General features: G+C 49.0%; 98 protein-coding genes, 1 other RNA gene and 1 pseudogene (1 of these 100 running past the window's edge). 34 read left to right on the forward strand and 66 right to left on the reverse strand.

Annotation, left to right across the window (positions count from 1 at the left end):
• The 20 genes and pseudogenes from N909_RS25465 to N909_RS0100105 form a co-directional block, all read right to left on the reverse strand.
• A pseudogene (locus N909_RS25465) lies at positions 1-639 on the reverse strand (hypothetical protein); the annotation flags it as partial.
• Positions 639-1454, reverse strand: a complete 816-nt coding sequence (locus N909_RS0100010) for an ABC transporter permease (protein ID WP_029909453.1) — start codon at positions 1452-1454, stop codon at positions 639-641. The pseudogene N909_RS25465 and the gene N909_RS0100010, both read right to left, overlap by 1 nt.
• Positions 1451-2377: an ABC transporter ATP-binding protein gene (locus N909_RS0100015; protein WP_051689395.1), complete on the reverse strand. Its 927-nt coding sequence runs from the start codon at positions 2375-2377 to the stop codon at positions 1451-1453. The genes N909_RS0100010 and N909_RS0100015 overlap by 4 nt, the downstream gene beginning before the upstream one ends.
• Complete coding sequence (locus N909_RS0100020; protein WP_029909472.1) at positions 2370-3776, reverse strand: O-antigen ligase family protein; 1407 nt, start codon at positions 3774-3776, stop codon at positions 2370-2372. Before N909_RS0100020 ends, N909_RS0100015 begins: the two co-directional genes overlap by 8 nt.
• Before the next feature lie 490 nt (positions 3777-4266).
• Positions 4267-4653 carry a hypothetical protein gene (locus N909_RS0100030; protein WP_029909478.1) on the reverse strand — a complete coding sequence of 129 codons (387 nt, stop codon included), beginning with the start codon at positions 4651-4653 and terminating at the stop codon, positions 4267-4269.
• A 33-nt stretch (positions 4654-4686) separates the two neighbouring features.
• Positions 4687-4899, reverse strand: a complete 213-nt coding sequence (locus tag N909_RS26270) for a type IV pilin protein (RefSeq protein WP_029909481.1) — start codon at positions 4897-4899, stop codon at positions 4687-4689.
• A gap of 327 nt (positions 4900-5226) precedes the next feature.
• The gene (locus N909_RS0100040) at positions 5227-6615 is read right to left on the reverse strand and encodes a sigma-54-dependent transcriptional regulator (RefSeq protein ID WP_029909485.1); all 1389 of its coding nucleotides are present in this window, start codon (positions 6613-6615) and stop codon (positions 5227-5229) included.
• A gap of 11 nt (positions 6616-6626) precedes the next feature.
• A complete protein-coding gene (locus N909_RS0100045) occupies positions 6627-8258 on the reverse strand; it encodes a two-component system sensor histidine kinase NtrB (RefSeq protein ID WP_051689396.1) in 1632 nt (543 codons plus the stop codon).
• Entirely contained in the window at positions 8258-9475 is a 1218-nt protein-coding gene (locus N909_RS0100050; protein WP_029909501.1) for a type II secretion system F family protein, read from the reverse strand. The genes N909_RS0100045 and N909_RS0100050 overlap by 1 nt, the downstream gene beginning before the upstream one ends.
• A 146-nt stretch (positions 9476-9621) precedes the next feature.
• The gene (locus N909_RS0100055; protein WP_029909504.1) at positions 9622-10734 is read right to left on the reverse strand and encodes a type IV pilus twitching motility protein PilT; all 1113 of its coding nucleotides are present in this window, start codon (positions 10732-10734) and stop codon (positions 9622-9624) included.
• Positions 10735-10773: 39 nt separating this feature from the next.
• A complete protein-coding gene (gene pilB, locus N909_RS0100060; protein ID WP_029909507.1) occupies positions 10774-12477 on the reverse strand; it encodes a type IV-A pilus assembly ATPase PilB in 1704 nt (567 codons plus the stop codon).
• A gap of 28 nt (positions 12478-12505) precedes the next feature.
• The gene (locus N909_RS0100065; RefSeq protein WP_029909509.1) at positions 12506-13369 is read right to left on the reverse strand and encodes a shikimate dehydrogenase; all 864 of its coding nucleotides are present in this window, start codon (positions 13367-13369) and stop codon (positions 12506-12508) included.
• 7 nt (positions 13370-13376) lie between these two features.
• Entirely contained in the window at positions 13377-14339 is a 963-nt protein-coding gene (locus N909_RS0100070) for a bifunctional riboflavin kinase/FAD synthetase (protein ID WP_029909512.1), read from the reverse strand.
• A gap of 243 nt (positions 14340-14582) precedes the next feature.
• Positions 14583-20237: a PilC/PilY family type IV pilus protein gene (locus N909_RS24195; RefSeq protein ID WP_051689397.1), complete on the reverse strand. Its 5655-nt coding sequence runs from the start codon at positions 20235-20237 to the stop codon at positions 14583-14585.
• A 13-nt stretch (positions 20238-20250) separates the two neighbouring features.
• Complete coding sequence (locus tag N909_RS0100080) at positions 20251-20571, reverse strand: hypothetical protein (protein ID WP_155005822.1); 321 nt, start codon at positions 20569-20571, stop codon at positions 20251-20253.
• Between the two features lie 30 nt (positions 20572-20601).
• Positions 20602-21171 (reverse strand): pilus assembly PilX N-terminal domain-containing protein, encoded by a 570-nt coding sequence (locus N909_RS24200; RefSeq protein ID WP_029909521.1) that lies wholly within the window; start codon positions 21169-21171, stop codon positions 20602-20604.
• 15 nt (positions 21172-21186) lie between these two features.
• Complete coding sequence (locus N909_RS0100090; RefSeq protein WP_029909524.1) at positions 21187-21567, reverse strand: type IV pilus modification PilV family protein; 381 nt, start codon at positions 21565-21567, stop codon at positions 21187-21189.
• Positions 21568-21569: 2 nt separating this feature from the next.
• Complete coding sequence (locus N909_RS0100095; protein WP_029909527.1) at positions 21570-22367, reverse strand: prepilin-type N-terminal cleavage/methylation domain-containing protein; 798 nt, start codon at positions 22365-22367, stop codon at positions 21570-21572.
• Positions 22368-22376: 9 nt separating this feature from the next.
• Positions 22377-22880: a GspH/FimT family pseudopilin gene (locus N909_RS0100100; protein ID WP_029909531.1), complete on the reverse strand. Its 504-nt coding sequence runs from the start codon at positions 22878-22880 to the stop codon at positions 22377-22379.
• 140 nt (positions 22881-23020) lie between these two features.
• On the reverse strand, positions 23021-24547 hold the full coding sequence (locus N909_RS0100105; protein WP_029909534.1) for a sensor histidine kinase: 1527 nt from the start codon (positions 24545-24547) through the stop codon (positions 23021-23023).
• A gap of 153 nt (positions 24548-24700) precedes the next feature.
• Here N909_RS0100105 and N909_RS0100110 point away from each other — a divergent pair, with 153 nt between their 5' ends.
• From N909_RS0100110 to N909_RS0100125, 4 genes are read left to right on the forward strand one after another with little or no spacing between them, the layout of a single operon-like run.
• Positions 24701-24892 (forward strand): ferredoxin, encoded by a 192-nt coding sequence (locus N909_RS0100110; protein ID WP_029909537.1) that lies wholly within the window; start codon positions 24701-24703, stop codon positions 24890-24892.
• Between the two features lie 7 nt (positions 24893-24899).
• On the forward strand, positions 24900-25469 hold the full coding sequence (locus N909_RS0100115; protein ID WP_155005823.1) for a hypothetical protein: 570 nt from the start codon (positions 24900-24902) through the stop codon (positions 25467-25469).
• A gap of 4 nt (positions 25470-25473) precedes the next feature.
• Positions 25474-26055, forward strand: coding sequence for an HD domain-containing protein (locus N909_RS0100120; RefSeq protein WP_029909541.1), 582 nt, complete (start codon positions 25474-25476; stop codon positions 26053-26055).
• On the forward strand, positions 26048-26650 hold the full coding sequence (locus tag N909_RS0100125) for a DedA family protein (protein WP_051689398.1): 603 nt from the start codon (positions 26048-26050) through the stop codon (positions 26648-26650). The genes N909_RS0100120 and N909_RS0100125 overlap by 8 nt, the downstream gene beginning before the upstream one ends.
• An 81-nt stretch (positions 26651-26731) precedes the next feature.
• Here N909_RS0100125 and N909_RS0100130 read toward each other — a convergent pair whose 3' ends face one another.
• The 21 genes from N909_RS0100130 to N909_RS26525 form a co-directional block, all read right to left on the reverse strand.
• Positions 26732-29266, reverse strand: a complete 2535-nt coding sequence (locus N909_RS0100130; protein WP_029909548.1) for a bifunctional aconitate hydratase 2/2-methylisocitrate dehydratase — start codon at positions 29264-29266, stop codon at positions 26732-26734.
• A gap of 397 nt (positions 29267-29663) precedes the next feature.
• The gene (gene bamJ, locus N909_RS26275; RefSeq protein ID WP_281174796.1) at positions 29664-30473 is read right to left on the reverse strand and encodes a BamJ family beta-barrel-assembly machinery protein; all 810 of its coding nucleotides are present in this window, start codon (positions 30471-30473) and stop codon (positions 29664-29666) included.
• The gene (locus N909_RS0100140) at positions 30436-30987 is read right to left on the reverse strand and encodes a 2-oxoacid:acceptor oxidoreductase family protein (protein WP_029909551.1); all 552 of its coding nucleotides are present in this window, start codon (positions 30985-30987) and stop codon (positions 30436-30438) included. The genes bamJ and N909_RS0100140 overlap by 38 nt, the downstream gene beginning before the upstream one ends.
• A 24-nt stretch (positions 30988-31011) precedes the next feature.
• Positions 31012-31827 (reverse strand): 2-oxoacid:ferredoxin oxidoreductase subunit beta, encoded by an 816-nt coding sequence (locus N909_RS0100145; protein WP_029909553.1) that lies wholly within the window; start codon positions 31825-31827, stop codon positions 31012-31014.
• A complete protein-coding gene (locus tag N909_RS0100150; RefSeq protein ID WP_029909554.1) occupies positions 31828-32967 on the reverse strand; it encodes a 2-oxoacid:acceptor oxidoreductase subunit alpha in 1140 nt (379 codons plus the stop codon).
• Positions 32968-32987: 20 nt separating this feature from the next.
• Positions 32988-33182 carry a 4Fe-4S binding protein gene (locus N909_RS0100155; protein WP_029909556.1) on the reverse strand — a complete coding sequence of 65 codons (195 nt, stop codon included), beginning with the start codon at positions 33180-33182 and terminating at the stop codon, positions 32988-32990.
• 426 nt (positions 33183-33608) lie between these two features.
• On the reverse strand, positions 33609-34565 hold the full coding sequence (gene mdh / locus N909_RS0100160; protein ID WP_029909558.1) for a malate dehydrogenase: 957 nt from the start codon (positions 34563-34565) through the stop codon (positions 33609-33611).
• Between the two features lie 78 nt (positions 34566-34643).
• Entirely contained in the window at positions 34644-36863 is a 2220-nt protein-coding gene (locus N909_RS0100165; protein ID WP_029909560.1) for an NADP-dependent isocitrate dehydrogenase, read from the reverse strand.
• 369 nt (positions 36864-37232) lie between these two features.
• On the reverse strand, positions 37233-37988 hold the full coding sequence (locus N909_RS24205) for a DUF4398 domain-containing protein (RefSeq protein WP_051689399.1): 756 nt from the start codon (positions 37986-37988) through the stop codon (positions 37233-37235).
• A 33-nt stretch (positions 37989-38021) separates the two neighbouring features.
• Positions 38022-39812 carry an aspartate--tRNA ligase gene (gene aspS, locus N909_RS0100175; protein ID WP_029909565.1) on the reverse strand — a complete coding sequence of 597 codons (1791 nt, stop codon included), beginning with the start codon at positions 39810-39812 and terminating at the stop codon, positions 38022-38024.
• A gap of 95 nt (positions 39813-39907) precedes the next feature.
• A complete protein-coding gene (hisS, locus tag N909_RS0100180; RefSeq protein ID WP_036682577.1) occupies positions 39908-41137 on the reverse strand; it encodes a histidine--tRNA ligase in 1230 nt (409 codons plus the stop codon).
• A gap of 223 nt (positions 41138-41360) precedes the next feature.
• The gene (locus N909_RS0100185; protein WP_029909570.1) at positions 41361-42740 is read right to left on the reverse strand and encodes a GGDEF domain-containing response regulator; all 1380 of its coding nucleotides are present in this window, start codon (positions 42738-42740) and stop codon (positions 41361-41363) included.
• Between the two features lie 49 nt (positions 42741-42789).
• Positions 42790-45162, reverse strand: a complete 2373-nt coding sequence (locus tag N909_RS0100190) for a DNA internalization-related competence protein ComEC/Rec2 (RefSeq protein ID WP_029909573.1) — start codon at positions 45160-45162, stop codon at positions 42790-42792.
• A 208-nt stretch (positions 45163-45370) separates the two neighbouring features.
• Entirely contained in the window at positions 45371-46369 is a 999-nt protein-coding gene (locus N909_RS0100195; protein ID WP_051689400.1) for a class 1 fructose-bisphosphatase, read from the reverse strand.
• Between the two features lie 387 nt (positions 46370-46756).
• Entirely contained in the window at positions 46757-47557 is an 801-nt protein-coding gene (gene cysZ / locus N909_RS0100200; protein WP_029909579.1) for a sulfate transporter CysZ, read from the reverse strand.
• Positions 47554-48435 carry an SDR family oxidoreductase gene (locus N909_RS0100205; RefSeq protein WP_029909583.1) on the reverse strand — a complete coding sequence of 294 codons (882 nt, stop codon included), beginning with the start codon at positions 48433-48435 and terminating at the stop codon, positions 47554-47556. Before N909_RS0100205 ends, cysZ begins: the two co-directional genes overlap by 4 nt.
• A 75-nt stretch (positions 48436-48510) precedes the next feature.
• A complete protein-coding gene (gene pepN, locus N909_RS0100210) occupies positions 48511-51156 on the reverse strand; it encodes an aminopeptidase N (protein WP_029909585.1) in 2646 nt (881 codons plus the stop codon).
• A gap of 174 nt (positions 51157-51330) precedes the next feature.
• Positions 51331-51537, reverse strand: a complete 207-nt coding sequence (locus N909_RS0100220; protein WP_029909589.1) for a hypothetical protein — start codon at positions 51535-51537, stop codon at positions 51331-51333.
• Between the two features lie 358 nt (positions 51538-51895).
• Complete coding sequence (dcd, locus tag N909_RS0100225) at positions 51896-52420, reverse strand: dCTP deaminase (protein WP_029909593.1); 525 nt, start codon at positions 52418-52420, stop codon at positions 51896-51898.
• A gap of 78 nt (positions 52421-52498) precedes the next feature.
• Positions 52499-52678: a 4Fe-4S binding protein gene (locus N909_RS0100230; RefSeq protein ID WP_029909595.1), complete on the reverse strand. Its 180-nt coding sequence runs from the start codon at positions 52676-52678 to the stop codon at positions 52499-52501.
• 243 nt (positions 52679-52921) lie between these two features.
• On the reverse strand, positions 52922-53239 hold the full coding sequence (locus tag N909_RS26525; RefSeq protein WP_029909598.1) for a large ribosomal subunit protein bL32: 318 nt from the start codon (positions 53237-53239) through the stop codon (positions 52922-52924).
• Between the two features lie 96 nt (positions 53240-53335).
• On the opposite strand from N909_RS26525, the gene N909_RS0100245 reads away from it, so the two are divergent.
• Both N909_RS0100245 and ilvA read left to right on the forward strand, forming a co-directional pair.
• Positions 53336-54394, forward strand: a complete 1059-nt coding sequence (locus N909_RS0100245; RefSeq protein ID WP_029909600.1) for a dihydroorotate dehydrogenase-like protein — start codon at positions 53336-53338, stop codon at positions 54392-54394.
• Between the two features lie 205 nt (positions 54395-54599).
• Positions 54600-56108 (forward strand): threonine ammonia-lyase, biosynthetic, encoded by a 1509-nt coding sequence (ilvA, locus tag N909_RS0100250; protein ID WP_029909603.1) that lies wholly within the window; start codon positions 54600-54602, stop codon positions 56106-56108.
• A 163-nt stretch (positions 56109-56271) separates the two neighbouring features.
• Here ilvA and N909_RS0100255 read toward each other — a convergent pair whose 3' ends face one another.
• Positions 56272-57177, reverse strand: coding sequence for a LysR family transcriptional regulator (locus tag N909_RS0100255; protein ID WP_029909606.1), 906 nt, complete (start codon positions 57175-57177; stop codon positions 56272-56274).
• A gap of 147 nt (positions 57178-57324) precedes the next feature.
• On the opposite strand from N909_RS0100255, the gene N909_RS0100260 reads away from it, so the two are divergent.
• The 3 genes from N909_RS0100260 to N909_RS0100270 all read left to right on the forward strand — a co-directional run bounded on the left by N909_RS0100260 (position 57325) and on the right by N909_RS0100270 (position 60048).
• Entirely contained in the window at positions 57325-57567 is a 243-nt protein-coding gene (locus N909_RS0100260; protein ID WP_029909609.1) for a hypothetical protein, read from the forward strand.
• Positions 57568-58024: 457 nt separating this feature from the next.
• The gene (locus N909_RS0100265) at positions 58025-59293 is read left to right on the forward strand and encodes a putative DNA modification/repair radical SAM protein (protein ID WP_029909613.1); all 1269 of its coding nucleotides are present in this window, start codon (positions 58025-58027) and stop codon (positions 59291-59293) included.
• Positions 59290-60048, forward strand: coding sequence for a TIGR03915 family putative DNA repair protein (locus N909_RS0100270; protein WP_029909616.1), 759 nt, complete (start codon positions 59290-59292; stop codon positions 60046-60048). The genes N909_RS0100265 and N909_RS0100270 overlap by 4 nt, the downstream gene beginning before the upstream one ends.
• 8 nt (positions 60049-60056) lie before the next feature.
• Here N909_RS0100270 and N909_RS0100275 read toward each other — a convergent pair whose 3' ends face one another.
• Positions 60057-60830 (reverse strand): enoyl-CoA hydratase/isomerase family protein, encoded by a 774-nt coding sequence (locus N909_RS0100275; RefSeq protein WP_245613547.1) that lies wholly within the window; start codon positions 60828-60830, stop codon positions 60057-60059.
• Positions 60831-61144: 314 nt separating this feature from the next.
• On the opposite strand from N909_RS0100275, the gene N909_RS25120 reads away from it, so the two are divergent.
• Both N909_RS25120 and N909_RS26440 read left to right on the forward strand, forming a co-directional pair.
• Positions 61145-61321, forward strand: coding sequence for an FmdB family zinc ribbon protein (locus N909_RS25120; protein ID WP_162179093.1), 177 nt, complete (start codon positions 61145-61147; stop codon positions 61319-61321).
• Positions 61322-61420: 99 nt separating this feature from the next.
• Positions 61421-61708, forward strand: a complete 288-nt coding sequence (locus N909_RS26440) for a HesB/IscA family protein (protein WP_332925384.1) — start codon at positions 61421-61423, stop codon at positions 61706-61708.
• 290 nt (positions 61709-61998) lie between these two features.
• Here the strand turns inward: N909_RS26440 and cydB are convergent, their stop codons facing one another.
• From cydB to N909_RS0100310, 3 genes are all read right to left on the reverse strand, one after another.
• Positions 61999-63129, reverse strand: a complete 1131-nt coding sequence (gene cydB / locus N909_RS0100300; protein ID WP_029909622.1) for a cytochrome d ubiquinol oxidase subunit II — start codon at positions 63127-63129, stop codon at positions 61999-62001.
• Positions 63130-63131: 2 nt separating this feature from the next.
• On the reverse strand, positions 63132-64667 hold the full coding sequence (locus N909_RS0100305; RefSeq protein WP_029909625.1) for a cytochrome ubiquinol oxidase subunit I: 1536 nt from the start codon (positions 64665-64667) through the stop codon (positions 63132-63134).
• Between the two features lie 87 nt (positions 64668-64754).
• Positions 64755-64976, reverse strand: a complete 222-nt coding sequence (locus N909_RS0100310; RefSeq protein WP_029909627.1) for a DUF4492 domain-containing protein — start codon at positions 64974-64976, stop codon at positions 64755-64757.
• A gap of 307 nt (positions 64977-65283) precedes the next feature.
• Between N909_RS0100310 and N909_RS0100315 the strand changes: the two genes are divergently transcribed.
• The 10 genes from N909_RS0100315 (at position 65284) to N909_RS0100360 (ending at position 79908) form a co-directional block, all read left to right on the forward strand.
• The gene (locus N909_RS0100315) at positions 65284-67140 is read left to right on the forward strand and encodes a YgiQ family radical SAM protein (RefSeq protein ID WP_084167288.1); all 1857 of its coding nucleotides are present in this window, start codon (positions 65284-65286) and stop codon (positions 67138-67140) included.
• Between the two features lie 282 nt (positions 67141-67422).
• The gene (locus N909_RS0100320) at positions 67423-68397 is read left to right on the forward strand and encodes an AEC family transporter (RefSeq protein WP_029909634.1); all 975 of its coding nucleotides are present in this window, start codon (positions 67423-67425) and stop codon (positions 68395-68397) included.
• Between the two features lie 212 nt (positions 68398-68609).
• A complete protein-coding gene (locus N909_RS24210; RefSeq protein WP_051689401.1) occupies positions 68610-69119 on the forward strand; it encodes a GspH/FimT family pseudopilin in 510 nt (169 codons plus the stop codon).
• A 4-nt stretch (positions 69120-69123) separates the two neighbouring features.
• A complete protein-coding gene (pilV, locus tag N909_RS0100330; RefSeq protein WP_029909639.1) occupies positions 69124-69549 on the forward strand; it encodes a type IV pilus modification protein PilV in 426 nt (141 codons plus the stop codon).
• On the forward strand, positions 69546-70586 hold the full coding sequence (locus N909_RS0100335) for a PilW family protein (protein WP_029909642.1): 1041 nt from the start codon (positions 69546-69548) through the stop codon (positions 70584-70586). The genes pilV and N909_RS0100335 overlap by 4 nt, the downstream gene beginning before the upstream one ends.
• 39 nt (positions 70587-70625) lie before the next feature.
• Positions 70626-71144, forward strand: a complete 519-nt coding sequence (locus tag N909_RS23480; protein WP_029909645.1) for a pilus assembly PilX family protein — start codon at positions 70626-70628, stop codon at positions 71142-71144.
• An 11-nt stretch (positions 71145-71155) separates the two neighbouring features.
• Positions 71156-74398, forward strand: coding sequence for a pilus assembly protein (locus N909_RS24215; protein WP_051689402.1), 3243 nt, complete (start codon positions 71156-71158; stop codon positions 74396-74398).
• Complete coding sequence (locus N909_RS26110; protein WP_051689403.1) at positions 74395-74844, forward strand: type IV pilin protein; 450 nt, start codon at positions 74395-74397, stop codon at positions 74842-74844. Before N909_RS24215 ends, N909_RS26110 begins: the two co-directional genes overlap by 4 nt.
• A 399-nt stretch (positions 74845-75243) precedes the next feature.
• Positions 75244-76968, forward strand: coding sequence for an acyl-CoA carboxylase subunit beta (locus N909_RS0100355; RefSeq protein ID WP_029909656.1), 1725 nt, complete (start codon positions 75244-75246; stop codon positions 76966-76968).
• A gap of 63 nt (positions 76969-77031) precedes the next feature.
• Positions 77032-79908 carry a biotin/lipoyl-containing protein gene (locus N909_RS0100360; protein ID WP_029909659.1) on the forward strand — a complete coding sequence of 959 codons (2877 nt, stop codon included), beginning with the start codon at positions 77032-77034 and terminating at the stop codon, positions 79906-79908.
• 155 nt (positions 79909-80063) lie between these two features.
• Here the strand turns inward: N909_RS0100360 and N909_RS25475 are convergent, their stop codons facing one another.
• From N909_RS25475 to N909_RS0100385, 4 genes are all read right to left on the reverse strand, one after another.
• Complete coding sequence (locus N909_RS25475) at positions 80064-80696, reverse strand: DUF3106 domain-containing protein (protein WP_029909660.1); 633 nt, start codon at positions 80694-80696, stop codon at positions 80064-80066.
• An 83-nt stretch (positions 80697-80779) separates the two neighbouring features.
• Complete coding sequence (locus N909_RS25480; protein WP_155005826.1) at positions 80780-81262, reverse strand: hypothetical protein; 483 nt, start codon at positions 81260-81262, stop codon at positions 80780-80782.
• A complete protein-coding gene (locus tag N909_RS0100380; RefSeq protein ID WP_211253894.1) occupies positions 81259-81795 on the reverse strand; it encodes an RNA polymerase sigma factor in 537 nt (178 codons plus the stop codon). The genes N909_RS25480 and N909_RS0100380 overlap by 4 nt, the downstream gene beginning before the upstream one ends.
• Before the next feature lie 214 nt (positions 81796-82009).
• Positions 82010-82390, reverse strand: a complete 381-nt coding sequence (locus tag N909_RS0100385) for a desulfoferrodoxin (protein ID WP_029909674.1) — start codon at positions 82388-82390, stop codon at positions 82010-82012.
• A 201-nt stretch (positions 82391-82591) separates the two neighbouring features.
• On the opposite strand from N909_RS0100385, the gene ssrS reads away from it, so the two are divergent.
• The 4 genes from ssrS to ybaK all read left to right on the forward strand — a co-directional run bounded on the left by ssrS (position 82592) and on the right by ybaK (position 85595).
• Positions 82592-82771, forward strand: a non-coding RNA gene (gene ssrS / locus N909_RS25020) — 6S RNA.
• 346 nt (positions 82772-83117) lie between these two features.
• Positions 83118-84299 carry a TraB/GumN family protein gene (locus tag N909_RS0100390; protein ID WP_036682593.1) on the forward strand — a complete coding sequence of 394 codons (1182 nt, stop codon included), beginning with the start codon at positions 83118-83120 and terminating at the stop codon, positions 84297-84299.
• 61 nt (positions 84300-84360) lie between these two features.
• Positions 84361-85098: a rhomboid family intramembrane serine protease gene (locus N909_RS0100395; protein WP_029909680.1), complete on the forward strand. Its 738-nt coding sequence runs from the start codon at positions 84361-84363 to the stop codon at positions 85096-85098.
• A gap of 14 nt (positions 85099-85112) precedes the next feature.
• On the forward strand, positions 85113-85595 hold the full coding sequence (ybaK, locus tag N909_RS0100400) for a Cys-tRNA(Pro) deacylase (RefSeq protein WP_029909683.1): 483 nt from the start codon (positions 85113-85115) through the stop codon (positions 85593-85595).
• A 197-nt stretch (positions 85596-85792) separates the two neighbouring features.
• On the opposite strand, the gene N909_RS0100405 is transcribed toward ybaK, so the two are convergent.
• A complete protein-coding gene (locus N909_RS0100405) occupies positions 85793-87757 on the reverse strand; it encodes a sigma-54-dependent Fis family transcriptional regulator (protein WP_029909686.1) in 1965 nt (654 codons plus the stop codon).
• 335 nt (positions 87758-88092) lie between these two features.
• On the opposite strand from N909_RS0100405, the gene N909_RS0100410 reads away from it, so the two are divergent.
• The 5 genes from N909_RS0100410 (at position 88093) to tcuB (ending at position 94321) form a co-directional block, all read left to right on the forward strand.
• Complete coding sequence (locus N909_RS0100410) at positions 88093-89640, forward strand: tripartite tricarboxylate transporter permease (RefSeq protein WP_029909689.1); 1548 nt, start codon at positions 88093-88095, stop codon at positions 89638-89640.
• Positions 89641-89720: 80 nt separating this feature from the next.
• Positions 89721-90692, forward strand: coding sequence for a tripartite tricarboxylate transporter substrate binding protein (locus N909_RS0100415; protein WP_029909692.1), 972 nt, complete (start codon positions 89721-89723; stop codon positions 90690-90692).
• 12 nt (positions 90693-90704) lie between these two features.
• Positions 90705-91190, forward strand: a complete 486-nt coding sequence (locus N909_RS0100420) for a tripartite tricarboxylate transporter TctB family protein (RefSeq protein WP_029909694.1) — start codon at positions 90705-90707, stop codon at positions 91188-91190.
• 580 nt (positions 91191-91770) lie between these two features.
• Positions 91771-93162, forward strand: a complete 1392-nt coding sequence (tcuA, locus tag N909_RS0100425; protein WP_029909697.1) for an FAD-dependent tricarballylate dehydrogenase TcuA — start codon at positions 91771-91773, stop codon at positions 93160-93162.
• Positions 93152-94321: a tricarballylate utilization 4Fe-4S protein TcuB gene (tcuB, locus tag N909_RS0100430; protein ID WP_051689404.1), complete on the forward strand. Its 1170-nt coding sequence runs from the start codon at positions 93152-93154 to the stop codon at positions 94319-94321. Before tcuA ends, tcuB begins: the two co-directional genes overlap by 11 nt.
• 317 nt (positions 94322-94638) lie before the next feature.
• Here the strand turns inward: tcuB and N909_RS0100435 are convergent, their stop codons facing one another.
• Genes N909_RS0100435 through N909_RS0100445 form a run of 3 tightly spaced genes read right to left on the reverse strand, consistent with a single transcriptional unit; the run spans position 94639 to position 97948 of the window.
• Positions 94639-95619 (reverse strand): tripartite tricarboxylate transporter substrate binding protein, encoded by a 981-nt coding sequence (locus N909_RS0100435; protein WP_029909703.1) that lies wholly within the window; start codon positions 95617-95619, stop codon positions 94639-94641.
• Positions 95616-96317, reverse strand: a complete 702-nt coding sequence (locus N909_RS0100440; protein WP_029909720.1) for a response regulator — start codon at positions 96315-96317, stop codon at positions 95616-95618. Before N909_RS0100440 ends, N909_RS0100435 begins: the two co-directional genes overlap by 4 nt.
• Positions 96314-97948 carry a sensor histidine kinase gene (locus tag N909_RS0100445; protein ID WP_155005828.1) on the reverse strand — a complete coding sequence of 545 codons (1635 nt, stop codon included), beginning with the start codon at positions 97946-97948 and terminating at the stop codon, positions 96314-96316. Before N909_RS0100445 ends, N909_RS0100440 begins: the two co-directional genes overlap by 4 nt.
• A gap of 119 nt (positions 97949-98067) precedes the next feature.
• Between N909_RS0100445 and N909_RS0100450 the strand changes: the two genes are divergently transcribed.
• A complete protein-coding gene (locus N909_RS0100450) occupies positions 98068-98319 on the forward strand; it encodes a hypothetical protein (protein WP_155005829.1) in 252 nt (83 codons plus the stop codon).
• A gap of 7 nt (positions 98320-98326) precedes the next feature.
• Positions 98327-99532: a hypothetical protein gene (locus N909_RS0100455; protein WP_029909728.1), complete on the forward strand. Its 1206-nt coding sequence runs from the start codon at positions 98327-98329 to the stop codon at positions 99530-99532.
• Positions 99533-99599: 67 nt separating this feature from the next.
• Here the strand turns inward: N909_RS0100455 and N909_RS0100460 are convergent, their stop codons facing one another.
• The 4 genes from N909_RS0100460 to N909_RS0100475 form a co-directional block, all read right to left on the reverse strand.
• On the reverse strand, positions 99600-101090 hold the full coding sequence (locus N909_RS0100460; RefSeq protein ID WP_036682596.1) for a tripartite tricarboxylate transporter permease: 1491 nt from the start codon (positions 101088-101090) through the stop codon (positions 99600-99602).
• A gap of 17 nt (positions 101091-101107) precedes the next feature.
• Positions 101108-101593: a tripartite tricarboxylate transporter TctB family protein gene (locus N909_RS0100465; RefSeq protein WP_162179094.1), complete on the reverse strand. Its 486-nt coding sequence runs from the start codon at positions 101591-101593 to the stop codon at positions 101108-101110.
• 72 nt (positions 101594-101665) lie between these two features.
• A complete protein-coding gene (locus N909_RS0100470) occupies positions 101666-102640 on the reverse strand; it encodes a Bug family tripartite tricarboxylate transporter substrate binding protein (protein WP_029909733.1) in 975 nt (324 codons plus the stop codon).
• A gap of 83 nt (positions 102641-102723) precedes the next feature.
• The gene (locus N909_RS0100475; protein ID WP_029909734.1) at positions 102724-103884 is read right to left on the reverse strand and encodes a 2-methylaconitate cis-trans isomerase PrpF family protein; all 1161 of its coding nucleotides are present in this window, start codon (positions 103882-103884) and stop codon (positions 102724-102726) included.
• 634 nt (positions 103885-104518) lie between these two features.
• Between N909_RS0100475 and N909_RS0100480 the strand changes: the two genes are divergently transcribed.
• Both N909_RS0100480 and N909_RS0100485 read left to right on the forward strand, forming a co-directional pair.
• A complete protein-coding gene (locus tag N909_RS0100480) occupies positions 104519-105352 on the forward strand; it encodes an SIR2 family NAD-dependent protein deacylase (RefSeq protein WP_029909737.1) in 834 nt (277 codons plus the stop codon).
• A 272-nt stretch (positions 105353-105624) separates the two neighbouring features.
• Positions 105625-106455 (forward strand): response regulator, encoded by an 831-nt coding sequence (locus N909_RS0100485; protein WP_029909740.1) that lies wholly within the window; start codon positions 105625-105627, stop codon positions 106453-106455.
• A gap of 157 nt (positions 106456-106612) precedes the next feature.
• Here the strand turns inward: N909_RS0100485 and N909_RS0100490 are convergent, their stop codons facing one another.
• The 8 genes from N909_RS0100490 to nadC all read right to left on the reverse strand — a co-directional run.
• Positions 106613-107803 (reverse strand): M24 family metallopeptidase, encoded by a 1191-nt coding sequence (locus N909_RS0100490; RefSeq protein WP_029909743.1) that lies wholly within the window; start codon positions 107801-107803, stop codon positions 106613-106615.
• Between the two features lie 609 nt (positions 107804-108412).
• Positions 108413-108919, reverse strand: a complete 507-nt coding sequence (locus N909_RS0100495) for a MogA/MoaB family molybdenum cofactor biosynthesis protein (RefSeq protein ID WP_029909746.1) — start codon at positions 108917-108919, stop codon at positions 108413-108415.
• 76 nt (positions 108920-108995) lie between these two features.
• Positions 108996-110024 carry a hypothetical protein gene (locus tag N909_RS24220; RefSeq protein WP_051689405.1) on the reverse strand — a complete coding sequence of 343 codons (1029 nt, stop codon included), beginning with the start codon at positions 110022-110024 and terminating at the stop codon, positions 108996-108998.
• Positions 110021-110914, reverse strand: coding sequence for a hypothetical protein (locus N909_RS0100505; RefSeq protein WP_029909751.1), 894 nt, complete (start codon positions 110912-110914; stop codon positions 110021-110023). The genes N909_RS24220 and N909_RS0100505 overlap by 4 nt, the downstream gene beginning before the upstream one ends.
• 94 nt (positions 110915-111008) lie before the next feature.
• Positions 111009-113087 carry an elongation factor G gene (gene fusA / locus N909_RS0100515; RefSeq protein WP_029909766.1) on the reverse strand — a complete coding sequence of 693 codons (2079 nt, stop codon included), beginning with the start codon at positions 113085-113087 and terminating at the stop codon, positions 111009-111011.
• 115 nt (positions 113088-113202) lie between these two features.
• A complete protein-coding gene (locus N909_RS0100520) occupies positions 113203-113970 on the reverse strand; it encodes a type III pantothenate kinase (RefSeq protein ID WP_029909770.1) in 768 nt (255 codons plus the stop codon).
• A gap of 24 nt (positions 113971-113994) precedes the next feature.
• Entirely contained in the window at positions 113995-114969 is a 975-nt protein-coding gene (locus N909_RS0100525) for a biotin--[acetyl-CoA-carboxylase] ligase (protein WP_029909772.1), read from the reverse strand.
• 11 nt (positions 114970-114980) lie between these two features.
• A protein-coding gene (gene nadC / locus N909_RS0100530; protein ID WP_029909775.1) for a carboxylating nicotinate-nucleotide diphosphorylase crosses the window boundary here: on the reverse strand, positions 114981-115343 show its end. Its footprint extends 465 nt past the window's final position; the window shows 363 of its 828 coding nt (coding positions 466-828); its start codon lies off the right edge, out of view; the stop codon is at positions 114981-114983.

Here is a 115343-nt window from a genome sequence, read left to right on the forward strand (position 1 = left end):
GGTTTGCAGTCGTTGCTTAAGTAAAGGATCTCTGGCCTCCAACAACATTTCTTTTAGAAACAATAAAGCTGTTTTTGACCTCCCACCATAATAAGCGAGACGAGCGGCAAGTGTTTGTAAATAATTAGGACTACCAGAAAGGCTAGCAGCTTGCATTATATATTCAGAGGCCCTTGAGTAGTCTTTTAGAAAATAAAAATAATTAAATCCAACAAAATAAGGCAAACGCCAATCAAATTTTCGAGATTCCATTCCCTTTATCAACAAATCATTAGCTTGCTCAGGTTTATTAGCCTCCCATGCAAGAAGTCCTTCAGCTAAGAAATACGGGTCGACAAAATATGGATCAAGATCTGTGACAACACTAAGTCCGCTGACAACATAAGCCCAATCATGGTCAGCCATTTGTTTACCAGAGATATTTCGCCCTCCAATAAATGTTGATATCTTTAAAAATAAAAAATCCGACAAAGGCCCCTTATAACCTAGAGCCAACATTCGACTAAATTTAGAAGGAATAACATATGGGGCAGGAGCAGAGTCGCGGACATGCTTGCGATTTTCCCATACACCACGACAAAAAAAGCAATAACTAACTATAAAAAATAAAAGAAAGAGAATACGAATGATACGTTGCATCAATTAAATTCTCGATGTGAAAAAACATATGAAGATAAAATTAAAAGAATAATAATATAAGTCAAAGAATAACCAAGGGAAATGGATATTCTCTCAATAGATACAGGTAAACCATGGGCAGCTTCAAGAGTAAAATCAAAAACAGAAAAGTTCGGTATGACATACGAAAATACTTGTAAAAATAACTTTAATGTTTCTGATATTATTTTTTCTTGTGCTGCAGCCGCTGATTTAACATAAAAAACAACTTCCTCGATTGTTACACCAACAACATAACTACTAATAGAAAATATCAAGGTAATTAAAGATCCACTAGAAATTGTGCTAAAAAAAACTACAATAGCAGATAAAACAGAAAATTTAATTAAATTAAAAAAACATGCTAAATAAAAAAGCCCCCAAGAAAAACCTATAAAATAATCAGGATACATTGTCAGCAACAGGCCAACTGTAAATGTTGAAATTATTACTAAAAAACTCAAACAAGCAGTTACAAAAAAAACGATGCCTAAATATTTCCCCACAATATACTGAGCCCGAGAAATAGGTTTAGAAAATACCAAATGAATAGTTTTCCGATCAATGTCTTTTGCCATCAGATTGACAGCAACAAAAAAAACTAACAACAATCCAGCACAGGACAAGGCTGCCAAATTCATATCAATAGTGACCTTACCAACATCACGCATAAAAAATCCGGCAACAGAAATATTCAATCCAAAGAGAAATAGCGAAACGAGAGCAATTCCAAACAAAGAACGATTCCGAATCCCTTCTTTAAAAGTGATAATCGCCAAGGCCATAACAGATTTCATATCTTTTGCCCTTCAATTAGTTGAAGAAACAAGTCTTCTAACGTTCGCCAAGAATTCCTGCTTCCAAGAACCTTAACCTGTTTTCTTTCAAGAAGTGAGTTAACCTGGAAATAAATGTCTTCATTAATAGCCAACATTGTAGTACCGGCTTCATTACATATATCCACACCCAATGCTCTTATCTCATTCTGCTGTATCTGAGAAAGAGGCTCAACAAAAAGAAAAATGCTATTACCCAGGGCTAAAGATAAGTCATTTTTATTTAACTGCGAGATCAGGCGCCCTCTATGCAATAGTCCGATTCGATCACACAATCTTTCGACATCATTCAAGATGTGAGAGCAAAAAAATATCGTTTTCCCATTCTTCTTAAGTTCCATGATTAGATCAAAAACTAATTTCCGGCCTATTGGGTCAAGTCCTGACATTGGTTCATCAAAAATAACGACAGAAGGATTATGCAAAAGGGCAAAACAGATAGCAGCCCGTTGCAGCATCCCCTTTGAAAAAGTCTTTAGAGGGCGCGTTTGTGATTCGAAAATATTTAACTTCTCCATCAATACTTGGCTACGCCTCAAAACCTCTCTTGAGGACATACCAGAGACACGTCCACAAAAGACAAGAAGCTCCCTAAGCGTTAAGTGATCATAAAGGTATGGATTTTCTGGCAGATATCCAATCTCCTTGAGAGCTACGTTTTCCCCTAATTTTTCACCTCTATAATAAATATGTCCAGACTCTGGACGTACTAAGCCTAATAACATACGAATAGTTGAACTCTTTCCTGCCCCATTAGGCCCGATCAGACCGAAAACTTCCCCTTGAGATATCTCGAAGCTCACACCATTGACAGCAGAAACTTTCTTTTTAAATAATCCCGGATTATACGTTTTTGTAATATTATGAACTTCTATTTCAGTCATCAAGAATTCCTGTCATTTCTTTTAAACTAAAATCAACTTTTTGAGGATAGAAGGAACTAATTGGGCGGCCAGTTTCACGAGAGGCAACAAGAACATTAAGATAATGTAGAAAATCCCAATATTTTTGCTCTAGTGGCATCAAATGAATAGCTTGCTTAATTGCAAATCTTGATTCATCTTCGCGATTCAATTTGAGATATAAATGAGCTAAATCAAACCAATACCAACGCATTCCTTTTAGCTCACAAAGCCGCTCGTAATAAGGGATCAATTTCTCGACCATCACCAGATCGTTATTTTTTAAGCTTTCCCGAGCATACCGATTCAAAGAGCCTGACAATACACGATATTCACTATAAGGATCAGCTGCTAACTGCGCAAACTCCCCAAAGGTATTTTCTAGGCCTACAGAGGTAATTAGTTGCTTTTTAAATTTCTCGATTTTTAATTCTTGTATGAAAAATATACCTATTATAATAAGACTCCCAACAGAAAGGCACAAGATAAACCCTCTCAAAGCAGGAGAAATGTCTATTCTTTTTAAAGGATATTGAGAAAGAAGACCTCCCAATAACGTAAAAAATAAAAATAGAAGCGGGGGAGACCGCAGTGTCCATGAAAACATAGATTGGATAATAAAAGGAAGCAACCATAAATGACTATATAAAAATATAGGTGAACACTGAGTCTTGTTAGTAAAAAGTATTTTAAATAGTTTAACGAAAAAAATAATTAAAAGTATTAGCAAAATAAAAAAAACAAAAATTCCACCCTCACAAGACAACTGCAGAAACTCATTATGTGCCCAAGAAGAACTTCCCATAGCCTCATACTGAACAAAACCAAGCAATGAATAAGACTTTGGTCCATAGGAATTCATAAGAAATTTATAATTACCTAAGCCAATCCCAGTTATTAAATTATCAACAAACATTAAAACTGCTGATGTCCAAAAAACAAATCTAGCCTCAATACTGACGCCAGTGATATTAAGGGCTCTATTCAGAGCACCCGAAGAAAAGAAAAATATTAAGATTTGTGCAATAAAAAATGAAAAAATAACAAAAAATGAAATTTTAAAAAATTCTTTCTTTTTTTTAAAATCCCTACAAAGATATTTACCTTTAGAAACCATCCAAAGTAAATATATAAGAACAAAAAACAGAGATAAAAATCCGGACCGAGACCCAGTCAAAAAAAAGACAACAGATACAAGAACCAAAGGTATAAAACGAAAAATTTTCGTCTTTTTAATAGAGAGGTCATGCGCAGAGTGAATATATTTCCAGAAAAATGCCAATATTGAGACAGTCAAAAAAACGGCATACAAGTTAGGCTGACCATATACTCCACCAACTCTAAAAGAAGAGTCCGGCGGAAGCAAATACGGTATAAGCATGGTTTTACTTTTTCCAAATAAAGAATAAGAAAAAAATTCATACAGACCTAGAACCGCCGAAAAAACAGACCCGATAAGAATTAAATCAATTAAATAGTTATAGACTTTTATATTTTTATAAAATTTTCTGACTACCAACGATAAATAGACAAGAAACGAAAGAAAAATCAAAGATTGAAGAAAAGACCAAAATGGGTAAATTGAAATTTTTGAAAAAGATATAAATACTAAAAACAGCAGAAAAAAAAGAATAAAAAAATATGATAAAAAAAGTCTTTATAAAAAATTTGATTAAAAATAAGGTAAAAAGAAATAAAGATAATGATAAAGAATAACTTTCCAACTTTATCAATGTCTGCAAAAAATGGAATAGTTATAAATTGAGAAATAATAACAGCTAGAAAAATACCGTAGTTTTTAATACTTTCTTTTTTCATAAATTTTAATAAAAAGCCCCTCAAGTGAGGGGCTTTTTATTTCACCTAAAAATCTACATATCCCAGGAAGTAGACCAATCAGAAGCAGAATTTGCGGTAGTGGGCAGCTCGTTCAGTATTGTTGAAGTAGCTGCTCCAGTCTCATATTTCATGAAATAAATATTATTGAGATTTTGTGCAGTACCATATCCAAGATTCCCACCCGGATGAACAGTGCCGATAGCATACCACTGAGCAGTAACGGTATCAGTCCCATCCGTTACATAACGAGCGACGACTTTTGGGGACAAACCAATAATAAGTTGAGGGTTTGTACTAGCCCCGGCAGTGCTACCGAGCGTTAATTGTCCTCCTGAAGAGGTTACATCACCAGCAGCAAAAACACCGCTTACCGGCAAGACAAGAAACAAACAAAAAGTTAAAACTACTATTTTTTTCATATGGATCTCCTTGAGAAAAGGCTTTTCTATTGCTTAATAAGGATAATAGTACTCATCTGTATAGTAACCTTCTAATGAGGTTTTGATCGTCTTCAAATCACTTTGCGATGCAGAGTTAAATGCTTTCTGACGATAACTTGCAAACTGCGGGATAGCAATTGCAGCCAGAATACCGATGATCGCGACAACGATCAACAGTTCGATCAGGGTAAAACCCTTTTCGTTCTTACGGAATTTTTTCAACATAGATGAATCTCCTTTTCCGTTGTTTGGATTTTGAGCAGAATGCTCTTCAATTTACAATTTTTCATTTACCACAACTAAGACATAAGCAATGACTATACCAAACTCATTTTTAAATTATTTTTTTTGCCATGCCTCATCAGAAATAGTCCCAAAGCGGTGCATCCTTAAAATTAACCATTGCTAAGTATATGAAATTGAAAGACACCTGTGGAACTCAATCATCATCACCCTCTACACCATTTGACAATTTTGCATCTCAAGTTTCTCTATAAACCTGAAAGAGGATCAATTTATTGTTGCTTATCAGCTCAGAAGTGACAATTTTTGTCAATCCTCCTGCCATGAATCGTCACTCACACCTAATTTATCCAAGCGATAACGAATAGACCTGAAACTGATTCCAAGCAACTCAGCCGCCTTTTTCTTGACTCCCCCGGATTTTTCCAATGCGGCCAAAAGCAATGACCGCTCCATATCTTCCAGCCATTTTTCAAGATTAAAATTTTCTGGAATCTCACTCAGAACATCGATACGTTTTTTACTGAAGGTGCTGATTTGAGGAGGAAGAATGTCTGTGGTCAATTGTTCTGTTTCACCCAAAACAATACAGCGCTCAACAAGATTTTCCAACTCGCGCACATTTCCGGGCCAATCATAATTGAGGAGAATCTGTAGTGCTTCTTTACTAATGGAATAGTGTTGTTTACCAGTTCGTTGCTGATAAAAATTGTCGATCAGCATGGGAATATCTTCTTTCCGATTCCGCAGAGGGGGCAATTCAACAGAAACAACATTCAACCGATAAAAAAGATCTTCCCGGAAAGCACCAGCCTGAATCATTTCTGTCAAATCCTGGTTTGTTGCGGCTATAAGGCGGATATCAAGGGGCAAAGTCCTGGTTCCGCCCACTCGCCGAAACTCCCTTTCCTGTAACACCCGCAACAACTTGACCTGCATTCCCATGGGCAATTCGCCGATTTCATCAAGGAATAAAGTCCCTTGGTTGGCAGATTCAAACAGCCCTTCCTTTTTACGGTCGGCCCCGGTAAAGGCACCTTTTTCATGCCCAAACAACTCACTTTCCAATAAATTTTCCGGGATGGCTCCGCAATTAATTGGTACAAAAGGGCTTTTTTTCCGTTCACTGTTCAGATGAAGCGCTTTGGCCACAAGCTCTTTGCCGGTTCCGCTTTCCCCTGTGATTAAAACATTGGCCTGACTGGGAGCTATACGTTCCAGCAATGCGACAAGCTTCTTCATTGCAGGACTATCACCAATCAAACGCTGAAACGAAAACCTAACCCCTAATTGCTGCTTTAGTTGAAAATTTTCAGCTTCCAACTGTCTGCGTTCAAGAGCGTTTTTGATTACCAGCCTGATTTCGTCATTCTTGAACGGCTTGGTAATATAATCATAGGCGCCAAGTTTCATGGCTTCGACAGCTTCTTCTGTTGAGGAGAATGCTGTAATCATCAACATTGGAGTTTTTATTTCTTGCTCACGAACTTTACGTAGCAGACCAATGCCACCTAAACATGGCATTTTCATATCAGAAATAATCAAATCAAAATCGCTGGTCTGAATTAATCCTAGAGCTATTTGTCCGTTTGCCGCCTCTTCGACCTGGTAGCCCTCACGCTCAAGCAGTATCGCCAGCATTTCTCGCAGGCTCGACTCATCATCAACAATGAGTATTCTCTCTTTTCTCTTTTCCATTTTTATTTATCCTATCCCTCAAACTGCAGAACAAACCGAGCTCCACCCAGCTCACTACGCTCAACATGCACGGTACCTGCATGCATTTCAATGATCGAATAAACTGCTGCCAGGCCAAGGCCGGTACCATGATCTTTGGTTGAAAAAAAGGGTTCAAAAATTTTCTCGGAGATACTGTCATCAATACCTGGGCCAGAATCCTCAATTATGATTTGGGTTCCCCCTTCCAAGCATGGATCAATCATCAATAACAAAAAACCTCGACCGTGCATTGCTTCAGCAGCATTAATGGCTAAATTCCATAATACCTGGCAAAGCTGGCCCTTATCTAAAGAAAGAAATACTTCGCTATCCGGTTTGGTCAACCTGATTTCTATCCCGTCAAACCTGTCATCGGACTTGAGCATCTGCTCTAACTCATCCAGCGTTTCAGAAATATTCGTCTTCTCTTTAACCGGAATATTCGGCCGAGCAAAAGTTAAAAACTCGGTCAATAGATGGTTCAAACGATCTGCTTCTTTGACAACTATTTTCATCAAATGGAGATCGTCTTTTTTCACATGCTCAGCTTCCATCAACAGCTGAACGGATCCACTTATTGATGCCAGCGGATTGCGAATCTCATGAGCCATTCCAGCTGCCAGTCGGCCTACCGCGGCCAAACGATCAGCCCGCATAAGATCTTCTTCTATTTTTTTAAACTGGGTTAAGTCCTGAAACGTGACCAACGTGCCTAAATTTTCTCCGCGAGGCCCTTTGGCAGTCGTTGTCGCATAACCAAGAATCAAGTTTTGACCAAGTTTATTTTGAAAACGCCCCTCAGCACGCGAGAGGTTTTTTTCTTGAGGAGAGAACGTTCCTGCGAATTCAGGGAAAAAAAGTCCCGCATCTTGATCATACACGTCTTGCAAGGTAAAACCGGTGATATCCGTGGCAGCGCGATTAAATGAACGAATACGGCCCTGTGGATTGACCAACATCAGCCCACTACTAATGTGGGCCAGTATAGTTCGATTCATTTTTTCCAGTTCAGCATAGTCAATCGATTTCTTTTGCAACTGTGCTTCGCTCTTACGCCAACGTTCGGCCAGAGTTCCGCTTAATATGGCGGTTAGAAAAAAAGCGACGGAGTGGACAAACAGAACTGAAAAAAAGTTCCCATCGGGAACAGTGCGATAAAGGTTGAAATAGTGCAGATAATGAAAATACTGCAGGTCAAGAATACCGCCGAACAGGATCGTTGCACTGGCTGCAGCCAGCACTGTCAGCCGTCGGGAAAAAAGAAAACTGGCCCAAACAATAACCAGAAGATAAGCAAAAGAAAAAACACTTTCCACTCCGCCGGACATCAATATCAAGGCCGTCACGAAAAGTAGGTCCCAGATAATCTGAACTTGTGCAAAAATAAAAGTTTTTGTTAGATTTTTAAGGATTATTGCCGAGACAAGAGCTTCTGCGTAAGAAACACCAATCAGTACGAACAAAGGTTGGATGATCCCGTGATCAACCGTACCCTTTAAATAAAAAACAGAAGCCCCACCAAGCAGAAACGTAATAACCGCAGTCCGACAAATCAAATACCATGTCAAGCTGCGGTTATCAGTCGTTTTCGGTGAAAATAGGAGCTGATCGGCTGGTTCCATCAGCCGCCAACAGTTCCGGCAAGTTTAAAGATCGGCAGATACATTGCGATAACCAAACCACCGACGGTGGTCCCAAGGAACAGCATGAGCAAAGGCTCCATCATCGCAGTCAAATTATTCACGGCATCGTCAACTTCATCATCATAAAAATCAGCTATTTTGCTAAGCATAGTGTCGAGCGCTCCGGCTTGTTCACCAACTTCGATCATCTGGCACACCATTGGCGGAAAAACACCCGACTCTTTCAGCGGTTCCGCAATGGTTTTTCCTTCGCTGATACTGGATCGAACTTTACCAATTGCTTTTTCAACCGTCCTATTTCCCGCTGTCTTCCTGACGATATCCAGGCCATCAAGAATCGGCACCCCGCTGGAGATCATTGTTGCCAGAGTACGGGAAAACTTGGCGACAGCCACCTTTCTGATCAATATCCCGAACACGGGAAGCTTCAGAGCCCAGTTGTCAATTCTGTCGCGCCCCTTTTCCGTTGCATAAATTTTCTTGGCCGCAAAAATCAACACAACAATTGCCCCGACAATCACCAAGATGTAATCTTGAATAAAGTTGCTTAGATTAATAACAATTTGGGTCGGTGCTGGTAATGCGCCGCCAAAGTCCTTGAACATTTTTTCAAATGCCGGAATAACAAATATCAGAATGACGGCAATGACCACCAGAGCAATACCCACAATCGTGGCAGGATAGGTCATGGCGCTTTTGACTTGCTTGCGCAATTTGAGAGCTTTTTCAATATAAGCGGCAAGCCTGGATAAAATTGTATCCAGGATACCGCCTACCTCACCGGCGGCAACCAAGTTTACATATAACTCATTGAAAGCTTTGGGGTGTTTCTTCAGCGCATCCGCGAAGGTCGAGCCTGATTCAACGTCTTCTTTGACTTCGGTGAGCACTTCCTTAAAGGTTTTATTTTCCTGTTGCGAAGAAAGAATATCCAGACATTGGACCAACGGCAAGCCGGCATCGATCATGGTCGCAAATTGTCGGGTAAAAACAACTATATCTTTGGTGGTTATTTTAGGTTTAAGAAAACTGATATTAAGATCAGCGTTCATTCCTTTTCCGGCTTCTTTGATCTTTGTTGCCTGAATGCCCTGGCGCCGCAGATTAGCCGTTACAATGGATTCACTGCCTGCCTCCATTGTCCCTTTGCTCGTTTTTCCATCTCTCGACCGACCGGTCCACGCGAACGTTGGCATCGTCCTCCCCTTTCAATTTACATTTGTTCTGAGCATTTTAGCAGGTCATTTAAAAATCCATCCCGGCATACATCACCCACCGAGAAAACAGTGGTTGATGTTAATCCTTGTGTAATGGATTCAACAAACCTGTCTTCAAAAATCGGTTAAATCGCTCTACCAGGATTGATATGCTTCTTCCGACTTAACACAGCATTCGGATTAGCGAACATCTGCTTTAACTCATCCAGGTCATGGGAGCGCATCATGGCATCTTCCTGGCTGATCTCCCGCGCGTGAGCAAGCAGAAATAACGACTGATTCATCGTCTGCATCGCGAACTTATCCTGCCCGATCTGCATTTGCGAGTAGATCTGGTGAATCTTATCTTCGCGGATCAGATTCCTGATCGCCGGATTTGGCACCATGACCTCCAACGCCATACAACGCCCTTTGCCATTCGCTTTGGGCATGAGAGTCTGCGATAACACCCCCTCCAAAACGAACGACAATTGGGTTCTGACCTGGGACTGCTGGCTGGTCGGGAAGACATCAATAATCCGGTTCATGGTCTGCACACAGGAGTTGGTATGCAGGGTCGCAAAACAGAGGTGTCCCGTTTCGGCAATGGTCAGAGCGGCCTCAATTGTTTCAATGTCCCTCAGCTCTCCAAGCAAAACGACATCCGGATCCTGGCGCAAAATATATTTCAACGCTTTTTTGAAGGATTGGGTGTCCGCGCCGACTTCACGTTGATTGACCAGACATTTTTTATGCGGGTGGAGGTATTCGATGGGATCTTCAATGGTGATGATATGTTCACTGCGCTCGCGATTAATGGCATCGATAATGGCCGCCAGTGTTGTCGATTTACCACTACCGGTCGGACCAGTGACCAGCACCAGTCCCCGTGGTTTTTTCGACAAAGCTTTGACAACCGGAGGTAATCCCAATTCATCAAATCCCCTGATTTCAAAGGGAATCGCCCGAAAGGCTCCGGCAACGGCTCCGCGCTGAACAAAAAGATTTCCCCTGAAACGGGAAAGCCCTTTGACTCCGAAAGACAGATCCAGTTCGTTTTCTTCTTCAAATTTTCGTTTTTGCGCGTCAGTAAGGACACTGTAACAGAGCTGCTTGGTCTCGGCGGACGACAGACTCTGCCCGGGCAGTGGGGTCATTTTGCCGTCGATCCTGATTTGAGGAGGCGACCCGGTTGAGATGTGTAAATCTGAAGCCCCCTGTTCAATCATGGTCTTCAGGAGTTGATGCATATTAGCCATTGTAGTCCTTCCCCCTTTTCATGCAAAAACAGAACAGATTCAATCATCTGAAATGGTCGTACGCAACACTTCTTCCAGGGTGGTCACCCCTTCCATCATTTTGGTCAAGGCGGCCTGACGCATGGTTTTAACTCCCAACCGCATCGACTCTTCCTTGATTTCAGCGGTATTGGCGCCTGACAGAACCATCTCTTTAATATCTTCAAACATCGGCATGACCTGATAGAAGCCGACCCGTCCCTTGTATCCGGTATCGTTGCAGACCGTACAGCCGCGCCCCTTGTAAGCGGTAAACTTGCCAACCTGATCCTCTGGCACACCTGCTGAGATCAGAGCTTCCGGCGAATGTTTATCCGGTTCTTTGCATTCGCTACAGACCCGACGCCCAAGGCGCTGGGCTGAAATCAGGTTGACTGCAGAAGCAACCAGGAAGGGCTCAATACCCATATTCAACAACCGGTTAACCGTACTGGGTGCATCATTGGTGTGCAAAGTCGATAACACCATATGCCCGGTCAATGCCGCTTTGACTCCGATTTCAGCGGTTTCAAAATCCCGGATCTCTCCAATCATGATGATATCCGGATCCTGGCGCAAAAAAGCACGCAGGGCCGCAGCAAAGTTCAACCCAATCTCTTCATGCATTTGAACCTGGTTGATCCCGGCAAAGTTAAACTCAACGGGATCCTCGGCAGTCGAAATATTTTCGGTCGTTTTATTCAGTTCCGAGAGTGCCGAATACAGAGAAACCGTCTTGCCACTCCCTGTCGGGCCGGTCACCAGCACCATACCGAAGGGCTTATGAATCTCTTTTTTAAACCATTCGAGAGCTTTTTCTTCATAACCAAGCTTGGTCATATCCAGTTGCAGACTGCTTTTATCAAGCAACCGCAAGACGACCTTCTCACCAAAAAGTGTCGGCAGGCAGTTGACCCGATAATCCATCTCCTGGCCCCGTCCCAGCTTGATTTTAATCCGGCCGTCCTGAGGAAGGCGGCGTTCCGCGATATCGAGAGATGCCATGATTTTAAGGCGTGAGGTTATGGCGTTTTTTAACTTGCGTGGTGGCTTCATCACTTCATAAAGAACCCCGTCAATCCGATAACGCACGCGAAAAGCATGTTCGTAAGGTTCAATATGAATATCTGAAGCTTTCTTTTTGATGGCGTCTGTCAAAATCAGATTGACGAGTTTAACCACCGGGGCATCTTCACTGGCACGCTCCAGTTCGTTAACATCTTCAAAACCAACATCATCAACCAGTTCCAGATCGTCAAAATCTTCTAACCCTTCTAAGGCGTCAGCCATAGAAGAACTTTGGTCATAATACTTATCAATAGCATCTTTGATGGCAGCTTCTGCGGCGACAACGACTTCGACATTGAAACCGGTCATAAACTTGATGTCATCAATGGCGAAAATATTGGACGGGTCGGCCATGGCGACAATCAAGGTCGCTCCGGCTCGATTGATAGGCACAAGTTGGTATTTTTGGGAAACTTCAGCAGGGATCAGGCTGACGACAGCTGGATCAACATCAAATTCGGCAAGGTTTATAGAAGGGACACCATAATGTTTCGATAAAAAAGAGGCCAGGTCATGTTCCTGGACATAACCCAGTTTGACCAGCGCTGCCCCCAACCGAATGCCTTCTCTCTTCTGCTCGGCAATCGCCTTCGCCAGTTGGTCGTCAGAGATAAGTTGGTTACGGACTAGAAGTTCTCCAAGGCGACTGACACTCATCTATTTATCGATCCCTTCTCTTCACATTTTACATATTAGTACGGCGCCGGATCAGAAAATCTCTCATAAATCCCGGAGACGGTTGAACGCCCGTCCAAAGAGCAAACGCATCTTCTCCTTGGGCGGCAAGCATACTCAGGCCATCGTCACACAGTAGATTTAAATCATGCGCTTTCTTAATAAGAGTCGTTTTAGAAAGCGAATATATCATATCGTATATGAACGCGCTACCCTTAATACGCTCCAATGGTAAAAAATTTAGAGTTTCCCCGTACAAACCAACAGAGGTCGCATTGACAACTAAATCTGCATTGTCCAGGCCATCTTGATAAGGTTGTTCGTCGTACCCGGTCGCGAAAAGCGCAACATCTGAGAAATGTCTGGCCAGTGTGGCAATAAGCTTTTCTGCCCGTTCGGGATGCCTGTTTGCAACCGTGATCGATTTAACCCCAGCAAAAGCCAACGCGACCAGAACCGCACGACAGGCGCCGCCAGCTCCGAGTATAAGCACCTGTTTCCCGGATGGTTCAAAATCCATGTTGATTTTAAGGGAACGGATAAATCCGCTAGCATCCGTATTATAACCAACCAAAACACCATTTTCATTCACCACAGTATTCACGGCGCCGATCAATTTAGTTGCCGGATCAATCCGATCCAACAACGGAATGATTTGCTCTTTATGAGGAACCGTAACATTAACGCCGGCAATATTGAGAACCCGCAACGAGTCAACCGCTTTTGACAGCTGCTCCGGAAAAACATGGAACGGCACATAAACAGCATCGATATCGTAATGCCGGAAAGCATGATTTTGCATTGCCGGGGATAAAGAATGAGCGATCGGGTCGCCAAAGAGTCCGTAAACCTTGCTTTTTCCTGATAACAACATATAAAGCCTATCGTAGCGAAAGGTACTCCTGATATTGAATTATCCGGGTTTCCTGGAGGATCTGGCGAGCGCACAACACATCGTCGGCGATGGCCTTTGACAAGGCGCCAAGATCAGCAAACTTTTTTTCATCACGAAGCCGTTCGACAAAATACATCCGCATCCTTTGCCCGTACAAGTCTCCTGAAAAGTCCAGCAGATGCACTTCTATGGTTGACAAGCCGTCGGAAAACGTCGGCCGATTTCCAAGATTTGCAACCGCACTGTACTCCTGTTGATCAAAACGAACCTTGACCGCATAGACCCCAGGAGCAGGAAGCAATTCCTTATCGGTTTCCAGATTTGCGGTTGGGAATCCCATTTTCCGCCCACGCTGGAAACCTGGCACAACTCGCCCCTCAAGATTATACTGTCGCCCTAATAGATTAACGACTTCAGCAACCCGACCTTCGGTAATCAGATTGCGAATTCTGGTTGAACTGTAAGGTAATCCGTCGGCACCGACTGGCTGCATCACCTCAACCTTAAAATTGTGATTTTCTCCATAGCGCTGCAAAAAGACTCCATCTCCCTCACGGTCTTTCCCAAAGGCATAATCATAACCCACGATAAGCTTGCAAACGTTGAGTCTCCCAACCAGAACATCATCAACAAACTGCTCAGGAGGCATTTTAGCAAATTCATGGGTAAAGGGAATATTCAGCAGATAATCAACATGGGAAGCCGCAATCAAGCGCTGCTTTTCGTCCTCGGTATTCAGCAATCGGGGAGCTTTATCAGGGGCAAGAAATTTCAGCGGATGAGGATTGAAGGTACAAACTACAGAAGGACAACCCAATTGCCGAGCCGACTTGATCAAGCTGCGGAACAGCTCCCGATGACCAAGATGAACACCATCAAAGTTACCTAAGGTCAAGACACAAGGGCCAAAATCATCCGGCAATTCGGATAAAGAACTCATGATAATCATATTGTAAAACAACCCGTTAATAATAGAAGGAATAGTTTTGCGTTTCAGATATTAGCGGGTCTATTCTTGAATAGACAAGCTTTTATTTGGAAGATGGGAAACGAAGGTCCGTCAAGAGAAGGCCTACAAAAGGTCAAACCTGGGCATAGCGCGAGGGGGCAAGAGCTTAACGCTAAGCGCTGGCCAATTAGAAAAAATCGAGGGATGAGAAGAGCGATCTTTTCATCCCTCGATCAGAATAAATTATTCAACTTCCCAGGAAATCACACCACTTTTCGTCGCGCCTGGATTCTGTTGCTCGTAACCAAGGATACCTCCGGTGCTGGTCTGCAGGAACGCTTTACTCCCCTGACCACGACCAACATGCAGGTTAGGTGTCAAGGTCATGCCTCTACCAATGGAGATATTTCGGGCAACTTCTTTGACAGTGGTTTCTTTTACAGAGTCCCCATCCCGATCTTCATTGATCGTCACATCGGTATAACCAAGAATCGAATTTTTATAAGCGGTCCCGGTCAGGAAATAAGGCGCATACAAGTTGCCCTGACCTTCGATCTCACAATCATTTTCCGCCGGTATATAAGTGGTAAAAGTCAGCAATTCCCCCAGCAGGGAAGCTTGACCAAGGTTTCTTTCCCGAGCCGTGGTTAGATCAAAACGCCACCCCGGAACAAAATCGCTGTCCCCCGGCACTGACCTCATCTTGGTAAGCAATGAATTGAAATCTGTGAGGGTCGAGGTATTCAGATAATCGAGAAAGACACTGTAACCGTCTTCAAAGACACGCGCCCTTGTCGTATCAAGTAAGGCGGTATTACTCACGGTACCCCAAGTATAGACCGGGCTTCCTGAACTCAGGTCAAAAGGCTCTTTGATTCCATAGTAAGATTGGACGTCATCAGCCGTTACTGCAGAACTAACGTCTTTTCGGTTAAAGAATCGTCCGGTTCCAAAGAAAACCCAGCGATCATAAACCCCGGCGATGTTTGTTTTTGAAAGACCGATGGCCGGGGCCGCGGTAATAGGCTGCCCGTCTTTGACGCTGTCCAGGTTGATCAGAGTCGAATCATTGCCCCAATGACTTGGAGTATCGTCATTGTCGAACACCAGCCTTCGCATTTTGCCGCCCCATCCACTGGCAAAATCGCCAGAGACGGTTCCAAAGTAGATGGCATCGGCTTTATAGTCTATATCGAAATCTGCCGTAACCAGATCCGACACAAATGCATTACTATCTACAGAGGCAAACGCCTTCGCGTTAACAGCTCCAGTGACAACGGCACCACTTGAATCAATAACTTTCAGTGCCCCATTTTTTGCCAGTTCTTCCAAATCCACCAGATAAACCTTGGCAGATTGGTCACTGGTTGCATCAGAGAGAGCCTCTCCGCCAGCACCTCCAGTTGCGGAATCATAGGGACCCGAACCAATCGCCAGATACCAGGAATGGGCCGCTGAAGACGGTGTAGTCAACAAATCTCCCCGATCTTCAAAAACTGCGACGGTTGGGTAAGATGTCGTAAAGCCCAGGTCAGGAAAAGACAATTCAGCCAAAAGCTTAGGGGGCTGTTCCGGGTCGGTGATATCCATAACCACATAAGCAGATCTCATGACCGGCTCCGCAGCGGAAGAAGCATCTGTCTTGGTGTTGTCGAAATTGGTATCAGCCGCCAAGGCGCCACCACCGAACCTCATCCCCACGACCATGACCGTGCCCCAGCCATGGGGGTGGGTGCCATCCGCATCATCGGCGGTAAATATTTTGGCATCGAAAATCCGCGGCTTGAGGTCCATATAGGCGACATGTTTTTCAAGATCATAGCCCTGGTCTGTCAACCAATACAGATGAGGCAACAGGTTGAAAGGAACATAAGCCCAGAGTTCTTCTCCCAAAACCGGGGTATCAGAAGGATTACTGTAGGCATTGGTTTCACCAGGGTCATAAGCACGATAAAATCCTTTGGTCAGGCTGTCATAAAAACCACCGTTAAAGGCATGGAGCATACCATCGTTGGCGCCAACATAAACAACGTTGCGGCGTTTTTGATAACGCAGGTAAAAATCCGTATAGCTCGAATCATAATAGAGCAGATCGTAATCTTCACTGGGTGTTCCAACAACCGTCGGCGTGGAATAAACGATATCCCCCAAACGCCAGGTTTCAACATTGTTGTCTGAATCCTGATTGAATTTTCTCGGTCGCATGGCCGGCAGGGTCAGAGTATGACCGGCAACAGTGATCGACTGTTCCCCCTGATCCTCTCCACGGATATAATTAATCACCCTCTGCCGCTGCTGAGTCTGAAAAGCCGTCAGGGCAGATGAATAATCCGTCAAATCATTGATTCTAATATCATTAAGGTCTTCAGGCAGAAGGGTAATATCGAACGGCGACATGCCGTGAACATACGGGAGAATGGTATTGTCCGAAGCAACGAAGGGCTTCATCTCACCGCTGTCGGCAATCATATCGTGATCGGCATCGATAAAGGTCATGATGTAACGTCGATCAGTCGCGGAAATATAGCTGCTACGATTAGTGAGGACATCAGCATCGGACAATTCATTCAGCCACTGGCTTGAAGTCCAGACAAACATCAGCTCGTTAACATCCGTCGACACATCTGTAGCTGTCTCTTCATCCCCGATCAACTGACCGTCACCATTGACATCAAGATACTTGTCAACAACGGTCTGGATTCCCCCATTGTTGGAATTTTCAGTAAAAATGACAATTTTATCTTCCGTCATATCCAAAATGCCGTTGCGGTTGGTGTCTTCCCGCATATTCCCATAGGCATCCACAAACAAACTATGGGTTTGCCCGGTCCAAACGACGCTATTCCCGGCGGAATCCGTTTGGGTGGTGTAGAAAAGTGATTGATAAATGGCCCCCTCTCCCGAACGGCTGCTTGAGATAACGGAAGCCGCAGTACCGGAAGAACTGCGGCGCAGTATATCCGCAAAGGAACGCCCCAGTTGCTGCTCCAGATAAAGGGGATTGGTGACATAAAAATAAGTATCTGGATCGCCGTCAGGAGCACCAGGACCCTCATCCCACTCCTCCTGCAGATCCGGAGCATTGGCGGTCCCTCCTTTTTCTTCAAACCCACCCCATTTGGCGGCATACCACAACGGACTTTGCAGAATAGTGGCGGGAGTTCCGGATTGAGTAAAGGTCCTGGTACTGGTCAGCGGCAAAGCGACGTTATCATCCCAATCTCCGCCCGGCAGCACTCCAGGCGGGGTATCGAGGAAATAATCCGGATCACTGCTTGCCCCGGTATCCGCATCCCGAACGACAAGGTAGGTCCCGTCATGGGTGGTCCCGGATATGACATACCCCATGTGTTGAATCATTCCCCCGGCCGCATATTCAGAGTTCACATTGATCGTCAGGGTACCGTCGTTATTGACAAAATATTCATAGATTGCGATGGCATCCATATCGTGGTCGGCACCTTGTTCGACGTCTTCAAAGTTGATGCGAAACTTGCCATAGGTTGGAGTCTGCTCCTGCATAAACACATCGACAATAGTATTGGTTGGTTGAAAATCATCTTTTGAGGCACTGATGCTATTACCGCCAACGGATTTGGCAAAGGGAACTATCGTGATGTCAAATTCAGAGTTGCCGTCTGTATCTATTTCAATACGCGGTAAAGGCGAAGACAGAGCAACTGAGAATGTCGTGAGCCTGGCGGAAGGGGCTGCTGCATTAATTTCATTGGTTCGACCGAAATAAGCGACACTGGCCGGATAATAGCTGCCCTGCTTGGTCGGTTCTTCTGGCGCAAGCCCACGAATATCGCCAAGAGAATCAACACTTTTCTCGGTTGGCGCGCCATCTTTATTAGATGCCGATTGTCCGATGAAATATTTGCCGCCGATAGCTTCTTCAAGGCTGATGAAGTCAGCCAGGTCTTCAGCGTCAAATCCACTGATATCACTGGAAAAGTTTGAAAAATAGGATCCAGGAACTGAATCTGAATCAAAGTTATTGTTCGGGTCACTCAGAACCAGCATAAACGGCTTGGCGCATTCGGCATAGGTTGCGTAAGGATCCTGCCAGGCCGGCTTGGGAAGTCCGAGTTCATTATCATCCAGACCGGAATCGGTACCATATTTAAAGGTGGTGGTTGGGCTCCCCTTCCCGGCAAAGTAGCGCAATGTTTCGAACATCATTTCGCCGATGGGATTTCCCCACATGCGACACTCACCCTCGGCAATAGGTCGGGTGGTGATCCATCCGCAGTTACTGTTATAACTGTGGGATCCATAATCAAAATCGACAATCCGCAGTTTATTAATGGTCGAAATAATGCCGTTAACACTGGTAAACTGTCCGGTATCAAGATTAATCTCGTCAGTAATACTACCGATATTTTTACGTAAGACACCACCAGAGGTATTTTTGGTGTAGGAACCGGTCATTAGTCCGAAATACATCCGATCAGTCTCACCGTGCTTCTGCAATAATCCAACCGGCTTCAACGTACCATCCGGGTACTGCTTGCAGTTGCTTTCCGGAAAAGCCGCATCACAGACAGTGACCCGCACCTCATAATCGGTAATGACGGAGGCTGCAACCGAACTCCGATCAACATCATAGACCGACTGGTTAAGATCTACAAAAGCAGAGGCAGGGACAATCTGCCAGGCATTGTCGCTGGCAGGCCCCTTCCAGTAAAGGGTATAGTTGTCGCTCCCCGTGGCTTCCTGATGATGAAACTCGACGATATGCTCACCTGCACTAAGATCAATTGAACCGTAGTAAGTTGAAACAGCTGTTGCGAAACTGGTTGAACCGTGCCCACCATACCAGCCTGCCACCGGGGTATCTCCGCCATCGACAAAAACCTCGACAGCATCATCTCCATTCACTGCAAAATAATAAGTTCCCTGTTTCCCTGTCGGGATGGAGATTTTGCCGTCAAAAACCGTCAGGTAATAATCGTCGTCTCCAAAAGGGTTGCCACTACCATTAATTTGCGAAACCTCTTGCGCACCCTGCAGATGGGCGGAAGTTGCAAATTCGTCAACCAAGGCTTTAAATTCAGCAGTATTTGCGGGGTGACCTGTATAGACCCCGCCACCGCTCAAATCTTCGAGACTATCGTCAGCCACTGGACGCTCTTTAGAGACCCACTCCCAAATCCGGTGGCTACTGTTGGGCATAACCCGTAGAACCGGAGGGCTGGAATTGCCGAGACTGGTACTTGCAAAGAGGTGCCTTTTGTTAACTGGTGGGGCATCTAGCGGGGTGAGATCTGTAATATTGTAGGCCGGCTCAATAAGATTGCCGTGGGAATCGTAATAACTACCGTATTCCTTCCCCCAGGTATGGGCATCCTGCGGGATAAAAACCCGCTCCAGAACCGTTTCACTGGTCGAATCGACGACACGGTAACCACCAAACAGAACCTTGCGCAGGGTATCCATGCGCGACATGGTCAGATAGTTCAGGAAATCACCGCTCCAGGTCCTGGCCGAAACTGCGGTCGAAGAACTGTTGCAAACCTTATTAGCCGTCACTTTGACCGGATTGAACCGATCATTTGTACTGTCATACTCGTAACATTTGAACGAATCAAAATAGCCATAGTAATCGATGGCCGAAGCAGAATGATCGCTGCCATCCGCAGCAACATTATACCCTTTGTAACCAATGTCGAGAACGCCATCGCCATCGAGATCAGAAATATCATTATAGGCTTCATAATATAATTTATGATTTCTCGCCATGGTCAACATGACCAGAGGTGGCACCCCGGCATTGACGAACGGCGGCAGGAGGCTGTAATCATCAACAGTTTCAGCCCACACGGAGAACGGCCCCACGACTATCGCAGTCAATATGGACGCAATTATAACCAGAATATATGGTCTCAGTTTCATCTGACACATCCCCTTAAGGCTGAACCTTCAGTTCATAGATCCTGAAGCCCTGCACAAGCATGTTGACTTTCTGGGTCCGATAAATATTCTCTGGACGAATGGTGATTTCTTTGACCATGCCGCGTTGTTCTCTTTGCTGCCGGTAAAGTTTTGCGCTGGACATGAAGGAATAAGAAATGCCGTCTACTTCTATCTTCTGAAACTTTCCTTCACTCCAGGGAGAACGCGTCACCTTTCCCTGAGTCCAATGCCCCCAGGGACCGCCAGCAGCGACTGCAAAAGGAACTCCGACAAACAGCATAAATCCCACTAAAACTAAAATTGTTTTTCTCATTTCCTGGCCTTCCTCAATCGACCGAAGATGTTAATTGACATGACGCCACCGGCCGCGAATCTGTTCCTCACTGTTATTCACGCCTTCGTGATGGGAACGTACATTGTAAATCTTCCAGGAACCTCGCCCTGCGGCCCCCTTCCCAATGCCCTCATAGCCAGCAGCCATCTGAATGGCGCCGCCAAAAGCTAGCATTCCCCGACCGCCTACCCGCAGATAGGTGTTTCCCTGCCCAAAGGGCAAACTAATATCGCGGTTTGTCGGACCGGGACTATCCGCAGTGGGATCATCCGGCAAGGGGCTATTATTCCAGAGGTCTTTATTGTAAATCGTGACATTGTCGATGGTTTTCTCCGTACCGGATTCATTTTTCCATCCCCGGGCTTCGACAATCTCTTCAACTAACTCTTTACTGACTTCATTTCCAGCATCGGCGGCATAAAATGTCTGGGTATTTAATTTTTCATTGCCCGCAATATACAACTGCAAGTCGGTATTTTTTAAGGCACTCAAACCAATAACAGTCAGCAAAACCAGCATCATAATAGCCATCATCAATGCAGCGCCGGACTCGTTCTGCAAACTCGAAAAGAATTTCATAATCAATCATCCTTTTTAGAGAACATTAGGCTTCAATAAAGTTATACGGGTCCGTTTCGAGGCAGCCCCCTGGTTATATTGCACGGCCAGAGCAATGGTCTTGGTTCCAGGCATTATCGAATCTTCAACAACATTCCATGAATAGCTGTAGTTTCCCTCAGTAACAGGCCCATGATCACCGACAGCAAGATCAGGATGATCAAAGCTCAACCCTTGAAAAGTCTCGGCAACATCCTGCCCGACAGCAACCGACTCCACAGCTGTTCGTGCCGAAAGGTTTCCGGAAACAGATGTCAGTTGCATCGTGGCAACAGCAAGAAGCCCGGCAGTAAAGATCGTGAGAGAGACAATAACCTCAATCAGGGAAAATCCCTTTTGGCTTTGTAACACATGCATTCTCAAATCCCCATATTGCGGCAATTTACGGAAGTCACCAGCAGGCGCCTTCTTAACCCGTCATTGGAATGGACAACCCGATCCCCTACGACAAAGTCCAAGGTCGGCCCGCCCGTCCTATCCTGTCTTGAAGTTTCGACCAATAACCAAATTTTTACGGCTCTGATATCATCAAGGTCAGCCGCAATCCCAGTATCCACACCATTGATCAAATCATCCCCGTCGGAGTCGTCTGCAAGTGCTATAGTGCCGTCTCCGTCCGTATCTAGATCCCACCAATTTCCATTTGCACCAATGACTGCCCAGATGAGTCGATCATCCGTCAAATCTCCCGGGGTCCCATTGTCATCAACATCCAGTTGGCCATCGTTATCCGAGTCTATCGAATAAGCAAAGCCCAGTGCGGTCACATTTTCGGCTACAGTATTGGTGTTTCTACCAAGATGCCCGGAGCCGTTAATGGCATAGGTCACATTTTCGTCACCGCTCGCAATGGTTCCATTTCTATCCAAATCCATAGTGACCTGAAGAGAACCTGTCCCGGCCTGCAAAAAGCCTGCAGATGCGATTTTATCCGGATCAAAACCGGCCATTTGAATATCGCGGGTCAGGGCATTCATGCCTGCCCTGACGTTCTGCTGTGCTTCCGTAACCAGGTTTTGCGTTTCGTAGGTTTTGGAATTATTTATATAAAGGGACATGATTCCAGTTCCAAGAATCCCGGCAACGGCAACAGCAACCAATAACTCAACAAGCGTAAAGCCTGATTCAATCCAGAAATGGTTTTCGTTATGATTCATAGCAGACCTTTATTCCAAAGAAATATTGCCGGCAACTGAAGTTGATAAAGCAAAAGAAGCTCCAGTGTTGATATCTTTTATGACGATCGTCCCCGCTCCCCCTGACGGCAAGCCATTGGGTGTGAACCCAGTTTCCGCACCCCCTCCAGGAAAAGTTGATGATGCAAATATCTGCTGCGGCCTCAGGGAGATATCCGCGATCACCTGTTCTCCTGAGTCCAAAATTTTATCATTATTACTATCAACAAAAACCGTATACTTGTTGGTCCCGGACAGGGTAAAAATAATTGCCACAGGAAGGTTCTTTTTTGCCGCCTCAACCTTTGCCCGTTGAAAATATCCGTACAGTTCCTGTGCAGCAGCACGAAGCTCAGCCTGCTCAGTCGTGGGACGCAGATAAGGCACAGCAACAGCAGTCATGATTCCGAAAATAGCCAAAACTACGATTAGTTCCAGCAGAGTGACACCCTGGTTCTTCTTTCTTTTACACCGAGGCAATTTTGACAGGCCCATATAAAAATCCCTCCCAAATTGTATTTAAATCTTTCTACTAAGCAAGACTTAAGCCAACCGGAAAGAATCTGTTTTTCAGCCAGATAAGGAAGGAAAATAGGAAAAAAACAATAATCTATGCAAAAAATGCATTCATAGTATCAGGCATTTTTTGCATCCTCGACACTTGTTATCAATGGAAAAATAATTGTAAACTTCGTCCCACAACCGACTTCTGAGTCAACAGTGATCCTGCCACCGGCTTCATCAACAAAGCGATGACAGACAGTTAAACCCAACCCGGTCCCTTGGCCAGGACTTTTGGTCGTAAAAAACGGGTCAAAGATTCGCCTTAAATCATCCTTGGAAATGCCTGCCCCGTTATCCTCAATCGTCACCCAGATATCGGTTCCATCTTCCCCCCCAGACAACTCCAGCACCCCACCAGTGTCACAGGCTTGCACCCCATTCAGGATAATGTTGACAAATACTTGTTTGATTTTTTGCCGGTTCACCGCCAATAAAGGCAATGCATCAGGCAACCGATCAACGACCTCAATTCTGTCAAGCTGGCCCTGATGACGGAGTAGAGCCAGGCAAGCGCGCAATTCAACCGTAAAATCGATATGGTCTGAATGCTGACTATTATCCGGCTTGGCAAAATCCAACAGCTCCCGAACCAAAAAATCGATCCGGGCGGTTTCATTTAGAGAGCGTTCAATGATCTCTTTTTCAGCTGTTCCTTGACGCTGCTGTTTCAGAAGTTCCAGATAACCGATAATAGCTGCCAGAGGATTTCCTAATTCGTGTGCCAACCCAGCAGCCAACTGTCCGATTGAGGACATTTTTTCACTACGGATCAGTTCTTCCCGCGCCTGCCCGAGTTGCTGGTTTGCTTTTTCCAAACCGGCAATATGCTCCCGGGTCTCCGCCTGACTCGATTGAAGTGCGACCACCATATGGTTGTAAGCCTTAGCTATTTGTGAGATTTCATAAGGTCCTTCGGTCGGCAAACGAAGCTCAAGATCTCCTCTGCTCACCGCCTCCGTAGCCTGCAGCATCAACCGGGCCGGTTTAATAATATTCCGCTGGAAAAGGTAATAACCGGCCCCTATCAGGACAATTCCATATAAGGCAACGTACACCATCAGAACCCGTGCCGAATCATAAAGATCGACATGGATATCTTTTAGGCTGAAATGCAGTTCCAACAGTCCGGAAAATTTGTTTTTATGGAATAATGGCAGGGCAATCAATACCTTCGGAGCTCTATCAAAAAACAATCCAAATTGCTGTGTTGATACGAGTTCGATATCCCGTTTTTTCGAAAGTTTAGCCTCCTGTCGCCGAGCGGCACTGATCGCCAATATGGATTCAGGGTTATAATTGTCGATTGGCTTCAGATCATAATCGTAAAGCCACCAGGCTTCACATTTGCTTTCGGCACATGCTACGTTAATAAGATCCTGAAGCTCAGATAAATATCTTGGCTCAGCAGCTTGTACGATAAGTTTCCCCGCAGCTTGATCGAGAATACTGGTCAACGTATTTAAATTTCTGATCCGCTGTTGAATAAGTTTATCCCCAGTCCCGCGCAGCATAAGTAAGCCGCCCAGCGAAAGAGCCGCGGAGATCAGCAAAATCAACGTCATAAGGATTTCAATCTTCAACCCCATTTTTCCGGCCAAACCGACACTCCCTCGGACAGTATTAAATTAGGAATCCAATATATCCGATTTTCAAAAAAATATAATTGATGATTTGTCAAACCATGCCTGAATATTGGATAATGAACGCGGCCTTCAAAAGAAAAGATAACCAAACAATCAAAAGGAGAACACATGCCCCGAATCCCCTACCTGGATGCCGATGCCTGCATCGGTTGTGAAACCTGCACCCGTATTTGCCCAAAAGTCTTCCACATGGTCTCGGAACACAAAGCCGGCATTCATAATCCGTGCGGAGACAGCGAAGACAAAATCGAAGAAGCCATGGACAGCTGTCCGGTTGCCTGTATCACCTGGCAGGACTGAAAAGTTCTTGCAAATTTCCATGCAACGATTTTTTTTATTCGCTATCATTCTTTGCATGTGCATGCTCGGCTGTCAAAAACCTTTGCCTCAGCAGGAGCTCACAAGCAAAACCGATGAACAGCTTTATATTGATGCCAAGCATGAGTTTGCCATCAATCACCCGCAAAACTGGCAAATCCGTTATATCCCGGTATCATCCCCGAAATATCGGGAGAACAGGGTTGTGTGGAGCATCAGCTCGGAAGACAACTGCCCTGGAACGCTGTCAGTCGTCACTTTGCCCAAGCACAATAGCGAGGCAATAGCACAGTGGTTAAAAACAGAGAGCGGTGTATTGCGCACGACAAAAGAACCGCAGATCATGGATTACAATCATCCTTTGGGCCCCGCGAAAGCCGTGATCTGGCAACAAGGTTGTGAACAATATCAGGCAATTGCAATATCAGGGCAACATCATGATTTTGTAGTCACCCTGGAATATCCCACGGCGCAATGGCGCCTGATCGATGCCAGCTTTCAAGATGCTGTTGACAGTTTGCAGGAAATCCTCAGCCTCGACCACGGAAAAGCACAATAAACCTATGACAACCGCCATCAAGCCGCCACTGATTCTACAGAAATACTGCCAGGACAGTCCAAAAGCGTATCGTATTCTTCTCAGCCACAGCCGCCTGGTTTGTCGCAAAGCATTGCAAATTGCCCGTCGCTTGCAACGGCAAGGGCTTCAGATAGACCTTGGATTCATCGCTGAAGCCGCCATGTTGCACGATATCGGCATCGTCATGACCGATACACCGGAGCTCGGTTGTCACGGCAGCGGCCCTTATATTCAACACGGGGTCCGTGGCCGGGAAATCCTCGACAGCGAAGGCCTGCCCCGCCACGCCAGGGTCTGTGAACGCCACGTCGGCGTCGGCCTGAGTGTAGATGCGATTGTGAGTCAGAGCCTTCCGCTGCCGGCTCGGGACATGCGTCCCGAAACTCTTGAGGAAGAAATCATCTGCTACGCCGATCTGTTTTACAGCAAAGGTAAAAAAAACCGCGACCGCGAAAAATCGCCGGACGAAGTCCGCTGGAAGCTGTTAAAATACGGAAAAGACAACGCTCTTATTTTTGATCACTGGAGAAAGCGCTTCGAAACGGATCCAGGCGAACATGGATAACTGGCTAGAACAGGTAACTGCTTTTCTGCCGGATGGCAATGGATACTTCTGGGTGATCTTCCTGATCGCCTTCAGCGAATCATTGCCGCTGATCGGGCTGCTGGTTCCGGGCAGCACTCTCATCGTTCTCGCCGGCTTTCTGGTCGTGCATGGGAAAGCCAGCCTGCTCCCTCTTATTTCAGTTAGCGCGACCGGCGCATTACTGGGCGATATGCTCAGTTTTTGGTTGGGCCTCCGTTATGGTTCGATCTTCCTCCGCTTGCAGGTCTTTCAAAAACACCACAGGTTGGTCAGCCTGTCCGAATCATTTTTTGTTGACCATGGAGGCAAAAGTATCTTTTTCGCCCGTTTTCTCGGCCCGATCAGAGGAATCACTCCGTTTATCGCCGGGCTGTCAGGAATGACCCGTCGCCCATTCTTGATTTATGCGGTCATCAGCGCAATCTTGTGGGGTATCTGCTACCCGGGACTGGGTTTTTTCGGTGGCAGCAGCTGGCAAAATGCGCAAAGCCTGAGTGGTCGTTTCGGCCTGCTCATCCTGCTGCTTTTAGGTCTGACAGTTTTCCATTACTGGGTCAAAAAAAGAATAAAATAAAGCCCCCTTTCACTCTCCTCATAAAAAAAGAGCCATCCGGTCACCAGGATGGCTCTTTGACAAGCTATTCAATATGCTTGATCAGTGAGAGTATTCTTCCATCTGATCAAATTGCAGGTATTGGTAAATCCTTTCGACATTTGGAGCAACCCGCTCTTTGTATACGGCAAAATACTCCTGAGGTGTCGGCAACTTACCCAAATTGGCAGTAACTGCACCAAGTTCGGCAGAACCGAGAAACACCTGAGCACCGTTCCCCATCCGGTCGTCAAAATTCCGAGTACTTGTTGAATAAACATTGACTCCATCCGGAACCCGAGCCTGGTTCCCCATGCAGAGCGAGCAGCCAGCAATTTCAATCCGTGCCCCCTTGGCTCCGAAGAGAGCGAACACCGCCTCCTCCTTGAGCTTCGCCTGATCCATCCGCGTCGGCGGGCAAACCCAGGTTCTGACGACGGGATTATATTTTTCACCCCGCCAGATTTCCGCAGCGGCACGGAAATGACCGATATTGGTCATGCAGGACCCCAGGAACACATCCTGGATCTCGGTGCCGGCAACCTCGGACAACAGCTTGACATCATCCGGATCATTCGGACAGGCCAGGATCGGTTCGGTAATCTCAGCCAGATCGATTTCAATGACGGCAGCATATTCGGCATTTTTATCGGCTTCAAGCAGCTTGGGTTCTTTCAGCCAATCCTTGACCGCATCGATCCGTTTCCGCAGGGTTTCCGGATGCTGGTAGCCATCGGCAATCATTTTCTCCATCAAGGCGATATTGGAGCGCAGATACTGACAGACACTCTCTTCCGAGAGTTGGATACATCCAGCAGCGGCAGATCGCTCTGCAGCGGCATCCGTCAACTCAAAAGCCTGCTCAACCGACAGATCAGGTAACCCTTCCATTTCCAGAATGCGTCCGTTGAAAATATTTTTCTTGTTCTTCTTGGGCACGGTCAGCAAACCATCCTTAATAGCCTGATAAGGAATGGCATTGACAACATCGCGCAAGGTAATACCTTCGTTCAATTCACCTTTGAAGCGAACCAGGACCGATTCAGGCATATCCAGGGGCATAAAACCAAGCGCCCCGGCAAAAGCAACCAGACCGGAGCCGGCCGGGAAACTGATCCCAATCGGGAACCGGGTGTGGGAATCGCCGCCGGTGCCGACAGTATCAGGAACCAACAGACGATTCAGCCAGGAGTGAATAACGCCGTCCCCCGGTTTCAGCGCGACACCTTCGCGCTCGGAGATAAATTGCGGCAGAGTCTTGTGCATCTTGACATCGGCCGGCTTGGGATAAGCTGCGGTATGGCAAAACGACTGCATGAACATCGGTGACTGGAACTTAAGACAAGCCAGTTCCTTCAATTCATCCGCGGTCATCGGGCCGGTCGTATCCTGCGAACCAACCGTGGTCATCTTCGGTTCACAGGCAGTGCCCGGCAGAACGCCCTTGACACCACAGGCACGTCCCACCATTTTCTGGGCCAAAGAATAACCTTGCTCGGCTTTCGGAGTGGGGTTTTCAGGGACCGCAAACAGATCAATTTCTTTCAGTTCAAGAGCCACCCTGGCCTGGGTCGTTACCGAACGCCCAATAATCAGGGGAATCCGGCCACCGGCGCGGTATTCGTCAGGAACCGTATTCGGTTTGATTTCAAAAGTGGTCAGAACCTCGCCAGCCTGGTTGGTCACCTCTCCTTTAACCGTATTGATGGTGACGATATCGCCCATATTCAGCTGAGTCACATCCATACGCAGGGGCAACGCTCCGGAGTCCTGAGCGGTATTGAAGAAAATAGGCGCAATAACCCCGCCAATAATAACCCCACCGCGGCGTTTATTGGGGACACAGGGGATATCCTCCCCAATATGCCAAAGGACACTGTTACAGGCAGACTTACGCGAGGAGCCGGTACCGACAACATCGCCGACAAAAGCGACCTGATGGCCTTCCTGACGCCACTTGGCGATCTCGCTGATACCACCGGGGAACCGCGTTTTCCCCATGGCCAGAGCGTGAAGTGGGATATCCGGTCGACTCCAGGCATCTCCGGCCGGAGAGAAATCATCGGTATTAATTTCACCTTCAACCTTAAATACTTTGACAGTAATGGTCTCAGGGATTTGTGGTTTGTTGGTGAACCATTCTGCCGCAGCCCAAGACTCGACCACTTGTTTTGCCGCCGGATTAGCCTCTGCCATCTGAATGATTTGCTGAGCGGCGTCATAAACATAGGTCATGCCGGACAGGGCTTTGGCTGCGGCATCGGCCAAAGCGGGCATTGCCAACGCTTTTATGAGTGGCTGAACATTGTACCCGCCGATCATTGTGCCCAAAATCTCAACCGCTTTGACGGCATCAATAATGGGAGACTGTTTTTCGCCCTTGATGATTGCATCAAGAAACGCAGCCTTCACTTCAGCAGCAGGGTCGACCCCGGGGGAGATTCGCTGCGTTAAAAGCTCGAGCAGAAATTCTTCTTTTCCAGCCGGTGGTGACTCCAGCAAGGCGCACAGCTCTACAGTCTGTTCAGGACTCAAAGGCAACGCTGGGATGCCTTGTGCATTACGCTCTTCCTGCTGCTTCAAATATTGTTCAATCATTCACTCCTCCATTCATAAGGGCTTATTTTTCTTGTTTATTCAATGGACATTTCAAACGGGGAATCCCCCTGATCAGCAACAAAACATTGCATACTGTATACGATTTTCCGCATCTCTGTCAATCGACAGTCATACCACCGGTCGGATTTATAAGAGAACATGCAGGGATCAGGTCCGAAGTGGTTCTGGGGCGGCATTAAACAGCTGTGTCTTTTTCTGTCACAGCCGCGGGGATAATGAAAGAGTCCCCACAAAACTTAATAGGCAGGAGAAAAGAGATGTTTGAAATATTGTTCTTGATCAGCCTGGTTTTAATCTGCAGCAGTCAGTTCTTACCGCCAAAAAAAAATTCGGCACCTTCCCCCTTGCGAAACAGGAGAAGGTGCCGAAGCAATTATCAAAGAACCTTGAGCAATTCAACCTCAAAAATCAAAGCTGAATTTGGCGGAATAACCGGAGGCGCTCCGCGCTCGGCATAAGCCAACTCCGGAGGAATGACCAACTGCCATTTGTCACCTTCCTTCATCAGCTGAAGCGCTTCGGTCCAACCGGCAATAACACCCTTGACCGGGAAGCTGACCGGCTCACCGCGATCATAAGAGCTGTCAAACTGAGTACCGTCAATCAAAGTGCCGCGATAATGGACCTTGACGGTTGAGTCAGCCGTCGGAGTTGCTCCCTTGCCGGCTTCAATCACTTTGTACTGCAAACCACTATCCAGGGTAACAACACCTTTTTTCTTGGCATTTTCAGCAAGAAAGGTTTTTGCCGCGGCAAGATTTTCACTGGCTTGACGGGTCTGCTCAGCAACCTGCTTCTGCTGCATTTCCTGCTGGAATGCGGTTAGAACCTGAGACATCTCCTCCTGGCTCAGAGCTGTTTCTGCGCCGCTGAAAGCAGCTTTCAAGCCAGCCGCGACCTGGTCAGGATCAACATCAAGTTTTTGCTGCTTCATATTCAGACCGATATTCATCCCGATCGCATAGCCGATTTTTTCCTTGGGTGTCGGAAATTTGTCTTCAGCATAGGCGCCACCGGCAACAAGTACCAATACCAGCCCAAAGCCAATAATTTTTTTCATCAGATTCTCCGTGACAATAGTTATCGTTAAAAAAAATGAGGCTCGGCAGTACAACCGAGCCTCATTTAAGATAACACATGATGTTAAGCTAGTCAGCCAACAATTCTTTGACTTTTTCAAACCCAAGGTTGTAGGCCTTCCGGTTCAGGTCTTTGAACGCTTCAGGAACACGCCGCAAAACCGCTTCTTCACCGGATTCACGATTCACGACATCAGTCAGCGCAATCATTGCGCCTAAAGCAATGACGTTCGCGACAATTGCTCTGCCGACATCTTCTTTGGCAGTACGCATAATCGGCATGTCATAGACCTTGAAATCGCCATGCGGAGGATTTTTGACAAAGTCGGTGTCTACCAGCAGCAACCCACCGGGTTTGATGCCAACCGCATATTTGTCAGCAGCTTCCTGGGTCATGGCCAGACAGGCGTCAACGACAGTCGCTTTCGGATAGTCGATGGGCGAGTTGCCGATGATAACTTCCGATTTGGAAGCTCCTCCACGCGCCTCAGGGCCATAGCTCTGAGACTGGACTGCGTGTTTGCCTTCAATGATTGATGCAGCTTCCGCCAAAATAATCCCGGCGGTAATCAGTCCCTGACCACCCGCTCCGGAAAACCGAATTTCATATCTTTCTGCCATGATTCTCGTCTCCTTTTGATGGGATCAGGCGCCCTGTGCGCGGGCAATGACTTTTGCATATTGTTCACAGTATTCCGGCTTATCTTCTTTATAGAGAACCCCGGTCAACACCTTACCTTCCAATTGCTCAGCCGTCATTTTTGCAGCAGCAGCAACCGGAACAGCCATTTCCTTGAGACGTTTCATCATATCAACAACGCTACGGAATTTATTGCGCCGGCCATAGGTGGTCGGGCAGTCATCAAGAACCTCAATGACCGCCATACCTTTATGCTTGATCCCTTCGGCGATCAGTTTATCGATCTGGGTCGCATGAAACGCTGTCGTCCGGGCAACAAAAGTTGCTCCGGCGCCGATGGCCAGTTTACTGAGGTCAAACACCGGATCAGGGTTGCCGTAGGGAGTGGTGGACGCCTTGTCACCGGTCGGGGTACATGGAGAAAACTGACCGCCCGTCATTCCATAGATATAGTTATTCATCAGGACGTAGGTCATATCGATATTCCGCCGGCAAGCGTGGATAAAATGGTTTCCGCCGATAGCGGTCCCATCGCCATCCCCACCGCAACAAATAACGGTCATTTCAGGTTTGGCCATTTTAACGCCAGTTGCGAACGCTGCAGCACGCCCGTGAGCAGTGTGCAGAGTACAAAAATCCATGTAACCGGGAAGACGGCTGGCACAACCGATACCGGAAACAATAGCGGTATTGTTTTTCTCCAGGCCGCAAGCATCCATAGCCCGGATCAGCCCTTTCATAACGATGCCATGGCCACACCCCGGGCACCAGATATGGGGCAATTTGCCGGGACGGATTGATTTTTCATAATCGTAAGCCATTTAAAGCACCTCCTTAACCTGAGCAATGATTTGTGCCGGGGTGAGGGGATCACCGTCAACACGATTGACACCTGCAAGCTTGCAATCATTCTTGACAATCCGCTCAACCTCCAAAATCATCTGCCCCAGATTCATTTCGGGAACGACTATTGCCTTGACTTGTTTGCCGAGTTCAGCAACCCGCTTCTCCGGGAAAGGCCACAGGGTAATCGGCCGGAACAAACCGGCTTTAATTCCTGCGGCGCGCATTTCGTTGACAGCGTAACGGGCTGACCGGGCAGTTGAGCCGTAGGCCAGAATCAGGACCTCGGCATCGGCACAGAGATATTCTTCATTGGATTCGATATCGGCCCGGGCTTCCGGTTTCTCAACCTTGGAGAGCTGACGCCGCTCTTCAGCATCAACCAAATCCGCCTTGGTGGTCGGAAAACCATCTGCAGCCTTGTTCAGGCCAGTCACATGAAAGCGATATTCGGAGCCGAATGCAGCCAGCGGCGGAACATCGGTTTCAGAAGCATCGAAAGGTTTGTAATCCTCTGGCGCACAAGTCGGTTTGGCCCGATCAATGACCTCCAGTTCGCCCGGCTCCGGGAACTCGATCCGTTCCCGCATATGCCCGACAATTTCATCATACAGGACCTGAACCGGCATCCGATATTTTTCGGCAAGATTAAACGCACGTACTGTTTCGGTGAAAATCTCCTGGCAGGACGCAGGCGCCAGCGCAATAGCCGCATGATCACCGTGCGTTCCCCAGCGGGCCTGCATGACATCCGATTGGCCCGGACCGGTCGGCATACCGGTAGAAGGACCACCGCGCATGACGTTGACGATAACGCAGGGAACCTCGGCGATACAGGCATAGCCGATAAGCTCCTGCTTTAAAGAGACACCGGGTCCTGAGGTTGCGGTCAGGGCTTTCGCACCGGTCAAAGATGCACCGATGACCGACGCTATAGCTCCGATCTCGTCTTCCATCTGAATAAAATGCCCACCGACTTTCGGCAGCTCAGTAGACAAAACTTCTGCGACTTCCGTTGAAGGTGTAATGGGGTAGCCACCGAAAAACTTACAGCCCGCATAGACTGCGCCTTGGGCACAGGCCTCATTACCCTGTAATAAAGCTATTTTTTTAGCCACGAACTGACCTCCTCTAGCAATTACAGCTTATGAACTTTAATGGCAAAATCAGGGCAACGCAGCTCACACTGATTACAAGCGATACATGCATCAGCATTAGCAACCTTGACAACAAATGCGTCCATCTCAAGCACTTTGGTGGGGCAGAATTCAACACAAATGCTGCACCCCTTACAGTACCTTTCGATGATTTCAATTTCCGCTTTCGCGCTCATCAGAATCTTTCTCCTTTTAAACATGCAATGACTAAAAAATTAAAAATCTGCCCGTCCAAAACGGCGGAATGCTATCATATACAGCTATTTTAAGCCAATTTATTTTCGCATCCAGCCGGCAAAATCAACCTGGGAATAACAGTGTTTCCACAGAGCGGCAAATCATCCAGACATTCAAATTATTAAATTTCCTCACCTAATAAGAAGGGCAGTTAAGAGACTGCCCTTCAAGTCACAATACAAATAACCTTGCCCTAGCAAGACCATCCCAAATTAAAAAGACGGAGCAACTCGGTCCGCCGATGCCCAGAGATAGAGATCCAAGCAGCGGCGGACAAAGCCCAACTGTCCCGTAAGTCATAGCAACTGATTACCGGGTACCGCAAGATCATTCATCTAACCGGTACCCCCAACATTATCCATTTTTCAAAGATTCAAACTGTCGACAAGACCTTTAACAGCAGCAACCGAATTATCCATCAATGCCTGCTCGGTCTCATCAAGTTTCAGTTCCAAAATTCTTTCCACGCCACCGGCGCCAAGAACGCAATGGACACCGACATAATAGCCGTCAACCCCGTATTCACCATTCAACTTGGCACAGGTCGGCAGAACTCGTTTTTGATCTTTAAGAACGGCCTCTGCCATAGCAATGGCAGAAGATGCCGGGCTGTAAAAAGCACTTCCGTTACCCAACAGCTTGACAACTTCACCACCGGCGCCCTTGGTTCTTTCAACCATGGCAGTCATAACCTCTTCAGCTTTCGCCTTACTGCCATATTTCTGTTCTAGCAATTCCATCACCGGAATCCCGGCGACACTGGCATAACGGACCAGTGGCACCATGGTATCACCGTGTCCGCCGAGAGTCACGGCAGAAACATCCTTCACGGAAACACCCAACTCCCAGGCGATAAAGGAGGCAAAACGAGCAGAATCGAGCACCCCAGCCTGACCGCAAACACGTTCGGGCGGGAAACCGGTCACTTTCTGACACAGGGTGACCATAGCATCCAGAGGATTGGAAATTACGATGACAAAAGCATTCGGAGCATTATCGCGAATCCCCTCAGCGACAGAGGTCATGATTTTGGAGTTGACGCCGATCAGATCATCACGACTCATTCCCGGTTTACGTGGCAATCCGGCAGTCACGATAACAACCGCGGCATCTGCGATATCTTTATAGTCATTGGTCCCGCTCAGGTTAACATCAAAACCGTCAACCGGTGAAGCCTCTGCAATATCCAGGGTTTTTCCTTGGGGCATATTTTCAACGATGTCAAATAAAACGACATCGCCAAGTTCGCGCAATGCGCAGAGTTGAGCAAGAACGCCACCGATTTGTCCACCACCGATAAGAGCAATTTTTGGTCTCGCCATTTTTTTCTCCTTCTCTTGGGAAAATAAATTTTAGGCCCGGAGCAACCTGCTCCGAGCCGACAAATTTATACCTGGTTGTTACATGCTATCTATGATTGCGTTAAATGTTGCACTCGGCCGCATAGCCTGGCTGGCTTTAACCGGATCCGGGCGGAAATACCCACCCACATCGACCGGTGACCCTTGAGCGGAGAGCAACTCCTGGTCAATTTTTGCAGAATTTTTGGTCAGTGCTTTTGCCACCGACTCAAAACGGGACTTAAGCGCGACATCGTCATTCTGTTCAGCCAGAGCCTGAGCCCAGTACAAAGCAAGATAAAAACTGCTCCCACGGTTATCGATTTCGTTAACCTTACGGGAAGGCAGTTTCTGGTTCTCCAGATATTTACCGATCCCCTGATCAAGCGTCTTGGCCAAAACAGCAGCTTTGGAATTACCGGTGTTCGTGGCAATCATCTCAAAGGAAGGAACCAGAGCGCAATATTCGCCCAGCGAATCCCAGCGCAGGTGGCCCTCTTTAAGAAACTGCTGAACATGCTTGGGAGCAGATCCACCGGCGCCGGTTTCAAACAATCCACCACCCGCCAACAATGGTACGATTGAGAGCATCCGGGCACTTGTCCCTAACTCTAGAATCGGGAACAGGTCGGTAAGATAGTCCCGCAATACGTTACCGGTCGCGGCAATGGTGTTCTCCCCTTTACGAACTCTTTGTAAAGAGAACTTCATGGCCTCAACCGGCGGCAGGATCTGGATATCCAGGCCTTCAGGAGAAAACTCGGGCAGGTATTTATTGACTTTTTTAATAATTTCAGCATCGTGGCCGCGATTTTCATCAAGCCAGAAAACCACGGGCTCACCGGAAGCCTTGGCCCGGTTGACAGCCAGCTTGACCCAATCCTTGATCGGAATATCTTTGGCTTGGCAAGCACGATAGATATCCCCTTTTTCGACCTTTTGTTCAAGCAAGGTCACACCTGCGGAATTGACAATCCGGATAACCCCATCGGCCTTGGCTTCAAAAGTCTTGTCATGAGAGCCGTATTCCTCGGCCTTTTGTGCCATCAAGCCGACATTGGCAACACTACCCATGGTCGAGGGATCAAACTGCCCGTTGCGTTTGGCATCCTCGATGATTTCCCGATACATGGTTGCATAGCAACGATCCGGAACCATGGCAATGGTATCCTGAAGCTCATCCTGAAGATTCCACATTTTACCACCGTCGCGCACCACATTCGGCATGGAGGCATCAACGATGACATCATTAGGAACATGTAGATTGGTAATATTATTACGTGAATCGACCATGGCAAGAGCAGCCTGCTCAGCATAACAGGCATTGATATCGGCTTCGATTTCGGCTTTTTTTGCGGCAGGAAGTTTGTCCAGTTTGGCAAGGATGTCGCCAAGTCCATAATTAGGATTAGCGCCTATTTCCTTGAGTGTTGAGGCGTGTTTTTCAAGGGCATCCTTGAAATAAACCGACACACAATGCCCGAACATGATCGGATCGGAAACCTTCATCATAGTCGCTTTGAGGTGCAACGACAGCAAGACTCCCTTTTCTTTTGCCTCAGCGGCCGTCTCAGCGTAAAATTTTCGCAATGCGGCTACATTCATGACCGAACAGTCAAGGACCTCCCCTGCCAGCAGGTCGAGTTTATCTTTAAGAACCTCTACCCCTTCAGACCCGACGAATTCAATTCTGACAGTATCGGCCTTATCCATGGTGACGGATTTTTCTGAAGCATAGAAATCACCCTCCTCCATGTGCGCGACGCGGCACTGAGAAACCTCGGGCCAAGCCTTCATCATTTTGTGTGGGTTTTTCTGTGCGAACGCCTTAACGGAAGCAGCAGCCCGGCGATCGGAGTTCCCCTCCCGCAGCACCGGATTGACAGCGGAACCGAGAACCTTCGCAAAACGGGTCTGCAAAGCTTTCTCTTCAGCGGTTGTGGCCTCTTCGGGATAATTGGGGATGTCGTAACCTTTGCTTTGCAATTCCTTGATAGCAGCTTGCAACTGGGGAATGGAGGCACTGATATTCGGCAGCTTAATGACATTCGCCTCCGGCTTCTTCACCAACTCACCAAGTTCAGCAAGGTTATCCGCGATTTTTTGTTCAGGGGTCAGTTTGTCGGGGAAATTGGCAATGATTCTGCCAGCGAGAGAGATATCTTTGGTTTCAACTTCAATATCAGCGTCTTTGGTAAAAGCTTTAACAACGGGAAGAAACGCATAGGTAGCTAACGCAGGAGCTTCATCAATTTCTGACCAAATAATCTTAGATGCCATCTTCTTTTCTTCTCCTTAAGGGATAAACTTTCTCCATGAAATTTAAATCAAGCCGTTTTCTCTTCGGTTATGAAAACAAAAGGCAGCGGAAAGAACCACCCTTTCCGCAAAACAAAAACCATGTTCTACAAAAAATCGCAGGTCTACATTTCCTGTATACAGTATACAAACCCCCAGGGACTGTCAAGAATCTTTGCATCCTGAGATAAAAAATCCCAGAAAGGGGGGCCAAACCTTAAGTATTTATTTTAGTGATATTTTTTTTGAAAATAACCAAAGAAATATCTACCCGGAAAAGCCTTTAATTTGAAAAAACTTTTATTTCAAAAATGAAGCATACTTTCAAAAAGGGGCAGAAATCCGGCTAGATCAGAATAAATTTAGAGCCCGTGCCTCCTGTCGAGCAGCGTCGATTTCTTCTTTTGTTTTATCCCGTGGAATCGTTAGGTCCTGGCCAACAAAAATTTCCTTGGGATCTTTAATTTGGTCACGATTTGCTTTGTAAATCAATGGCCAGAGCAATGGGTCATCATAAACCTCGGGTTTGGCAGCAATCGTTGCCAAGGTCTCACCAACTTGCACTTCCACTTCATCCAACAGCTCAGGCTTTTCCGGAACTGGTTCAGGCTCTTTTTTCTTCTCAACGATCGCGGTCTTGAGCTTTTCTTTACGTGCTTCGGCCTCTTTGCGTTTGCGCTCTTCAATTTCCTGCTGTTTTTTAAGAGCTAGTTCCTGCGCTATGCGCCGTTGCCGCTCTTCTTCAAGCTGCCGTTCACGCTCAATCTGTTCAAGACGTTTCTGTTCGGCAATCCGCGTCTGTTCTTGGGTTAATTTTTTTTTGATGTCAATAGTCAAGCTCAACGCTTCTGCAGAATAGCGCTGAGCCAAATCCAGCGTTCTTTGCGCTCGTCGATAATCCTTGTCTTTCAGTTGCTGTTCAGCCGCCTGCAGAGCACTGCTGGCCAGTTGATACTCTCCAGGCGCATACTCAGCTGCACCTGAAGCATAGGCATGGGCAACAATGCTCCTGACATCTTCAAGCCTGTCAAGCGGAGGTCTTGCACAACCTCCGATGACAAGCATGATCAACATAAATATCGGCAACAGAGGTTTTAACATCTGCATGTCATCTCTGTCCTGGCATCCGAGCTTTAGGATTCATCCGTTCTGCTTGGTACGCAGGCGAATCCCCAATTCGCGAAGCTGTTTCTCCGCAACCTCATTGGGCGCATCTGATAACAGACAGGTTGCCTTCTGGGTTTTGGGAAACGCGATAACATCGCGAATAGAATCGGCGCCGGTCAGGATCATCATCAGCCGATCCAGACCAAAGGCGATCCCGCCATGCGGTGGAGCTCCAAAGCTCAAGGCATCCAGCAGGAACCCGAATTTTTCCCGGGCCTCTTCTTCACCGATCCCCAGCAGGTCAAACATTCTCGACTGCACTGCCTGATCATGGATCCTGACACTCCCCCCGCCAACTTCCGACCCGTTAAGGACCAGATCATAAGCTTGCGCACGGGCTTTGCCCGGATCGCTGTCAAGCAGCGGGATATCCTCTTCAAGCGGCGCAGTAAAAGGATGGTGAACGGCAACATGACGTTGCTCTTCAGCATCCCATTCAAGAAGCGGAAAATCGGTTATCCAGACAAATTTATAATCTTCCTTGCTGGCCAGGCCGAGTTTCTGCCCCAGATGTCCACGCAACCGGCCAAGGGCCTCGTTGGCAATTGCTGGAGTATCGGCCATGAACAACAACAGGTCACCGACTTCGGCTTCCAGCGCAGCGTTCAAAGAGGCAAGCTCTTCGACGGTAAAAAATTTAGCAATCGGTGACTGCCAGCCATCCTCGGTCACTTTGACCCAGGCCAAGCCTTTAGCGCCATAGATCTTAGCGAAATCGGTCAGGTCATCGAGTTCTTTCCGGGAGAATCGTGCACACCCTTTGGCATTAAGCGCTTTAACCAGCCCCTGGTTGGCGGCGACATCGGCAAAAACCTTAAACTGTGAACCGGCAACCTGTGCCGTGATATCCACCAATTCGAGCCCGAAGCGCAAATCCGGGTTATCGACTCCGAAACGGTGCAGTGCTTCAGCATAAGACAACCGTGCGATCGGCAGGCTGACCTTGACGCCAATAGCGGCTTGGAAAATTTCAGACACCATGCCTTCCATGACAGTCATCACATCGTCGCGCTTGACAAAGCTCATCTCGCAATCAATCTGAGTAAATTCAGGCTGGCGGTCCGCCCGAAGATCTTCGTCGCGAAAACATTTGACGATCTGAAAATAACGGTCAAAACCCGCCACCATCAACAGCTGCTTAAACAGCTGAGGAGACTGGGGCAGAGCGTAAAATTTTCCAAGATTGACTCGACTCGGCACCAGATAATCACGAGCTCCTTCAGGAGTACTCTTGGTCAGAACCGGCGTTTCAATTTCGAGGAAACCTTGACCGTCAAGATAATTGCGAACGGTTTTGGCAACCAGGTGGCGCATCATCAGGTTGTTCTGCAACGCTGGTCGGCGCAAATCCAAAAAGCGATATTTCAAACGAATAATCTCTGCAACATCAGTATATTCGTCGAGCATAAAAGGCGGGGTCTCAGAACGATTGAGAATTAACAGTTCGGTAATCTCAATTTCGACCTCTCCAGTTTTCATCTTGGGGTTGACCGTGCCTTCCGGCCGCGGTGAAACTTTCCCACGAGCGGCAATGACAAACTCGTTACGAACCTGCTCGGCTTTTTCATGGGAAGCGGAGTCCCGATCAGGGTCGAGGGCAAGCTGAACTATGCCCGTCCGATCACGCAGATCAATGAAGATCAAACCGCCATGATCGCGACGCCGTTGCACCCATCCCATGACACAAACATCCTGGCCGACATGTTCAGCCGTCAGTTCACCACAACGATGAGATCTTTTCCAGTCACCAAGTTTATCGTTCAAAATGTTCCTCCGAACCTAAGTATATGTGCTTTTTTAAAGCACGCTAAAAAATTATATGAACCGCTATCGACAGTGGTCAAGAATGAAGTCTGTAACTAGCTGTTTTTTTCCACCAACAGGTCGACCAGCCCGGCTAAGGAGACCGGAGTCTGTGTCCCATCCGCCATATTTTTAAGTTGAGCCTGCCCGGAGGCAATTTCTTCATCTCCGAGTACCAGGGAATACCTGGCATTCAACTTATTCGCTCTGCGCAACTGTGCTTTAAGGCTCTTGCTCTGATAATCCATCTCGGCGCGCACCCCGGCTGCCTGCAATTGCGACATCAACACAAAAGCCGGATCGACCGCGGCATCGCCAAGGGCGGCAATAAAAACAACCGGAACTCGTGGTGCAATTTTCTCGCTCCCCTTAAGCAGGACCAGGCGCTCAAGACCAATGGCAAAACCGATCCCCGGCAAAGCCGGGCCGCCAAGCCCTTCGACCAGGCCGTCATAACGTCCCCCTGCAGCAACGGCATTCTGGGAGCCCAACTGGTCGGTCACCAGTTCAAAGGTCGTACGGACATAATAGTCAAGCCCACGCACCATCCGGGAATTGACTTCAAAAGGAATCTCCAGAGCAACAAGATGTTTTTGCACCTGCGAAAAATGTGTTTCACAATCCGCACAGAGATGTTCGATCATTGCTGGCGCATCCGTAGTCGCTTCCCGACAACCGGGAACTTTACAATCCAGCACCCGCAGAGGATTAACCAGGTAACGCCTTTGACATTCCGGACACAGCGCGGCCAGTCGCGACTCCAGGTAAGCCACCAGTATCTCCCGGTAAGCGGGCCTGCACTGCGGGCAACCCAGGGAATTGATCTGCAGAGAAACACTGTCAATTCCGATAGACCTGAAATAGTGATGCAGCATTGCCAGAACCTGAGTGTCTATTTTGGGGTCTTCAACACCCAAAACCTCGGCGCCCAGTTGATGGAACTGGCGATAGCGCCCCTTTTGCGGACGCTCATAACGGAACATCGGCCCCAGATAATAAAGCTTGGTGACCGAATCCTGATTATAAAGCCGATTCTGAATCAGAGCACGCATCACCGGCGCCGTGCCCTCGGGGCGTAGGGTCATGGAGTTCTGGCTTTTGTCGGCAAAGGTGTACATTTCCTTTTCAACAATATCCGTTGTCTCCCCGATTGAACGGCAAAACAGTTCGGTTTTTTCGGGAACCGGAGTCCGAATCTCCGAAAATCCGTAAATTTCAAATATTTCACGGGCACTCTGCTCAAGAAATTGCCATGTTTCAACCTCTCCCGGCAGAATGTCATTCATTCCTTTGATAGCAGAAATAGTCAAAATAATATCCTTGTGTTGTTCTTAAAGAAAAATGTCTGTCAAATGCAAAATGCCAAGCGGACTACACAAGCTTGGAAAGATACCTTATTTTAAGGCGTGCGGAAAGAGGTCTTGCAGAAATTTGTGCTTTTTTCTTCAGCGATGAGGGCCCAAATCCCCCCGAGATTGGTGGGGTGAAACCAGTGGCAAAGCAACAAGGTCAATTTCTATCCGGGATATCGGCAACACTGCAGATTATGTTGCGCATACTCTTACCGGCGTACATAGCCCGGTCAGCCAGATTCAGCAATAACTCGTGGTCCGTCGCGTCAGAAGGGAATGTCGCAAACCCTGCTGTCACCGTGACGAAACTGCGCAGGCCACGATCTTCAAGAAAGGCATGGTTTTCGATCGCTTTACGCACACGCTCAGCGACAATCCGTGCGGTTCCCGCATCAGCTTCGACCAGAATGGCGGCGAACTCATCTCCGCCAAAGCGAAAAAGCGTATCTGCTTCCCTGACACAGTCGTGCAACAATGTTCCGACTTCTTTCAAGGCGGCACTGCCGGCAAGATGACCATGCTGATCATTGATCTCTTTAAAACGATCCAGGTCGAGAAACAAGAGGGAGAACTCCAGCCCATAGCGCTGGGACCTCCTGATTTCCTGATTCAAAGCAACCTGCAAATAGCGATGATTATAGAGCCCGGTCAAATCGTCGGTATACATTAACTGTTGTGCACTTTGGTAGCGACAGGAGTTGGCAAAACCGAGGACGATCTGGTCGCACAAATAACGCAGATCTGCTTCGGTGAGGCTTTTATCAAAAGCGGCAGGTTGACCGCACAAAGCAATGACCGCCTTCAGCTGCCCATCATCCCGCAACGGCAGAAGCCATAACTCTTCCAAGCTCCAGTTTCCCATGGGGGCATGTTGCGTGAACTCCCTGGAAGGTTGAAAAAAGGAACGCTGTTCAGTAATTTCAGGTAGCAATGCCTCTATGGCGCGCAGTGTTTCCAGCTCAGCGGTATTTCGCAAATCAATCACCGCAGGAATATTACCTGGATTGATCCTGACTGCACAGCCAACAGTCGCTCCGGTTTCACGCATCAGAATATCCAGGGATTGCGACAACAAATCTTCCAGAGCGATCAAAGATGAAAGGGTCTGCGCATTCTGAAATAATTGCACCTGCCGACGCAATTGATCATTTTCCGTTAGCAGCCGGCGCTGCTCAAGACAGGTTTCGACCAGATGCCGCAGCTCTTCCGGATTAAACGGTTTAACCAGATAGTCGCGCGCTCCGTTTTTCAGCGCATCAATCGCCGATTCAAGGCTGGCATGACCGGTCACCAGAATGACATCCGGAGGATTAGGCAGGGTTCGTGCGTAGCGCAGGATATCCAAGCCGTCCTTTCCCGGCATGACCATATCGGTCAGAATCAGGTCGAACTGTTCCTGGCGGATTTTCCTGATTGCTTCATCGCCGCCGGAGCAAACAGTAACGCGGTAATCTCCATCCAGCAGGATATCGCGATACAATTTTCTAAAAAAAAGCTCGTCGTCGACAATCAGAATATTCGATTGGACCGAAATCATAAGTCTCCTATAATAATAAGAGTTTTTTATCAGCAATTCATTCCGATTGTCAACGGAAAAGCCCATTCTCCCAGAGGCTGAAATGCCACCCATCAGAGGCAAAAGAAGCCCGAACCGTCCCCTGTAAATCAGTTCTGAACAGAGGAATCCCCTCCTCTTCCAAATAGTTCACCAAAGACTGTGCGGGAAGATGATAGCTATTTCGAAACCCCGCCGAAACGAAGCAAGCGGCTGGCCGAAAGCGGGCAATCAATTGCCGGGTCGCGGAGTGCCTGCTGCCATGGTGAGGAAGCTTCAACAGCGATACCGGCCCGAATTCTTCCTGCAAGAGAATCCCAACCCCTTTTGCTTCCAGATCGCCGGTCAATAAAAGTCCATTATCGGGATTCAACCCGCAGAAAACAACCAGTGACGAATCATTTTCCGAGAGCCGACCGATCGCCGGCGAAAAAACTCGCAAGGGCGTCCCCAGCCCAAAAGGCAACTCTGACCAACCCGACTCAGCAACACGGAACACCCCACCGTTGCGCTGCACCGCAGCAGCAAAAGCTGCATTCAGGTTTGCCAAGGGCTTGGCGGCCCACACTTCACCGACCTTGAAATGGTCAAGAACAAACTCCAGTCCTTTGCGATGATCAGGATGATCATGGGTTAAGACAATCGCATCCAGCCGATTAACACCAAGTTCTGCCAAAGCCGGCGCCACCAGCCGTTCGCCAACATCAAACCGCTCACTGTACAACCCGCCGCCATCAATCAGCACGGTCTGACCATGATCGTTCTGAAGCAGCAGAGATTCACCTTGCCCGACACTGAACATAGTGATGGTTAATGGAGCCGCACTGCCGCCCCTTTGAACCAGCCAAAGCCCCATTGCAAAAGAGAGCAGAGCGACCGATAGCAGCAGTGTTTTTCGGGCAGGCTGTGTAGCCACGCTACAGAGCGCAGCCACCAGCAGGCCAATACTCAAATACTGCAAACGAGAAAGGAAAACCATATGGCTGCCCAATCCCGGCAGAGCGATCAACCACTCTGAAAAACGGACCAGCACATTAAGAATAAAACCGTCAAAAATAAATAACTGCTCGGCAACGGGTTGGCAAAAGGGCAGCACCGCCATCCCCAGCAATCCGATGGGAAGAGCGAGCAATGCAACCATGGGAACGGCAACCAGATTGGCCGGGAGGCCTGCCGGAGCCAAAAGGTGAAAATTGAGCAAAACCAGGGGCAAGGTTGCAAGGGTCGCAGCACCCGTCACCATAAGCAGTTGCACAGGATAGCGCAGAAGGACAGACCGTCCTTTGCAGAGCTTAGAAAACCGAGGATGCCAGAAGACAATTCCGGCGGCGCCGGCAAAAGACAATTGCCAACCGGCTTGCCACAGCAGTAGCGGGTTCAACAACAATGACAAAAATGCCAACGAAACCAGCAACTGCAATGCGTTGATATGATAGCGCATGGACAAAAACGTTGCGCCCAGCACGACCAGAGCGAAAGCCCGGCGAGTTGCCACCGCATCCCCGGTCAACATAAGATAGCCAAACAAAATCGGTACCAGAAAATAAGGCAGAACCCGCTGTGGAGGACGCCAGGAAAGAAGTCGGGGGGACGAGTGGTAAAGGCGCGAGAAAAGGGAAAACAAGCCCCAGCCGATCAATCCCAGGTGCAACCCCGAAATGGCGAAGAGATGACTGATCCCGGCGCTGGCCAGGACATCACGCTCCTGGTCGGGCATCACCCGCCCTTCCCCAAGGACAAGAGAGCGCACCAGAGCGGCATCAGCGGTCGGCATGATTGAGGTGATGAGCGTAGCCACCCTGCCCTTCCAAGCGTAGAGACACCGTAGCAATGAGTTTGTTTTGTTCCCAAGGACTTCGATTTCATCGGTATGTTTTATCCAGGCAGTCATGGCAATCCCCTGCCCAGCCAATTGTCGTGGCCAGTTGAATTCTCCGGGAGTACCAAATAGACGCGGCTTCCGCAGCCGACTGCGTAGTCGGATCTCATCGCCGGGCAGCAGGAAAATGTTTCCCGCACCTATATACAGGCGGATCTGAAAGGGTGCTGACAACGGAAGGGCTTCGTCTCGCAGCGACACCCCGGTCACCCTCAAATCCGCCCGGGTTCGGCCGTCAGCAAGAGATTCGACCTGAGTCACAGTCGCGGTCACCACGACCCGTTTATTCAGAGCCTCAATCTCATCGACATCCTGCCGGTCTGGAAAGGCAAGTGGATAACGTAAATTGGCAAGTAGGAAGAATAGAAAAAACAGAACAAGCGGATGAGAATTCCCGCGTTTCCAGGTCAGATAGGGGACCGCCACCAGCAGCACCAGCCCGCCAAACGGTAGGCCGAATGTCCCCAACGGAGCTAGGGCAAGCCCGAAAACAGTCGCGACAAAGGCAATATTCAACAGCTGCATCCCCCCTTTTCATGCAGCTTCAACCGTCTGTTGACCCGGCGTAGTTAGCTCAGCAGGCTACGATTCATCAGCCTGTCAAGTGTGCGGATACCACTCAGAAACAAGGACGGTTTTCTGAATTAATTGATGTAATGAAGCCGGGAAAAGGAACACTTTTCCCGGCCATACTTGAAAAACGGCCGAACGGTCCGTTCAACAGCCACCTGGATCAGGCGGGCTGAGGTTCTTTGGATGTCACCTTTTTGGGCACTCCTGGACTGTTTTCAATTTCGTGCTTACGAATAAACTCCTCAGCCATGGCGACATCTTTTTTACAACCGATAAATACTGGCGAACGCTCGTGAATTTGCTCGGCCTGCAGGTCGAGAATTCGCTGGCGACCGTTGGATGCGGCGCCACCGGCCTGTTCGATCAGGAACGCCATTGGATTGAGCTCAAACAACAGGCGCAATTTGCCTTTGGGTTGATTTTTGAGATGAGGATAAAAGAAAATGCCTTTCCCTTTTAGCAGCACCTGGTTGATATCAGGGACAAAGCCGCCACTGTAACGCAACTTGACGCCTCTTTTTTCCAGAGTGGAGACAAAGGCTTCGACACCACTGGTATACAGATTCCTCATACCGCCGGGAGCATAAAGATTTCCTTCGGGCTCTATGGTGATATTCTCACGCAGCAGGGTATATTCCATGAGGTTGTTCATGCCAAACTCATGCACACCTTTACCGACACTGTAAACCAGCGTCGTCCGCGGTCCATACAGGATATACATCGCTGCAGCCTGGTTACGACCGGGCTGCAGCAAATCGCAGCCCTCATAAATCGAAACAATTGTGCCGACAGCGAGATTGACATCAACCAGGGAGGAGCCGTCCAAGGGATCGAAGGCAACCGAATATTTGCCTTCACAGTCAGGAGAGATGGGAATGATTTCATCCATTTCTTCCGACATCATGTTAGCGACAACACGTGAATGATCCAGGCGTTTACGCAGGATACGGTCGGCAAGAACATCCAGAGCCAGCTGCTCTTCACCATAAAGATTTGACGTCCCCGCCACCCCAAGATCGCCGGTTCTAATGGAATTGATGATATATTTGGAAGCTTCTGCGATCTCGCAAATCAGGTGGGTCAGACTCTCATGTACATAGTTTTCACGCAGGTGTCGCCGCAAATCAACTTGAAACTTTGTCTTTCCAGGTTCGCTCATCGGACAGAAATCTCCCTCAATGTTTTATATCCCAAGATAGATGGCGCCACAAATGACCGCCCTATGGCGATACTTTAATTTTCGGGACCTTGTAACCAGCTTCAGGCCTTCGCGCCCCCCCTAACACCACCAAGCCTCAGCTATTCACAATTGTGCTTAGCCAACCAATGCTTTATACAGAATCATGATAAAAATAAATTCTTTCGACAGGTGACAGTCTAGCCCAGATTAAAAGGCACGGCAACCGTCGAATCATCTTCCGCTCATAAAAATCTTACACCACCCTAACAATAGAAAATTACGTCAAATATTTCATTTTCAAATGGCCAACAAACCTCCATCCGCCCACCCTTGCGCATGCCAAAGCGGAATGACCGAATGAAACTATTAGCGCGTCTGCGAGAAGCGTGATTCTTCCTCCCCTGGGAAATCGCACCAAAGCAGGGTGGCACCAACTACGGCCAGAGGGATACAAAAGAACTGCAAAAAAGGAATAGCCAGCAGGCAAAACACGCTGCAGGCAAAACCTCCCATCAACATGGGATGTCTAAAAACATAGCGTCGCTGATCTGCAAAGCTGAGTTGCTTGCGCATCAAAACAAAGGCCATATATTCCACGGCCAGAAAAAACAGGGTCAACAAGGGCGCCAGGACAGCATAAATCAGCGAGCCGATCCCAGGGATGAAGTTGAGCAGGAACAGCAGCAGCATACAGCCAAGGAACAGAGCCATTTTCTTCAATTCAGCGATAAAGGCCGACCCTGATTCGACCAGAAAACGCCGCACACTGAATCCTTCCTGAGGGGGTTCCCCCAGCACCAGATTCTCGGTCCGCTCCGACAACAGTTCGTTAAAAGGAGATGCGATCAGGTTGCCGACGACGGTAAAAGAGAAAAAAACCATCACCGTCGTTAACAACAAAGCGACCACCCAGGCCAGATAATACAGAATCATTCCGTACCAGACCTCGGTCTGGGGCGCATAAGTCTGCAGCACCTGCTGGAAAAGATCGAGGCCGTAATAGACGGCACTTGAAAAAACCAGCAGGTTGATGAAAAAAGGAATGACCAAAAATCTTATTAAGCCGGGTTTGCGCATAAACAGTCTGGCCGCTTTGGCCGGATAACCGAAGCCACGGGTAAAACCGGCGACCGGCTTGACAACTGCAGTACCAACCTGCCTGATCATAAGTCGACCTCACAGGCCGGTAATCCGCTCGCAAGGTCCGGATAGGCCAGCTCAATCTGCAGTTCGGCCAACATTTTACGGTTTGACATCCGGCGGGATTCCTTCAGAAAAGAGAGGGTGAGCGGATTCATCACCCGCTCAGCTTCAGCCATAGTCAATTGCTCCGGCACCGGGAACCCGAAAGTCTCGGCAACCTGGGTAAAATACTCGCTCATGCTGCTTGGATGTCCGTCACAGACATTAAAAACATCCCCCTGCTTCCCACGCTCCATGGCGGCCAGACAGATCCGGACAAGATCAAGACTATGGATACGATTGGTCAGTGGAGACTCTTCCGGGCGCAAAACCTGATGGCCTTTCTGCAACTGGGCAAAAGGGAGGCGCCCGGGACCGTAAATCCCGGTCACCCGCAAAATAACCAATTCGAAACCGAGCCTGGAAGCGGCCTCGCCAAGCTGGGTTTCTGCACTCACCCGGCGTTTTGCCCGGCTGGTCAACGGATTAAGCGGAGTTTCTTCAGTGACCAGTTGTCCGCCGCAATCTCCATAAACTCCGCTGGTACTGATATAGACCAGCTTGCTGGGACAGTTATCGACAGACAAACGACGACAAAAATTAACCATGCGGTAATCGCTGCTCCCCCCACCCTGGGGAGGCAAAAAATAAAAGATCCCATGTCCGTGCACGAGAAGTTCAGGAACCTCATCCTGGTAGTCAAAATTAGCCACAATAGGGCGGATGCCCTCTTGCTCAAGGGCAGCCCCCCTTTCTGCAAAATGTGCGGTCGCTTGAACCCGATGACCGGCACTGATCAACTCACGCGCCACTCTCAGGCCGATATCACCGCAGCCAACAATCGTATAATTTGGCAAAATCATTGTTCCTCACCTCGAAAGATACCTCAAGAGCGCAGCCGAAGGACGCCTTAACAAAAAATTTCAAGTTCGCCAGCGTTACAGGCTCTTGTTAACGATTTCATAGAGATCCCGTGATAAACGCGACTTTTGCATGATCTCAAGTTCCTTCTTCATCGCTTGACGACGGATCGGTTCAAGCCGCTGCCAGCGGGTAAAAGGACCGGCCAGGCGGGCCGACAGCTGGGCATTGTTCTGATCCAGCAGCAAAATCCGCTCCCGCAGCAGCTGATAACCGCTACCGTCCGGCTGGTGAAAGGCAAGCATATTCTGTGCAAACGCCCCCAGCAAAGAACGAACCCGGTTCGGGTTGGCAGGGTTGAATTTCGGATGCCCCAAAAGTCGCTTTACCTCTGCAAAGGTCTGTTCCCGAGGGGCCAGCGCCTGCAGGCTGAACCATTTGTCGACCAGCAGAGGATGCGCTTGCCATTGACGATAAAAATCATCTAGCAGTTCATCGCGTTCATCGATATCCGTATTGATCAGAGCGGTAAAAGCAGCCAACCGATCGGTCATATTACGGGCTTCATGATATTGGACCAGGCCCAGAGCGATTTTTTCCGGGCTGGGCAGCTGCAACAGTTGAGTCAGGCAGAAATTGGCCAACGCGCGCCTGCCGACGGATTCGGGGGCAAGGCGATATCCTCTACCCGGGTCAGCCGCCTCAGCATAGCGCTCCTTGAGCAGGTCTTCGTTTGCACCGACCAGGGCACGATAGGCAGCCATCCTCACCCCATGGATTTGCTGCGGATCGAATTCGTCCAGCTGGTCGGCCAGATACTGTTCGCTCGGCAGAGTCAGTAATTGCGTCAAAAAGCTGCGATCAGTCGACCGGTCAGCCAGCGCCCTTCGCCAGGCTTCCATAAAAACAGGGCTCAAAGAAAAATCCCGGCCGGGTGCAAGCTCACGATAATTACGGAGCAGTTCACTGACCGCCAATTTCTGCCCGGCCTCCCAGCGATTAAAAGGATCGCTGTCATGAACCAGCTGAAAAGCCAGGTCTTCCGCATCAACAACGGTCGTCATTTGCACCGGAGCTGAGAACCCGCGCAATAACGAGACAACCGGTCGACATGGAATATCCTGGAAACAGTATTCCTGGGTGGATTCCTGCAGTTCAAGAACCCGAGTCCCGTCACCAGCGGCAGGTTCGCCTTCCAGCCGCAGCGGGAGGTCATTGCCGGACTCGTCGAGCAGTCCAACGGCCAGGGGGATGAGAAAGGGTTCCTTATCCGGCTGTCCCGGTGTTGCCGGGCAACTTTGCGAGACCCGTAGCCGGAAAGTCCGGGCAAGGGGGTCATAATCCTGTTCAAAATGAATTTTTGGTGTCCCGGACTGCCGATACCAACGCTTGAAGGTTGACAGATCGGTTTTTCCGGCCTCCTCCATGACAGCGACAAAATCGTCACAAGTGGCGGCCTGCCCGTCATACCTCTCCAGATAAAGTCTCACCCCGGCAATGAAACGTTCCCGCCCGAGCAGGGTCGCCATCATCCGGATGACTTCGGCCCCCTTATTATAAACCGTAGCGGTATAAAAATTATTGATTTCCACATAGGAGGAAGGCCGCACCGGATGAGCCATGGGGCCGGCATCTTCAGGAAACTGGAATTGCCGCAGCACCCTGACGTCATCAATCCTCTTAACGGCAGCCGAATTCAGATCGGCGGAAAACTGCTGATCACGAAAAACCGTTAACCCTTCCTTCAAGCTCAGCTGGAACCAGTCCCGACACGTCACACGATTCCCGGTCCAGTTATGAAAATACTCATGCCCGATGACGGATTCAACACCCAGATAATCGCTATCCGTTGCCGTATCCGGATGAGCCAGAACATATTTGGAATTAAAGACGTTCAACCCTTTATTTTCCATGGCCCCCATATTGAAGTCGTCAACGGCAACAATCATGTAACGATTGAGATCATATTCCAGACCATAGACCTCTTCATCCCAACGCATCGCTTGTTGCAGCGACCGCATGGCATGCTCACAGTAGTTCTGGTTACGGGCCTCAACGTAAATCTGCAACAGGACGTCACGCCCGGAACCGGTCTGATAATGATCCTCCAGACAGACCAGGTCTCCGGCCACCAGGGCAAAAAGGTAACTTGGCTTGCGAAAGGGATCGTCCCAGACAGCAAAATGGCGCTCGTTACCAAGCTTGCCCTGCTCGACCAGGTTCCCATTGCTGAGCAGAACCGGGTAACGCTGATCAGCCTCGACCCTCACCCGAAAGCGGGCCAGGACATCGGGGCGATCAGGATAATAGGTTATCTTACGAAAACCCTGCGCCTCACACTGGGTGCAAAAGTTGCCATTGGAAAGGTAAAGGCCTTCGAGGGAGGTATTATGAACCGGGTCGATTTGAGTTTTGACCTCAAGCACAAACCGGTTCGGGACCACCGGGATATCCAACCCTTCATCAGTCATGACGTACTCGCCAGCGGCAAGGGGCTCGCCATCTATGGCAACAGCTAACAATTGCAGCGCCTCCCCATGCAGAGACAATGGCTCCAACCGCCCCTCCCGGTCAGGGTTGAGATAAAATTGAATTTTTGAGGAAACCAGGGTTGCGGATTCGTGCATATCGAAATCAAGTTCGATCTTTTCGACCAGAAAGGCCGGCGACCGGTAGTCGTGCAGATATATTGTCGCAGGAGAATTTTCATCAATTTTCATCATATTTAAGTCCCATTTTGAAGTTTATTCATGACTCGGCAGTCCCATCAACCCAGCACCGAGAGTGAAACAATAGCATGATTTATAAAGAGCAGAAAGGCGAGGAGGGACAAAAAAAAAGCGGCCTGCATGACCGCTTTTTCACATATTTGAACTGTATCAACAATTAAAGCTGGATCAAAGAGCGTAAGCTTCCAAGGCCTGCTCTTCATTCCAACGATCGATCGCATCTTCCATGGAGTCGGCAACAGCCATTTTTTCGCAATTGTCTTTGGAACAATAGATTCCCCAATGACTGGACGGTGCGAAACTGCTCGGCCCGAAAATTTTTGCCTGTCCACCACAGCGGCATGGAACAGCCACGTGCTGATGATATGCTCCCATAATCTGCTCTCCTTTCAGGAATAAATAAAAAACATGCAGCGTTCAAGAGTACCCTACATGATATATATTTCCTTATCTTACACCGAAGGAGATCAAGTCAATCTTTTTCTGGGAAGAAAACCTATATAAAACAATGGTTTACGGATAATAAAACAGGCACTTTACCCCTCCAGCCAAAAGCCGGGAGAAAAGCTCAACAATTTCAAAGAAATGGCACGAAAATTCAGAACGCCAGCGGCTCATCAAAACAGCCTTCCCGCTTGACAAAACTTATTTTTTTTCCAAAACAAAATTTTATACTGCTGTTACTCTACTTGTGGCAGCGCTCAAGAGACCGCCTTAACGGCCGCGCAGACGATCATTTTTCAAGATAATCCCGGTACAGCAGACTGGGCTGGATCCCCGAATTATTCTGGTATTTTCCACTGCTATAGTTGGCGTACGCTCCTTCAATGGAATGATAATAGATCTGACAGATCTGCACTCCGGCATAAATCCGGATCGGTTGTACGCAAAAAATCTCCAAGGTCCAAAACCCCCTGAACCCCACATCTCCAAACCCTGCGGTGACATGCACAAAAAGCCCCAAGCGACCTACCGAAGAACGTCCTTCCAACATGGGAACCAATCCTGAAGTCTCCGTGTACTCAACCGTTCTCCCCAGATAAAGCCGGTGCGGCTCAAGGACCAGCCCTTCGGCAGGAATCCTGATTGAGTGGTGAAGGTTATTCTTCTTCATATCAAGAACCGGCTCGTCATAAACGAGAAGCTCATCATGCAGGGCCAGATTATAACTGTTCGGGTTCAATCGGGAAGGATCGTAGGGGTCAATCACGATATCCCCGCCGATTCTTTTTTCAATTTCCTGGCCGGATAAAATCATGGGTCTGGTTCCTTTACAGACAAGTTGCTGACGACAAGAGACTCACTCGGCAAAAAAGCCGGCAAGCAACCGACCAGCTCAGTTTTCCAAAAAGCCGATAGCCCCTTGGGGACAGGCTGGAATGCAGATGCCGTCCAGATCACATTTAGCTTCATCAAGAACAGCTTTGCCATCGTGCAGGACTATCGCCTTTTCCGGACAGGCCTTGATACATTCGGAACTGCCGCAACAAACCATTGAATCGATTATGATACGCATCTTCACAGAAATCTCCATTGTCAAAAGGTTGCAGACGCGCATGTTAGAGAATCACGGCAAATCAGGTCAAGAACAATAGCTGCATAAGAATCTTTGCGGCCCCTGCCCGCCAACCAGCAGGGATCGAGCTTGGCGGTGCTGCCGACCGGAAAAGCCTGTCAGGTCATTGAAAGCAACGGCAAGCAAAAAAAGCGGCCTGAATGACGCAATTTCTGGTCAAGAAATAATTGTTATGCTATGTATTTACTCGCGTTCGGTTCCACAAGACCAGCAGGCACCAAAATGGGGCAGACAATGCTCTCCGCAGTGCGGGCAGACCCAGGGTTCGCCGTTAGTATTATCGTTTTTCAACCAACCGGTGAGTAACAGCTTGGCTCGAGGATACGTTTCATCATCGATAACCCAGAGTTCCGGAGAACATTCGTTAAATGGAATCTCGCCTAACGCTGAGGACAGCTGATCGTTCCGCAAAATGCACGCAATACCTTCGCCAGCAAGAATCTCTTTAAGCAGCCCTGCCTGCAATCGATCCCAGAAACTGAATACGTGTAACTTTTTCATAGTGGGCAAAGTATAACATTCCTATCCTGTTACGGGTTTTTATTTATCGTTTCGAGTATTGTCCAAGTTGACAACAAGGCCATAAGGAGAAATCACATGATTGATATTTCAACAAGCTATATGGGAATTCCCCTCAAATCCCCGATTATTGTTGCCAGCAGTAGCAAAACGGGATCTCTTTCCGGGATTCGCGACTGCGCTGAAGCCGGTGCCGGTGCCATCATTCTGAAGTCTCTCTTTGAAGAGCAGATCATCGCGGAAACCAACCAGCTCAGCAGTCATGCTGAAGAATATTCCGGTTACGGAGAGGCCTACCAGTACCTGCAGGGATACGGTGCGGAGCTTGGCCCCCGGCAATACCTGGAGCTGCTTAAAGAAGCCAAAAATGCGGTCAATGTGCCAATCATTGCCAGCCTTAACTGTGTTTCCGGGGAAAGCTGGGCCGGATATGCCAAAAAACTCGAAGCCGCCGGAGCGGATGGTATCGAACTTAATGCCAGTCTGATGCCGACCGATCCGCAACAACCGGGTCTGGACATCGTCGACAGCTATCTTAAAATCCTCTATCAGGTCAAACAGCAGGTCAGCATTCCGGTCGCTATGAAGGTTGGTCCCTATTTCACCAACTTTGCCAATTTTGCCGACCGGCTGACCCGGGATCGTGCAGAAGCTCCGGCTTACAGCGTCGGTTGGCTTGGCAAGGACAAAGAACCTGGCGACATCATCTGGAAAGGTGCTGACGGCCTGGTCCTGTTCAACCGGTTCTACAAGCTCGATATCGATATTGAGAACAAAAAGCTGGTCCCCGGCAACCCCTACAGCAAACCGAGCGAAATCAGTGAAGTTCTACGCTGGCTGTCGATTCTGGCCGGCAAAACCGGTTGCGATCTGGCGGCATCCACCGGAATTCATCAGAGTGAAGATGCCATTAAAGCGCTGCTCGCCGGTGCGAAAGTGGTCCAGCTCTGCTCAACCCTGTTTATTAATGGAACCGGGCAGATCAAGGTGATCGAACAAGGACTGCGCGACTGGATGCAGCGGCAGGGTTATGAAAAACTCTGTGACTTCCGCGGGCTGCTGAGTCAGGCGAAGAGCTCCACCCCCAAAGATCACGAACGTTTACAGTACATCAAACTGTTTGTCGGGATGGAATAAACAGGCAACAATCGTCAAAGTTCTCAAATTGGCAACGAGTAGTTTTTCGATGTGACACGGAAATCAAGGGCGAATGCGGAGGCGTAGTTCTTTACGCCGCACAAATAAGCCCGCAGATTGACACTGCTAGAACGGAAAAGAGCCGTTTCCGGATGAAAACCAGTTAGCGTTGCGAGAACGCGCAGAATAAAGGAATGGTCTGGCTATGCAGGAAATGATCCGTCACATCCTTACCTCAAGGGTCTATGAAGCGGCAGTGGAAACCCCATTGGAGGAAGCCACCGAATTGTCCCGCGAACTGCAGAATCGCATCCTTTTGAAACGGGAAGACCTGCAGCCAGTGTTTTCCTTCAAGCTGCGCGGCGCCTACAACAAAATTGCCCAGTTATCCAAGGAAGAACAGGCCCGCGGCGTGATTGCCGCTTCTGCCGGCAACCATGCCCAAGGTGTTGCTTTTTCAGCGCAAAAACTCGGCCTGAAGGCACTTATCGTGATGCCCGCGACCACGCCGCAAATCAAAATCGACGCGGTCAAATCCTATGGTGCAGAAGTTGTGCTTTACGGTGACAATTATTCCGAGGCCGCTGAGCGCTGCGCGCAAATATTGGACGAAACCGGGATGACCTATATCCACCCGTTTGACGACAAACAGGTCATTGCCGGACAGGGCACCATCGCTTATGAATTGTTGCGGCAAAGCCCGGAGAAAATGGACGCCGTCTTCGTTCCCGTCGGCGGCGGCGGCCTCATTTCCGGAATCGGCGCCTATTTAAAAGCCCTCTCCCCCGAGACCAGAATCATCGGTGTCGAACCTGTCGACAGCGATGCCATGTATCAATCGCTCAGTGCCGGCAAGCGGATCACTCTACAATCGGTGGGCATATTTGCCGATGGCGTTGCCGTCCGTCAGGTCGGCAAGCTGACCTATGAGTTATGCCGTAAATATGTCGATGACATCATCAGGGTCAGCACCGATGAACTGTGTGGTGCGATCAAATCGATTTACCAGGCCACCCGCTCGATCGTTGAACCCGCCGGGGCGTTGGGCGTCGCCGGGCTGAAACAGTATGTCAAAAACAACTCCGTCAACGGACAAACCCTGGTCGCTATTAACTCCGGTGCCAATATGAATTTCGAGCGCCTGCGTTATGTCTCGGAGCGTACCATGACCGGCGCCGGGAAAGAATCCCTCCTTGCCGTCACCATTCCAGAACAGCCGGGTGCGCTGCGTTATTTCTGCAACAATATTCTGCATACCCTGAATATTACCGAATTCAACTACCGTCTGGCTGACCGGACTCGGGCTCAACTGTTCATGGGAGTCTCCGTTGGTGCCGATGAAACAAAAAAACAATTTATCGAACGGCTCAATAAAGAAGGCTATCAGACCATTGACCTGACCGACAATGAATTGGCCAAAACGCACCTTCGCTACATGATCGGCGGTCGTTCCGCAGAAGCGAACCGGGAACGGCTGTTCCGGTTCTGGTTTCCGGAGAGGCCGGGAGCACTGTCCCGCTTTCTGGCAGACATGGGTGCAGACTGGAATATTTCGTTGTTTCATTACCGCAGCCAAGGCGGTGAGTTCGGCCGGGTTCTCATCGGGCTCGAGATACCCGACAACCACGAAGCAGCCTTACAACAGTTTCTCAATCGGCTCGGCTACCACTTTGTAGAAGAGAGCAACGATCCGGCCTATAAATTGTTTTTATAAAAGCCCTTGCCGCTGCGCCGCTTTGTTTTGTACGGTTGCTTAGCCGCGATATTTTGCCTTCGGCAGAGTCTATTGTGGTCCGTTGATCTGTTTCAAACCCTGTCGGTCGGTGCCCCCTTTCCCCCCCTGATTATGACTCAATCCAGCTTTAAAAAGCCGTCGGCTAAAGATTTTCAAACAGATTCTGCTCCAGGTACTTCTCCTTCAAAAAATCGACGAAACAACGTAATTTGAGGGGGACATATTTATTAACGGGATAGATGGCGTTGATCGGTGTCGACCAGGGGAGATAATCGTTCAGAACCGTTTCCAGCAGGCCGGTTTCCAACTCCTTTAAAACCATCCAACTTGGCACCATCGCCAACCCGGTGCCCGCAACAATCACGTCACGAATGCCATCGGTGTTATCAGACTGACAGTTTCCTTTGACATGCACGGCCAATTCCTGATTGTTCTTCTTAAACCGCCAGATATGCCCCCCCTCCTGGATAGTATAAACCAGGCAATTGTGTTTCCTGAGCTCGTGGGGATGCTGGGGGTAGCCATAGCGACTGAAGTAGCCGGGCGCCCCCACAATAACCAACGGTGCATTGCCAAGCCGCCGGGCAACCAGGGTCGAGTCCGCCAAGGCTCCAATGCGGATGGCAACATCGATCCTCGCCCCGATCAGGTCAACGAAATGATCGCTTAAAGACAGGTCCAGCTGAATCTGCGGATAGCGCTCAAGGAATTCCGACAGGTAGGGAGCAAGATGCAACCGCCCGAAAGCAACGGAAGCACTGATCCGCAATCTGCCCCGAGGATTTGTGGCAAAGGATTGCACTTCCTCTTCGGCATCAGCCACCTGCTTCAGGATATTGAGGCAATGCTCGTAATAACTTTGCCCTGCTTCAGTCAGGGTCAGGTGCCTGCTCGTCCGGTTCAACAACCGTGAACCCAACCGGTCCTCAAGAGCGGCAATCTGCTTACTAATTTTTGGCTGCCCGGTATTCATCTCTCGCGCTACCGCAGAAAAACTGCCCGTTACAACGACCCGGGTAAATATTTCCATTGCTTCAAAGGGATTCATCGATAGTCCAATCCATTCCAGGAAGGAATATATAGAATGCAAAATAGCACAGTTTTAATTGGCCATGGAATACATTACTGTTTTAGTTACTTAAACAATTCGTCTGCGTCCCAGGCGATGACGCCTGGCCAGAAAAGGAGATAACATATGAAAACGAAATCTTTGATATTAGCCGTTGCGGGTATTTTTGCTCTTTCTTCTATCGCCTTCGCCGGAGCACAATTCACCAACAATAGTTCAGCTGTCGGTATCCACAAAGTTGGTGCAAAAACTACCGACCGGGACACGGGTAACCTGAAAGTCGACAGCTACGCCGAACACAACATGAACAGTCACTCCCAGCTGAGCGATCGAGAACTGGGCATTGGCAATTACAATGAAAGAGGTTAGATAGCTCAAACGTACACCAGAACAATAACGAAATAGTCCTCATTGTTCTGTTCACATCACACTAAGGGGGGTTCGAAAGAGCCCCCCTTTCCTTTGTTGACAAATCATTGATGACCCGTACCAAGGGATCAAAAGCTGGCTGATAATCTTTTTTATGTTGAGTTCATGCGTCACCCGAGACGGCATCAAAAAAAAGCTCTGTAAATACCGCCAGGATTGTGACTTTTTCTGTCACAAGGGCGTGGCAACATAGCACTCAGATCAAACCAGCCAGGGCCACAACCATGGATTGACTGAAAACCTTATGAACAGCCTGCAATCCAGGAACTCGGGTACTCTTGGACTAAAAACGCTGTCCAGCTGGATAAAGCCATGTCCACGGTTGGAGCATTGATAAAAAGGGGACATCATGTTGGCAAAATCGTCTCGTTCATATCGCCCCTTGCCTGCGTTGGTCATGCCCCCCGACCTGCAGACCAGATTGGCTATTTTAAGTGGTGCCGCCAAATATGATGCATCCTGCGCATCCTGCGGCAGTACCCGTAGCGGAAAAGGCCCGGGGGCAACGCATATCAGTGGAATCTGCCATTCCTGGGCAGCCGACGGGCGCTGCATTTCCCTGCTTAAAGTCCTGCTCAGCAATGCCTGCCGGTATGATTGTGCCTATTGTGCCAACCGACGCTCCAATGACCACCGCAGGGTCAGCTTTTCCGCGGAAGAACTGGCCGGTTTGACCATGGAATTTTATCGGCGCAATTATATTGAGGGGCTATTTCTCAGTTCAGCGGTTTTTTCAGACCCTGATACAACCATGCTCGAATTGTTGCGCACTCTGAAAATATTGCGTCATCAGTATCGATTCCACGGTTATATTCACCTGAAAGTCATTCCTGGTTGTAGCCGCGAGTTGGTTCATGCCGGAACCCTGCTCGCCGACCGACTCAGTGCAAACATCGAATTGCCGAGCAAAAAAAGCCTCCAGTTGCTGGCACCGGAAAAAGAACAACAGCAGATTCTGGAGGTCTTTCATCAGGCGCAGGGCAGCTACCTTAAGCATCAACCCCAAACTAAGAAGGCCAAGACCAACCCGCCAGGAATCGGCATGAGCACACAAATGATCATCGGCGCAACCCCCGAAGATGATCGGACTATTTTACGCCAAGTGGGCCAACTGTATCGTCTTCCTCAGCTCCAGCGGGTCTACTATTCGGCCTATATCCCGGTCAACAGTGACAAGCGCCTCCCAGTGATTGGCAACAGCCCACCACTAAAACGGGAACACCGGCTATATCAGGCGGATTGGCTGCTGCGCTATTATCAGTTCGATGTCGATGAAATACTCGCTCCGCAACAACTCTTCCTTGACGCAGAGCTTGACCCGAAGGCGGCCTGGGCCCTTCGCCACCTCGAGCATTTTCCGATCAACGTCAACCGCGCCAGCAAAGAGGAGTTACTGCGGGTACCGGGGCTTGGCGTTCGCTCCTGCACTAAAATCCTCCGTGCCAGGCGCCAGACAACCCTGCACCTGGACGACCTGAAAAAGCTCGGCGTGGTGATGAAGCGAGCGCGCTATTTTCTCCATGACGGGAATAGCATGCCAGCGGCTTTCAGGTCCGAAGAAGCTTTGCGCTGCGCCCTCGTGCCACAGGCAGAACGGCAGCTGAGTCTGGATTTCAACACACCTCCCCTTGCTGCCGATACTTCGGCCCTTTCGGGTGAGTTATGATTTTAAGTTATGATGGCAGCCTGCCCGGTTTTCTCTGTATACTCGGCCACGCGTTGAAAACTTATCCGCAATGGAGTGAGGTCAGAAACCTTGCCGAGTCGCCCCTGTCCAGTCTCTTTGGCCAGGAACAGGAGATCGCCACAGATTATGACTTTGCGGATAAAGTGGTCAGTGGTCTTGGTAAAAAATTAGGAAAACAGTTTCCCAATAAGCTCGCTTACGCATTTTCCAGTGAATGGCAAGGCATCGAAGCGGATCTGATCAAGATCACCGGGCGGGCTCTGAAAAGAGGCAGACCCTGTCTTGATCAACTGAGCGACCCGCTGGTACAGCGCTTTCAGAGCGCGGCCTTCAGGACGGCCAGGGAGAAACACCGCCTGCTCGGGCTGTTGCGCTTTTCCCGCCTGCAAGATGATTGTTTTCTGGCACAGGTCAAACCTCAAGCCAACGTCGTACCGTTTCTGGGCGCCCATTTCGCCAGACGTTTCAGCGATCAGCGCTGGGGCATTGTTGATACCAAGCGCCGGATTGCACTCTTCGGAGCGGGTCCGGAATGGAGCCTGGAAAGCCAGGTCGAGATTGCAGCGGACCTCAGTTTCCATCACAGTGAAACCGCCATTGTTAACCTGTGGAAGTCATTCTACAAACATATCAGCAACCCGGACCGCTACAACCCTCAATTGCGCCGGCAATTCATGCCCAAAAGATACTGGTCCAACCTGACCGAAATGCAACCGGAAGAGCCAATGAAGTAAGAATCGCCTTAGCGCCCCTTCCAGTTTGGAGAGCGTTTTTCCAAAAAGGCCCGCACCCCCTCTTCGGCATCCTCGGTAGCACAGAGCGTTGCAAACAGATCGTCCATACTATCAAGCCCCTGATGATAAGGGACGTCCTGCAACCGTTTGAGCCCCTCTTTACCGATCCGCAGCGCCGTTGGACTTTTACTGACCAATTTTTCAGCCAATCGAAGCGTTTCTGCCGCCAACTGATCATCGGCAACCACCTTGTTCACCAGCCCAAGTTTTTCAGCTTCGGCCGCATCAATCATATCCCCGGTCAACACCATTTCCATGGTCTTTTTACGGCCGATAATTTTTGCCATCGGTGCGGCCGGCCCGAGGCAGATCAACCCGACATTGATTGCCGTCGTTCCGAAAATCGCAGTTCGACTCGCCACGGTGAGATCGCAGGCAAATGCCAGTCCGGCACCGTTCGCCAGAGCATAACCCTGCACCGCAGCGATGGTCGGTTTATTCAGCCGGGCCAGGGTGTGGTAAAAGGCGTCGATACCATACAGAAACTCTCGATATTGCTGATGACTCTTATCCCGAAACTGGTCCAGGGAAATACCGGTGCAAAAATGCTCGCCAGCAGCCTCAATCACGATGACCCGGACCTGGGCATCTTCTTCAAAAGACCACAGCGCCTGGTCAAGCTGGTTGGCAAATTCGGGGGTAAAGGTATTTTTCTGCTCCGGACGGTTCAGTCTGATAAAACCGATGGAATTGTCCTTACGTGTCAAAATAACCTGGCTCATCATATCTCCTTTGCATTCTAGCCAACTGCCTGCAGGCAGCCGGGAAGCCCGTAACGGGCGATCCTGATCGATGATCCGGATAAGTAGCGGAAGCCATTGAGGGGGCTTTCCTGACCATATGTTAGGTGCACTCCCATTAACATAGCATGGAAAAACCGCGGCCATCCCATAAGATAAAACACCGTTCTCCCTACTTTAGTGCATCTCACATTGAATTGAGAAATTAATTTTTATAATAAATTTCCTTCTTGCTATTGCTAAAAAGAATAAGATATATTTTTCTGAATATATTGGATTTCCAAGGAGAAAAGGTCGTGCCGATCTACGAATACCATTGTCGCCTCTGCAACCGTACCTTCGAAAAGATTCAACGGCTGAAACAGCCGGAAGCACTTTGCCCCCACTGTGGACAGCCAGCCGAAAAAAAGGTCTCTCGTCCGGTGGTGGCTGCTGGAAGCTGCCAGCCTCTGCCAGGCAGCGGCTTTACCTGAGGATGATACCTAGCGGGCGGCGTGACCGTTCGTCATCTTTTTACAGACTAGGTCTGAACTTATTGACATGTCACTATCCAAAAAGTAAGGAGCGGGATTATGCTGACAATGACCGACAAAGCGCGGGATAAATTCAAAGAATTGCTGGCTGATCATCCGGGCAAACACCTCCGGGTTATCTTTGAAGGCTTTGGCTGAGGCGGGCCCAAACTGGGCTTGGCTCTGGATGAGCTGAAAAAAGATGAACAGGTTGTCCTGATCAACGAAATCGAACTGATTATCGATGCGAGTGTTCTTCCCTATACCAAAGGGAATGAAATCGATTATATCAGCAACCCCTATGGACAGGGCTTTTCCATCGCTCCGGCCATTGGAGGATGTTGCTAAAAACAAAAGAATCTGTGACAAAATAAGCCTGAAGCAAACGCTTCAGGCTTATTTTTATTTCAGGAAAACAACTGCCCGAGCCGAAGCAATATCGTCCAACAACAACGAGGCATGATCATATCCTGATCGTCCAGGAAAAGATCTTTTGCCACCCGCTGTTGAATTCGGCTCCGGCGGGTTGCCTTAATGATCAATCAAAGCAAATCCCAACTTCCCAGCAACTTAACTGCGGCATAATAGGATACTCCGATAAGTGCAAGCCAAACTAACATCAACATAATTTCCTCCTGTTAATAGCTTTTTTTGTCTGCGGCCAGTTCGTCGATAGTCAGTTTTTTGCTGTCCATCTGCCGCCACACCCAAACAATATATGCCAGCACAAAGGGGACGGTCAGAGCGACATAGGACATCATCGTCAAGGTGTAATGACTGCTTGACGCATTGTAAATGGTCAGGCTGCTGGCGATATCAGCCTTGGACGGATAGAAAGAGGTGTTGTTGTATCCGGCGACAAAAAAGATCGCCAGACAGGTTAACACTGTACCTAAACCAGCTGGCCAGATGCCTCTGACAGAGGCGGTAAAACGATTGACGACAACCCCGAGCACAACCAGGACCAGTCCGGCCAGCAGCAAAATCAGGTTTAAAGGCATCTGCAGCAGGTTGCCGAGGTATTTATTGGCCTCAAGGGAGACAGTGCCATCCACCGGGTTGACGGCATAGCCATCCATCAGCAGCAGACTGACCAGAACGTAAAGCAAAAACGGCAGGGCGCAGAGCAGGTTATTAAAAGATGACTTTTTCAGGCGCGCCACCAGCCCGTCATGATCCAAGCTGTTGGCAAGATAAAGCGCCCCCAGGGTACGGGCCAGGAAAACCAGGAAGACACCGAAGCTTAAGTTAAACAGGCTGAAGGCCGCTTCCAGTCCCCGCAGAGGATGGGTCCATTTCACCAGATTGAATTCGTTCAGGGTGAAATTGGAGCCGGTGAAAAAAGTCCCGACCGCGGCACCGATCAACAGCACACCGACTGATCCGTTAATGAACATAAAAACTTCATAGGTCTTTTGGCCAAGAAAGTTGCCGGGCTTACGGCGGTATTCATAGCTGACCGCCTGAACGATAAAAGTAAAAAGAATCAGGATCCAGACCCAGTACGCACCGCCAAAACTGGTGGCATAAAAAAGTGGGAAGGAGGCATAAAAAGCGCCACCGAACAGGACCAGGGTCGTGAAGGTCAATTCCCATTTCCGGCCAAGGGAGTTCACCATCAGGGTTTTCTCGTCTTCGCTGCCGGGAATCGTCAGCAGCAGGGTCTGTCCGCCCTGAACAAAGGTTAGAAAAACGAACAACGAACCGACTACCGATACAATAAGCCACCAGAATTGTTGTAAGGTTGACCAGTCTAAGCTGCCGAACATAGTTATTCTCCTTCCGGTCCGATGGAAATCTGTTTGGTCATGATCTTGAGCTCAGCGATCAACAGAGCCGTAAACAGAATCAGGAACATGAAAAAGCTGGTCATTACGGTACCCGTATCAAGATTTGAACGGGCGATCGTCACCGGCAACATATCTTGAATAGCCCAAGGCTGGCGGCCGACCTCGGATACGATCCATCCCGCCTGAGAGGCGATCCAGGCCAAAAACAGCGAGATAAAGCCAAGCTTGAGCACAAAGGTTTTGTTTTCCAGCTGACGCTTCTCCAACAGATAGATGTAGACCAGAAACAGCAGAATAAAGAAGGTCCCCAGGCCAACCATGATCCGGAAAGCATAAAAAGTCAAAGCCACCGGCGGGACCGCTTCATCGGCGGAGTTCAGATACCCATAACCGAGAAAATCCCGGTTGGCATCAAACAACGATAACGCCTGACCGGCCTGGACCTGGTCATCGGCAGCCTTGGCCTTTTTGTAATCGGCCAGGCCCGCCACTGCAAGCTTGCCGCGTTTGATTTTTTCTTCGATGCTGGTTATGCCATGCTCTGCATTACCAAATACCAGATCGTTAATACCGGGGACAAATCCCTCAAAGCTGCGATGGGCCAGCAGGGTCAGCATGCCGGGGATTTCAATTTTAAAGGAGAAGGCATCCTGGTCGTCACCCGGCTCTTTATCTGAATTGACTATCCCGATGGCCGTCAGCCCGGTTGGCTCATGACCATCGTACAAGGCTTCCATTGCAGCCAATTTCATCGGCTGGGTGCGCACCGTCAAAAAGGCATGCTCGTCTCCGGTGAAAGCAACAAAGATGGAACTCAGCAGACCAAACACACAAGCCACGGCGATGGACCGTTTAGCAAATTGAATGTGACGCTTTTTCAACAGGTACCAGCTGGAAATCCCGACCACGAACAGCGATGACAACAGAAAGCCGGAGCTTGTGGCATGCACAAAATGGCTGATCGCGATCGGGGAAGAAATCACCGCCCACAGATCCTGCATTTCAAACCGTGCCATATCAGGGTTGAATTTCATCCCGATGGGGTATTGCATCCAACCATTGGCAACCAGAATCCACAATGCCGACAGGTTGGAACCTGCTGCGACCATCCAGGTTGAAAAAAGATGGAACTTTTTGGAAACGCGATTCCAACCGAAAAACATGACCGCGAAGAAGGTTGCTTCAAGAAAGAAGGCCAGAATCCCCTCAATGGCCAGCGGTGCCCCGAAAATGTCACCCACCATCCAGGAATAATTGGACCAATTGGTCCCGAACTCAAACTCAAGAATGATCCCGGTCGCCACACCAATGGCAAAATTGATCCCGAACAGGGTCATCCAGAATCTGGTCAGTTTTTTCCACTGCTCATTGCCGGTGCGCACATAAATTGTTTCAAAAAAGGCGCACAGAAACGACAGTCCGAGAGTCAGCGGGACAAAGACCCAGTGGTACATTGCCGTGAGAGCGAACGTGGCTCGAGCCCAGTTCACCATGCTTAAATCGATCTGTTCAATCACGATTTTCCTCCTATCCTCAAATGGTCAGGGTTATTCACTCAAACCTGCATGGCAACAAGCGTGGCAGTCATGATCGAGAATAAATCATTAGAACTTATCGTGTGCAGGCTGAGTCAGATTCTGAAGTACATGATCTGCCCGTTCAGCATCGGTTTTGAAATTCGTTGCGAGAAAATCCGGGAAAAAAAACACCTTCAGAATTGCAAACATAATGAACAGCTTCAGGAGAATTATTTTCCACAGCGTTCGGCCGACTCGCATGGAACGAAATCCGTCAACATAAAGGTGATAAATACTCTTGAGTGTCATTTTAGCACCTCTTTTGGATTTTTCTGAAGCCAGTATTTGTAACAAATTTGGTTATATTTACACTTTATTAAAAAAATAGTCAAGGGTAATTCTAACAGACTCAGTCATATTTTTTACCACGCTAACCTCAAGAATTTGTTGACTATTCCTGCCGGAAATAAAAAACTTTTGTTGACCAAAACAGTGAAAATTCCAGACACCCCCTGCCCCATATCTGTTAGAGCCCCGCTTATTCAATTTATCTTGTACCATTCAATGCGATATATTAAGACCACGTCTTATTTGCAACCATCAAACCCGAGGATGAATGAAAGACTCAGCAATCAATAATGGATTTCTCCCGATCAGCGCGCGAGATATGCAGCAGCGCCGTTGGCCGGAACTCGATATTTTGTTCATCTCCGGGGATGCCTACGTTGATCACCCCTCCTTCGGCACCGCATTACTGGCCAGAGTGCTGGAAGATAAAGGCTTCCGGGTCGGAATTTTGGCCCAGCCGGATTGGAAAGATCTGGCCAGCTTTCAGGTCATGGGACGCCCCCGGCTATTCGCCGCCATCACCGCCGGAGCCATGGATTCGATGGTCAATCACTTTACCGCGGCCAAAAAGATCCGCTCCAATGACGCCTACACCCCCGGCGGACGAGCTGGCCAGAGACCGAATCGAGCCGTCATTGCTTACACTGCCGCGGTTAAGGGCGCGTTCAAGGGATTGCCGGTCATTATCGGTGGACTAGAAGCCAGCCTGCGCCGCTTCGCCCATTACGATTATTGGGATGACAAAGTCCGCCGCTCGGTCCTGGTTGACAGTAAAGCCGATTTGCTCGTCTATGGCATGGCCGAGTCGGCTCTGGTAGAAATCGCGGAACGGGTCAACCAAGGGGAATCAATAGCCGAATTAAGGGATATCCGCGGCACGGCTTTTTTAAGTGACAAAGCTCCGCAGGATGCGATTACCCTCCCTTCCTATGAAACCGTGGCTAACGATCCGGATGCCTACGGTGCAGCTTTTAAAACTATCATGCAGCAGAGTAATCCCTTTTCGGGCCAGCCGCTGGCACAGCAGCATGAGCAGCGCTTTGTGGTTGTCAACACTCCGGCAGCCCCGCTGTCCACAGCCGCGCTGGACCGGATCTACGCGCTGCCCTTCAAGCGCTGCCCTCACCCGCAGTATCGGGACAGAATCCCCGCCTACGAACAGATTCGCCACTCCATCACCAGTCATCGCGGCTGCTTCGGCGGCTGCGCGTTCTGTGCCATTACCCATCATCAGGGAAAATACATTCAATCCCGCTCCAGAGAATCCATTTTGGAAGAAATCACTATCCTGAGCGACCAACCCGATTTTTACGGGACGATCAGCGATATCGGCGGTCCCACCGCCAACATGTACGGACTAAACTGCGGCAATCCCGCGGCGCAGGAAAAATGTCAGCGCCTCAGCTGCCTGTATCCCGAAATCTGCAAAAACCTCAATACCGATGCCAGTCAGGCCGTCGCTCTGTTACGTCAGGTCAGGCAGAACAAGAAAGTCAAAAATGTCTTCATTGCTTCCGGAATCCGCTATGATCTGCTCAGTGTTCAGGAGCGATATTTTGATGATTTAATGCGCTACCATGTCGGCGGGCTGCTCAAGGTTGCGCCGGAATCCATGGTGAATAAGGTGACCGAAGTCATGCGCAAACCGGGAGCGCAGGTCTTTACCGAGTTTCTTGACCGGTTTCGCCAACGCAGCCATGACCTCGGACTGCGGCAAGCGATCGTTCCCTACCTGATCAGCGGTCACCCGGGCTGCACCCTGGAGGATATGCTCGAGGTCGCTCTGTATCTCAAACGCCATCAGCTCAAAGTCGAACAGGTCCAGGACTTCACTCCGACGCCCGGCAGTTTGTCGACGTGCATTTATCACACCGGGAAAGACCCGTTCAGTGGCCAAACGATTCATGTCCCCCGCGGGGCCAAAGAGAAACGGCTGCAGAAAGCGCTGCTCCTTTTCCATAAGCCCGAATCCCGCAAGGATGTTCTTGAAGCCCTGCGCATATGTCGCCGACAGGATCTGGCCAAGGAACTGCTGGGCACAACAGCACGGCCAACCAATAAAAACCTTTCCCAGCCGAAGCCGCCGCTCTCTGCGCCTCGCAGGAGAGAGCGAAAAAAGCGTTGATTTCCTTTGCTCAATCCGCTTTTTTTCGGTAAATTCATGAGCTTGCAGTGAGGACCTGACAACCGGGCTGATTCGAAAAAATCTCCGTCCATTGGTGGTTGGCAAGCAGTGTCGACAGAGGATTTAATCTGTGCTTTGCCAAGAAGCCGCAGCGTGGCTCCAAAAGAATCAGAATTGAATGGTTTCAAACACCCGGACAGGGCAAGCAGATATGAATTTTCCCGAACGATAACTTAAAACAGCCTCCGCGGGTTATCTGATTCTCCTGACTCGACCTAATTCATGCAAAAAATACTCTTTTCTCTGGTTTTAATTATTTCCGGGCTGATTTGCGGTTATTTGCTGCAGCAGCTGATTCGTTTCAAATACCAACAGGCTGAGCGGGTTCTGCCACGGCTGCGCAAGGTGATTCAATATATCAGCATGCTCGGAATCATGCCGATTTCCTTTGTGGGTGTGCTTTGGATTATCTCCTTCGACAACCTGCGGATTATTCTGCTGCCATTTGTCGCCGTTGTACTCCTTTTGACGGGCGGCGGCCTAGGCCTGTTGGGAGCCAAGCTGTTGAACCGCACCGGCGCGCAGAAAAGTGTCATGTTCAGTTGCGGTTTTTTCTCAAACCTCGGTTCCATTGGTGGATTGATCAGCTATGTTTTTCTGGGCGAACAGGGGTTTGCCATGCTTGCCCTCTATCGTATTTTTGAAGAAATTCTCTATTACAGTGTCGGCTTTCCCCTGACCAAATATTTCAAAACCGACGATGAGAACCTGAATATCCTGCGCCGCGTCATGGATCTTGGCCGGGACCCGTTTTTTATTGTCGCCACCAGCGGCTTTCTGTTGGGCCTGGCTCTAAATTTTTCCGGGGTTCAACGGCCACCACAGTACGAAACCCTCAACAGCTTTTTCGTCCCCATTGGCACATTCATGATTCTAATGTCGGTCGGCCTGGGCATGCGCTTTTCCAGTATCAGTCATAATCTCCCCGAGGGTTTGACCATTGCCACCATCAAACACCTTATCCTGCCGGTCATCGGAGCGACTACCGCGTGGTTGTTAGGATTTCATCACATCGATAACGGCCTGCCCTTTAAAATCGTGCTGCTCTGTACCTCCATGCCCATCGCTTTCAACGCTCTGGTCGTCTCTTCCATTTACGATCTGGATCTTGATCTGGCAAACACCTGCTGGTTGATTTCGACCTCGTGCCTGGTCGCCGTTGTCCCCCTGCTCTATTTTCTGTTCGAACTGATTTAAGCAAAAACAATCCGCCAGCTGCTACAGTTTTTTAAAATTTATTATTTTACTAATATTTAAGAATTTAAAGCTTTCCCTTTCAATTCCTTTATATTTCAACAAAAATCACAACCCATTGAAAACAGTTTTCCAGTATCTGTTTCTAATCCAGCCTGTTATTAAAATTATTATCAAATAAATTTCCCTAAACAAATGAAAAGCTGAAACAACGCATGAATATCACGTCCGACCTTCAACATACCAGCTACGGTGGATTTACCCTGCTGGAACTTATCATCGCTATGACGGTCATGGGTATCCTCATGCTGACCGCTACGCCTCCCTTACGCTCTTACATCCGAACCAATCATGTTACCGCCGCTGCCAACGATTTGGTCGGCGCACTTAATTACGCCCGCAGTGAAGCTGTTTCCAGGCAGATCAACGTTACTGTTTGTCAAAGCTTTGATCTCGAAGGCTGTGACTCCAGCGGCTGGGAGCAAGGCTGGATTATTTTTACCGATGAAAATGGGGACGCTAATGTCGATGGTACAGACAGTATTCTGAGGGCTCACAACACCTTTACCACGGACATCTCAATTAGCAGCGCTGCAGACGCTATCATCTACCAGCCAACCGGCTTCCTGGCCAGCCCAAGCGGCGGCGATGCCATCAGCATAACAGCAAACAATAAAGAGATTAACGTGATTGTCAACAGTAGTGGCAGCATGAGAACCGAGTGATCAGATGAATCAATTCGCTAAAGAACATAACCAGGGGTTTACCCTTATTGAACTGCTCATCGCCCTGCTCGTTCTTTCCATCGGCTTGCTGGCCGTTGCCGGACTGCAGATAAACGGTCTGCGCGGCGGACACAACGCTCTTTCCCGCTCCATAGCAACCCAGCTTTGCCAGGATGCGCTGGACCGCATGAGGGCCAACCGTGATGCTGCACTTCATAGCGATTATGACATCGCCTATAGAGTAACCCCCACATCTTCCCATTATAGTGGCATAACCCTGACCGATCTTGAGGAATGGAAAAACGCTTTGGCCAACAACCTGCCCGGGGGCGACGGTACCATCGAAATGAGCAGCTCGGTGGCAGCAGTGACCGTGCAATGGCAAGACAGTTACGGTGAAGACAGCGTCAGTGTGGAGTCCCGACTATGAACCGGCGGAGGTTTACCCAGAACAACTCCGGTTTTACCCTCGTCGAGTTACTGGTGGTCATGGCTATCAGCCTGGTCCTGTTAGGCGGCCTGTACCAGGTTTACTCCGGTAGTCTGGCTTCATATTCGACCAATAACGGGTTAAGCAGGATTCAGGAAAACGGTCGTTTTGCATTCTATCAATTGCGCCGGTCCCTGTCCGGAGCGGGATACCTGGGCTGCCTTCAGGACGAATCGGCGCTCACCTCAACTTTGGGCAGTTCCTCATTTAACTATGACTATAGCCAGGCAATTTACGGCCTTGAGGCGTTAAATAATGGCACCTGGCAGGACAATTCCGGCACGGTCGACCCCACCGTCAGCGGCTCTGCAAACCTGGCCCTGAATTCACCGGCAAAGAAGAGTGACATTCTGGTCGTCCGCGAAATTGATCCCGAAATCCAAATAGCGATCACTGCGGATATCGACAAAACGGCTACCGAAATCCAGCTTTCTTCAGGGCTGCAAAATACGTTGGCTGCGATTGATGACGAGGTACTGTTACTGACCGGCTGCGAGGGAGCGACCCTATTTGAATGGAACAGTTACAGCAACAGTACTGGAATCATGACCCTTGCCGCAGCCCTGGGAAATTCCTATACGGAGGACGCCCTGATTTTTGCTCCGCAAACCGTTGTTTACTATGTCTCCGAAAACACCGCTGGACAGCCCACTCTTTTCCGCAGAACCAACTCAGAAACAGCTCTTGAACTGGTCGAAAATGTCGAAACCATGCAGATCCGTTATGGGCTTGACAATGACTCGGACAATTATGCCGACAGTTATGTCACCGCCGCCGGGGTTTCCGACTGGGATGATGTGGTCAGTGTCCGTATCGGACTGCTGTTGCGCAGCAATACGGAAATCCAGCACGGCGAAATAGACAGCAAAGAATATGACGTCGACGGTGACGGCAGCACCGACTTTGATCCGGTCGATGATCGGCGCCTGCGCATTATCATGTCAACCACGGTGGGTCTGCGCAACAAACTGCATTAATTCAATGGAAAAGGTTGAAAAAGATCAATGAATCAACCAATGTCACTCTTAAAAACCGAAAATGGATCAATCCTGATCACCGGCATACTGATTCTGGTCATTCTCAGCATTCTTGGCCTGACCGCTATGCGCAGCACCCTGCTCCAGGCAAAGATGGCCAATAACCTTGAGCAACAGGATATCGCTTTTCAAGCCGCTGAAACAGGGCTGAGAAGGGCGGAAGCACAAATGTCCGCCTACTCGACCCTGCCCACATTCAGTGGCAGCAGCGGGCTCTATCAGCCGGCCAGTGCCGGTGGCACGCCACGCTGGGAAAGTGTGGACTGGTCTGCCTCAAGCGCCTGTATCGTTTACCAGAGTATCAACCTGAGCACCACACCACCGACACCTGAAATCAAATGTATTGCTGAGTACCTGACCAGCATTGCCGACGATTCCAATCCGACCGTGGATTATAGCGAAGTCACGACCTACTACGACATGATTCGATTGACCTGCCGCGGAGTCAGCCCCAACGGACGCGCCAAGGCCATGCTGCAGACGACCTACCTGCGTTAAGGACTACTCTCATGTTGAACTCAAAATGCCAGTCCCTGAAAACCGTTTGCAAAGTCCTTCTGATAGGTTCATTCGTGATTCTGCTGCCCACACCTGCCGCCCTGGCCGGGGTATCGCAGACGCCACTGTCTCTGACCACCGGCGGCCTTGCCAATATCCTGGTGATTCTTGATAACTCCAACAGTATGGATGAAAATGCCAGCGGTGCCGCAGTTGGCTCCGATTCGGAAGACAGCAAATCGGAGATTGCCCGTAGCGCCGTTAAAACCCTGATCAAGACATATACAGACGAACTGAATATGGGCCTGATGGCATATAAACAGTCCAATGTCAAAAGCTATTATCTGCATAATTCGCCCTATGATATCAGCTTTGATCCGGATAATTTTGACGCTGATTTTACTGGTAATCGCGACTCCAGTACTAAAAAATACCAAACTCGCAATCCCTCTGATACGAACAACTATATCTATTATAATGTTGCCCTGCCCATGTATTCGAGCTCAAAATCAGACACCGTCTACTGTTATTCAAAAAACGCCGGGTTCCCGGGTTCTTCCAGTTCAAGCTACTATCAATACACCTGCTGGAAATCCAAGACCGGGACATCTGATGAAATCCCGACATCAACACAGGAAGCTGGCAACTACGGTTATTCCAGCTACTATACGTCAACAACCCTGTCACCGACCGATAGTGATATCGCACAGGATATCTATGAGTTCGGGAAACGACTGATGTGGACCTACGTCGGCAAGACCTGGTATTCGAACAGCTCACCGGGACGCGGCTACCTGCATGTCCCCATCGCCCTGCTTGATGACAGTCAGGCCGAACTGCTCAATGTAAAACTGGAGACATCACAGTTCTCCAGCAACAAACCGACGGACGCAAATTATCCACTTCAAAACGCAGGACTTACCCCCGTCGAAGGAACCCTTCTGACCGCCCTGGATTATTTCAGCGAAGACTGGAGGACCAGCTCCGAAGGCTATACCAGCGCCTGTTATCCGCTGCCGGAATCCTGCGATAACAATTTTGTCGTGCTGGTCACAGATGGTCTGCCGTCGGTCGATAAAAATGGCAACACCGTCAGTGACGCCGATGCCGCCCTTGCAAATGCCGCTGATGCCGTATCTCAGCTGGCCGATGCCGGCATCACCACCTATGTGATTGGTTTTGCCATGCCATACGGAACCGATGATGACGCCTTAGACATCCTTGCCGAAACCGGGGGCACCGGCACCGCTATTCTCGCCGATGACGAAGAGTCACTTACCGCAGCGCTGGAAGATATTTTTGACAACATCAAAAAAGCCAGCAGTGCCGTGGCCGGGTTGGCCGCCAACTCCACCCAGCTTGACACCTCGGGCAGCGGAGACACCACTTATCTATACCAAGCCACCTTCAACAGTACCGACTGGAGCGGGGTTCTGACCGCCTACCCCATGGCAGCGGACGGTACAGTTGGGGAAGAAGTCTGGAGTACCAACGACAGCGGGGTAATCCCCAACGCCGCGTCCCGGAATATTTTTACCTGGAACAGCAGCGAAGGAGTTGAATTCACGGCCGACAATCTGGAAAATTTAAGTTCAGACCAACAGACGGCACTCTCCTCCAGTAGCGATCTCATCAACTGGGTGCGCGGCGACTCCAGTCTTGAAGACGGCACCAACTTCCGTACCCGCAGCAGTGCCGTTGGCGACATCATCAATTCAACCCCCGCTTACGTTTATCAGCTGGACTACAATCTTGACTTGTTGTCCACTTCAACTACTGGGCAAAGCACTTATAATGATTTCGTTTCTTCCATGACCGACAATCTGCCAACTCTCTATTTCGGTGCCAACGACGGCATGTTGCATGCCCTGCAGCTCAACAAGGATGAAACCGATGCCAAAGAAATTTTTGCCTATATCCCAGAGGCGGTCTTCGGCAATCTCGCAGAGCTATCCTCGCCGGACTACAGCAGTCATCAATTTTTTGTCGATGGCTCACCGGTCGTTTATCACGCCTATCTCAAGTCCCGATGGCGAACCGTGCTGCTGTGCACCACCGGGCGCGGCGGAAAATCGATTTTCGCCCTCGACATCACCGACCCGGACAGTTTTTCTGCCAGTGACGTGCTCTGGGAATATTCAACCGTCGAAGATACGTCCGGCGATCTCGGCTATACCATCGGCAAACCGGTCCTGGTCCACCTGGCCGATAGTCATTGGGGGGTGGTTTTCGGCAATGGCTATGACAGCGACAACGGCCGGGCCTACCTCTATGTCCTTAATGCGGAAAACGGCGCCTTGATCACCAAAATCGCCACCAACAGCTCAACCGACAACGGTCTTTCAACCCCCTCAGTAGTGGCTGACGCTAATCGCACCGCTAGCATCGTCTACGCCGGTGACCTGCTCGGCAATATCTGGAAGTTTGATCTGAGCGATGAAGATCCCACTGAATGGAGCGTGGACGACAATGCAGGCGGCAATAATCCGCTCTTCACCGCCCGCTATGATTCCACCCAAACCCAGCCGATCACCGGCCCGCTCAATGTCAGCAGTCATGACGACGGTGGCTACATGATCTTTTTCGGAACCGGCCAATACTATGCCGAAGGGGACAATGTCGTCGATACCGACCCGGACGTCCAATCGTTATACGGCATTTGGGATGACCTGGATAGCCGCATCAGCAACCTGGACCGCAGCGACCTGATCAAACAGAGCATCCTTTACGAAGGAGAATACAATGACACTGCCTATCGGGTGACCTCCTACGTTGATGAGGCAAACTTCGCCTGGACCGCGGAGGAGGATCGGACCAGGGGCTGGTACATGGACCTGATTTCCCCGGTAAACGGGGCAGAAGGGGAACGGGTCGTCACCAAACCGACACTGAAATACGACCGGGTGATTTTCACTACCCTGATTCCGACCCAGGAAACCTGCTCGACCGGCGGCAGCAGTTGGCTGATGGAGCTGACTGCAACCACCGGAAACCGGCCAACCAGCGCCTTGCTTGACCTGAATGGCGACGGAGTTATCGACGAAAATGACACCATCACCATTGATGGCGTAAGTTACTATATTTCCGGCCTCGGGAGCGACATGATCGATTCGAATCCATTGGTCCTGGACACCACGGATGGCGAGGAAATTCATAAAGTCATTTCCAGCAGTGACGGATCGGTGAAAGATGTTCTTAACCTGTCCGGCGACAGTGTTGAACTAGGCCGGCATTCATGGAGACAGCTCAAATGAACCAGAGCAACTTTCAGCAAACCAATGCGGCAATGGCGGCCCCTGTAGTTAAGATAAAATCTCCGCAACGGGGTTTCACCTTGATCGAACTTCTGGTGGTCATCGCCATCCTCAGCATCCTCGCCGCGATTGCCATTCCGCAATATGCGAAATATCGGAAAACCGCCTACCGTGGCGCCGCCAAAGCAGCCTTGGTCAGCGGGGCACAAAATATGGAGCGCTTCTTTACCCACAACAACACCTACGAAGGAGCCACGATCGGCGACACCTCTGCTGGAGACCAGATTGACGAATGGACCGAAGGGGACCGCTACCAGCTATCCATCGACGAAGCCACCGTCAGTACTTACATTCTGATCGCCACCCCGCAATTTGATGATGAATGCGGTGCCCTGAGCATCGACGAAACAGGTGCCAAATCTGCCGGGGCCAGTAATTGTTGGTAATCCTCGCCCCCAAGTCAGTAACATAACATTATTTTAATGGCATCAAATCAGTCTTTCAACAGCAGGCATTTTCAATCAAATCAACCCTGATATCCGCACGATCATGAATTTCTTCAAAATAAGGTTATTTTCATTCAAATCCCGGTCTCAACTGATTTAAAAGGCAGCCTTCCGCTTTCAAAATTTCCATTGAACCCCTGAAAAATCACCAGATTAACAATAAAAAATCCGCTGCTGGCTACTTTCCAACCTAACTGTATTTTTTTACCCTAAATAAAATTTTCCCTTGACAACCACCCCCATTTCTTGATTGTTTGCGGTTATCAAAGAAACATTGTTTTATATCTCTAGAGCAATGATCAAAATTCACTTTCCAGACCATCTAAAGGGACGAGAAATATGCCGAAAACCAAAATCAAACCTTCGTTGCAGAACCCTCTTGCCACCACAGAGAAAGTTGAATTCACCATCCCCGGTGAAATAGCGGGGCTGACCGGTGGTTATGAGGAGGTCATGAAGGAAGGTTATGACCTCATTCAGCGTCCGATCAAATCGGTTGCTGTCGGGCAGATCGAAAAGCAACACTTCAAGCAACGGATGACCGTCTGGGAAAGGATCAAGGTTCTCACCCAGGCCGAACCGAATATCCTTTTCCAGAACTGGGGAAAGAACCTTGACGGGGCCTCGCTGGTCACCGGAATTCTCAATATCGGCGGTCGGGATGTGGCCCTCTACGGACATGATTTTACCGTTCGTGCCGGCTCCATTGACGCCACCAACGGCCAGAAACTGGCTCGCTTGATGTACATGGCCGGCGAAAAAGGTATTCCGCTGATCGGCATGAACGACTCCGCCGGCGCGTATGTTCCTGCCGGAGTCGGCGGGCTGGACGGTTACGCGGAAGCTTTTACCGCCCTGCGCAAAATCAGTGGTGTGATCCCGACCATCATGTGCATGTTCGGCTTCAATGCCGGCGGTGGCTCCTACCTGCCCCGCCAGGGCAGTTTTGTTATTCAGCCGGCGGATACTTTTTTCGGCCTGACCGGTCCCGGGGTGGTTAAATCGGTGCTGGGTGAAGATATCACTCCCGAAGAGCTCGGCGGGCCGAAGGTTCATGGCGCCACGGGCGTGGCCGACCTGACCGTGGCTGATGAAACGGCCGCCCTACGCACAGCGATCCGCCTGCTCAGCTATATCCCCGACAACAACCACAGCATGGCGCCGTTCCAGACAACCAGCGATCCGCTCGATCGCAAGACCTGGGAAATCAACACCCTGTTGAAAAAAGCCTTTAATTCACCGACCGGATTCAACACCCCCTTCGATGTCTCCATCGTCATTCAGCAGATCTGCGATCATGGCGATTATTTCGAAATCCAACCGACCCGCGCCCGGGAAGCGATTACAGCTTTCGGCCGGCTGGGGGGCAATGTGGTCGGTTTTGTTGCCAACAACTCCGCCGTGGCCTCCGGCCAAATCGACTGTGACTCGGCGCTCAAGATCGCGCGCTTCGTCCGGTTCTGTAACATCTACAATATTCCGTTGATCTTCATGGAAGATACCACTGGCTTCCTGCCCGGCCGGGAACAGGAAGCACGAGGTATCGTTCAGGCCGGCCGTTCAATGCTCGACGCCATTGTCGACGTCCGCACCCCGCGTATCCTGCTGATTTTGCGCAATGCCTTTGGTGGTGCTTACGCGTCTTACAACAACTATCCGACCGGAGCAGATCTGGTGCTGGCGCTGCCGACCACTCGCCTGGCGGTGATGGGACCGGCCGGCAAGGAATTCGTCTACAAAGCCGAATTGCGTAAACTGCGCGGCGCCATCAAACAACGCATTGCCGAGGGCATTCAGGAGCGAACCAAAGCTGGTATGGATGGGGATGATGCCAAAAAAGATGCGGAACGAGCAGCCGCCGAATGGTTGAAACAGGAAGAGGCTGCGCTGAACCAGCGCTACGAAAAAGAACTGATGAACCCCAAAGAAGGGCTTGCCCTCGGCTCGATTTCCTCCCTGGTCATGCCGACGGACCTGCGCAAGGTTTTAGGTGAGAACCTGAATTTCTTCCTGCGCCACTACCAACCGTCCGCCTGGCAGGATGTGCAGCGGGAATTCCACTGATTTGTTCAAGCGGGATACGGAACGGGAACCAACAACTTTTCAGTTTAAAGTGGAGATAAATCGATGTCCAAAACAACCGACTACTATCGCAACAACCCGCTAATCCACAAAGACCGCCGCCTGGGCCAGTCACCTTCGGCATGGGTCCGGTCTTTTTCCTGCACCGAGCTCAGCCCGCTGATCGTCTGCCGCGGCCCGATCCGCAAAGAAGCCATGGATGTCTATGCCGAGATGGGGATCAGCCATTACGGCATCCTGCTCTCAGAAAAGGATTCCATCGTTTATCCCAACGCCCTCTCTCCGGAACTACGCGTGCTCACTGACAACAGCCGGGTTCACCGGGTTCCGGACTATACCGGGGCCAGCAAGGAAGAGCGGGTCGAGCGGATTCAGCAAATCATCGATATCGCCAAAGATAACGACTATAATGCCATCTTTGCCGGCTACGGATTCATGGCCGAGGACGACGAATTTGTCGCCGCTATTGAGGATGCCGGACTGATGTTTATAGGCCCCTGCGCCAAGACCCAGCGCGCAGCCGGAAAAAAAGATGAAGCGAAGAGAACCGCCCTGCTGGTTGATGTCTCGGTCACCCCCGGCATCGACAACGTCACCGCCCTCACCCTGTTGAAAAAACATAAGACCAGGGAACAGCTCATCGCCCTGGCGCAGGCGGAAGATCTGGATGTGAGCCAGGACCTGTTCAGCAACGCCGACACCCCACTTGAAGAGCTGGCCGATGCGATCCTCTTTGCATCCTATGACAAAGGGATTGACCTGTTCTCCATCGAAGAACTTTGTCACCAGGTTGAGACCGAGTGTGCGACCATGTTCCGCAATTATCCAGGCGCACGCATCCGGCTTAAAGCGATTGGCGGCGGCGGTGGCAAAGGTCAGCGCATTCTCGGTGCAGCCTTGCTGATGAGCAAAGAGCCGAGTGAAAAACAGATCAAAGACGCAGCCGCTGACGCGCCCGGCCTGGTGCGGGAAATCCTGAATGAAGTCAAGGCCAATGGCATAGGCGACAACAAAAACATTCTCATAGAACTGAACATTGAGCAGACCCGGCACAACGAAATCCAGTTGCTCGGCAACGGCCAGTGGTGTATCGCCCTGGGCGGCCGGGATTGTTCCCTGCAGATGCACGAGCAGAAACTGCTGGAAATCTCGGTAACCCAGGAAGGGCTGACCCAGGAGATCGCCCGCGCGAAAAAAGCCCGTCAGAAAGAACAGGCCAAAGCCTTGGAATCAGATTTACAGGTTCTCAAGCGGATGGAAGAAGAATCGGAACGCTTCGGAACCGCAGTCGGCCTCGATTCGGCCTCGACCTTTGAATGCATTGTCGATGGCAGTCGCCATTACTTTATGGAGGTCAACACCAGGATTCAGGTTGAACACCGGGTCACCGAGTTGGTCTACAGTCTCAAATTCACCAATCCAGAGGATGAAAAAGACTTTTTCATAGTCGAATCCCTGGTTGAAGCCATGGCGTTACTGGCGTTGCATAAGGACAGGCTGCCTCGTCCGCAACGAATCCCTCGCTTCGGGGCCGCCGCAGAAGCGCGCCTCAACGCAACCGATGATTCCTTGTCACCCAGCGCCGGCGGCTATATCCGTTATTGGTCGAAACCGATTCAGGGTGAGATCCGCGATGATCAGGGAATCTGCATCGCCAACCCGGACACCGGACAATTCATGCGTTATCATCTGGCCGGGGCCTACGACTCCAATATCGCCCTGCTGCTGACCAAAGGAGATGACCGCCTCGACAGTTACCGGCATCTGGCCAAAGTTCTCAGTTCGACGGTATTGCGTGGCAGCAACCTGGCTACCAACCTGAGTTTCCATTACGGCCTGGTCAACTGGTTTCTGGGTAATAATGTCATGGCCAAACCGACTACCCGCTTTGTCGTGCCCTATCTGACCCTGGTCGGCAAACTGAAAGAGGAAGCACAGAAACTTGACGTGGTCTACGCATTTTTAGCCATGAAACGCGCCTACGCCAAAGAGTATGCAGCTGACCCGGACGTGGCCAAAGCCGTCTCGGAAACCCTTGACCGCAAAGGCACCCTGCTGACTCGCCCCATGGAAATCCTGCTGGGCAATCCGCACCTGTTGTCCGGCTGGTTGAGTTTAAACAGGACCAAATTCAGAATCAGCAAAGGCCGCGTGGTCTGGCTTTGTAATCCTCTGGTGGTCCTTGAAGAGACCTACGAATACCTGCACATGACCTGGAAAAAAGAAGCTCCGGCCGCCGAGGTCATCTGGGCCCATGACCGTGAACTGCTCGAAGGAGCCCTGGCCTTTTATGCCGAACTCCGAGAGACCTTCGGCCTCAACAAGGAACAGTATGTCAAACTGAATGAGATCCTTCACAAAAAGGATCCCCAGGGCGGGTTTGATGGCGCAACCTGGAGTAGGATCCAGCAAGCCCATGTCGGCTACGAGATCGGCAATGAAATACTCGGACTGCTCTTTATGGTGGCCGAGAATACCGACTTTTACGATTTCAAGGTTGAAGACAACCTGAATGTCACCATTCCCGAATATCTCAACGACCCGGAATTGCAGGCAGCTATGAAGAAAATCCTGGTCCCGCCACCGGCGACCAAAGCCGACGAAATCGTCGCGCCCGGAGGAGGAATGTATTATGCCCAGGAAGCGCCGGGGATGCCGTCGTTTGTCAAAGAGGGCGATCATTTCGAGAAGGGGCAACCGCTGTTTATCCTGGAAGTCATGAAAATGTTCAACAAAATCCCGGCACCGTTTTCCGGCACTATTGACCGAATCATTATTGAAGGCGGCGACGGGACAATCGTTTCCAAAGGGCAGCCCCTGTTCAAAGTCACCCCGGATGAAAAATTCGTGGAAATCGATCCTCAGCAGTTGGCCGTACAGAAACAGACCGTCACCGCAAAATATCTGCAGGCCGTTTTTTAGCCCCCACTCTGCAAACAGGGAATGGCCCCGTAAGAAAGGCCATTCCCTGCTTTGTCAACCTGTCCCCGATCTTCCATGGACTTTGCGAACGGTAATTTTTCACCAACTGCTAACCAGTGGCCCAGCGGCAGTACCCCTCGCCCCCAAAAAAGAGTTCAGCCCCTTTCAGCGCCCACCACCTCCGGAGCCCCCCCGGAGCCACCGCCTGACCCGCCACCAGAGCCCTCACCTCCCGAGCCACCGCCGTCCGATCCGTGGCCGCCACTTTCGGAACGTCCACCGGCGGCGGGACCTCCCTGCTGTCCCGCTCCGGAAGAGCCCCTCCGATCAAGTTGATCACGATACTGTTCCTTTTGGGCCGGGGTCAGAGCTCCCCAGCGATTCTCCAACTGCTTTTGAACCTCGACAGGCAGATTTTGGAATTGTGCATGGACCCCACGCAGCTTCTGCTTCTCAACAGGGTCCAGCTTTTGAAAGCTTTCAAACCGGTTGCGCACCTGGGCTTGCTGCTGCGGGGTGAGGGCCTGCCAGGCCTGCAGCCGCTGAGCAGCCAGCGCCCGTTGTTGTGGTGTCATGGCCAGCCAGGTATCGGCCCCTTTAAGCAACTGCTGTTGTTTTTTATCAGCAAGTGAATTCCACACCCCGGCGTAACCCTGCAGGACCTGCTGCTGTTCTTGAGTCAGTTCGGAAAATTCAACAGCAAAAACAGTGGCGACGCTGGACAAGAGCATCGCGGCAATCCCTATGGCGATGATCGTAAACCGTAGCACAGCTCTATTGCTCAGCATCATTATCTCCCTTATCCATCATCTTCTCAGGGTTTGCCTTTTCCAGAACCAGCAGATAAAAAGGGTCGACCCAGCCGACATCATCATCCGTGAATTCTCCCAGAAACTCGATCAGCTCTTTGCTCGGTGCTGAGGTTGTCTCCTTTTCTCTGGCGCAGCAAGGAAAGACCGGCATCAGGATGAGAGCCTGGATGAAGATCAGTGCGCGGAGCGGATATATCCAATTCATGGTCCATCACCTCCGAAAGCCATTCATAAAATTCTATGTCCCGCTGATAAAAGTCGAGGGGCTCATCACTGGAAAGAATCTGCAGGGTCACCAGATCCGCCCCGCCAGGTGCCGGCTGCTGCTGCGGAATATTCAGAACAACAAGCACCAGCAGGACGACCAGAAAGGAGCCGCCTCCCCACAGCAAACGATATGTCCCTTGAGCGGAATCCGTCTGTAACGCATGGTATTTAAGCCGTCCCAACTTGCCTTCAACAGAATCCCCCAGGTCTGCAATGGAGTGATCAAGGGCCCCGCACACCTTCTTGACAAAAATATCATCTTGTTTATCAGTCATGGCCAAACATCTCCCAGGCGCTTCTTCAATTGCTCAACTGCACGCGAGTAATGGGTTTTCACAGTCCCCTCCGAACAGTTCATGGCAATTGCCGTATCGCGAACACTCAATCCTTCCCAGGCCCGCAGCAGAAAAACCTGACGTTGCTTGATGGAGATCTGCTTCAATTCATACTCCAAGCGGGTGAACGCCTGATTCTGTACTGCTTCACTTTCCGGAGTCCGTTTACCGGGATCAGCCAGCTGCTCCAGTCCATTGCCGTCATCATCCTCGCTGTTTCGGTCCAGCCAGTTCCGCCAGCGTGAGCGAACTGCATTACGCCGGTGGAAATCCCTGATTTTATTCTGCAACACCCGATAAAACAAAGCCTTCCATTCCTCCTCAGGCTTGCTCGAATACTTTGCCACAAATTTACACATGGCGTCCTGGACCAGATCGAGGGCATCATCCCGATCATGACAGGAGAACAGGGCCATGCGATAAGCCTGACGCTCAATCGAGCTAAGGAAATGTTCCATCGCTTTGATACGCACTCGCCCTTTATGTCAGGGAAATTTCAAAAAAAAGCTGCTGCCCGCGGTTAATATTACCTGGTTACTATAATTTAACGCAGAACCTTTGCTTTGGTTGACAAAAAAAGCTGCCGAAAATTCGACAGCTTTTTTAAAATCCTGATTTGACCGACCCCGATCACTCCCCAGAGTATACTGCTCGGGGTGCTGAGTTCAGTGATTCTTTAAGTGCAACTTACTTTTCAGCAGCCCACTGTCCATGAAGGTTGCAGTACTCACGGGCTTTCACGGATTGTGCCTGGAGATTGAAAGTCGCTTCAGGGGCATCGCCTGGTTTCAGATACTGGCGATACAGTTTCCCGTCTGCAAGCAGTTCGATCCATTCAATATAATGGGATTCTTCCATGGGGTGAGAGACTTCCCCGACTTTAACGGTAATGGAACCGTTCTCCATGGTAATCACCGGCACATGCTTTTCGGTTGCGGCGTCAACGGTATTTTCCGACATCAGAACCATATTTTTACCACAGCAGACCAGCGGGGCAGCGCCACCGTGGGTGACTTCGACAATATTTCCACAGGCCTCACACTTGTAAACTTCATAACGATTCGGCATTAGTCTACTCCTTGATGAAAAATAGAACCCGGCAACTCGGACAATACGCATGCGGACTCCGGCCGGGCAGTCCGAAAGTCCGCTGAGTTCAAATACAGAACGGGTAAAATTATATCACTTCCCGGAGGTTTTTACACCTTACGCGCTTTAATATTTTTTTTACTGACCTTCTGCCGAAGATGTGATTATACTGCGCCTAAAGGCTCTCTGCCCTGCAGGTGAGGTCAGAACGTCCACTCGGAATATCATAATATCCGGGGTCAACTTAGAAGTCCGGTGTGCCTGCCCACCCAGAGTGGGACGCCTGAAGGACTTACAGACGACCCCACCTCATTGGCACTCGATGTGAGTCCAATGACCCACGGTAGCGGTGGAGAGTCTCCCGAACAAAATCTAGGGTTCAGCCGATCAGGCTGAACCCTTTTGTTTTTCCCTTTCAATCAATAAATATGGCTCCCCGGGCTGTCACTATGGTAGACTTTCGCGCTGGCGGGCGGAACCTGCCCCTGCCTGGAAGGCTGATTCCAGCGCCACAGTTTCGGCGCAGGCAAAGGATAGCCGACCGTTATTAAACAGCTTGCCGAGCCCATGAACAGAGCCGCAAAGTCAATGGCAGGTTTCCAACCTGTTTCGAGTGAGTTCGGACTATAGCACATTCCCTGCTCGCGCCTGAAAAAGTCGCCGAATGGGCTTTTTCAGCAACCAGTTAATCCCGTGGAGGAACACTTTGACAGATTTAACAGAATCAGGCGATTACACCCGCCTGCTGGTTGACGATAAAGAAGTCATTCTGGTCGGAACGGCCCACATTTCCCAGGAATCGGTTGATACCGTGGTCCGCACCATTGATGAGGTCGTCCCCGATACGGTCTGTGTCGAACTCGACCACCAGCGCTATCAGTCATTGATCAACAAACAGGGCTGGGAATCCCTGAACCTCAAAGAAGTCATCAAAAAAAAACAGGTTCCTTTTCTTCTGGCCAATCTCGCGCTGTCATCTTACCAAAAGCGGATGGGGCTGCAGACCGGTGTCAAACCCGGGGCCGAACTGGCCGCAGCAGCACGGACCGCCGAGGAGAGAGGGATGGAAGTCGAACTCGTCGACCGCAATATCCGCACCACTCTGCTGCGAGTCTGGCGCAAAACCGGATTGTGGAATAAAATGAAGGTCCTTGCATCATTATTCGGCAGCCTTTTCGAAAAACAGGAATTGAGCGAAGAGGAGCTGAGCAAGCTCAGAGAAACTGATACTCTGTCGAGCATGTTGGATGAAATGGGGAGCCTGCTGCCTTCCGTTAAGCAGATTCTGGTCGATGAGCGGGATGTGCACATGGCATATCACATCAGAAACGCTCCGGGTGAGAAAATTCTTGCCGTGGTCGGAGCCGCCCACCTGCCGGGTATCAGCCGGCTATTACAGGGACCTGAAATCGATCCGCAGACCATTGCCGAAATCACTACGATTCCGCCCAAGACCAAGCTTTCCAAAATGATTCCCTGGTTGATCCCGGCGCTGGTCGTCGCCCTGTTCATCGGCGGTTTTTTTTTCGGCAACCGTGATCAACTGGCCAATGCCGCAACCGCCTGGATTCTGGCCAACGGTCTTTTGTCCGCACTCGGTACCATATTGGCTTTCGGTCACCCGGCTACCATTGTCACCGCCTTTATTGCCGCTCCGATAACGTCCCTCAACCCAACGATCGGGGCCGGCTTTGTGACCGGGTTTGTGCAATCTCTCGTTGCCGCACCAACGGTCCGCGACATGGAACATATCGGCGAAGATCTGGTAACCTTTAAAGGCTGGTGGCAAAACCGGTTAGCCAGAGTGCTGCTGGTCTTCCTGTTTTCATCTATCGGTTCGTCGATTGGGACATTTGTCGCTTTGGGCTGGCTGAAAAACCTTTTTTAAACAGCATGCCGTCGGCCCGAAAAAAGTAAGAGAATATTGATACCAGAAAAGGAGTCGCCCTTTGAACGCCTACCGCCAAACCGGACAGATCTTCCGCTTCAATTCGTTGCGCGGCAGCTCCCTGGTCCAGATCCTGATTTACGTCAACCTGATCCTTTTTACCTTGATGGTTCTGCACGGGACTATCCTCGGTCTCGGCATGCGCGCGATCATGAACCCACCAACCGAGCTACTGATCCACTGGGGAGGACAATTCTGGCCGCTGGTTCTCCAACATGGTGAATGGTGGCGCTGTATCACCTATGCCTACACGCATGGGGGACTGATCCACATCGGTTTCAACATGGTGGTGCTGTATCAGATCGGTCCGCTGCTGGAGATGGAACTGGGCTGGCAGCGTTTCATGACCCTCTATACGGTGACCGCTATTGTGGCGACCCTTGCCGGACTGTTCTGGCACCCCATGGTCCCGGTGGTCGGCGCGTCAGGATCGTTGTTTGGCATGATCGGTTTTTCGGTCAGCTACTATCATCGCATCGGCGGCCAACTCGGCCTGCAGCGCAGAAACTTCATGTTCCAATGGGCGGTCATGGCGTTCGTGTTCGGTTTTATTATCGGTGCGGATAATGCCGCCCACCTTGGCGGTGCGGTGGCTGGTGCGGCATTGGGCTGGTTTATGCCAATCAGAGTGCGCAATTTCCGCAAGACCGATAATTTATTCAAGGGCATTGCCTACGTCTGTGTTTTGCTGACAGCAGTCAGTATTCTTTTCATTCCCCTGTCCTGGATCATCAACTGACAAGCGTAAAAATTATGGCAAAAGAGAAAGTACCGGGAACACCGGCCATCAGAGTATTGAAGCAACATAAAGTCAACTTCATCCCACGTTTTTACAAATACGAAGACCGCGGCGGCACCAAGACCAGTGCCAGGGAACTTGGGGTCAACGAACACAATGTGATCAAAACCCTGATCATGGAAGATGAGCAGCAGCAGCCGTTGATCGTCCTGATGCATGGTGATTGCGAAGTCTCCCTCAAACACCTGGCCCGTCAGTTGGGGGTTAAGCAGGTCACCCCCTGCCCACCAGCCAAAGCCGACCGATTGACCGGCTACCAGACGGGAGGAATATCCCCCTTCGGCACCAAACAGAAAATGCCGGTCTACATGGAAGACAGCATTGCAACCTTGGAGAAAATTTTTATCAATGGCGGAAAACGGGGTTTTCTGGTGGAAATTGCGCCACCCAGCTTGCTTGCGATTCTGGAGCCAGTCAGGGTCTCCGTAGCCATATAAAACTTCTCGTAGATGGTTGGGCCATGAGCACAACCGACGATCTGGCCACAGCAATAATAGCCAGCATTCGCAATACCTCAGCTCTGGTCATCACTGCCGGGCGGGCTGGGGGTCGACTCGGATTAAATCCAGGAACCCCACCAGAAGTGACCTCACCAGTGGCATAACGCCCCGGGCTCGGCCAATTGGAAATTCTTTTAACCCCGCGAGTTCTCCTTCTCCAGGAGGCCAAGATTTTTCATTTTTCGCCATAACGTCCCACGACTGATGCCAAGAATTTTTGCGGTTTCATTCCGGTTGTAGCGAGATTCTTCCAATGCCGCCATGATGATATCGGTTTCAGTCCTGTTCCGCTGGTTGATAATTTTCTCTTTAAAGTCTTCAGATGGATCAGTCTCGATATTCCTTGCTCTAATGACTGGCCTGGATTTTTGGTAATACTCCTCCAATTCCTCAAAAAGCTCATCGAAAAGAGCCGGGTTGAATTTTGCATCACTAAGCAATACCAATCTTTCTGAGAAATTTTTCAACTGCCTGATATTCCCAGGCCATGGGTGGTTGACCAGAAGGTTCAAGTAGCTGTTGGGAACAGTGAGTGGCGACAGTTTATATTTTGCCTCGGCATCTTGCATGAAATGCTTCAGCAATAAGGGAATATCCATAGATCGCTCACGTAGCGGTGGCAATTTAATGCTCAGCGCGCTGATCCTGAAATAAAGATCTTCACGAAATGAACCGTTAAGTGTAGCACTTGCCATATCTTTGTTGGCCGCGGCAATCACACGAACATCGATTGGGATAACCTGATCGGAACCGATCCGCATAACTTCACGTTCCTGCAAAACTCTTAACAGCCTTGTCTGAACGGTATCCGCTGCAGCTGAAATTTCATCAAGAAAAATACTGCCATTATGAGCAAGCTCAAATAACCCTGGCTTTCCGCCTTTCCGAGACCCCGTAAAGGCTCCTTCATCGTAGCCAAACAATTCACTCTCCAGTAAATGCTCCGGGATAGCCGCACAATTGATCGATACGAACGGCTGCCTATTGCGTTTACTAAGAGTATGGATGCTATGGGCAACGATCTCTTTGCCGGTTCCCGTTTCGCCATTGATCAGAATGGCTGAATCCGCTCGCGCAACCAACCGAACCCGGTTGATGACGTCTCTCATTTCTTTACTGCAGTGAATAAGATCGTCAATACCATAGTTGGCCGTGAATCCTTTCGAGAGTCTTTTCCTGACTTTACTTTCTGTTTTGATCAAGTTGCTGGTGTCAGTAAAGGTCGACACGCCACCAACCACTGCACTGCCTATCAAAACGGGCGTATGGCTAAAAACAAGATGTTTACCGCCGATCTCTTCAATATTGTCTTTTATGTTTCGCTTCTCGTTCATCGCACGTAAAAGTTGTGGCGAACTGATGATCTTGGAGATTTTGATGCCCAGCGCATCGGATTCGCTGATCTCCAGCAGGTCTAATGCCGCGGCATTGATCATGGAGACTTCCCCGCCCTTGTCGACAGAGATGATTCCCTCCGCCGTCGAATTAAAAATAGTTTTATATTTCAAATATCTTTCATGCTCTAATCGTTGGGAATGCACAACGGATTTGGCATCTTCTATGGTTGTAATAATGGTCTCTTGAGAACTTTGAATTTCTGTTGTTTTCAAACCGTGAGCCTTAGCTATTTCTACAGAATGTGGTCCCCCGACAACAACCTCGAATCCTTGTTTTTGCGAATTGGCAATGACCTCTTCCAGACTCTCAAGTCCGGTATAAATTTTTTGCATAGCATTTATGTTCAATAACTCGCAAAGCGAGTCCAAGTGGTCAAGTTTGCTTCTAAAAATTGGGAAAACGATTTTCTTTCCAAGCATTGACGCTTCCTTTAACCGTAGAATCAGGTTCATGTCTGATTGAGGAAACGCCAGAACCGGAATATGCAAATTTTCTCTAAGGATATGAGCTGTCCCCCGACGACCAAGAATAATTTCAACCCCTTCCTTCTCCATGGTCTTGGCAACAGGGATCGCATCTTCAAGACCTTGGGTGGCAATCACAATATCAACTTCATCGTCATAAGTTGCATGGCGTTTTATATGCTCAATCATCGAACTGTTCGAAGTAAAAACGCCAATTCTAAACGGTGCGATACTCATGCGAACTCTCCTTGCTGGAAAAATGCCTTCCTTTGAATTGTTCACCATATAAAACATATTGTTCTAAGTGTAAAGCAATTCATTCAATGAACCATTCAAAAAACCACCCCGCCAAGGTTTAAATAATGTCGTTTTAAAAGAACAAATAAACAAAATATTGATTCTCATATAATTGGCACAATATGTGTACAAACAACATCATATCGACAAAGTAAAATAATGTTATACAAATCTAATCCAGCCATGATGGATTGCGAGTTCTCAGCCAAACAGCAATTGCATCAAACTTTAATTTATTGCATTTCCGCTTAATGCGGATAGCCAAAGGAGAGCCCATGCTTGAGAGTATTACCGACGGATTCTTGATGATTATGCATTGGCAAAATATGCTTGCCATTGTCCTAGGACTTTACATGGGGTGCATAATTGGCGCACTGCCAGGACTTTCCCCTTCTATGGCAATTGCACTGGCTGCGCCCTTTACGTTTGGCCTACCACCAGTGACAGCTTTGTCATTTTTGCTCGGAGTCTACAAGGGTGGTGTGTATGGCGGTTCGCTTAGCGCGATTCTGCTCGCAGCCCCAGGAACGCCCGAGGCAGCAGCAACAATTTACGACGGCTTCCCCCTGGCCAAATCAGGCCGAGCACGACAAGCCCTGGATGCTGCACTGTATGCGTCTATATCCGGAGACCTCATCGGCACCATAATCCTGATCACTGCGGCACCTTTTGTGGCCCACTATGCACTCAAGATTGGACCGGTCGAGATGGTACCGATGATTATGTTGGCGCTGGCCGTCATTATCACCACCCTGGGTCACGAAAAGATTAAGGGGTTTCTTGCGGCAGCCATTGGTGGGATGGTGGCACTGATCGGAATCGACCCGATAGAAGGAAGCACAAGGTTTGTTTTTGGAAACTTCGAGCTTAGCGATGGCATTTCACTGATTCCATTTTTGGTGGGCCTTTTTGCCATGCCCGAGGTTATCTCTGTCATTATTGGATCTCTCCGCAAGAACAAACAGGACAAAGGACCCCGAAAAACCAATGAAGAGATCGAGGTGCAGGGAGAACGGTTGACCCTACGCGAGGTTCTCCCCTACTGGAAAACAATCGTGCGGAGCGCCATTATTGGTAGCGGCATTGGCGCATTACCTGGCCTCGGGTCAACGGCCGCAGCATTTACCTGCTATGGGCTGGCAAAAAAAGCATCAAAGCATCCTGAGCTGTTTGGCAAGGGAAGTATTGAAGGGGTTCTGGCGGCGGAAACCGGAAATAATGGTACATGCGGCCCAGCCCTAATTCCGCTAATAACACTTGGGATTCCGGGGAGTTCAACAACGGCCGTGCTGTTTGGAGCACTATTAATTTACGGCATAGTGCCGGGACCCAAAATATTTATCGAGCATGGAGCAGTTGTCTATGCAATCTTCATAGGTCTGATCATTGGTGGACTGCTGTTATATCCAGTGGCATTGTCGATTATCAAATACGCCTCCAAAGGCATTTACAAAATCAATCAGGGACTACTTTTTTCCGGAATTTTCCTGCTGTGCTTTACAGGATCCTATGCCATCCGCAACAGTATGCTCGACGTCTATTGCATGGCGTTTGCAGGGGTACTCGCCATCGTAATGCGTTACTTTGCCCTTCCGCTAGGACCAACCCTGATCGCTTTTATCCTTACGCCAATTCTCGAAAGTTCATTTCGGCAAAGTCTCATGATCTCTGGGAATAATCTTTCGGTTTTCTTCTCTACAGGCATCGCTGTATTTCTCTGGGCCATCATGATTTTCATCGTTTTATACGGTCCGATCAGAGTCTTTCTGAAAAACAGGCAGGCAAAATTGGCGTTAACCACGTCCCCCAAAAGCGACATATAACCTCCAACCCAATAGCCCTGATCCCCTCCCTGGGCGGGGAGGGATTTATTGACTTTCAATTGCAAAAAAGGAGAGAAACAATGTTCAAACAGAGAATCGTACGAAATTGCGTGTTTTGGGTTAGCCTTCTAGTTTTTTTAACAGGCGGTGGAGCTATGGCCCATGCCGATAACTTCCCGTCAAAGCCAATAAAAATTTACTTTGGCTACAAAGCTGGCGGATCAGCACATACATCCCTACAGGCAATGGCGCGTGCGCTCGAGACCATACTCGACACTCCTATTGTTCTAATAGAGAAGTCAGGAGCCGGAGCGACGATTGCCGGCGGACACGTTGCCCATGCAAAGCCTGACGGCTACACTTTAGGGCTGATAAAATCAACGACCATCACTACTGCGCCGCACGAACTCGAATTATCCTACTCACCGGCAGATGACCTGACTCACTTGTTTGCATATGCCGGTCCTCCTTCCGCCTTTACAGTAAAGGCCGATGCACAATGGAAAACCTGGCAAGAATTTATTGCTTACGCCAAGGCGGCCCCCGGACAAGTATCGTGGACTGCAACTGCCGTAACGGGAACTCAGTTTCTATTAATGCAATATATTGGCAAGCTTGAAGGAATTGACTGGCATGGCGTCCCAGCTAAAGGGGGGAGTGAGGCAATGAAACTCGTTCTGGGAGGACAGGTTGCAGGATATGCCTCGTCCGGCAGCCATGTCTCCCACATAAACTCCGGTTCCGCAAGAGCCCTCCTTGACTTTGGCACCAAAAGTTCCCTGCCAGGGACCCCAACAATTGAAGAGGTTGGCTATAAAGGGCTTGCCATCAAAGGAGAGCCCTACATAATCGTTGCCCCAAAAGGGCTGCCAAAGGAGATCTCCGAGAAACTCATAACAGCAATGCTGAAAGCAACGCAGGCTCCTGAATATATGAATGTCATTAAGAAGCTGAACATGCAGCCAATGAACCTTTATGGCGAGGACCTAGAAAAGACCCTAAGCGAAGGAAGCGGCCTGGTGAACATGCTACTTGCCTCCGCGAAAAAATAAGAGGATGCCATCATGAGACACCAGGAACATAAAGGGCCTTCCGAAATCATTGCTGCACTTCTCTTTACAATGATTGGCATTGGGTTGATTTTAAAAATCATCCCGGACCAGGTCGCTTCAGGAAGCGGAACCATACCGAATGCCAGAACTTTTCCCTATGTGGCGGCATGTGCTTTCACCCTTTTGTCAGCCCTTTGGACGATCAGGGCAGGGTGGCGCCTAAGCAAACATCAGCAGGCAGACAAGGACCACGGGCTACTGCTTGGCTTAATCGTCAGTATGAGTATCGTTGCATTGACGGCACTCATTGACTGGAGTGGTTACCTACTCGGGGGAACCATATCTGTTTTGACTGTCTTCGTCACAGTTGAGGGAATGCGAAAATGGCCGCGCAAGGTGGCAATATCAATTGTCCTGGTAGCACTATTTGCACTGTTTTTTGAAAATGTATTAAATATCGAAATTCCTGTTGGGATATTGGGATTCTCTATATTATGACAAGGTCTTACCACAGATCGATTAAGGGGGCTTTGCCAGGTCGCATCAACTCCCGTTCGTCTTTGCGCTGAATGGTCTGACCGAAACCGTTGATTAGCCGATTACAGCAAGTGTCCATTAAATTTCTCAGGTCAAACATCTAAAATAAAAAAATTTTATTTTTAACAAACTTAGAACACCCTCAATCCGCTAGCGGGCTGGGGGTGTTTTTCGCCCGGCCAAAACTGTTAGCCTCCTATGCCTTTCTTTACACAGTATATGCCTTGAAACATCTATGAAGTTGGACATCACTACGGATACCATTTGTATATTCAGGGTATTAGCTTTCTTTAGCAACACTTTTCATTGTTGGAGCCTAACGTCTCCACACAAAACAAATAAATAAATTTAAAATACATTTTGTCCCATTTTTTAAACACATATTCAATAATCAATAAAAAAATATTTATTATTAATGTATAAATCACTATTATTAAATAGAATTTTCAGATTATTCCACCACATCTACAAAATGGCACAGTCTGTGTAATCTCTCAATTCATTAAATACTCATCCATTTCAGATCAACGGAGAGATCACAATGAAAGACATTACGCAACCTTACGATGTACTAGTCATTGGTGGTGGCAACGCAGCACTATGTTCCGCCATCACTGCACGCGAAGCAGGGGCGCGTGTGCTCCTGTTGGAGCACGCGTCAAAGCCTTTTCGAGGGGGGAACAGCAGACATACCCGCAACTTGCGCTGTGCCCATGATGGTCCAACCTCTTTTCTGAAGGGAGCCTATCCTAAGGAGACCTACTTAAAGGAATTATTGAAGGTCACGGATGGGCAAACGGACGAAAAGTTGGCCCGTATCATGATCGACGAATCAGTCGATGCTCCTCAATGGATGTATAAGCGCGGGGTGCGCTTTCAGCATATCCAGGGAACTCTGGGGCTGGCACATTCCAATCCCTTTTTTCTGGGAGGTGGACGCGCTCTGGTCAATGCATTCTTTAATACCGCCGAAGCCCTTGGGGTCGATGTCGTCTATGATTCAGAAGTTCTGGAGATGGATATTCGTGACGGCAAGTTTCACTCCGCTACGGTTCGAAGTCGGGCCTTTACCATGGAAGTCAAGGCCAAGAGCGTTATTGTTGCTTCCGGCGGCTTTCAGGCCGATCTTGCTTGGTTGAAAGAAGCCTGGGGCGAGGCCGCAGACAACTTTATTATTCGCGGGACCCCCTACAACAAAGGGCGCTTGCTCAAAGACCTCATAGAGAAAGGTGCAAAGACAATTGGGGATCCACAGCAATGTCACGCCGTAGCCATTGATGGTCGTTCACCGCAGTTTGATGCAGGGATCGTTACCCGTCTTGATTGTTTGTCATTTGGAATCGTTGTCAATAAAAATGCTGAGCGTTTTTATGATGAAGGTGAGGATTTCTGGCCCAAACGTTACGCTATTTGGGGGAGACTGGTAGCAGGGCAACCAGATCAGATCGCCTATTCGATTATTGATTCCAAATCGATCAATCTGTTTATGCCATCGTTGTTCCGCCCGGTTCAAGCTGACTCCATCCGTGATCTGGCTCAGCAGTTGCGACTGGATCCTGAAAAATTAGATCAGACCGTAACCAATTTCAACCAGGCCGTTCAAGTGGGAACATTTGACAAGGACAAGCTCGACGATTGCTTTACAACTGGGCTGACTCCGGCCAAAACCCATTGGGCGCGCCGGATCGACTCTCCTCCCTACTACGCCTATCCACTACGACCTGGCATTACCTTTACCTACCTGGCTGTCAAGATTGATGAAAAAGCCCGGGTCATTATGCAAGATGACAAGCCCGCTGAGAATATCTACGCGACAGGGGAAGTCATGGCGGGAAATATTCTTGGAAAAGGTTATATGGCTGGGACTGGAATGACCATTGGCACTGTTTTTGGGCGTATTGCCGGACAGGAGGCTGCCGCTTATGTTGCTTAATAATCCTTCAACACCAAATCTTAAGATTGAAGATTGTCTTGAAAACGAATCGACCTTGGTCAAAGAAGCGCGGCGGATTATGGAAGTCTGCAACGCTTGCCGTTATTGTGGAGGCTTTTGTGCTGTTTTCCCGGCCATGGAAATGCGCCGTTCCTTTTCTCGGGGTGATCTGGAGTATCTTGCCAACCTGTGCCATAACTGCACAGGCTGCTTCCACGCCTGCCAGTACGCACCACCACAAGAATTTGACATCAACAATCCAAAGATCATGGCAGAACTGCGGGCGGAGACGTATCAAAAGTACGCCTGGCCTGCACCGTTGGCCAAAATGTATCAGAAAAACGGACGCGCAGTCTCCTACATCAGTACCTTCAGCGTTATGATCGTTCTCCTTTTCGCCCTGATTACCCAAGGGAATGCCGCACTGTTTACAGCCTACTCTGGTAGTGGATCATTTTATCAGGTTATTCCCTACGGTGTTATGCTTGGGGTTCCCATTGTCATAGCAATCTGTTCGATCGTCGCGCTACTGGCTGGCGTATTCCGCTTCTCGAAGGGCACAGGTTGGGACATGCGACAACTCGCGCAGCCCCAGAACGTGTTGCGCGCCGTCTGGGATGTCATGGCGCTGCGTTACCTTGGCGGTTCCGGCGATGGATGCAATTACGAAGATGACACCTTTAACCATAAACGCCGGTGGTTTCATCAGGCTATTTTTTACGGATTTCTCTTGTGCCTGGTATCGACCTCAGTTGCTTTAGTCTATGACCATTTCCTGCACTTGCCCGCGCCCTACAGCCTTGCCAGCATTCCGGTCATCACCGGCACATTGGGCGGGCTAGCCCTATTGATCGGGACCAGTGGCATGCTGTGGCTGAAAATGAAACGAGACAAGCGTCCTCAGGCAGAAGGGCTTTTGGGGATGGATACTGCATTTACCGGCCTATTGTTCCTCACGAGCTTAAGCGGGCTACTATTGTTGCTTTTGCGAGGTACTACAGCGATGGGTGTCTTACTGGTGATACATCTTGGTTTTGTCAGCGGCTTTTTTATAACATTGCCATACAGCAAATTTGTGCATGCCGTTTATAGATTTGCTGCACTTGTCAGGTTCGCCGAAGAAAAGCGCAGAAATCCTGATGGCGACGGAATCATATAACCCATTACTTCAAAAAGACATCACCCCCAGACCCTTCAGAATTGAACCGATCTGAAATGGTCATTATGAAAAGGAAATTGCTCTTCCTCTAAAAGGCAAAAAATGCCTCGTCAGCAGAACTTGTGGAAACCAACAGACTTCTGCTGACGAGGCGAAAATCCAAACAAACCAAACAAGCGCAAATGTCAACTCACCACCAGAGCAAGATCAGTCCCAGTTGCGGCGGCTGCCAGCAAAAGAACTACCGCAATCGTTGTAAATCTCTGCCAAAATTCCATGTACACCACTCGTCTTTCACAAACGTTGATCCTCAAACCCTATTTCCCAACAAGTCTCTGGTAATAATCAAACTGCCGGCGAAGGAACTGATCAAACTGTTCAGGACCTTTAAAATCAAGGGATTGGTTTGAAAAATCACCACCTAGTTCTTTTTGATATGCTGTACCGTTAGCGACATAGCGTATTTGGTCCGCCAGATAATCACGGATATGGTTTGGGGTTTCTTTAAGAACAACAAATCCACGCCAGGATTTTGTGGTTATTTGATAACCTAACTCTACAGATGAAGGGATTGTTGCGAGCTCTTTAGGATTCTCAAGCCTGCCCTCGTTAAGAACCATAAGCGGCCTTAGACGCCCAGAGCGAATGTGCTTTATTGAAGAAATCAGCTTCCCTAAATAAAGATCAACTTCGCCAGAAAGAAGGGCAGCCCTGATAGCTTGACTCGATTGATAAGGCACAAATTTGAGTTTTCTCCCCGTCTCCTTAGCCAATAAAGACAAAGTGATTTCGTCGAGGCCATGGGGGCTCACTCCCGCCACAGTGAATTCACGTGTAGATGAAGGATCCATAAATTCATCTAAACTGATGGCATCAGGCGAATTATTTGAAAAAAGAACATAATAATCGTTCTGAACAAGAGCAAGAGGCTTAAAAGTATCCAACAGCCCCAATTTTGGACTTCGGTGCAGTACGTCTGCAATAATATGACTGGGGGTAATTTCAAGGATTGTGTAACCATCAGCAGGCAGACTGGCAGCATATAACATGCCCTGCAATCCGCCGGAACCACTTTTATTCAAGGGAACAACCTTGACAGGCAACTGCGCACTCAGCAAAGCTGAAAACTCCCGGCCAAAAACATCACTCGCGTTTCCCCGGCCGAAAGGGATTATCATACTAATCTCTCTTTCCGGGAAATCAATACCTGTCCCGATGGTACCATCCTGGTAATCTGACGAACTACAGGCGGAAAGACTCAATGAAAATAGTATGATCAGTAAAAATCGCGTCTTCATTGATTGTTTTTTTTGCTAATGTATTTTCGTTCCGGGCGCCCTATCGTCCCGTACTCCAATTTTATCTGAAGTTCCCCAATGGCTAATAGATATTCACAATACTTCCTTGCCGTCGTGCGTGCCAAGCCAGCGAGATCGCCGATATCCGCCGCACTCATGCCACCGGAGGGAGCTTTCTCAAATGCACGAAGAACATCCTTTAATGTGATCGGGTCAATCCCTTTAGGAAGAGTCCTTTTTTCTTCTTCATAGCTCGAAAGAGCTTTATCACGGAAGATACCATCAACAAATTCCTGATCGACCGTTTTAACCTTATTTCTTTTTTTTAAATAATTTTCATACTTTTGCAAAGATCCCCTGAAACGGTCCATAAAGACAGGTTTAATAATGTAATCGAAAACCCCACCCTTCAACGCGTTATTCAAGTTTTCAATATCTCTTGCGGCCGTAATCAAAATAACATCAACTGCCGAGTGCTCCTGGCGTAATTCATAAAGGAGGTCCATGCCATTCCCTTCTGGAAAAAAAAGATCCAGCAAAATGAGATCAGGGCTAAGAATTTCAGCCATTTCCTTACCGTCTTTTATAGAATTGGCGACACCTACCAGCTCAAAGTTCTCTACCTCCAAAAGAAATTTAGCATGAACTTTGGATATCCGGACATCATCCTCGATAATCAACACACGAACAGGAATCATGATTGACTCTCACGCAATGTAGGAATAATAACAACGAACCTGGCTCCGCCTAATTCGCTTTTTTCAACACTGACCGACCCATTCATATCGAACAAGGCCTGACGAACAAGAAATAACCCCACTCCATTATCGGCCGATTTTTTGGTCGAAACCCCCCTTTCGAATATTTTCTCTACCATCGATTCAGGAACCCCAGGCCCGCTATCTTCGACCTCGAAAATCAAATCTCCAAAATCAGACATACTAAGGACAACTTTAGATTTTCTTGCAGAAAGTCGACATGCCTCAAATGCATTATCGATCAGATTTCCCAATATCGTTAAAAGATAATGCCTGCTGACAGAAGGCGGAATATTCCTCATGCTGCTCTCCGGATCTACACTAAAATCGATCCTCAATTCTTTTGCATGCATGTATTTTCCAATCAGCAGCGAACGCAAGGTTGGATCTTCCACGGTCTCTGTCATCGTCCGAACCATAACCTTATGATCTATGGTTTCGCTTGCTATAAAGTCAAGAACATCATCGTAGTCTTTCGTTTGAATCATTCCGGCGATCGCATGCAGCCTGTTCGCATATTCATGGGTTTGGGCCCGCAGGATTTCTGAGTAACGAGTCGTTTGACTCAGTTCGCGCGTCAACAGATCAATTTCATCTTTCTGTCTGAAAGTCACCACAATACCCTGATTAATGTGTTCATAATCTAGAGGGACCATATTGCAATACATCACCATACCCTGAACTGTTCTTTCAGCATCATGGACACTGACCCCCATGCGCAGAGCCTGGACAGTTAGTTCTGCTGGAAAGAATCTCTCGATTGGAGCCCCGGCAAGTTCATCTTTAGTAAGCCGCAGCATTTCTTCAGCTTTACTGTTGGAAAGGCTTATTTTCCCATGAGCATCAGTAGCAAGCACACCTGCCCTGATAGATTCAATAATTGCAGTTCTGGCCTGAAAAAGGCTGGCTATCTCTTGGGGTTCTAGCCCGAAAATAGCATTTTTAACACCGCGCGCAATCACAATAGATGCCCCGAGGCCAACGACAATAAACAGAAAAAGATAAAAAATATTGCGTTCAAGATAACCACGCGTGATGAGGATGGTACTATTCACTGGAAATCCAGCAACTACTAATCCTGAAATTTGATTTGACTCATTGTAAATCGGAGCATTTCCCGTAATAAATCTTTCAGAATGGCTACTGAAACGATAAATATAAGATTGTCCTTTCACTAAACTTAAGTCCATATTTGGATCTACATAATTAGGAACATTTCCATCAAATTTACTTTCAACCAATAATGTTTTATTTTTATCAAAAATAAAAATAAAACTTGCATTTGTATTTATAGAAATACTTGTTACAAGCTTCTCAACCTCACGCATCGATGAATCGTCTTCTTTAGAAGAAATATTCTTTATCTGAGGGAGTGAAGAAATATTTTTTGCTGATTGAATAGCATTTTTCTCAGTTTCTCTTTGAATAAAATTAAAAATCATATTCGAAAAAACAATACTAACTCCTACCAATAAAAATATAATCAATGACAGTATAACAACAATTACACTATCAAGAAGCTTCATATTTGAAAAAAATGCAAATATATTAATATTTATTTTTCTTATCACAGAAATAATCACTACAAATATAGTATAAGATTAGTTGGAAAAATATTTAAATTTATTGACACAACACTATATGTTTATTTAAAATCTAAAAAAACTATTAAAAGAAGATCAAATACTTGATGAAATCTTTTTATAAATCAGAAGGATCAACTCTCTATTTAATGCTGCTATATCCAGCGGTCATGGCTCTTATGGGATTCCTTCCAGCAACATCCCTGTTTCTATTTTTTATGGCTAGAAGCAATCAAAAGAGCTTATCCTACTCTCTGATTTTTGGTTTACTGACCGCCACTTCTGTTTATGCACTATTATTTTTCCTGCTTGGCAAATCATTGCCTCTTGGACTTTTCATTCGCCTGCTAGAGTACTGACCCCCCCATGAACTGGCCCTTGATAAATATAGACTTACTCAGATTGATCGTATTTTCTTTTGCCGGAATCAGTACGGCAGGCCTATTTGCGCTCCTGCCAAATGCCAACATAGCCACGATCACCACCTTTTGCTTCTATGTTCAAATTTTCGCCGGCCTTCGCCCCAGCGACTTTGCATTATTCTTCTGCCCTGCGGTCATCGCTGCGTTAATTCTCAACAACAAGCCACACACAAAGGAGGCAGAATCTTTCACAGGACAGGGCTCCTGGGCACTCATGTTTTCTGTCATGGCGTCTATTTTAATTATTTTCTTCAGACATAACATCGCAGAATTCATTATTTTTTTTAAAACCAGCGGTCTCCTACTCATAACTATTCTAATTCTGACAGTCAACGTCCTCACTTCATCGACAACCGTTCTGAAAGCAATTATTCCCCTCACCATAGGGCTGTCCACAGCAATCCTCGGCCCCGCCCTGGCAATCGAACTTCCCTTTTCCCCCTGGAATACCATAAACCTAAATGAAGGGAAAAATCTTGTGGCCGTGCTGACCGGGGCTTTTATTTTCCCGGCAATACTGTCAACAAACAGCGTTGTTCACGTGCCGCTCCTACAGGCGAGAAAAAACCTAAAAGCCTTGGAATTCCCAGCCATTCTCTTCCTTATCGTTACCGGCATCGGCATATCGCCCTTAAGCATTGTCCTGCTGGCCATTCTCAACAGTGAAAATGTTAATTTCGGAGCCATGACAACATATGAAAGCCCTGAAGCCACACTTTCGATAGTCTTTTGTACAATCATAGCTTTAGCTATATCGATTTTACTATTCAAAAAATACCTACCCCTAAAAAGGTACTTTCAAAACATATATAACGATAATAATTTTAAATGGATTTACGGATCTCTCATATTTGTCATTTTTTCATCTACGACAATCTATTCTGATCTAGGAATTGAAATTATATATTTTTCAATTTTTATAGGAATTTTCATAACCATAATAAAAAAACATCATTATCCTGTTAATCTATTTATAATTGGATTTATATATGGAAACAAGATCGAAAACATGTTTAAAATATTTTTAAAAACAGGATCATCTTTTTCTATTAGCTCTATATTGTTTTTTTCATTTATTTTAATTTTGACATTACTGTATAGAATTTTTATTAATAAAACAAATTATTCAATATCAAACATTAAAAAATAATTTCATCTAAAGATGAGTTGCTCATTCTCAAAAGAGAAGAGCAACCCCGCTATATCTTTTATATAAATCAAGAAATCCTGCGAGAAAAAATTTTTTTCATACTCGGCCATAGCAATGTAACCACAGCAATGACAATAATTGTTAACGCAATTGGACGAGTCACAAACCCCATCGCACTTCCATTACCAATGATTATCTGTTTTCTCAAGGAGTTTTCTATCAATTCACCGAGAATAAGTCCTAATATTAACGCTGCGCTTGAGTATTTAAATTTATCAAAAAGATAACCAATAAATCCAAAAAGGAACATGATGAGAACATCGTAAAAACTGTTCTTCAGGGAGTAAGCCCCCACCAAACCAAGGACAACAACCAGGGTGCCAAGCATTGGATAGGGCAATTTCAAAATATGTCCAAACTGGCTGGTAACAAAACGCCCACCGATAAACAATAACAACGCTGCAGCAATCAAACCTAAGAAAATAGCATTCAGCATAAGCGGCTGATCCCGAATCAGCAGGGGGCCAGGTGTAAGGCCAATAATCATAAAAGCTGCCATGATAACGGCCGCGACGGGGCTTCCTGGAATTCCGAGGACCATTGTCGGCACCATAGATCCCCCAACAGCTGCGTTGTTGGCAGATTCTGGGGCAATAATTCCCCGTGGATTACCTTCTCCGAATTTTGGTGTTTCTTCTTTATGACGACCTGATGCTTCTCCATATGCGATAAGACTCGCAATTGATCCGCCGGCAGCGGGAATGATACCTATAATCGTTCCTATGAGAGACCCTTTGATAAAAGTGTCCCACATCTTCACCATTTCTCTAAATTTCATAAGTTTGATCGAGACCTTCTGGCTTGATCTCATGGTTGTATCTCGGTGGCTGTATTCTTCTATATTTTTATAGACTTCTCCAATGGCAAAAGCCCCAATCATAACGGAAATATAGTTAATGCCGTTAAGCAGGAAGGGCTGTCCGAAAGCAAAGCGTTCAACGCCGTTTATACTATCCAAACCAATTGTTGACAGGATGAGACCGACCAGAACTGAAAATACCGCTTTTAACTGATTTTTCGAACCAATACTCGTGATACAGCACAGCCCAATCAACCCCAGGCCAAAATATTCTGCACTCTGAAATGACAAAGCCGCAACAGCCAGAAGAGGGGCGGCCAAAAGCATAATGACAGCAGAAAATATCGTTCCAAAAGACGATGCGGTGACCGCAAGTCCAAGAGCCTGGCCGGTCAAGCCATTTTGTGCCATTGGATAGCCGTCAAATGTTGTGGCAACAGCTTCCGGTGTGCCTGGGGTCTTCAGCAAAATAGCAGAGATTGACCCACCCGTAGCACCGCCGACATAAACAGCCACCATGAGGACAATTGCGGCTATCGGATCCATGGAATAAGTGAATGGCAGGCAGAGAATGATGGCCATTGACGAACTCAAGCCCGGCAATGATCCGCAGATCATCCCAAATAGCGTGCCGACCACTATCAGGAGAAGCGTCAGCGGCTGTAAAAATGCGGCCAAAGATTGAAAAAGAATATCCATCTTGTCATCCTTAATTATTAATAAATCATGTAACTAAGTTCGCGCAGCATACCTACACCTCGGGGAAGCGGTACGTAAAAAACCGACCCGAAAACAACAACCAAGACAGTGGTTGTAACGATTGAAAAAATTGTCAACGTTACCCACTTTCGGTATCCAATCGCGACAGCTCCTGAAAATAGATATAGAACGGTGGTAATACAAAAGCCAAGGACGTTAAGTAGGGCGACATAGCCGGCAAGAAGCAGGACATTAATAACAAGCCTCCTGCCATCCGGTGAGCGCAAATTGAACATTGGGATATTTATTTTTCTTTTTTCTCTGAGGACCGTGACCGTTATAAAAATCAAAACAATCAGGGCAAGTATTGACAGGATTTCAGGAAAACCACTTGCACCAAAAATATCATTCGGGTTTTCCCCGGCGGGAAGGCCCATTGACTCAACCATAAAAAAAATAAGTCCCGCGCCAAGAATAATGTTAAAGACAAGCTCTATTACCATACCTATTCTCACCTCACATAAAGCCGAATCGACCTGCGTGGACAGATCGATTCGGCGGCACATCTTGAATAATTACTGCTTAACAAGACCCATTTCTTTAAAAATACTGACATATTCCTTAAATTCGCGATCCCAGGACTTGCCGAAATCAGCAGCATTCAGATAGCCCGGCACCAGGTTCGTCATTTCGCGGGCTTCCATAGCCTTGTAAGCAGGATCGTCATAAGCTTTCTGGAAGGCATCAATAATGATATTCTTTATCTTCTCGGGTGTTCCTTTTTTAACGACAAAGCCGCGCCAGGAACCCTGAATAAAATCGATACCCTTTTCCTCGGAACAGGGGACGTCTTTTAATTGATCAACAGCGAGTCGTTTTTCACTAAGAACCAGCAATGGACGCACATCCCCACTTGCAGCCAAACTCATGAAGGAAATAAGTTTGTCCTGATACACGTCAAGCTCTCCACCAAGCACAGCAGCCTTAAGCTCGGACCCTGACTTATAAGGGACATAGGTCCATTCAATCCCTGCTGCTTTTGCAAACCCATTTGCAATATAGTTATCCAATCCGCCCGGGGAAAGACCACCAATTTTCAGCTGCTTAGGATTCGCTTTTGCATAAGCAATCAGATCATCAATGCTTTTCAAGTTACTTTTCGCCGACACCCCAAACAGCACCACATCAGCTTGAACCTTGATGATCGGATCAAATTCACTGCGGAATTTGACCGAGCTTTTATTCTGTGCCTCCTTGATCAACAGTGAAGGAGTAATTTCCATAATGGTATATCCGTCAGCGGGAGCACCATATGTATACAACATCCCTTCAATGGTCCCGGCCCCTCCCTTGTTGATAGCAACCAGAGGCTTGCCCAGGTACTTTCCGGCTATCTCTGCGTATTGACGTGCGAACATATCACTCGCCCCTCCGGTGCCGAAAGGAATAACGAGCTCAACCGGCCTTTTTGGATAGTTCAGGGCAAAAGCACTTGTTGTCAACATTGGGATTAAAGCCGTGATCATTACTGCCACAATCAGTTTTTTCATCTTCAGGAATCTCCTTTGTCTCCAGTTGGTGGTTGAACGTTCATTCATGTATTTATGCTTGCAAGATTTACTGTTTTCCCGTCTCACATCGCCTGGGGGTAAAACTTGCGAGAAACATAAACATTGCCATCCATTATCGGCTTTACTGTTCGGCAAACTCCGGCCCTGAGCAACTCCAATTGGCCGTCTGTCGATTTTCTCAAATCTACAAAAACCTCTAACACACCGGACGGATGCCCGATCCTGACCTCGCCACACAATTGCGCCAGGGAACTGCAAACTTCATTAACAACCGTCCCCTCAATCAAGGCAGCAGTTGCGAGGCAAATCCCTCCGGTGACGGCATATGTCTTGTGGAGTTCAGCCATAGCTTTAGTCCGCCCAAGGAGGTCAACGGCGTCGGCATTTATTGTTTTACTTTCACTTGATTGGTAATTCTGAGATGAAGCGACAAATGCAACCTTTGGCACAGCAGGTCCTACCTCGCACTTACTTTGCGCCAAACCCATCAGAACAGCTGCACTCGTGCGGATATCTTCCAGGTCTTCAAGAATTTGTGGATTCGTTTCACAATCTGACGGCAATTCCGTGCCAGTAAGGCCAATTGCTTCAGCCTTAACAAAAACAGCGGGATTTGCAGCATCAACAAGGCTTACTTCAACGACACGGCCATCGCGCAGAGTCAATTTGTCGCGGACATTCCCGGTGGGAAGCAGCTTGCCGGTTTTCGAGCCGGCTGAGTTGGGAAAGTTTAGAAAAATTTTAGAACCGGTGCCAGGGACTCCGGATATCGCATAATCCCCTTCAAAGATAACTTCGCCATCAACAACCGGGACCTGTGCTTCAATTATTTTTTTGGTGTTTGTGTTGTAGATCACGACATTCGTTAACGGCTCAGTGACCTTAACCATTCCTTTCAGGATGGCATAGACACCGACGCCGGCAGAAATGTTGCCGCAATTGCCTTCGTAATCAACAACAGCTTCTTTGATGCCGACATACCCAAAAGTATAGTCAATATCAACTCCTTTCCGTTTTGAATAAGACAGTATTGCAACCTTGCTGGTCAAAGGATCTGCACCGCCGATACCGTTAATCTGGCGCATATCAGGGCTTCCATAGATATCCAGTATGGCTTGGTCTCTTGCAGTGAGGTCATTTGGCAGATCCTCAGCCAAAAGATAGAGGCCCTTACTGGTCCCACCACGCATAAATACTGCTGGTATTGTCAAAAACTCATGCATTCTCACTAACTCCGTTTCTGCCACCGACTTGATTCGCTGCATAGATCATCATGATGAAGCACAATTTTTGTTACCAACTCAGTTGTGTTACGACATATAATCCCGTTCTAAAAAGTAGACAACATACTGACGGTATTGAGGTTATTGTCTTTTTTTTCGATTTTGTCGTTAATGACAGCGCGGTCTGCTTATGAGATCTACCTAGGCTTAAATGACAATAAATGACGTGATATTTTTCCGATTAGAAAGAGTCGCCTGTGGCAGTCGTATAGATTTTTGAACGTAGAGTATTTTCGGGAAAGTTTCGGAAGATTCTGAAAATAGGTCGGATAATTATTTTTTGTCAGGGCCTCGACCCCATAGTGAAGACGCTATCAGTTGGAACGAAACCTCATTGGATTTTTTGTAATTGACTTTTTTGGTCAGGAAGGATGACATGTATTCACAAAGAGACTCCGTTCCAATAGTGGTACTTGCTGTCCCATAGTGAATGACATAAGCTTAGTCCGTTCTTCAACGGCCGCCTCCTTTTCCGCAAACTTTGAGTGGCCCACAGAGATGTTGCTTTCGATGCAATTCTGAAGGCGGTCGGGGTCTCCGTCGCTATATTATCCTTCTCGTTGAGGGTTGGTCCATGACAACAACCGACAACCTGACCGCTGCGGCAGCCGCCATTCGCAATGCCTCGGCTCTGGTCATCACGGCCGGGGCAGGCATGGGGGTTGACTCGGGGTTGCCCGATTTTCGCGGTAATCAGGGGTTCTGGAATGCCTACCCCAGGTATGAGCGCTTGGGACTGAGCTTCATTCAGGCGGCAAACCCGGAACACTTCGAGACCGATCCCCATTTCGGCTGGGGTTTTTACGGGCACCGTACCAACCTTTATCGCAACACCACCCCTCATCAGGGCTTCACCACTCTTCGGAATTGGATCACCGCCAGGAACCTGGATTATTTCATTGTCACGTCAAATGTGGACGGCCAGTTTCAAAAGGCTGGATTCAATGATGATCATATCCTGGAAGTGCATGGTTCCATCCACTACCTCCAATGCACGATCCCCTGCTGTTCCAGCATCTGGCCGAACAACGCGCAATTCGACATCAATGAAGCAACTATGCGCTCAACCGAAATACCGCGCTGTCCGCATTGCAACCGGGTTGCCCGACCAAACATTTTGATGTTCGGCGATTATTCCTGGCTGCCGCAACGGGAAGCCGGGCAAGAAACCCGTTTTGAGAATTTCCTACAGCACACTGAAGCAGCCTCAACGGTCGTGATTGAACTTGGAGCCGGATCGGCAATCCCCACCATCCGCAACCTGAGCCAACGCCTCGGCCATCGTCCCGGCACCAGGGTGATCAGGATCAATCCTCGCGAAGCACAGATTGCAGGTCCCCATTTCAGTTTCCCCGGCAGCGCTGTTGATATTCTCAGCCAGCTTAATACTTGCCTTGCCTGCCCCTGATCTCGGCCTGCAGGCAGACACAGAAAAAAAGTTCAACCCCAAAACATCACCTAATGAGTCATCTATAAAGCCTGAAATCTGCTAAAGAAACTTTGCAAAAAGACCCTTTCCTGATCAAGGTGAAGTCACCAAATTACCTGAATTGTCAATAAGTTTTACTGTTTCGCCATTGACAAAAGGGCTTTTTTAATGTGTTATATCGGCTTTAATAATAAGTCAAAAAAGCGGACCGTATAAACTCGAACGTCCGCTGTAGTGGTGGTGAGGACATTATGCCCAGAAAAAAAATGGGAGAAATCCTGATTGAAAACAAAGTCATCTCAGAACAGGATCTGAATAAAGCATTATTGAGACAAAAAGGCACCAAGCAGCCTATCGGGCAGATTCTGGAAGATATGGACGTCATTCTTGAAGAAGATATCGCCCAGGCTCTGTCCACTCAGTTCGGTTTTACCTATGTCAAAAAATTCGCTCAATACAAGTTCCCTTTGGACGTGCTCAACAAAGTTGACGCCGATTTTGCCTTGTCCCATATGATCTTCCCCCTGAAGATCGACAACAAGACCCTTTACCTTGCCATGTCCAACCCGCTGGACATGGCGCTGCAGAACGATCTGTCTTTTAAGCTCGGCATGCGTATTTCCCCCTGCGTTGCCACTTCTGCGGAAATCAAAGCAGCGATCAAGAAACACTATCTGAAAGAGATTAAAGAGCAGGCTGGCGAACAGGCGGTCAACATTTTATTGGTCGACAATCAGGATATTGTCCTCAACGCTGCCGAAGCTGCCCTGAAAAAAGAAGGCTACCTGGTGTACAAGGCCAAAAATGGCGCTGAGGGGCTGTCCATTGCAAGTCAACTGTTACCCGATCTGGTCATCACTGAAATTGCCATGCCTCGCATGGATGGTGTTCAACTCTATAAATCCATGCGCGCCAACCAAGACCTTGGCCGCATACCGGTTATCGCTTTAGCGGCCCGAACCGGGGCCGAAGATGAGGCCAGGTTGCTGGATATGGGATTTGACGATTTTATTGCCAAGCCGATTAATCCCATCCGCCTGTTGGCCCGGACCAGAAAAGCATTACGGCTCGTTACAAAATAAATCACTATGCACTGAATGTGCATGGGTTTTGACGGGACTGAAAGTCCATAGTTTTGAACTAGCCCACTGGAAGAATAAAGAGACTCTTTTCGCGCCTCACATTTTCGGACAACCTCCTGAGGTGCGAAAAATCCGCCGGCACTTTATCAACAACCAGCTAAAGCTGCCACAGGTCTTCAGCGGCATAAGTCAACCGCTTCAGGCCGGTTGCGCCAACCCGCCAGGTATTTTCCACCCCAACGGCCCCCAGCCCGGCAAAGACGGCTTTCGGCTCAAAAGCAAAGGTCATCCCCTCTTCCAGTAGCTCCTCGTCGAAGCCCGCAGCGATAAAAGGATACTCATCGACTTCGATACCAATGCCATGCCCCAGAAATGCCACCTGGGCTCCCTTGGTCCCCATAAAGTGATCACGATAGCCAAGGTCATCCGCCAGCTGTCGACACTGATGATAAAGATCACTCCAGGCAACACCGGGTCGGGCAATGCTGTACAGCTTTTCCTGAATCGACAACATATCCCGATAGGCTTTTTGTAATGGCTCGGGTAACGGACCTATGGAGAGAGTTCGGGTCTGATCAACCAGATAGCCGTCATAAGCAATGATGTAATCAAGAATGATCGGCTCCCCGGCGACAATTTTTTTATAGCTCGCCCCTTGTCCGACGGCAGGATTGACACCGAGTCCGCCAAGGGGAGCATCCAGATAGGTCGGAACGGCGCCATCACTGCCGGAGAAGACATGGCCGAAATAGATCTCCGCGTTGAAGCTGCGAAAACGGATAATCCCCTGATGCCCTTCTTTACGCGCAAAGCACTCCAACTCGGCTGCGACCTCCAGATCCGTCTTCCCCTCCCTGATGATCGTCTTGGCATATTCAAAGGTCTTTTCCGCCAGCAGCGCACAATCCTTCATAATTTCTATCTCATACGGACTCTTTATTGCCCGTACCTGCCTGACCAGAGGCGAAATATTCCTGATCTCGGCGGAGGGAAACAGCTGCTGGTAACGTTGGAACAGCTGGACGGGAAGAACATCAAGTTCCATTCCAAGGGTCGTAAAATCGCGCAGTCCATGCTCTGCCAGGATTCCGGGCAGAGCCTTAAATCCGGTCAGGTTAAGAACATGCTGCAAGCCGCTCTCCATCCGCGCGCGGGCATGATCTTTAACAACCAGATAGAGCGGTTCTCCTTCAGCCGGCAGAAAAAACACGCCGCGCTGAATCGAACCGGTGAAATAAAACAGGTCACTATTTTGAACCAGCACTGCAGCTGCCAGGTCATTTTCCAGCAAGTATTGCTGGAGTCTTTTATGACGCGCGGTCAGTTCAGTTAATGGGGTTATTCGCATGACAATTATTCCTAAAAAAATGAGGAGAAAATTCAGAGCACAGACATTTTACCATCTGCTCCTGTAAATACTTTCAGCCCCTCCCATGATCACTGCGGTGGCTCTTGCTGCGCTGCGCAAGGTCACGTTCGGTAGTGAGACAAGGTCGGAATTTCCTCTTCGCAGAGCCCGAAAATCAAAATTTTCTGTCAAGAAAAAAAGCCCTTTAAGACGCTTTTTCTGCCTAAAATCACTCTCTTTTTTTTGCCTATTTTTTATGCAAAGAGGACAAGTGACAGCCCTGTGGGAAGAATCGCAGATGATTCGACAGTTTTTCACAACGCTATCCACAGTTGCTGTGAACAGCCCAACATGGGGCTGACAGTCGGCATCTTCCACAGTGGAAAAAGCGGTTTTTTCCAAGGCTCCGAAACAGCCCGCCAAGGCTTATCAACAGTACACATCACCATTCGACAGGTCTTTTTTCGGCTTACTATTAAACAGTTAACAGGTCTGTTAAGTTTCACCCACAGATGACGGGAAGAGTTATCCCCATGATGCGTGGGATAACATCCTCATGCCAACAGCCGTTGCAAAGAGCACTGCGGTGGATTATTGCAGTAAACGCGCTCAGACCACCACTTCAGCACAGTCGGCGGAGTCCCCGTTGAGCTTGGCAAGAGCGTGGGGCAATGCCGGCAACACAACTGTAAAATTTTCCCGAACCCCTTTCGGACTTCCCGGCAAATTGATAATCAGGCTCCTCTTCCGGACTCCGACCACTGCCCTTGACAGCATCCCATGGGGGGTTTTTTCCATACTGACCCGGCGCATGGCTTCGGCCATCCCAGGAATCTGATAATCAAGGATCGCGGTCGTCGCCTGGGGAGTCACATCCCGGGGACTCAATCCGGTTCCGCCGGTGGTTAGAATCAGGTTTAAATTCAAATCATCCACCCAGCTTTTCAACAGCAGGGAGATCTTCTCTTCATCGTCCGCCACTATCTGGTACCGAACAATGTCCCCCAGGCCGGCGGCAAGTTCGCCCAACAACGGCCCGCTTTCATCAATGCGGTCTCCGCTGGCTCCCTTATCCGACAAGGTCAGCACCCCTATTGTATAATGCATCTGCTCCATAAAGCCTCTTTGCTCTGAAAAACGGGCGTTACTGGGAAAAATTCAGATTTCAACCTGCCTGGTCCGACAAAGGCGATCAGGACTTTTTTTTACTCATCAGCATTCGTCTGGCATTGTTGACAATAACCTGGGTGACATTCTTGCTTTTGGCAAGGTCTCTGATGTCACGTTCGGAAAGAAAGCCCATAAAGCGTACCGCCTGCTGTAACGGCGTCCGCGGATGATAAACCAAGGCTTTTTTCATATCGTATATCTTGATCCACTCCCTGTTCAACAGGATAATTCGGATCAACTCCTCAGAGGAACTGCGGTTTTTGGCCACCGCGAGGACCTCCCCTTCGGTAATACGAGGGTTTTTCAAGACGGCCGAACTGACCAGTTTATTCGGCTCCCGAATCAACAGAGTGCGCCACTCCTTATCACCGGTCAACGCCATCTTGATTTTTTCAGCGACCGCCATCTCCTGTAATTGTTGATATTTGGTCAGAGTCTCTTCGTCTAGCTCTTCTTCGTTGATCTCATCGCTGCCGTCTTCTGCTGGCAGCTCATCGACCTTCGACGCAGAATCTTTTGCATCGGCAACGCTTTTATCGACCGGTTCCTTCCAGCCCAGGCGTATTTTGGTGGCTTTGTCTGCTCTGGGATTGTTGATAATCGCAACTCTGAGACTATCGGTCTTACGCAAGGCTTCATCGTTATGGACCAGCATATCAAGAACATCACCGGAGCTGTGTTCAGCCAGGAACAGCAGGGTCTTAATCCCGATCATGGGATGGGTCACGGCATCCTGCATGACAACCGGATCGTGATAACGCAGCCGCACAATCAGATCGATGATCGCCGGGTGAAGCTCCCTCTGAACCAGAGCGGCCAAAAGAATTTTTGCCGGCAGAGTGCTTAGCGTATTCAGAGCTTCATTTTTAAGCTCTTCGTTTTCACCGTGATAAAAGACGAACAGAACCATGACCAAGTTTGGTCCGGACATGGGCAGAGCCCCTCTGGCGGCCGCCAGACGCACCTGGTGCCCCCCCCACTTGCTCATGATTTTGGCGACTTCTGCCGGGATTTTTATGCGAATTTTTTCCTTATCCTGCTGGCCGTTCAATCCTGTTGTCCCTTTGCAATGATCTGCGCATGAATATGGTCGGTCCTGAACTGATCACGGAGCAGTTGGGCGGTCGCTTCATTCAGACCATCGGCCCGCAGAATTGTTCCGTGCATAACCAGCTCCGTATCCACCCATTTAACTGCGATTCCGGCTTTCGTCAAGTGATCCTGCAATGCGTGCGCCCGCTCTCTGTTAAAAAAGGACCCCACATAAACCGCCAGATGGCCTTGCTGCGGCAGCACAAAAGCCGAATCCACCTGCCGCTTTATCTCTGCCAGCCGCTGGCGGGCTTTCCCCTCCGGATAAATCCCTTCCAACAGGCGAACCATGGCAACCGGACCATCCCCTGGGCGGGCATGGAAAGTGATGGCATGAGCATTGAAAGTTTCCTGCCCCTTGGCTAATACCGAATCGGTAATAAAAGGACCGGCCTCGATCGCGTAACCAACCGACACCACGGACGGAGCAGCCTCTGCAGCAACAGCCGGAACCTGACTGTCCACCGGCACAACGGACGGGGTCGCAGCAGGTTTGGCTTCAGCGCGACTGGCAGCAGCGGGAGCCTGCACAGGCGGCCGTTTTGGAATGGGGATTCTCGGGCTCGATGATATTTCTTGGGGTACTGGGTGGGTGGGTTGCGGGGTTGAAGAAGAAAGCTCGAACAGGTAAAATCCGCCACAGATTGCAATCACAAACACCGCAGCAATGACAAAGTACTGGGCCGTGCTTGACTTCTTCAATTCAACGGCTCTGATTTCACGTTCAACCAGTTCATCAAAGGCCTTCTCTCCCGCGGTCCGGGACGCAGGCGTCTGTCCGGGGACAACAGCCCTCTGCCGAGCCGTGGTTTGCTCACTAAGAGGCGATTCCTGTCCTGAGTCTTCCATCAAAATACTCCACTGCTCGCTAACGCTGCCATCCTGCCCCCATCTTGCCTGAAAAACCAAAGGGCACCCGCTGCGGTGCCCTTTGGAATCTGCATCAGGCGGGTTGCGCCAGATCCTCCAGAATCCTGGCTGTCTGGTGCGTCGGCACCTCCTCATATTTACTGAACTCCATGGTAAACATCCCCCGGTCCGAGGTCATGGATCTGAGTTCAGGGGCATAGCGCAGCACCTCGGCCATGGGCACTTCCGCCCGGATAACCTGGCTGTTGGCCTGCGGTTCGACGCCGACAACCTTTCCCCGGCGCGAGTTAAGATCACCGATGACATCCCCCATGCAATCATCAGGCACGGTAATTTCCATGGTCATGATCGGTTCAAGCAGAACCGGTTTGCACAGTTCCATAGCTTTTTTGAAAGCCATGGACCCGGCGACTTTGAAAGCCATCTCCGATGAGTCGACGGAGTGATGAGAACCATCGTACAGGGCAACCTGGACATCGACCACCTGGTTTTTGGTCAACGGCCCGAATTTCATCGCTTCCTGAATTCCTTTATCGACCGCCGGAATATAGTTTCTCGGCACAACACCACCGACAACCTTGTCAACAAACTCGTAACCCGAGCCACGGGGCAACGGTTTAACCTCGATCCAGACATCGCCATACTGGCCGCGTCCCCCGGACTGTTTTTTATACTTGCCCTGGACTTGTGCCGAAGCTTTGATGGTCTCGCGATAAGGAACTTTGGGCTCCTTCAAAATCACGTCCGCCCCATACTTCCGCTTCAACCGTTCAACCGCTACCTCAAGGTGAATCTGCCCCATCCCGGATAAAACCATTTCCTTGGTTTCTTCGTCGCGGGTCACCGTCAGGGTAGGATCTTCCTCCATCAGACGCTGCAACCCGGTATAGATTTTATCCTCATCCCCTTTCGCCTTGCCTTCCAGGGCGAAGGAAATGATCGGTTTCAAAGGAATCAGCGGTTCATACATCACCTGCTGCTTCAGATCGCACAAGGTATCACCGGTAGCGGTGACCTTTAATTTCGGCACCGCAATAATGTCTCCGGCTGCGGCCAGGTTGATGGCGACCTGTTTTTTCCCCTCCAGTTGGAAAATATTGCTGATCCGCTCTTTCTCATCCTTGTTGGGGTTGAATACCACCGTATCCGGGGCAAGAGTCCCGGAATAGACGCGCAGCAGGGTCAACTTACCGGCATAGGGATCATTGATGGTTTTGAAGACCATGGCCGAGAACGGCTCATCTTCACTGGGCTGCCGCTCAACCGGCTCCTCAGTGCCGGGTTTGACTCCGACCTGGGTCCCCTTGTCGATCGGCGAGGGCAGACAAATCACGATATAATCGAGCAACTGCCGGATGCCGATATTGGCGGTCGCGCTGCCACAGAACACCGGAGTAAACACCCCGGTCAGGGTGCCTTCGCGCAGGCCTTGCAGGATCTCATCATCTGAGAGGGTTTCCCCTTCCAGGTATTTTTCCATCAGCTCATCGTCGGATTCGGCGACAGCTTCCAGTAATTGTTCACGCAGTCGTTCGGCTTCGGCCAGCATATCCGCCGGGATGTCGCTCTCCTGATAGGTCCCCTTCTCATCGAACTGGAACAGTCGCGCTTTCATTTTGACCAGGTCGACGATCCCCTTGAAGCTCTCTTCGGCGCCGATCGGCATGGTCACCACCACGGCCCTGGCCCCAAGTGACTTTTCCATGTCGTCAACAGCTTTGAGGAAATCGGCACGCTCACGATCCATCTTGTTGACAAAAGCAATTCTGGGGACCTCGAACTCGTCGCACCACGACCAGATTTGCTTGGTCTGGGCCTTGGTCCCGGAAATCGCGGACACAATCACCACGGCCCCGCCCAGCACCCTCAGGCAGCGGCGGGTATCATGCAGAAAATTGCTGACGCCGGGAGTATCGACAATATGCAGGCTGTAATCGTTCCAGACACAGTGATTCAAACTGGCACTGAGAGTTGACTTGCGCTTGATCTCTTCTTCTTCAAAATCCATTGAAGACGTTCCGTTATCAACCTTGCCCAGCTTATCATTCATGCCGGTGTTGAACAGAATTGCTTCAACCAGGGAAGTCTTGCCGGCACTATTGTGCGCGACAATGCCAAGATTTCTCAATTTTGATGTGTCGTACTTACCCATGAATAGCTCCTTTTCAGATAAGCCTGCTACGGAGTTCCGCGGTGACAGCCCTCCATTCCATCAACGCCTTCAGGCGTTAAATAACAGGGTATGAGGTGACAACAACCAGTTTTTATCAGTCTTGATTCCTTTCGTAGAGGATGCGTAATCCTTCCAGGGTTAAAAACGGCTCCACCTGATCAATACAGGAGGTTGCCGCAGCAATCGGAGCGGCAAGGCCGCCGGTAGCGATGATTTTAGGAGTCTGCTTCAGCTCTGCTTTCATCCGGCTGACAATCCCTTCGACCAGCCCGACATAGCCGAAGAAGATCCCGGCCTGCATACTGTTGACGGTATTCTTGGCAATGATCTGCGTCGGCCGGGTAAATTCCACCCGTGGCAATTTACTGGCCCTTTCGAACAAAGCTTCCGCCGAAATCCCTATCCCGGGGGCAATTGCGCCGCCCATATAGGTACCGGTAGGGGAAATCACGTCGAAGGTGGTTGCGGTGCCGAAATCCACTACGATCAACGGACACTTGTTCTTTTCATAAGCCGCAACCGCATTGACAATGCGATCAGCACCGACTTCCCGCGGGTTGTCATACTGAATCGGCATACCGGTCTTCATGCCCGGGCCGACCACGTAAGGCGAAAGGTGAAAATAGCGCTGGCACAGTCCTTCAACCGTATTCAACATCGGCGGGACAACAGTTGAAACGATCACGTCGTCGAGGTCGTCGAAACGCAGTCCGGCCAATTGAAACAAATCGTTGATGAGCATGGCGTACTCATCAACGGTCCGGTACTTGTCGGTACCAACCCGCCAGTTTTGTTTCAGATCCTGCCCTTGGTAAATTCCCAGCACCGTATTGCTGTTGCCGACGTCAATGACCAGCAGCATAAATTCCTTGTCCTTCTAAATGTGTCAAAGCGGCCTGATATCGCCGGTAAGTATACGTTGAATGTTGCCGTCCTCGCTCTGGACCCGCAACGCCCCGTCGCTGTCGAGACCAACCACGGTCCCTTCCAGCGTCATGGTTCCCTGCTCAACCCGGACCCGCTGATTAAGAATTCCGCACAGGGCTTCCCAGCGTTTCCGAATCGGAGCGAACCCCTGCTCCAGGAATTCCTGATAATAGCCATCCAGGCGTTGCAGCAACGCGCGGGCAAAGCCCAGTCGATCAACGGGCTGGCCGGTCAGTAAGGCAACCGAGGTGGCCGGATAAAGCTGCCGTTCGGGCAACTGCTCTGCGGAAATATTCAGGTTGATCCCCATTCCCAGAACCACAAAACGGATCAATTCGGTTTCGGCATCCATCTCGTTGAGCAGTCCGGCGATTTTAAAACCGTTGACCAGAACATCATTGGGCCATTTGACCCCGGCAGACAAACCGCAAAACTCGTGCAGGGTTTCGGCAACGCTGACCGCCGACAGAAAAGTCAGTTGGGGAGCCTGTTGAACAGGAATCTGCGGACGCAAAAGAATGGAGCAGTAGAGGTTGACCCCGGCTGGCGAGACCCAGCTGCGCCCCATCCGGCCACGCCCTGACAGTTGCCGATCGGCAATGACCACGGTCCCTTCTTCGGCGCCGTCATGACCAAGCTGGCGGGCACGGGTATTGGTTGAATCGATCTCTTTAAAGGTCAGGATGGAACGACCGATCAGACGGATATCCAGATTCTGCTTAAGATCTGCAGCAAGCAGAAGATCGGGGGTGTCGACCAGGCGATAGCCGGCCGAGTGCTTGGATTCGATGTGAAACCCGATCTCCCGCAAGGATTTAACCTGTTTCCAGACGGCAGCCCGGGAGATGTTCAGCTGGTCACTGATATCCTGCCCCGAGACGAATTGCCCGGGGTGTTGGCGAAAAAAATTCAGAATTCGATCGCGGGAGGTCAATGGCGCTCCATTCACTCAAACAGCATGGAAATATCGGCAGCTTTGACCGAATGGGTCAACGCGCCGACAGAAATGATATCAACCCCGGTGGCCGCAATCTCCTTGACCGTATCCAGATTGACCCCGCCGGATGCTTCGACCAGGGCCCGTCCGGCAATCAATTCAACAGCCTGCCGCATTTCCGCGCAGGACATATTGTCCAGCATAATAATATCGGCACGCGCAGCCAGAGCCTCTTCCACCGCAGCCAGCGAAGGGGTCTCAACTTCGATCTTCAGAGTATGGGGCAACTGCTGCCTGGCCCGTTCAACGGCTACGCCAATGCCGCCGGCGGCGGCAATATGATTTTCCTTGATCAGGACACCGTCAAACAA

It is taken from the genome of Pelobacter seleniigenes DSM 18267 (genome assembly GCF_000711225.1).
Lineage (GTDB): Bacteria > Desulfobacterota > Desulfuromonadia > Desulfuromonadales > Geopsychrobacteraceae > Seleniibacterium > Seleniibacterium seleniigenes.

Coding starts and splice junctions, on each gene's coding strand:
- N909_RS0100010 (WP_029909453.1), bottom strand. CDS start 1,454: ATGAAATCTGTTATGGCCTTGGCGATTATCACTTTTAAAGAAGGGATT.
- N909_RS0100015 (WP_051689395.1), bottom strand. CDS start 2,377: ATGACTGAAATAGAAGTTCATAATATTACAAAAACGTATAATCCGGGA.
- N909_RS0100020 (WP_029909472.1), bottom strand. CDS start 3,776: ATGCTTATACCGTATTTGCTTCCGCCGGACTCTTCTTTTAGAGTTGGT.
- N909_RS0100030 (WP_029909478.1), bottom strand. CDS start 4,653: ATGAAAAAAATAGTAGTTTTAACTTTTTGTTTGTTTCTTGTCTTGCCG.
- N909_RS26270 (WP_029909481.1), bottom strand. CDS start 4,899: ATGTTGAAAAAATTCCGTAAGAACGAAAAGGGTTTTACCCTGATCGAA.
- N909_RS0100040 (WP_029909485.1), bottom strand. CDS start 6,615: ATGGAAAAGAGAAAAGAGAGAATACTCATTGTTGATGATGAGTCGAGC.
- N909_RS0100045 (WP_051689396.1), bottom strand. CDS start 8,258: ATGGAACCAGCCGATCAGCTCCTATTTTCACCGAAAACGACTGATAAC.
- N909_RS0100050 (WP_029909501.1), bottom strand. CDS start 9,475: ATGCCAACGTTCGCGTGGACCGGTCGGTCGAGAGATGGAAAAACGAGC.
- N909_RS0100055 (WP_029909504.1), bottom strand. CDS start 10,734: ATGGCTAATATGCATCAACTCCTGAAGACCATGATTGAACAGGGGGCT.
- pilB (WP_029909507.1), bottom strand. CDS start 12,477: ATGAGTGTCAGTCGCCTTGGAGAACTTCTAGTCCGTAACCAACTTATC.
- N909_RS0100065 (WP_029909509.1), bottom strand. CDS start 13,369: ATGTTGTTATCAGGAAAAAGCAAGGTTTACGGACTCTTTGGCGACCCG.
- N909_RS0100070 (WP_029909512.1), bottom strand. CDS start 14,339: ATGATTATCATGAGTTCTTTATCCGAATTGCCGGATGATTTTGGCCCT.
- N909_RS24195 (WP_051689397.1), bottom strand. CDS start 20,237: ATGAAACTGAGACCATATATTCTGGTTATAATTGCGTCCATATTGACT.
- N909_RS0100080 (WP_155005822.1), bottom strand. CDS start 20,571: ATGAGAAAAACAATTTTAGTTTTAGTGGGATTTATGCTGTTTGTCGGA.
- N909_RS24200 (WP_029909521.1), bottom strand. CDS start 21,171: ATGAAATTCTTTTCGAGTTTGCAGAACGAGTCCGGCGCTGCATTGATG.
- N909_RS0100090 (WP_029909524.1), bottom strand. CDS start 21,567: ATGCATGTGTTACAAAGCCAAAAGGGATTTTCCCTGATTGAGGTTATT.
- N909_RS0100095 (WP_029909527.1), bottom strand. CDS start 22,367: ATGAATCATAACGAAAACCATTTCTGGATTGAATCAGGCTTTACGCTT.
- N909_RS0100100 (WP_029909531.1), bottom strand. CDS start 22,880: ATGGGCCTGTCAAAATTGCCTCGGTGTAAAAGAAAGAAGAACCAGGGT.
- N909_RS0100110 (WP_029909537.1), top strand. CDS start 24,701: ATGCCCCGAATCCCCTACCTGGATGCCGATGCCTGCATCGGTTGTGAA.
- N909_RS0100120 (WP_029909541.1), top strand. CDS start 25,474: ATGACAACCGCCATCAAGCCGCCACTGATTCTACAGAAATACTGCCAG.
- N909_RS0100125 (WP_051689398.1), top strand. CDS start 26,048: ATGGATAACTGGCTAGAACAGGTAACTGCTTTTCTGCCGGATGGCAAT.
- N909_RS0100130 (WP_029909548.1), bottom strand. CDS start 29,266: ATGATTGAACAATATTTGAAGCAGCAGGAAGAGCGTAATGCACAAGGC.
- N909_RS0100140 (WP_029909551.1), bottom strand. CDS start 30,987: ATGGCAGAAAGATATGAAATTCGGTTTTCCGGAGCGGGTGGTCAGGGA.
- N909_RS0100145 (WP_029909553.1), bottom strand. CDS start 31,827: ATGGCTTACGATTATGAAAAATCAATCCGTCCCGGCAAATTGCCCCAT.
- N909_RS0100155 (WP_029909556.1), bottom strand. CDS start 33,182: ATGAGCGCGAAAGCGGAAATTGAAATCATCGAAAGGTACTGTAAGGGG.
- mdh (WP_029909558.1), bottom strand. CDS start 34,565: ATGGCGAGACCAAAAATTGCTCTTATCGGTGGTGGACAAATCGGTGGC.
- N909_RS0100165 (WP_029909560.1), bottom strand. CDS start 36,863: ATGGCATCTAAGATTATTTGGTCAGAAATTGATGAAGCTCCTGCGTTA.
- N909_RS24205 (WP_051689399.1), bottom strand. CDS start 37,988: ATGCAGATGTTAAAACCTCTGTTGCCGATATTTATGTTGATCATGCTT.
- hisS (WP_036682577.1), bottom strand. CDS start 41,137: ATGAATGACATTCTGCCGGGAGAGGTTGAAACATGGCAATTTCTTGAG.
- N909_RS0100185 (WP_029909570.1), bottom strand. CDS start 42,740: ATGATTTCGGTCCAATCGAATATTCTGATTGTCGACGACGAGCTTTTT.
- N909_RS0100190 (WP_029909573.1), bottom strand. CDS start 45,162: ATGCAGCTGTTGAATATTGCCTTTGTCGCGACTGTTTTCGGGCTTGCC.
- N909_RS0100195 (WP_051689400.1), bottom strand. CDS start 46,369: ATGAGCGAACCTGGAAAGACAAAGTTTCAAGTTGATTTGCGGCGACAC.
- cysZ (WP_029909579.1), bottom strand. CDS start 47,557: ATGATCAGGCAGGTTGGTACTGCAGTTGTCAAGCCGGTCGCCGGTTTT.
- N909_RS0100205 (WP_029909583.1), bottom strand. CDS start 48,435: ATGATTTTGCCAAATTATACGATTGTTGGCTGCGGTGATATCGGCCTG.
- pepN (WP_029909585.1), bottom strand. CDS start 51,156: ATGATGAAAATTGATGAAAATTCTCCTGCGACAATATATCTGCACGAC.
- N909_RS0100220 (WP_029909589.1), bottom strand. CDS start 51,537: ATGGGAGCATATCATCAGCACGTGGCTGTTCCATGCCGCTGTGGTGGA.
- dcd (WP_029909593.1), bottom strand. CDS start 52,420: ATGATTTTATCCGGCCAGGAAATTGAAAAAAGAATCGGCGGGGATATC.
- N909_RS0100230 (WP_029909595.1), bottom strand. CDS start 52,678: ATGCGTATCATAATCGATTCAATGGTTTGTTGCGGCAGTTCCGAATGT.
- N909_RS26525 (WP_029909598.1), bottom strand. CDS start 53,239: ATGAAAAAGTTACACGTATTCAGTTTCTGGGATCGATTGCAGGCAGGG.
- N909_RS0100245 (WP_029909600.1), top strand. CDS start 53,336: ATGATTGATATTTCAACAAGCTATATGGGAATTCCCCTCAAATCCCCG.
- ilvA (WP_029909603.1), top strand. CDS start 54,600: ATGCAGGAAATGATCCGTCACATCCTTACCTCAAGGGTCTATGAAGCG.
- N909_RS0100255 (WP_029909606.1), bottom strand. CDS start 57,177: ATGAATCCCTTTGAAGCAATGGAAATATTTACCCGGGTCGTTGTAACG.
- N909_RS0100260 (WP_029909609.1), top strand. CDS start 57,325: ATGAAAACGAAATCTTTGATATTAGCCGTTGCGGGTATTTTTGCTCTT.
- N909_RS0100265 (WP_029909613.1), top strand. CDS start 58,025: ATGCCCCCCGACCTGCAGACCAGATTGGCTATTTTAAGTGGTGCCGCC.
- N909_RS0100270 (WP_029909616.1), top strand. CDS start 59,290: ATGATTTTAAGTTATGATGGCAGCCTGCCCGGTTTTCTCTGTATACTC.
- N909_RS0100275 (WP_245613547.1), bottom strand. CDS start 60,830: ATGAGCCAGGTTATTTTGACACGTAAGGACAATTCCATCGGTTTTATC.
- cydB (WP_029909622.1), bottom strand. CDS start 63,129: ATGTTCGGCAGCTTAGACTGGTCAACCTTACAACAATTCTGGTGGCTT.
- N909_RS0100310 (WP_029909627.1), bottom strand. CDS start 64,976: ATGACACTCAAGAGTATTTATCACCTTTATGTTGACGGATTTCGTTCC.
- N909_RS0100315 (WP_084167288.1), top strand. CDS start 65,284: ATGAAAGACTCAGCAATCAATAATGGATTTCTCCCGATCAGCGCGCGA.
- N909_RS0100320 (WP_029909634.1), top strand. CDS start 67,423: ATGCAAAAAATACTCTTTTCTCTGGTTTTAATTATTTCCGGGCTGATT.
- N909_RS24210 (WP_051689401.1), top strand. CDS start 68,610: ATGAATATCACGTCCGACCTTCAACATACCAGCTACGGTGGATTTACC.
- pilV (WP_029909639.1), top strand. CDS start 69,124: ATGAATCAATTCGCTAAAGAACATAACCAGGGGTTTACCCTTATTGAA.
- N909_RS0100335 (WP_029909642.1), top strand. CDS start 69,546: ATGAACCGGCGGAGGTTTACCCAGAACAACTCCGGTTTTACCCTCGTC.
- N909_RS23480 (WP_029909645.1), top strand. CDS start 70,626: ATGTCACTCTTAAAAACCGAAAATGGATCAATCCTGATCACCGGCATA.
- N909_RS24215 (WP_051689402.1), top strand. CDS start 71,156: ATGTTGAACTCAAAATGCCAGTCCCTGAAAACCGTTTGCAAAGTCCTT.
- N909_RS26110 (WP_051689403.1), top strand. CDS start 74,395: ATGAACCAGAGCAACTTTCAGCAAACCAATGCGGCAATGGCGGCCCCT.
- N909_RS0100355 (WP_029909656.1), top strand. CDS start 75,244: ATGCCGAAAACCAAAATCAAACCTTCGTTGCAGAACCCTCTTGCCACC.
- N909_RS0100360 (WP_029909659.1), top strand. CDS start 77,032: ATGTCCAAAACAACCGACTACTATCGCAACAACCCGCTAATCCACAAA.
- N909_RS25475 (WP_029909660.1), bottom strand. CDS start 80,696: ATGCTGAGCAATAGAGCTGTGCTACGGTTTACGATCATCGCCATAGGG.
- N909_RS25480 (WP_155005826.1), bottom strand. CDS start 81,262: ATGACTGATAAACAAGATGATATTTTTGTCAAGAAGGTGTGCGGGGCC.
- N909_RS0100385 (WP_029909674.1), bottom strand. CDS start 82,390: ATGCCGAATCGTTATGAAGTTTACAAGTGTGAGGCCTGTGGAAATATT.
- ybaK (WP_029909683.1), top strand. CDS start 85,113: ATGGCAAAAGAGAAAGTACCGGGAACACCGGCCATCAGAGTATTGAAG.
- N909_RS0100405 (WP_029909686.1), bottom strand. CDS start 87,757: ATGAGTATCGCACCGTTTAGAATTGGCGTTTTTACTTCGAACAGTTCG.
- N909_RS0100410 (WP_029909689.1), top strand. CDS start 88,093: ATGCTTGAGAGTATTACCGACGGATTCTTGATGATTATGCATTGGCAA.
- N909_RS0100415 (WP_029909692.1), top strand. CDS start 89,721: ATGTTCAAACAGAGAATCGTACGAAATTGCGTGTTTTGGGTTAGCCTT.
- N909_RS0100420 (WP_029909694.1), top strand. CDS start 90,705: ATGAGACACCAGGAACATAAAGGGCCTTCCGAAATCATTGCTGCACTT.
- tcuA (WP_029909697.1), top strand. CDS start 91,771: ATGAAAGACATTACGCAACCTTACGATGTACTAGTCATTGGTGGTGGC.
- tcuB (WP_051689404.1), top strand. CDS start 93,152: ATGTTGCTTAATAATCCTTCAACACCAAATCTTAAGATTGAAGATTGT.
- N909_RS0100435 (WP_029909703.1), bottom strand. CDS start 95,619: ATGAAGACGCGATTTTTACTGATCATACTATTTTCATTGAGTCTTTCC.
- N909_RS0100440 (WP_029909720.1), bottom strand. CDS start 96,317: ATGATTCCTGTTCGTGTGTTGATTATCGAGGATGATGTCCGGATATCC.
- N909_RS0100450 (WP_155005829.1), top strand. CDS start 98,068: ATGAAATCTTTTTATAAATCAGAAGGATCAACTCTCTATTTAATGCTG.
- N909_RS0100455 (WP_029909728.1), top strand. CDS start 98,327: ATGAACTGGCCCTTGATAAATATAGACTTACTCAGATTGATCGTATTT.
- N909_RS0100460 (WP_036682596.1), bottom strand. CDS start 101,090: ATGGATATTCTTTTTCAATCTTTGGCCGCATTTTTACAGCCGCTGACG.
- N909_RS0100465 (WP_162179094.1), bottom strand. CDS start 101,593: ATGGTAATAGAGCTTGTCTTTAACATTATTCTTGGCGCGGGACTTATT.
- N909_RS0100470 (WP_029909733.1), bottom strand. CDS start 102,640: ATGAAAAAACTGATTGTGGCAGTAATGATCACGGCTTTAATCCCAATG.
- N909_RS0100475 (WP_029909734.1), bottom strand. CDS start 103,884: ATGCATGAGTTTTTGACAATACCAGCAGTATTTATGCGTGGTGGGACC.
- N909_RS0100480 (WP_029909737.1), top strand. CDS start 104,519: ATGACAACAACCGACAACCTGACCGCTGCGGCAGCCGCCATTCGCAAT.
- N909_RS0100485 (WP_029909740.1), top strand. CDS start 105,625: ATGCCCAGAAAAAAAATGGGAGAAATCCTGATTGAAAACAAAGTCATC.
- N909_RS0100490 (WP_029909743.1), bottom strand. CDS start 107,803: ATGCGAATAACCCCATTAACTGAACTGACCGCGCGTCATAAAAGACTC.
- N909_RS0100495 (WP_029909746.1), bottom strand. CDS start 108,919: ATGGAGCAGATGCATTATACAATAGGGGTGCTGACCTTGTCGGATAAG.
- N909_RS0100505 (WP_029909751.1), bottom strand. CDS start 110,914: ATGGAAGACTCAGGACAGGAATCGCCTCTTAGTGAGCAAACCACGGCT.
- fusA (WP_029909766.1), bottom strand. CDS start 113,087: ATGGGTAAGTACGACACATCAAAATTGAGAAATCTTGGCATTGTCGCG.
- N909_RS0100520 (WP_029909770.1), bottom strand. CDS start 113,970: ATGCTGCTGGTCATTGACGTCGGCAACAGCAATACGGTGCTGGGAATT.